The 81,586-nt window shown below is 70.5% G+C and carries 69 protein-coding genes, 1 tRNA gene and 5 pseudogenes; 40 read left to right on the top strand and 35 right to left on the bottom strand.

Translation table 11 applies throughout. The features are described 5' to 3' along the window. The first annotated feature begins 285 nt into the window (after window positions 1-285). Both AB0N14_RS23765 and AB0N14_RS23770 read left to right on the top strand, forming a co-directional pair. On the top strand, window positions 286-1,461 hold the full coding sequence (locus tag AB0N14_RS23765; RefSeq protein ID WP_366027711.1) for a LacI family DNA-binding transcriptional regulator: 1,176 nt from the start codon (window positions 286-288) through the stop codon (window positions 1,459-1,461). Beyond that, entirely contained in the window at window positions 1,458-2,369 is a 912-nt protein-coding gene (locus AB0N14_RS23770) for a carbohydrate kinase (RefSeq protein WP_366027712.1), read from the top strand. Before AB0N14_RS23765 ends, AB0N14_RS23770 begins: the two co-directional genes overlap by 4 nt. Before the next feature lie 120 nt (window positions 2,370-2,489). Here the strand turns inward: AB0N14_RS23770 and uvrA are convergent, their stop codons facing one another. Continuing rightward, window positions 2,490-5,528, bottom strand: a complete 3,039-nt coding sequence (gene uvrA, locus AB0N14_RS23775) for an excinuclease ABC subunit UvrA (RefSeq protein ID WP_366027713.1) — start codon at window positions 5,526-5,528, stop codon at window positions 2,490-2,492. Window positions 5,529-5,749: 221 nt separating this feature from the next. Here uvrA and AB0N14_RS23780 point away from each other — a divergent pair, with 221 nt between their 5' ends. From AB0N14_RS23780 to AB0N14_RS23800, 5 genes are all read left to right on the top strand, one after another. Continuing rightward, window positions 5,750-6,436 carry a maleylpyruvate isomerase family mycothiol-dependent enzyme gene (locus tag AB0N14_RS23780; protein ID WP_366027714.1) on the top strand — a complete coding sequence of 229 codons (687 nt, stop codon included), beginning with the start codon at window positions 5,750-5,752 and terminating at the stop codon, window positions 6,434-6,436. Between the two features lie 45 nt (window positions 6,437-6,481). Next, entirely contained in the window at window positions 6,482-7,138 is a 657-nt protein-coding gene (locus AB0N14_RS23785) for an MBL fold metallo-hydrolase (RefSeq protein WP_366027715.1), read from the top strand. A 335-nt stretch (window positions 7,139-7,473) separates the two neighbouring features. Further along, window positions 7,474-8,358 (top strand): ABC transporter substrate-binding protein, encoded by an 885-nt coding sequence (locus AB0N14_RS23790; RefSeq protein ID WP_366027716.1) that lies wholly within the window; start codon window positions 7,474-7,476, stop codon window positions 8,356-8,358. Beyond that, a complete protein-coding gene (locus AB0N14_RS23795; protein WP_366027717.1) occupies window positions 8,355-9,284 on the top strand; it encodes an amino acid ABC transporter permease in 930 nt (309 codons plus the stop codon). Before AB0N14_RS23790 ends, AB0N14_RS23795 begins: the two co-directional genes overlap by 4 nt. A gap of 62 nt (window positions 9,285-9,346) precedes the next feature. Next, complete coding sequence (locus tag AB0N14_RS23800) at window positions 9,347-10,075, top strand: amino acid ABC transporter ATP-binding protein (RefSeq protein WP_366027780.1); 729 nt, start codon at window positions 9,347-9,349, stop codon at window positions 10,073-10,075. 22 nt (window positions 10,076-10,097) lie between these two features. Here AB0N14_RS23800 and aroQ read toward each other — a convergent pair whose 3' ends face one another. Next, on the bottom strand, window positions 10,098-10,571 hold the full coding sequence (gene aroQ / locus AB0N14_RS23805; protein ID WP_366027718.1) for a type II 3-dehydroquinate dehydratase: 474 nt from the start codon (window positions 10,569-10,571) through the stop codon (window positions 10,098-10,100). A 290-nt stretch (window positions 10,572-10,861) separates the two neighbouring features. Between aroQ and AB0N14_RS23810 the strand changes: the two genes are divergently transcribed. Next, window positions 10,862-12,133 carry an MFS transporter gene (locus AB0N14_RS23810; RefSeq protein WP_366027719.1) on the top strand — a complete coding sequence of 424 codons (1,272 nt, stop codon included), beginning with the start codon at window positions 10,862-10,864 and terminating at the stop codon, window positions 12,131-12,133. 39 nt (window positions 12,134-12,172) lie between these two features. On the opposite strand, the gene AB0N14_RS23815 is transcribed toward AB0N14_RS23810, so the two are convergent. The 6 genes from AB0N14_RS23815 to AB0N14_RS23840 all read right to left on the bottom strand — a co-directional run bounded on the left by AB0N14_RS23815 (window position 12,173) and on the right by AB0N14_RS23840 (window position 20,557). Next, window positions 12,173-13,273 carry an ionic transporter y4hA gene (locus AB0N14_RS23815; RefSeq protein ID WP_366027720.1) on the bottom strand — a complete coding sequence of 367 codons (1,101 nt, stop codon included), beginning with the start codon at window positions 13,271-13,273 and terminating at the stop codon, window positions 12,173-12,175. Window positions 13,274-13,492: 219 nt separating this feature from the next. Next, complete coding sequence (locus AB0N14_RS23820) at window positions 13,493-14,476, bottom strand: TerC family protein (protein WP_366027721.1); 984 nt, start codon at window positions 14,474-14,476, stop codon at window positions 13,493-13,495. 284 nt (window positions 14,477-14,760) lie between these two features. Then, window positions 14,761-16,716, bottom strand: coding sequence for a TerD family protein (locus tag AB0N14_RS23825; protein ID WP_366027722.1), 1,956 nt, complete (start codon window positions 16,714-16,716; stop codon window positions 14,761-14,763). 46 nt (window positions 16,717-16,762) lie between these two features. Continuing rightward, on the bottom strand, window positions 16,763-17,341 hold the full coding sequence (locus AB0N14_RS23830; protein WP_366027723.1) for a TerD family protein: 579 nt from the start codon (window positions 17,339-17,341) through the stop codon (window positions 16,763-16,765). Window positions 17,342-17,499: 158 nt separating this feature from the next. Beyond that, entirely contained in the window at window positions 17,500-19,644 is a 2,145-nt protein-coding gene (gene uvrB, locus AB0N14_RS23835; protein ID WP_366027724.1) for an excinuclease ABC subunit UvrB, read from the bottom strand. A 40-nt stretch (window positions 19,645-19,684) separates the two neighbouring features. Continuing rightward, window positions 19,685-20,557, bottom strand: coding sequence for an MHYT domain-containing protein (locus tag AB0N14_RS23840; protein ID WP_366027725.1), 873 nt, complete (start codon window positions 20,555-20,557; stop codon window positions 19,685-19,687). 279 nt (window positions 20,558-20,836) lie between these two features. Here AB0N14_RS23840 and AB0N14_RS23845 point away from each other — a divergent pair, with 279 nt between their 5' ends. From AB0N14_RS23845 to AB0N14_RS23860, 4 genes are all read left to right on the top strand, one after another. Beyond that, window positions 20,837-21,709 (top strand): glycerophosphodiester phosphodiesterase family protein, encoded by an 873-nt coding sequence (locus tag AB0N14_RS23845; RefSeq protein ID WP_366027726.1) that lies wholly within the window; start codon window positions 20,837-20,839, stop codon window positions 21,707-21,709. 132 nt (window positions 21,710-21,841) lie between these two features. Next, the gene (locus AB0N14_RS23850) at window positions 21,842-22,396 is read left to right on the top strand and encodes a methylated-DNA--[protein]-cysteine S-methyltransferase (RefSeq protein WP_366027727.1); all 555 of its coding nucleotides are present in this window, start codon (window positions 21,842-21,844) and stop codon (window positions 22,394-22,396) included. Between the two features lie 115 nt (window positions 22,397-22,511). Beyond that, the gene (locus AB0N14_RS23855) at window positions 22,512-23,417 is read left to right on the top strand and encodes a pseudouridine-5'-phosphate glycosidase (RefSeq protein WP_366027728.1); all 906 of its coding nucleotides are present in this window, start codon (window positions 22,512-22,514) and stop codon (window positions 23,415-23,417) included. Beyond that, window positions 23,414-24,319 carry a sugar kinase gene (locus AB0N14_RS23860; protein ID WP_366027729.1) on the top strand — a complete coding sequence of 302 codons (906 nt, stop codon included), beginning with the start codon at window positions 23,414-23,416 and terminating at the stop codon, window positions 24,317-24,319. The genes AB0N14_RS23855 and AB0N14_RS23860 overlap by 4 nt, the downstream gene beginning before the upstream one ends. 56 nt (window positions 24,320-24,375) lie before the next feature. Here AB0N14_RS23860 and AB0N14_RS23865 read toward each other — a convergent pair whose 3' ends face one another. Continuing rightward, on the bottom strand, window positions 24,376-25,170 hold the full coding sequence (locus tag AB0N14_RS23865; protein ID WP_366027730.1) for a methyltransferase domain-containing protein: 795 nt from the start codon (window positions 25,168-25,170) through the stop codon (window positions 24,376-24,378). Window positions 25,171-25,376: 206 nt separating this feature from the next. Between AB0N14_RS23865 and AB0N14_RS23870 the strand changes: the two genes are divergently transcribed. Further along, the gene (locus AB0N14_RS23870; protein WP_366027731.1) at window positions 25,377-26,504 is read left to right on the top strand and encodes a magnesium and cobalt transport protein CorA; all 1,128 of its coding nucleotides are present in this window, start codon (window positions 25,377-25,379) and stop codon (window positions 26,502-26,504) included. Window positions 26,505-26,534: 30 nt separating this feature from the next. Here AB0N14_RS23870 and AB0N14_RS23875 read toward each other — a convergent pair whose 3' ends face one another. Next, the gene (locus AB0N14_RS23875) at window positions 26,535-26,963 is read right to left on the bottom strand and encodes a CBS domain-containing protein (RefSeq protein WP_366027732.1); all 429 of its coding nucleotides are present in this window, start codon (window positions 26,961-26,963) and stop codon (window positions 26,535-26,537) included. Window positions 26,964-27,124: 161 nt separating this feature from the next. Further along, window positions 27,125-27,766, bottom strand: a complete 642-nt coding sequence (locus AB0N14_RS23880; protein ID WP_366027733.1) for a uridine kinase — start codon at window positions 27,764-27,766, stop codon at window positions 27,125-27,127. Between the two features lie 188 nt (window positions 27,767-27,954). On the opposite strand from AB0N14_RS23880, the gene AB0N14_RS23885 reads away from it, so the two are divergent. Next, window positions 27,955-28,644, top strand: a complete 690-nt coding sequence (locus AB0N14_RS23885) for a DUF2293 domain-containing protein (protein ID WP_366027734.1) — start codon at window positions 27,955-27,957, stop codon at window positions 28,642-28,644. 203 nt (window positions 28,645-28,847) lie between these two features. After that, on the top strand, window positions 28,848-30,338 hold the full coding sequence (locus AB0N14_RS23890; RefSeq protein ID WP_366027735.1) for a glutamate synthase subunit beta: 1,491 nt from the start codon (window positions 28,848-28,850) through the stop codon (window positions 30,336-30,338). A 123-nt stretch (window positions 30,339-30,461) separates the two neighbouring features. Here the strand turns inward: AB0N14_RS23890 and AB0N14_RS23895 are convergent, their stop codons facing one another. The 3 genes from AB0N14_RS23895 to AB0N14_RS23905 form a co-directional block, all read right to left on the bottom strand. After that, on the bottom strand, window positions 30,462-31,277 hold the full coding sequence (locus AB0N14_RS23895) for an SAM-dependent methyltransferase (protein WP_366027736.1): 816 nt from the start codon (window positions 31,275-31,277) through the stop codon (window positions 30,462-30,464). An 89-nt stretch (window positions 31,278-31,366) separates the two neighbouring features. Continuing rightward, complete coding sequence (locus tag AB0N14_RS23900; RefSeq protein WP_103839625.1) at window positions 31,367-31,621, bottom strand: DUF397 domain-containing protein; 255 nt, start codon at window positions 31,619-31,621, stop codon at window positions 31,367-31,369. Further along, window positions 31,622-32,482, bottom strand: coding sequence for a helix-turn-helix transcriptional regulator (locus AB0N14_RS23905; protein ID WP_366027737.1), 861 nt, complete (start codon window positions 32,480-32,482; stop codon window positions 31,622-31,624). 269 nt (window positions 32,483-32,751) lie between these two features. On the opposite strand from AB0N14_RS23905, the gene AB0N14_RS23910 reads away from it, so the two are divergent. Continuing rightward, window positions 32,752-33,501, top strand: a complete 750-nt coding sequence (locus tag AB0N14_RS23910) for an ATP-binding protein (protein WP_366027738.1) — start codon at window positions 32,752-32,754, stop codon at window positions 33,499-33,501. Continuing rightward, on the top strand, window positions 33,492-33,950 hold the full coding sequence (locus AB0N14_RS23915) for a hypothetical protein (protein WP_366027739.1): 459 nt from the start codon (window positions 33,492-33,494) through the stop codon (window positions 33,948-33,950). The genes AB0N14_RS23910 and AB0N14_RS23915 overlap by 10 nt, the downstream gene beginning before the upstream one ends. A 236-nt stretch (window positions 33,951-34,186) precedes the next feature. On the opposite strand, the gene AB0N14_RS23920 is transcribed toward AB0N14_RS23915, so the two are convergent. The 3 genes from AB0N14_RS23920 to AB0N14_RS23930 form a co-directional block, all read right to left on the bottom strand. Continuing rightward, on the bottom strand, window positions 34,187-34,360 hold the full coding sequence (locus AB0N14_RS23920) for a hypothetical protein (RefSeq protein ID WP_366027740.1): 174 nt from the start codon (window positions 34,358-34,360) through the stop codon (window positions 34,187-34,189). A gap of 290 nt (window positions 34,361-34,650) precedes the next feature. After that, complete coding sequence (locus AB0N14_RS23925) at window positions 34,651-36,516, bottom strand: FUSC family protein (RefSeq protein WP_366027741.1); 1,866 nt, start codon at window positions 36,514-36,516, stop codon at window positions 34,651-34,653. Between the two features lie 174 nt (window positions 36,517-36,690). Continuing rightward, a complete protein-coding gene (locus tag AB0N14_RS23930) occupies window positions 36,691-37,473 on the bottom strand; it encodes a nucleotidyltransferase domain-containing protein (RefSeq protein WP_366027742.1) in 783 nt (260 codons plus the stop codon). Window positions 37,474-37,562: 89 nt separating this feature from the next. On the opposite strand from AB0N14_RS23930, the pseudogene AB0N14_RS23935 reads away from it, so the two are divergent. The 3 pseudogenes from AB0N14_RS23935 to AB0N14_RS23945 form a co-directional block, all read left to right on the top strand. Beyond that, window positions 37,563-38,449 (top strand): annotated as a pseudogene (locus tag AB0N14_RS23935) (cytosine permease); the annotation flags it as partial. 41 nt (window positions 38,450-38,490) lie between these two features. Then, window positions 38,491-38,760 (top strand): annotated as a pseudogene (locus tag AB0N14_RS23940) (aspartate/glutamate racemase family protein); the annotation flags it as partial. A 106-nt stretch (window positions 38,761-38,866) separates the two neighbouring features. Continuing rightward, a pseudogene (locus AB0N14_RS23945) lies at window positions 38,867-39,013 on the top strand (aspartate/glutamate racemase family protein); the annotation flags it as partial. Window positions 39,014-39,162: 149 nt separating this feature from the next. Here AB0N14_RS23945 and AB0N14_RS23950 read toward each other — a convergent pair. Then, a pseudogene (locus AB0N14_RS23950) lies at window positions 39,163-39,750 on the bottom strand (cytosine permease); the annotation flags it as partial. A gap of 263 nt (window positions 39,751-40,013) precedes the next feature. On the opposite strand from AB0N14_RS23950, the gene AB0N14_RS23955 reads away from it, so the two are divergent. Continuing rightward, a complete protein-coding gene (locus tag AB0N14_RS23955) occupies window positions 40,014-40,670 on the top strand; it encodes a GntR family transcriptional regulator (protein WP_366027743.1) in 657 nt (218 codons plus the stop codon). Between the two features lie 21 nt (window positions 40,671-40,691). Here the strand turns inward: AB0N14_RS23955 and AB0N14_RS23960 are convergent, their stop codons facing one another. Further along, window positions 40,692-41,393: a uracil-DNA glycosylase gene (locus AB0N14_RS23960; protein ID WP_366027744.1), complete on the bottom strand. Its 702-nt coding sequence runs from the start codon at window positions 41,391-41,393 to the stop codon at window positions 40,692-40,694. Window positions 41,394-41,504: 111 nt separating this feature from the next. On the opposite strand from AB0N14_RS23960, the gene AB0N14_RS23965 reads away from it, so the two are divergent. Beyond that, window positions 41,505-42,197, top strand: a complete 693-nt coding sequence (locus tag AB0N14_RS23965; RefSeq protein WP_366027745.1) for an RNA-binding S4 domain-containing protein — start codon at window positions 41,505-41,507, stop codon at window positions 42,195-42,197. Between the two features lies 1 nt (window position 42,198). On the opposite strand, the gene AB0N14_RS23970 is transcribed toward AB0N14_RS23965, so the two are convergent. Further along, entirely contained in the window at window positions 42,199-42,891 is a 693-nt protein-coding gene (locus tag AB0N14_RS23970) for a class I SAM-dependent methyltransferase (RefSeq protein WP_366027746.1), read from the bottom strand. An 83-nt stretch (window positions 42,892-42,974) separates the two neighbouring features. Continuing rightward, window positions 42,975-43,961: an acyltransferase domain-containing protein gene (locus tag AB0N14_RS23975; protein WP_366027747.1), complete on the bottom strand. Its 987-nt coding sequence runs from the start codon at window positions 43,959-43,961 to the stop codon at window positions 42,975-42,977. A 119-nt stretch (window positions 43,962-44,080) separates the two neighbouring features. Between AB0N14_RS23975 and AB0N14_RS23980 the strand changes: the two genes are divergently transcribed. Further along, complete coding sequence (locus AB0N14_RS23980; protein WP_366027748.1) at window positions 44,081-44,347, top strand: DUF6343 family protein; 267 nt, start codon at window positions 44,081-44,083, stop codon at window positions 44,345-44,347. Window positions 44,348-44,431: 84 nt separating this feature from the next. On the opposite strand, the gene AB0N14_RS23985 is transcribed toward AB0N14_RS23980, so the two are convergent. The 4 genes from AB0N14_RS23985 to rpsA form a co-directional block, all read right to left on the bottom strand. After that, window positions 44,432-44,812: a tetratricopeptide repeat protein gene (locus tag AB0N14_RS23985; RefSeq protein ID WP_366027749.1), complete on the bottom strand. Its 381-nt coding sequence runs from the start codon at window positions 44,810-44,812 to the stop codon at window positions 44,432-44,434. A gap of 50 nt (window positions 44,813-44,862) precedes the next feature. Then, window positions 44,863-45,471 carry a dephospho-CoA kinase gene (gene coaE, locus AB0N14_RS23990; RefSeq protein WP_366027750.1) on the bottom strand — a complete coding sequence of 203 codons (609 nt, stop codon included), beginning with the start codon at window positions 45,469-45,471 and terminating at the stop codon, window positions 44,863-44,865. A gap of 70 nt (window positions 45,472-45,541) precedes the next feature. After that, window positions 45,542-46,480: a PAC2 family protein gene (locus AB0N14_RS23995; protein WP_366027751.1), complete on the bottom strand. Its 939-nt coding sequence runs from the start codon at window positions 46,478-46,480 to the stop codon at window positions 45,542-45,544. Between the two features lie 181 nt (window positions 46,481-46,661). Then, entirely contained in the window at window positions 46,662-48,152 is a 1,491-nt protein-coding gene (rpsA, locus tag AB0N14_RS24000; RefSeq protein WP_366027752.1) for a 30S ribosomal protein S1, read from the bottom strand. Window positions 48,153-48,496: 344 nt separating this feature from the next. On the opposite strand from rpsA, the gene AB0N14_RS24005 reads away from it, so the two are divergent. From AB0N14_RS24005 to hrpB, 3 genes are all read left to right on the top strand, one after another. After that, window positions 48,497-49,357: a class I SAM-dependent methyltransferase gene (locus tag AB0N14_RS24005; protein ID WP_366027753.1), complete on the top strand. Its 861-nt coding sequence runs from the start codon at window positions 48,497-48,499 to the stop codon at window positions 49,355-49,357. 142 nt (window positions 49,358-49,499) lie between these two features. After that, the gene (locus AB0N14_RS24010; RefSeq protein WP_366027754.1) at window positions 49,500-49,826 is read left to right on the top strand and encodes a hypothetical protein; all 327 of its coding nucleotides are present in this window, start codon (window positions 49,500-49,502) and stop codon (window positions 49,824-49,826) included. A gap of 25 nt (window positions 49,827-49,851) precedes the next feature. Then, the gene (gene hrpB, locus AB0N14_RS24015; RefSeq protein WP_366027755.1) at window positions 49,852-52,353 is read left to right on the top strand and encodes an ATP-dependent helicase HrpB; all 2,502 of its coding nucleotides are present in this window, start codon (window positions 49,852-49,854) and stop codon (window positions 52,351-52,353) included. On the opposite strand, the gene AB0N14_RS24020 is transcribed toward hrpB, so the two are convergent. The 3 genes from AB0N14_RS24020 to AB0N14_RS24030 all read right to left on the bottom strand — a co-directional run bounded on the left by AB0N14_RS24020 (window position 52,343) and on the right by AB0N14_RS24030 (window position 55,389). Beyond that, window positions 52,343-53,332, bottom strand: coding sequence for a DUF3068 domain-containing protein (locus AB0N14_RS24020; RefSeq protein ID WP_366027756.1), 990 nt, complete (start codon window positions 53,330-53,332; stop codon window positions 52,343-52,345). The two genes, hrpB and AB0N14_RS24020, sit on opposite strands and share 11 nt — an antisense overlap. A 23-nt stretch (window positions 53,333-53,355) precedes the next feature. Next, a complete protein-coding gene (locus AB0N14_RS24025; RefSeq protein WP_366027757.1) occupies window positions 53,356-53,490 on the bottom strand; it encodes an SPW_0924 family protein in 135 nt (44 codons plus the stop codon). 159 nt (window positions 53,491-53,649) lie between these two features. Continuing rightward, a complete protein-coding gene (locus tag AB0N14_RS24030) occupies window positions 53,650-55,389 on the bottom strand; it encodes a lytic transglycosylase domain-containing protein (protein WP_366027758.1) in 1,740 nt (579 codons plus the stop codon). A 273-nt stretch (window positions 55,390-55,662) separates the two neighbouring features. Here AB0N14_RS24030 and AB0N14_RS24035 point away from each other — a divergent pair, with 273 nt between their 5' ends. Together AB0N14_RS24035 and AB0N14_RS24040 are read left to right on the top strand one after the other, a co-directional pair. Then, window positions 55,663-56,517 carry a DUF4184 family protein gene (locus AB0N14_RS24035; RefSeq protein ID WP_366027759.1) on the top strand — a complete coding sequence of 285 codons (855 nt, stop codon included), beginning with the start codon at window positions 55,663-55,665 and terminating at the stop codon, window positions 56,515-56,517. Window positions 56,518-56,839: 322 nt separating this feature from the next. After that, window positions 56,840-57,145, top strand: a complete 306-nt coding sequence (locus tag AB0N14_RS24040) for a hypothetical protein (RefSeq protein WP_366027760.1) — start codon at window positions 56,840-56,842, stop codon at window positions 57,143-57,145. A 36-nt stretch (window positions 57,146-57,181) separates the two neighbouring features. Here the strand turns inward: AB0N14_RS24040 and polA are convergent, their stop codons facing one another. Then, a complete protein-coding gene (gene polA, locus AB0N14_RS24045; protein ID WP_366027761.1) occupies window positions 57,182-59,908 on the bottom strand; it encodes a DNA polymerase I in 2,727 nt (908 codons plus the stop codon). 301 nt (window positions 59,909-60,209) lie between these two features. Here polA and AB0N14_RS24050 point away from each other — a divergent pair, with 301 nt between their 5' ends. From AB0N14_RS24050 to AB0N14_RS24090, 9 genes are all read left to right on the top strand, one after another. After that, the gene (locus tag AB0N14_RS24050; protein ID WP_366027762.1) at window positions 60,210-62,489 is read left to right on the top strand and encodes an FdhF/YdeP family oxidoreductase; all 2,280 of its coding nucleotides are present in this window, start codon (window positions 60,210-60,212) and stop codon (window positions 62,487-62,489) included. Window positions 62,490-62,543: 54 nt separating this feature from the next. After that, window positions 62,544-63,032: a hotdog fold thioesterase gene (locus AB0N14_RS24055; RefSeq protein ID WP_366027763.1), complete on the top strand. Its 489-nt coding sequence runs from the start codon at window positions 62,544-62,546 to the stop codon at window positions 63,030-63,032. Between the two features lie 63 nt (window positions 63,033-63,095). Next, the gene (locus tag AB0N14_RS24060; protein WP_366027764.1) at window positions 63,096-63,512 is read left to right on the top strand and encodes a hypothetical protein; all 417 of its coding nucleotides are present in this window, start codon (window positions 63,096-63,098) and stop codon (window positions 63,510-63,512) included. Further along, on the top strand, window positions 63,509-64,117 hold the full coding sequence (locus AB0N14_RS24065) for a Tat pathway signal sequence domain protein (RefSeq protein ID WP_366027781.1): 609 nt from the start codon (window positions 63,509-63,511) through the stop codon (window positions 64,115-64,117). The genes AB0N14_RS24060 and AB0N14_RS24065 overlap by 4 nt, the downstream gene beginning before the upstream one ends. Window positions 64,118-64,404: 287 nt before the next feature. After that, a complete protein-coding gene (locus AB0N14_RS24070; protein WP_366027765.1) occupies window positions 64,405-65,631 on the top strand; it encodes a branched-chain amino acid ABC transporter substrate-binding protein in 1,227 nt (408 codons plus the stop codon). Window positions 65,632-65,745: 114 nt separating this feature from the next. Further along, window positions 65,746-66,678 carry a branched-chain amino acid ABC transporter permease gene (locus AB0N14_RS24075; RefSeq protein ID WP_366027766.1) on the top strand — a complete coding sequence of 311 codons (933 nt, stop codon included), beginning with the start codon at window positions 65,746-65,748 and terminating at the stop codon, window positions 66,676-66,678. A 5-nt stretch (window positions 66,679-66,683) separates the two neighbouring features. After that, on the top strand, window positions 66,684-68,510 hold the full coding sequence (locus AB0N14_RS24080; RefSeq protein WP_366027767.1) for a branched-chain amino acid ABC transporter permease: 1,827 nt from the start codon (window positions 66,684-66,686) through the stop codon (window positions 68,508-68,510). 5 nt (window positions 68,511-68,515) lie between these two features. After that, a complete protein-coding gene (locus tag AB0N14_RS24085) occupies window positions 68,516-69,427 on the top strand; it encodes an ABC transporter ATP-binding protein (RefSeq protein WP_366027768.1) in 912 nt (303 codons plus the stop codon). Further along, window positions 69,424-70,140: an ABC transporter ATP-binding protein gene (locus tag AB0N14_RS24090; RefSeq protein ID WP_366027769.1), complete on the top strand. Its 717-nt coding sequence runs from the start codon at window positions 69,424-69,426 to the stop codon at window positions 70,138-70,140. The genes AB0N14_RS24085 and AB0N14_RS24090 overlap by 4 nt, the downstream gene beginning before the upstream one ends. An 80-nt stretch (window positions 70,141-70,220) precedes the next feature. Here the strand turns inward: AB0N14_RS24090 and AB0N14_RS24095 are convergent, their stop codons facing one another. Next, complete coding sequence (locus AB0N14_RS24095; protein ID WP_366027770.1) at window positions 70,221-70,871, bottom strand: response regulator; 651 nt, start codon at window positions 70,869-70,871, stop codon at window positions 70,221-70,223. A 104-nt stretch (window positions 70,872-70,975) separates the two neighbouring features. Here AB0N14_RS24095 and AB0N14_RS24100 point away from each other — a divergent pair. Both AB0N14_RS24100 and AB0N14_RS24105 read left to right on the top strand, forming a co-directional pair. Beyond that, a tRNA-Leu gene (locus AB0N14_RS24100) sits at window positions 70,976-71,048 on the top strand. A gap of 106 nt (window positions 71,049-71,154) precedes the next feature. Further along, window positions 71,155-71,918 (top strand): annotated as a pseudogene (locus AB0N14_RS24105) (transcriptional regulator). Between the two features lie 4 nt (window positions 71,919-71,922). Here AB0N14_RS24105 and pyk read toward each other — a convergent pair. Further along, the gene (pyk, locus tag AB0N14_RS24110; RefSeq protein ID WP_366027771.1) at window positions 71,923-73,359 is read right to left on the bottom strand and encodes a pyruvate kinase; all 1,437 of its coding nucleotides are present in this window, start codon (window positions 73,357-73,359) and stop codon (window positions 71,923-71,925) included. A 305-nt stretch (window positions 73,360-73,664) separates the two neighbouring features. Here pyk and AB0N14_RS24115 point away from each other — a divergent pair, with 305 nt between their 5' ends. After that, a complete protein-coding gene (locus AB0N14_RS24115) occupies window positions 73,665-75,461 on the top strand; it encodes a 5'-nucleotidase C-terminal domain-containing protein (protein ID WP_366027772.1) in 1,797 nt (598 codons plus the stop codon). A 79-nt stretch (window positions 75,462-75,540) separates the two neighbouring features. Here AB0N14_RS24115 and AB0N14_RS24120 read toward each other — a convergent pair whose 3' ends face one another. The 4 genes from AB0N14_RS24120 to AB0N14_RS24135 all read right to left on the bottom strand — a co-directional run. Further along, window positions 75,541-76,950, bottom strand: a complete 1,410-nt coding sequence (locus AB0N14_RS24120) for a SidA/IucD/PvdA family monooxygenase (protein WP_366027773.1) — start codon at window positions 76,948-76,950, stop codon at window positions 75,541-75,543. Then, window positions 76,947-78,338 carry an aminotransferase class V-fold PLP-dependent enzyme gene (locus tag AB0N14_RS24125; protein ID WP_366027774.1) on the bottom strand — a complete coding sequence of 464 codons (1,392 nt, stop codon included), beginning with the start codon at window positions 78,336-78,338 and terminating at the stop codon, window positions 76,947-76,949. The genes AB0N14_RS24120 and AB0N14_RS24125 overlap by 4 nt, the downstream gene beginning before the upstream one ends. A 196-nt stretch (window positions 78,339-78,534) precedes the next feature. Next, the gene (gene pepN, locus AB0N14_RS24130; RefSeq protein WP_366027775.1) at window positions 78,535-81,057 is read right to left on the bottom strand and encodes an aminopeptidase N; all 2,523 of its coding nucleotides are present in this window, start codon (window positions 81,055-81,057) and stop codon (window positions 78,535-78,537) included. Between the two features lie 56 nt (window positions 81,058-81,113). Beyond that, window positions 81,114-81,586, bottom strand: a 473-nt coding sequence (locus AB0N14_RS24135) for a response regulator (RefSeq protein WP_366027776.1), incomplete at its 5' end; no start/stop codon positions are given.

The following is an 81,586-nucleotide window of genomic DNA, read 5'->3' on the forward strand; positions in this document are numbered from 1 at the left end:
CCACTGGTCAGGGTTGGCCCCGCCGGGGCGGCGCAGGCACACCGACGATAGCGGCATCAACCATTCCGCTTTCGGCCGGGGCGCAGGGCCTGCGCACGGAGACCGGCAGCGCCGGGGCGGCAGCCATGCCACAGGGTCGAGGCGACGAGCCCACAGCCGGAGGAGGAGCCCCCACACGGCCCGAGGGGACGTAAACGCTTGCGCAAGCGTTTACGTCGGCCGCCGAATGGGATACGTTCGCCGCCGGACGGCCCGAGAAGCGAAGACGGCCGAGGAGGGGACCCGATGGCAACCATGGCCGATGTCGCACGGAGTGCGGGCGTGTCCGTCGCGACCGTCTCGCACGTCCTGAACGGCACCCGCCCGGTACTGCCCCGCACCCGCCAAGCCGTGCTGGACGCCATCGACGAGCTTGGCTACACACCGAACACCCTCGCCCGTTCCCTGGTGACCTCGCGCACCCGGTCGATCGGGCTCGCCGTGTCGGCGATCAGCAACCCGTACTTCACGGAGATCCTCCAAGGCGTGGAGGCCGCCGCCCTGGAACAGGGCTACAGCCTGCTCATCGCCGATCCGCACGACGACCCGGAGCACGAGCGCAAGGTGGTCCAGCTGCTGCACGAGCGCCGCGTCGACGGCCTGATCGTGGCCCCCTCGGCGGACCCGCGCGGGCTCCTCGCCCTTCTGGGACGGCACGGTGTACCGACCGTGTTCCTGGACCGGCTGGTCGACGGCGTCCCCGTCCCCACGGTCACACACCGGCAGGACGCGACCACCCGGGACGGCGCCCAGGAGGACTCGGTTGCCGGGCCCGCCACCGAGGCCGGGGACGCCACTGGGGCCGGCGACGGCGCCGAGCCGGACGAGTCCTCGGCCGCGGCCTTCCGCTTCGACCAGGTCTGTGCCGAGAACGCCGAACCCATGACCCACCTCGCCACCCACCTCGTCCAGCTCGGCCACCGGCGCATCGGCCTTGTCGCGGGCCTGCCCGGCCTCAGCACCACCTCGGAGCGGATCAGCGGTTACCGGCACGCCCTCGCGGCCGCCGGGCTGCCGTACGACGAGCGGCTGGTGGTCCACGGCGACTCCGCGGCCGAGGGCGCGGAGCGCGCCACCGCAGCCCTGCTGACCCTCGCGGCCCCACCCACCGCCCTGGTCACCGCCAACAACGCGATGACCATCGGAGCGCTGCGCACCCTGCGCACACGGGGCCTGTCCGTACCGGACGACCTGGCGCTCGCCTGCTTCGACGACTTCCCCTGGGCGGATCTGTTCGCCCCCCGGTTGACCGCGGTCTCCCAGCCCAGCCGGGAGATCGGCGCAAGGGCCGTGCGGCTCCTCCTGGACCGGCTCGAGGCGCCGGACCGCCCCTCCCGCACCGTGCGGCTCCCCTGTGCGTTCGTCCACCGCACGTCGTGCGGCTGTCCCGACACCCCGTCCCAGAAGGGAACCCTCTCGTGATCGTCGTCGCCGGTGAGGCCCTCATCGACCTGGTCCCGCAGGGCCGGGGCGCGCTCGCACCGTTGCAGCCGGCGCTGGGCGGCGGCCCCTACAACACCGCCGTCGCGCTCGGCCGGCTGGGCTCCCCCACCGCCTTCTGCTCCCGTACCTCCTACGACGCCTTCGGCGAGGCCCTGCTCGACGGGCTGCGCCAGGCGGGCGTGGACGTGTCGGCCGTACAACGCGGCACCGAGCCGACCACGCTGGCGGCCGCCACGATCGACGAGCACGGCTCGGCCAGCTACTCCTTCTACGTGGAGGGCACCGCCGACCGGCTCTTCACGGCACCGGCGCGCCTTCCCGAGGGCACGCGGGCCGTGTCGTTCGGTACCTGCTCGCTGGTCCTGGAACCGGGGGCGAGCGCGTACGAGGAGCTGATGCGCAGCGCCGCGGCGCAGGGCGTGTTCACTGCGCTCGACCCGAACATCCGCGCAGGCCTGATCCCGGACCCCGACGCCTATCGGGCCCGTTTCAAGAGTTGGCTGCCGTCGGTTTCGCTGCTCAAGCTCTCCGCGGAGGACGCCGCGTGGCTGGGCGGCAGCCCGCGGGAATGGCTGGCCTCCGGCCCCGCCGCCGTGGTGATCACCCATGGCGGCGACGGGATCACGGCGTACACCGGGGACGGGGCGGAGTACTCCGTGCCGGGGGTGCGGGTCGACGTCGTGGACACGATCGGCGCCGGCGACACCGTCAACGCGGCCCTGCTGCACGGCCTGGCCGCCCACGACGCCCTCTCCCCCGCCGCCATGGCGAGCCTGGGCGCCGACGGCTGGACGGAACTGCTGGGCTTCGCGGCCCGCGCCGCGGCGATCACCTGCTCCCGGGCCGGCGCGGAACCGCCCTACGCCTCCGAACTCGCGGGCGCTTAGCTCTCGGCGTCGAGTCGGCCGTACCTGCGGTTCGTGAAGCCGCAGGGGCAGGGCGGTCGGCTGTACTACGTGCGGCGCCCCGCGGGGAGTTCCCGCGGGGCGCCGCACGTTCGGTGTCTGTCAGGCCTTGCGTGCCCGCGTGGTCTTCTTCGCGGGTGCCGCCTTCTTCGTGGTGGTGGCGGCCTTCTTGGTCGCCGTGTTGTTGGCGGTCGTCACGGCCCTGGCCGTCGCCGTCTTCCTCGCCGTCGAGCCCGCGGCGACCGCTTTCTTGGCCGCGCTCCTGCGCGGTGCCTTCACCGAGGCGGCGTCGCTGATGCGCTCGGCGCTGAGGATCTCGCGCAGGAACTTGCCGGTGTGGCTGGCCGGGATGCCGGCGACCTCCTCCGGCGTGCCCTCGGCCACGACCAGGCCGCCGCCCGCGCCGCCCTCGGGACCCATGTCGACGACCCAGTCGGCGGTCTTGATGACGTCGAGGTTGTGCTCGATGACGATGACCGTGTTGCCCTTGTCGACCAGGCCGCAGAGCACCTTGAGCAGCTTGCTGATGTCCTCGAAGTGCAGGCCGGTGGTCGGCTCGTCCAGAACGTAGACGGTGCGTCCGGTGGACCGCTTCTGCAGCTCGCTGGCCAGTTTCACGCGCTGGGCCTCACCGCCGGACAGGGTCGTCGCGGACTGGCCGAGCCGGACGTAGCCGAGGCCGACGTCGTTCAGCGTCCTGAGGTGACGGGAGATCGCCGGGACCGCCTCGAAGAAGTTCATGGCTTCCTCGATCGGCATGTTCAGGACGTCGGCGATGGACTTGCCCTTGTAGTGGACCTCCAGGGTCTCCCGGTTGTAGCGGGCGCCGTGGCAGACCTCGCACGGGACGTAGACGTCCGGGAGGAAGTTCATCTCGATCTTGATGGTGCCGTCGCCCGCGCAGTTCTCGCAGCGGCCGCCCTTGACGTTGAAGGAGAAGCGGCCGGGCTGGTAGCCGCGGACCTTCGCCTCGGTGGTCTCCGCGAACAGCTTGCGGATGTGGTCGAAGACACCGGTGTACGTCGCCGGGTTCGAGCGCGGGGTGCGGCCGATGGGCGACTGGTCGACGTGCACGACCTTGTCGACGAGGTCGTCGCCGTCCACGCGCGTGTGCCGCCCGGGGACGTTCCGCGCGCCGTTCAGCTCACGGGCCAGGTGCGTGTACAGGATGTCGTTGACCAGCGTCGACTTGCCGGAGCCGGACACACCCGTGACCGCGGTGAACACGCCCAGCGGGAAGGACACGTCGATGTCCTGGAGGTTGTTCTCCCGGGCGCCGTGCACCGTCAGCTGCCGCGAGGGGTCGCGGGGACGCCGGATGTCCGGGAGCGGGATCGCCTTCTTGCCCGACAGGTACTGGCCGGTCTGCGACTCCTCGTTGGCGAGCAGCTCCTTCAGGGAGCCGCTGTGCACGACCTTGCCGCCGTGCTCGCCAGCGCCGGGGCCGATGTCGACGACCCAGTCGGCGGTCTTGATGGTGTCCTCGTCGTGCTCCACGACGATGAGGGTGTTGCCCATGTCGCGCAGCCGGACCAGGGTCTCGATCAGCCGGTGGTTGTCGCGCTGGTGCAGGCCGATGGACGGCTCGTCGAGCACGTACAGCACGCCGACGAGGCCGGAGCCGATCTGGGTGGCCAGACGGATGCGCTGGGCCTCGCCGCCGGAGAGGGTGCCGGCCGCGCGGTTCAGCGACAGGTAGTCCAGGCCGACGTCGACCAGGAACCGCAGCCGCTCGTTGACCTCCTTCAGGACCCGCTCGGCGATCTTCTTGTCCCGGGCGTCGAGCTTCAGCTCGCGCAGGAAGTCCGCGCAGTCGCTGATCGACATCGCGGAGACCTCGGCGATCGACTTGTCCATGATCGTGACGGCGAGGACGACCGGCTTCAGACGGGTGCCCTGACAGCTGGGGCAGGGCACCTCGCGCATGTACCCCTCGAACCGCTCACGGCTCGCGTCGCTCTCGGCCTCGCTGTGCCGGCGCCGTACGAAGGGCACCGCACCCTCGAAGGGCGTGGTGTACACGCGTTCGCGCCCGTACCGGTTGCGGTAGCGGACCTCGATCTGCGTCTTGTGGCCGTAGAGCAGGGCCTTCTTGGCGCGCTGCGGCAGGCCCGCGAAGGGGATGTCCGTCCGGAAGCCCAGCGCGTCCGCGAGGGCGCCGATGAGGCGGCCGAAGTAGTCCTTGGTATGCCCGTGCGACCAGGGGTGGATGGCGCCCTCGTCGAGGGTCTTCTCCTCGTCGGGGACGATCAGCTCGGGGTCGACCTCCATGCGCGTGCCGATGCCGGTGCACTCGGGGCAGGCGCCGAAGGGCGAGTTGAAGGAGAAGGAACGGGGTTCCAGCTCCTCGAAGGACAGGTCGTCGTACGGGCAGTAGAGGTGCTCCGAGTACATGCGCTCGCGCTCGGGGTCGTCCTCGGGGAGGTCGACGAAGTCGAGCACGACCATGCCGCCGGACAGGCCGAGCGCGGTCTCCACGGAGTCGGTGAGGCGGCGCTTGGCGGAGTCCTTGACGGTGAGGCGGTCGACGACCACCCCAATGGTGTGCTTCTCCTGCTTCTTCAGCGTGGGCGGGTGGGACAGCTGGACCGTCTCGCCGTCCACCCGGGCGCGGCTGTAGCCCTTGGTCTGGAGATCGGCGAAGAGGTCGACGAACTCACCCTTGCGCTCCCGCACCAGCGGCGAGAGCACCTGGAAGCGGCTCCCCTCCGGCAGCTCCAGGACTTTGTCGACGATGGCCTGCGGGGACTGGCGCGAGATCGGGCGTCCGCACTCGGGGCAGTGCGGCTTGCCGATGCGCGCGAACAGCAGACGCAGGTAGTCGTAGACCTCGGTGATCGTGCCGACCGTCGAGCGGGGGTTGCGCGAGGTCGACTTCTGGTCGATCGAGACGGCCGGCGACAGGCCCTCGATGAAGTCGACGTCCGGCTTGTCCATCTGCCCGAGGAACTGCCGGGCGTACGAGGACAGCGACTCCACGTAACGGCGCTGCCCCTCGGCGAAGATCGTGTCGAAGGCCAGCGAGGACTTGCCCGACCCCGACAGGCCCGTGAAGACGATGAGCGCGTCGCGTGGCAGGTCGAGCGAGACATTCTTCAGGTTGTGCTCGCGCGCTCCACGGACGATGAGACGGTCGGCCACGCCGGTCCGCACCTTTCTTGAGAGAAGCGACAGGGGCGAGGCCCCCGCTTTCCCAGACTAGGGGGAGCCACTGACAACGCCGGTCGGATTCCAGGGTTCACAACAATCCCCGGCCATCCAGCATGCCCGACGCCGGACTCGACCATATAGCACGTCCATTCGATTTACGGGTCGGGTCCGCCTCCTTCACCCGAAGGAGTGGCAGGGCTAGGGTCGGCGTCATGATGGATCACGCGCGCGACCTGGCATCTGTACGGGATGCGACCGAGCGACTGCTCACCGCAGCCACCAAGCTGGACAACGCCGCTGTGGCCGAACCGTCACGGCTGCCCGGCTGGAGCCGCGGCCATGTCCTCGCCCACCTCGCCCGCAATGCGGACGCCCTCGTGAACGCGCTGCAGGGGCGTCCCATGTACGCCTCGGCCGAATCCCGGGACGCCGACATCGAACGGGACGCTCCACGGCCCCTGGACGTCCAGCTCGCCGACCTGCGCGAGAGCGAGGCCCGCTTCCAGGAGGCGGGAGCCGCGCCCGCGGACTGGTCGCGCACTGTGGAGCTGCGCAACGGGGTCACCGACAAGGCGGCCCGGGTGCCGTTCAGGCGCTGGGTCGAGGTGGAACTGCACCATGTCGATCTCGGGATCGGGTACGAGCTGGAGGATCTGCCGGCTGAGTTCGTCGAGCGGGAGATCGACTTCCTCGCGGAGCGGTTCATCGGACACCCCGATGTGCCGCCGACGCGCGTCACGGACGGCACGCGCGCGTGGAGCACGGGCCGCGAGGCGGCCGATCCCGAGGTCACCGTCCGGGGCCCCGCACCCGACCTGCTCGGCTGGCTCTCCGGCCGCCGCGACGGAGCCTGCCTCACAGCCGAGGGAGGACCACTGCCGACGCTTCCGCCGCTGTAGGTCTCGGACGGCCACCGCGGCCCTTCGCCGCTATAGGCTGCGGACATGACGTACAGCGGACAGGTGACGGTCGGCGGCCCGGCGGACGTGCACGAGCTGAAGGACCTGATGATCACCAAGATCGCGGTCGGCCCGATGGACAACAACGCCTATCTGCTGCGCTGCCGCGCCACCGACGAGCAGCTGCTGATCGACGCGGCCAACGACGCCAGGACGCTCCTCGGCATGATCGGTGACGACGGCATCGCGTCCGTCGTCACCACCCACCGGCACGCCGACCACTGGCAGGCGCTCGCCGAGGTCGTGGCGGCCACGGGTGCGCGCACCTACGCGGGCCGGGACGACGCCGAGGGCATTCCCGTGCCGACGGACGCCCTGGTGGACGACGGCGACACGATCCGGGTGGGGCACGTGGAACTCACCGCGCGCCACCTGGTGGGCCACACGCCCGGCTCGATCGTCCTCGTCTACGACGACCCACACGGCCACCCGCATGTGTTCACCGGGGACTGCCTCTTCCCGGGCGGTGTGGGCAACACGCACAAGGACCCGAAGGCCTTCGCCAGCCTGATCCACGATGTCGAGACGAAGATCTTCGACGTGCTGCCGGACGAGACCTGGGTATACCCCGGGCACGGAAACGACACCACGCTGGGCGACGAGCGCCCGCACCTGCCGGAGTGGCACGCGCGCGGATGGTGAACGGCCATGGCACACGCGGATGGTGAACGGCCCAGCCGGAGTGCGCTCGGCGTGACAGCCGGGCGCACGCGCCCCGTGTGAACCGTTCGCACGCGCTGGTCTCGTGCGCGCGCTCCCGGCACGCCCAGTGGTGCAGTCCACTGGAAGCAGCCCCGCACAGGATGACGGCTCCTGCGCGGTGACGGGCCGCCGGTCCCCCGATCCCCGCCCCTGACCGGCGGCCCCGGCCCGCGTTCCGCCCCGGCGTTCACAGGAATGCAACACTCGTTCCCACCATGCGGACAGTTGTTGACCTGACCTCGACAAACAGGGCGTCGCGCTGCCAATCTCCCGCCATGCATCTCGCCCAACGCGCCCTGCGCCGCGCCGCGTCCAGCGCCACCGTCGCCCTGCTCGCCCTCGCCGTGGGCTGCGCCCCGCAGCCGGAGCAGAACGCTTCCCCCAAGGCCTCCGGGACGGGCGCCCAGACGTGCGCGAAGGGCAAGTTGGCGACGAAGACGTCCGGAAAGCTGACGATCGCGACCGACGAGCCCGCCTACGAACCCTGGTTCAAGGACGACAAGCCGGCCAACGGCAAGGGCTTCGAGTCGGCCGTCGCCTACGCCGTGGCCCAGCAGCTCGGCTACGGCCAGAGCGCCGTCGTGTGGCAGACCGTCCCCTTCAACAAGGCCTTCGCGCCCGGGGAGAAGATCTTCGACTTCGACATCAACCAGGTGTCGATCAGTGCCGAGCGCAAGAAGGCCGTGGACTTCTCCTCCGGTTACTACGACGTCCGCCAGGCCGTCATCGCCCTGAAGGGTTCCAAGGCCGCGAAGGCGAAGAGCATCGCGGACCTGCAGGACGTCAAGCTGGGTGCGCAGGTCGGCACCACGAGCCTCGACTACATCACCGACGTGGTGAAGCCGAAGCAGCAGCCGGCCGCGTACGCCAAGAACGACCAGGCGAAGTCGGCCCTGAAGAACGGTCAGGTGGACGCCATCGTCACCGACCTGCCCACCGCGTTCTACATCACCGCGGCCGAGGTGACCGACGCGAAGATCGTCGGCCAGTTCGAGAACCGGGGCGGGACGCCCGAGCAGTTCGGGCTCGTCCTCGACAAGGGCAGCGCGCTCACCCCGTGCGTGACCTCCGCGGTGGACGCCCTGCGCAAGGACGGCACCCTGGCGAAGCTGGAGAAGCAGTGGGTGTCCGACGCCGTCGACGCTCCGGTGCTCAAGTGACCGTCCTCGAGGAGGAATCGGGAGAGGACTCCGGCGAAGCCGGTATGCCGGGCACGGGGGTTGCGCCCGGCGGGGACGACACGTACGTCCCCTCGCAGCGGCGGATCCAGCGCGAGCGCCACAAGCGCGCACGCGCCCGGCGCGCCACCGCGATCGCGGCACTGTCGACGCTCGTCACCGCGGCCGTCGTCTACCTGATCGTCGTCAACGCGCCCGGCTGGCCGCGCACCAAGGAGACGTTCTTCAACGCGCACTACGCGCGCGAGGCGCTCCCGAAGGTCCTCGACGGGCTGTGGCTCAACGTGCGTCTGCTGCTGGTGTGCGGCGTCGCGGTCCTCGTCCTCGGCATGCTGATCGCCGTCGCCCGTACCCTGCGCGGGCCGGTGTTCTTCCCGCTGCGCGCCCTGGCCGCCGCGTACACGGACTTCTTCCGCGGACTGCCCCTGATCATCAACCTGATGATCGTGGTCCTGGGCGTGCCCGCGCTGCGGCTGCAGGGCGTGACCGTCGACCCGGTACTGCTCGGCGGGACGGCGCTCACGCTCACGTATTCGGCGTACGTGGCCGAGGTGTTCCGAGCCGGCATCGAGTCCGTCCACCCCTCGCAGCGCGCCGCGGCCCGCTCCCTCGGCCTGACGAACCGCCAGGCGCTGCGCCACGTGGTGCTCCCCCAGGCAGTACGCCGCCAGGTGCCGCCGCTGCTCAACGATCTGGTGTCGCTCCAGAAGGACACCGGGCTGGTCTCGATCGGCGGCGCGGTGGACGCCGTCCGGGCCTCCGACATCATCGTGGGCCGGAGTCTCAACTACACGCCGTACATCGTCGCGGGGCTTGTCTTCGTGGCGCTGACCATCCCGATGACCCGCTTCACGGACTGGGTGACCGCCCGGATGGACCGGCGGCGGGCGCAGGGAGGGAACCTGTGAGCGACATCCTCGAGAAGTCCGATGCCGCATCCGGTGCGCAGGGCGGCACCCCCGTGCTGCGCATCGAGTCCGTCCGCAAGACCTTCGGCGACTCGGTCGTTCTGCGGAACGTCGATCTGGAGGTCGCCCCGCACACGGTGACGGCCCTGATCGGCGCTTCCGGCTCGGGCAAGTCGACGCTGCTGCGCTGCGCGAACCTCCTGGAGGAGATCGACGACGGCGCCATCTGGCTTGACGGCGAGGAGATCACCGACCCGCGTGTCGACCAGGACGCCGTACGGCGCCGGATCGGCGTCGTCTTCCAGGCGTACAACCTCTTTCCGCACATGACCGTCCTGGAGAACATCACGCTGGCCCCGCGCCGGGTGCACGGCGTCGCCCGGGCGGCGGCCGAGGAGCACGCCCGCGAGCTGCTGGAGCGGCTCGGACTCGCTGCCAAGGCGACCGAGTTCCCGGACCGGCTCAGCGGCGGCCAGCAGCAGCGCGTCGCGATCGTGCGGGCGCTGGCCGTACGCCCCCGGCTGCTGCTCCTGGACGAGATCACCGCGGCCCTCGACCCGGAACTCGTGGGCGAGGTCCTCAGTGTCGTCCGGGACCTGAAGGACGACGGCATGACCATGGTGCTCGCCACCCACGAGATGGGCTTCGCCCACGAGGTCGCGGACCAGGTCTGCTTCCTGGAAGGCGGCGTGGTCCTGGAGCGCGGTACGGCCGAGCAGGTCTTCGGCGATCCGCAGCAGGAGCGCACGCGGCGCTTCCTGCACCGGATCGTGGAGGCGGGGCGGCTCTGAGGCAGGGGCTACTCCCCGGAGGTCACGCCTCCGTCCGCCCCGCCCCCGCGAGCGTCGCGACCCGCTCCACCGCGAACGCGTACCCCTGCACCCCGCACCCGGCGATGACCCCGTCGGCCCTCAGGGACACATAGGAGTGGTGCCGGAACTGCTCACGCTGGTGGATGTTGGAGATGTGGACCTCCACCACCGGCAGTCCGTCACAGGTGTTGAGGGCATCGAGGATCGCGACGGAGGTGTGCGAGTAGGCGGCCGGGTTGATCACGAGCCCGGCGTGGTTCAGGCGCGCCTCGTGGATCCACTCCACCAGCTCGCCCTCGTAGTTGGACTGCCGGAAGTCCACCGTGCCGCCGTAGGCGGCCGCCGCCTTCACACACAGCGCCTCGACGTCCGCGAGCGTGTCGGAGCCGTAGATCTCCGGCTGGCGCTGTCCGAGAAGGTTCAGATTGGGGCCGTTGAGGATCATGATCGGGGCGTCGGCGAGGGTGCGGTGCACATTTCCTCCGGTCCGTTTGAGGTCTTCCGGTCCTTGGCGGACCGCTGATCAGCCCCCGGTCTATCACGATGCGCCGAGCGCGTGACCCGGCCCCGTGCGGGCTGGGCCAGGCACCGTGCGCGCGGAGGGTCCCGCCTGGCGCATCACTGCACCCATGGACCGCGCCGTTCGCTCGGGCGCACGCCCGCCCCATCGATCGCGGCGCCGAGCCCCCGTGCGCCCCCGTAGCAGTTGGTTACGTCGGGTAGTTGTCCGGCATGCACGATGTACGTTCAGTAAGGGCTCCTTCCATGCTCCGGCTCGCGGCCGCCTCGCTCGCCGGAACCGCCGTCGAGTTCTACGACTTCTTCGTCTACGGGACCGCGGCCGCCCTGGTCCTCGGCCCGCTGTTCTTCCCGACGTTCTCCCCGGTGGCAGGCACACTGGCGGCGTTCGGGACCTTCGGGGTCGGCTTCGTGGCGCGGCCGCTCGGCTCGGTGCTGTTCGGGCACATCGGGGACCGGCGCGGGAGACGGCCGGTTCTCATCGCCTCCCTGGTGCTGACCGGCACGGCGACGGTTGCGGTCGGCTGTCTTCCGACGTACGAGGCGATCGGTACGGCCGCTCCCGTGCTCCTTCTGGTGCTGCGCTTTCTGCAGGGTCTGGGGCTCGGCGGGGAGTGGGGCGGTGCGGTGCTGCTGACCGTGGAGCATGCGCCCGCCGGGCGGCGCGTGCTGTGGTCCAGCTTTCCGCAGATCGGCCCGTCGCTGGGTTTCTTGCTGGCCAATGGCGTGATGCTGGGGCTGTCGGCGACGTTGTCGGACGCGCAGTTCGCCTCCTGGGGGTGGCGGATTCCCTTCTGGGCGGCGGGCGTGCTCGCGACGACAGGTCTGTGGCTGCGCAGCGCGCTCGCCGAGAGCCCCCTCTTCCTGGACCTCGACGACCACGCGCGCGTGCCGCTCGTCGAGGTCGTGCACCGTCACTGGCGGCTCGTCCTGCTGACGGCCGGCGCACTCGCGATCGGGTACGCGGTCTTCTACACCACGACGACCTGGTCCCTGGCGTACGCCACGGAGCGGCTCGGTGTGAGCCGCACGGTCATGCTGGCCTGCGTCATGGCCACCGTCGCGGTGCAGGGGATCCTGACCCCGCTGTTCGCCCTCGTGGGTGACCGCTACGGGCGGCGTCCACTGTGTCTGACGGGCTGTGCCTGCACCGCGCTGTGGATGTTCCCCATGGTGGCGTTGCTCGCCACGGGCGAGCCCCTGCTGATGTTCCTGGGGTTCCTGGGGGCGGGGCTCGCCCTCATCACGATGTTCTCCGTGATCGCCGCGTATCTGCCGGAGCTGTTCGAGCCCCGGGTGCGCTGCACGGGTGCGGCCGTCGGTTACAACCTGGGCGGCGTGCTCGGCGGCGCCCTCACCCCGATCGCGGCCACCACGCTGGCCGAGCGCGGGGGCCGGGTGCCCTGGGGTGTCGGCGCCTATCTGACGGCCGTGGCCCTGCTCAGCCTCGGGTGCTTCGCACTGCTGCCGGAGACCCGCCCGGTGCACGTGCCGGTGTCGGAGCCGGCTCCCGGATGAGGCGCTGGGGCACGACGATCGTCGCCTGTTGCGCCCCGGCTACGGATTGACCGCCAGCTCCAGGTACGCCGCGAACACCACCAGATGAACACCGCCCTGAAGCGGCGTGGCCCGCCCGGGGACCACCGTCAGAGAGCTCACGACCACGGTCAGCGCCAGCAGCACCATGTGCACCGGGCCGAGACCGAGGACGAGCGGTCCAGGAAGCCATACGCTCGCCAGGGCGACCGCGGGGATGGTCAGGCCGATGCTGGCCAGCGCGGAGCCGAGACCCAGGTTGAGGCTGGTCTGCACCCGGTCGCGGCGCGCCGACCGCAGCGCCGCGATGGTCTCGGGCAGCAGCACGAGCAGCGCGATGACGACCCCGACCACGGCCTGCGGCATCCCGGCCGCCGCCACCCCGGATTCGATGGTGGGCGACACTCCCTTGGCGAGCCCGACGACCCCGACGAGGGCGAGGCCGAGCAGCCCCAGGCTGAGGGCCGCGGTACGCGCGGACGGCGCTTCCGCGTGGTCGTCCGCGTGGATCACCTCGCCCTGCCGGGTGATGGGGAGGAAGTAGTCGCGGTGGCGCACGGTCTGGGTCGCCACGAACAGGCCGTACAACACCAGTGAGGAGAGCGCGGCGAAGGTGAGCTGGGCCGGGGAGAACTCCGGACCGGGCTTGCTGGTGGTGAACGTCGGCAGGACCAGGCTGAGGGTGGCGAGCGTCGCGACGGTGGCCAGGGCCGCGCCGGTGCCCTCGGGGTTGAAGACCGCGATTCCGTGGCGCAGTGAGGCGACGAGCAGGCACAGTCCGACGACGCCGTTGCAGGTGATCATCACGGCCGCGAAGACGGTGTCCCGGGCCAGGCTCGCGCTCTTGGCTCCGCCGTCCGCCATCAGGGCGACGATGAGCCCTACCTCGATGATCGTGACGGCGACGGCGAGAACGAGCGATCCGAACGGCTCACCGACCCGGTGCGCGACCACTTCGGCATGGTGGACCGCGGCCAGCACGGACGCGGCGAGCACGAACGTGATCACCGCGACGACCGCTCCGGGCACGGCGCGGCCCCAGGTGAGGGCCAGCAGGGCCACGGCGGCCACCGGCACGACGGCCGTCCACCGCGCCGCGAGTGACCGAAGCCCCACGATCATGCGGCGATCGTCGCAGACACGCCCGGAGCCCGCATTCCGGCTCCTGCCCACCGTATGGCCCCGATGGCAGCTGCGGTCTGTATGAACGTCCCCGGGTCGGTCATGGCACCTCCCGGGTGCGTCCCCGCGCCGGGAACGCTCCTCAACTCGCACGGTCCGTCCGGAGGGGTGCCCGGCAAGGTGCTGGGCACCCATGTCAGCCGTATCGGCCGCGACGCGTCAGGCCTCGACGCTGTCCTTGTGCGTCGCGTCAGCCGCCGCCTCCTGTTTCCTGGAGGCGATCAGGCTGGTGATCGTCGTGACGATCAGGACGGCACAGATCACGCCGAGGGAGACCGGGATGGAGATCTCGGGGACGTGGACCCCGGACTCGTGGAGCGCGTGCAGCACCAGCTTCACACCGATGAAGCCCAGGATGATCGACAGGCCGTAGGACAGGTGGACCAGCTTCTTGAGCAGGCCGCCGATGAGGAAGTACAGCTGCCTCAGACCCATCAGCGCGAACGCGTTGGCCGTGAAGACGATGTACGGGTCCTGCGTCAGGCCGAAGATCGCCGGGATGGAGTCGAGGGCGAACAGTACGTCGGTGGTGCCGATCGCGAGCATCACGACCAGCATCGGCGTCATGACCCGCTTGCCGTTCTGGCGTATCCACAGCTTGGTGCCGTGGTAACGGTCGGCCACGCCGAAGCGGCGCTCGGCGGCCTTCAGCAGCTTGTTCTCCTCGTACTCCTCGTCCTCCTCATCGGCCCTCGCCTCCTGTATCAGCTTCCAGGCGGTCCAGATCAGGAACGCGCCGAACAGGTAGAAGACCCAGGAGAAGGACGCGATGATCGCGGCGCCCGCGGCTATGAAGACCGCCCGCAGGACCAGGGCTATGAGCACCCCGACGAGGAGCACGCGCTGCTGGTACTGCGACGGCACCGCGAACTTCGCCATGATCAGGACGAAGACGAAGAGGTTGTCGACGCTCAGCGACTTCTCGGTGATGAAGCCGGCGAAGAACTCCCCGGCGGGCTGACCGCCGCCGAAGACGAGCAGGCCCACCCCGAACAGGCCTGCGAGGGCGATCCAGACGACCGTCCAGATCCCGGCTTCCTTGATCGATACGTCGTGCGGCTTGCGGCCGATGAAGAAGTCGACCGCGATCAGGGCGGCAAGGCCCACGATCGTCAGGGCCCACAGGGTCATCGAAACATCCACTGCGCCTCCGGCAGTACGTACGTCACGGCAAATGTCGGCGTCGTCGCCACCGGAGGTCTCTTCCACCCACCGTCGCAGGCGCGTGATGCGCCCGGTGCCATGGGCCGACGCCCCGGGATCTGGCCTGATCCGTACTGACGGGTGCGCCGCAGCAGCTAGGGAATACTCCCCTCCGTCTCACCAACAGTACCGGAATTACCAAGGAAAGGTAAAGCAATTGGCAAAGGGAAGGTCAAAATACTTGGTCAAGTGCCGTCCGTACGCAGCGGGCAGAGGGGGACGCCTCAGCGGTTCCAGGAGCGACGGGCCTCGGCGACCAGGGTGAGCACTCGGTCGAGCACCCGGCTGCCCTTCGGAAGCCGCAGCGGCTCGTAGGTCCAGGCGTGGCCGACCCAGGGGTCCGCGAGATGGTCGTCGGGCACCGGGGTGAGCCGCAGCAGTGAACGCCAGAGCGGGTCGAGCAGCGGCCCGTAGGCGGCGGCGTCCTCCCGGTCGGCGACCATCATCAGATGGACACCGACGTCCGGGCCTTCGTCCGCGAGGTAGCGCAGCTGGTTCACGGCCCGGTCGTCGAAGCCGTGCGGGAAGTCGTTGACGATGAGCAGTTGCTGGGCCGTGTCGAGGCCGGGCGGCAGGAAGTCGGACGCGCCGCCACGCACCGCCATCTGCACCAGATCGACGCGACGGGCGAGCCGGGTCAGCACGTCGGCCACCCCCGAGGCGCCGACGGCAGGCGCAGTGGCGAGCACCCCGGAGTGCACGAGGGGCTCGAGCGCTTCCGCGCTCGAGCCCGCCGGGTCGATGACGTGCAACGCGAACGCGCCGGGCGGGTACACGGCAAGCAGCCGGGACGCGTGTGTGACCGCCGCATCCATGGCGAGGCGGCGCAGCTCGTCCGGGTCCACAAGCGGGTCGGGGGATCCGGAACGGCCGCTGTCGATCCACAGACCGCGCTGCAGGGGCAGCCTGACCAGCATGGGAATGCGGAGGCTCTCGCTCTCGGGCAACCGCAGGTCGCCGAGGCGCACGGCCATGGGGAGCTCGCTCGGTACCCGGTAACCCTGCCAGATTGGGCTGTCCCAGCGTGCGAACGCCTCAGGCAGCGCCGGTTCGACGACATCGGCCTCGGCGATGAGCTGCGTGAGGTCACGGTCGAGCGCGGCTCTCGCCTGGTTGACGAGGTGGGCGTGCTTGGCCTGGGCCGCGTCGCGTGCGGCGTCGCCCTGCCCGCCGAGGCGGGCGCGCGGATCGGCCAGGGCCTTGTCCAGCTCCTGCTCCAGGCGCGAGTCGGCGAAGTCGACGGCGCTGCGGTACGCGGCCACCGTACGAGCCAGGTCCTCGAACATGCCCCACACCTGGTTGTACAGGCGCTCCTCCATGGACCAGCCCGTCGCGTCGCCCGCGACCGGCTGCGCGGCCTGACCGGCCGGCGCGGAGGGCGGGGCTGTGGGCGTGGCTTGGCGACCGGGGTGGTGGTAGTCGACCGGCCCGCCGAGAGCCGGCTGCGCGACAGGGATCGGGGCGTCGGTGACGTCGTACGGGGATCCCTGCTGCGGTACGCCGGGAGGCCCCTGGTGCTGCGCCGGCGCCGCGGTGCCGGGCGGTCCCTGGGGAGGCGCGGGGGCGGTCGCCTGCCGTGCGCGGTGGCCCTTGGGCAGGCGCGGCGGAGGCGGGGCCACCGAGCGGGCCAGGCCCTGGACCACCGCTTCGTTGATGCCGTCCGCGAGCTGCCGGGCTTCGGGCAGGCCCTGGTCCGTGAAGAGCGCGGCGAGCCCGCCCGCGTACCCCTGGCCGACCGCACGCACCTTCCAGCCACCCTGCCTGCGGTAGAGCTCCAGTGCGATGACGGCGGACTCGGAGTCCAGGCCGGTGATGCTGTACGTGGCGACCTGTGAGCCGTCGAGGCCGGTGACCGCCACGGAGGGGGCGGCGACGGCGCCGAACCGCACCGGGCCGCCGATGCCGGTCGGCAGGGCCAGCAGCACCGTGACGCGATGCACGCGCTCCGGGAGGGCGTCCAGGTCGAAGGCGAGGCGGTGGTCGGCTGCCGCCTGCCCGGAAACCTCCAGACCCTGCAGAACGGGCTTGCCCGGATGGGCCACCCACTCGGTGCCGGGCACCCTGCCCTGCTCGTCGCTGAGCGTGGCCCCGGCCACGATCGGCGTACCGGCCGACACCCGGACCTCAAGTCGGACCTGGGGAAGCGGATGGTTCTGCCCCCGGACCAGCTCGGCCGTCATCGCCTCGTCCCCCTGCGTCGCTTCTTGTGCCGGGCGTCCGGCCGGCCTACAGGTGCGGCAGGATCGCCGGCATCAGGTCCTGGAAGGTGCGGCCGTTGGCCGGGGTGCCGAGAGCCGTCATCGTCCAGCCCCCGTCCGCACGGTGCACCTTCGCCATGATCTGCGCGGTGTAGGCGCCGCCGCCCGCCAGCGTGTAGCGGGCCAGTTCCTGGCCGTTGGTCTCGTCGACGAGGCGGCAGAACGCGTTCTGCACCTCCTGGAACGTCTGGCCCGTGAACGAGTTCACGGTGAAGACGATCTGGTCGATGTGGACCGGGACGCGCTGGAGGTCGACGAGGATCGCCTCGTCGTCGCCGCCCTGGCCCACACCGCCGACGAGGTTGTCACCGGTGTGCCGGACGGAACCGTCGTCGCTCACGAGGTGGCGGAAGAAGACCACGTCCACGGGCTGCTTGTCCGCGAACAGGACCGCTGACGCGTCCAGGTCGATCTCACGGGTGCGCGAACCGAACAGCCCGCGTCGGGGAGCGGCCTGCCAGCCGAGCCCCATGCGCACCGCGGTCAGCGTGCCTCCGTCGTTCTTTTGAAGACTGATGGCCTGACCCTTGGTCAAGTTGACGGTCACGCGCTGTTCCCCTCTCGAGCGTCCCCTGTTGGCCGCGGACTCCGCGGATGTCAAAACCCTACGCAGCGGCACTGACAATGCCGAACCCCGGCTCGCGCTTTGTGTCGGTCTTGCAACACACCGCGCGCGTGCCGGGCTCCGGCACGGTGGTGGGGACGTCAGGCCAGCCCCGCCTCCCTCATCTGACGCAGTTCCTTCTTCATTTCGGAGACTTCGTCACGCAGCCGGGCCGCGATCTCGAACTGCAGGTCCGCGGCGGCGGCGCGCATCCGTTCGGCCAGCTCCTCGATCTGCTCGGCGAGTTCGGCGGCTGGGCGGTCGGTCGGGACCGTCTCCTTGGCCTTCGCCTTGCCCTTGGCCGGCTTGGCTCCCTTGACGGCGTGGTTGGCGAGTGCGGGCACCGGGCTCTTGGTGCCCTTGCCGTCGTTCGCCTTGCGGTAGCCCGTGCCCAGCAGCTGTTCCGTGTCGACGTCCTCGCGGGCGATCCGCGCCACGATGTCGTTGATCTTCTTGCGGAGCGGCTGCGGATCGATGCCGTTCGCCGTGTTGTACGCGACCTGCTTCTCCCGGCGGCGGTTGGTCTCGTCGATGGCCTTCTCCATCGCCGGGGTGATCTTGTCGGCGTACATGTGGACCTGGCCGGAGACGTTGCGCGCCGCGCGGCCGATGGTCTGGATGAGCGAGGTGCCCGAGCGCAGGAAGCCCTCCTTGTCGGCGTCGAGGATCGCCACCAGGGAGACCTCCGGAAGGTCGAGTCCCTCCCTGAGGAGGTTGATGCCGACCAGGACGTCGAACTCGCCCGACCGCAGCTCCCGCAGCAGCTCGACACGGCGCAGGGTGTCTACGTCGCTGTGCAGGTAGCGCACCTGGATGCCGAGCTCCAGGAAGTAGTCGGTGAGGTCCTCGGCCATCTTCTTGGTGAGCGTGGTGACCAGGACGCGCTCGTCCTTCTCGGTGCGCTTGCGGATCTCGTGCACCAGGTCGTCGATCTGGCCCTCGGTGGGCTTGACCACCACCTCGGGGTCGACGAGGCCGGTGGGTCGGATGATCTGCTCGACGACGCCGTCCGAGCGGGACAGCTCGTACGTTCCCGGGGTCGCCGACAGGTACACGGTCTGGCCGATGCGCTCCTGGAACTCCTCCCACTTCAGCGGGCGGTTGTCCAGTGCGGAGGGCAGCCGGAAGCCGTGCTCGACGAGGGTGCGCTTGCGGGAGGCGTCGCCCTCGTACATGGCACCGATCTGCGGCACGGTGACGTGCGACTCGTCGATGACGAGCAGGAAGTCCTCCGGGAAGTAGTCCAGCAGCGTGTTCGGCGCGGAGCCGGGCTCGCGGGCGTCGAAGTGCATCGAGTAGTTCTCCACACCGGAGCAGGTGCCGATCTGGCGGAGCATCTCGATGTCGTACGTCGTGCGCATCCGCAGCCGCTGGGCCTCGAGGAGCTTGCCTTGCTTCTCCAGCTCGGCGAGGCGCTCCTCCAGCTCCTTCTCGATGCCTCTGATGGCCCGCTCCATGCGCTCGGGGCCGGCGATGTAGTGGGAGGCCGGGAAGACGTACAGCTGCTCGTCGTCGCTGATGACCTCGCCGGTCAGCGGGTGGAGGGTCGACAGGGCCTCGATCTCGTCGCCGAACATCTCGATCCGGACGGCCAGCTCCTCGTAGACCGGGAAGATCTCGATGGTGTCGCCGCGCACCCGGAAGGTGCCGCGTGTGAACGCCATGTCGTTGCGCGTGTACTGGATGTCGACGAAGCGGCGCAGCAGCTCGTCGCGGTCGATCTCGTCGCCGACTCGCAGACTGACCATCCGGTCCACGTACTCCTGAGGAGTACCGAGGCCGTAGATGCAGGAGACGGAGGCGACCACGACCACGTCACGACGGGTGAGGAGCGAGTTGGTGGCGGAGTGGCGCAGGCGCTCCACCTCCTCGTTGATCGAGGAGTCCTTCTCGATGTAAGTGTCCGACTGAGGGACGTATGCCTCGGGCTGGTAGTAGTCGTAGTACGAGACGAAGTACTCGACCGCGTTGTTCGGCAACAGTTCGCGGAACTCGTTGGCCAGCTGGGCGGCCAGCGTCTTGTTCGGCGCCATCACCAAGGTGGGGCGCTGAAGCCTCTCGATCATCCACGCGGTGGTCGCGGACTTGCCGGTGCCGGTCGCGCCCAGCAGGACGACATCCTTCTCACCTGCGCGGATGCGCTTTTCCAGCTCGGCGATGGCCGTGGGCTGGTCACCGCTGGGCTGGTAGGGGCTGACGACCTCGAAGGGCGCCACCGTGCGTTCGATCTGTGAAACGGGCCGCATGGAATCCACCGTACGACCCCGCACTGACAACGGGGGCCGGTCACCAGTCCTGAGGGGTGGTGCGGGAGCCACCGTGTCCGGCGCGCGGGCCGGAGCGGGACAGCGGACGGCGTCCCATGCCCGTGGGGACCAGCTGGGGATGAGCCGGTACGCCGGGCTTGCGCTCGACGATCCGTCCGGGCTTGCCCATGACCATCATCGGGTCGAAGAGCACGACGACGCCGGCCAGGACCAGGAAGACGATCGGGCCGATCATCATGGGGGCGAGCAGGGTCGCGGGCGAGTCGCCGCCCGGGCTTCCGGCGGCGCCGTGCAGGTGGACGCTGACGGCGGCCATGCCGGTGTAGTGCATGCCGCTGACGGCTAGTCCCATGACGAGGCTCGCGCCGATGCTCCAGAGAAATCCGCGGATCTGTCCGGCCGCCCACAGAGCGGCGGTCGCGGCGACGACCGCTATGACGACGGAGGCGGCGACGGTGAGGGTGTTGTACTCGAGCACGCCGTGCAGGCGCATCCCGGCCATGCCCAGGTAGTGCATCGAGGCGATGCCCAGACCGGTGATCGTGCCGCCGGTGAAGAGCGCCACTCCGGTCGCGCCCCGGTGGCCCACGATGAAGACGCCGATCCCCACCATGACGATGGCGACGCCGAGGCTCGCGAAGGTGGTCGCCTTGTCGTAGTGGATGGGGGTCTCCTTGACGGTGAACCCCATCATGGCGACGAAGTGCATGGTCCAGATGCCGGACCCGATGGCGGCCGATCCCAGGGCGAGCCAGCCGGCCCGCCAGGACTGGGCGACCAGCATCGATCTGGTGGTGCAGCGCAGACCGAGCGCGCCGCCGAGGCTGGCCATGAGGTACGCCACCACCGGTGTGACGAGTCCGTAGCTGAAGGCGTCGACGGTGCCCTGCATGCGCGGCTGCCCTTCCCACCCTGAGGGTCTCTGATTTCCGGAAAATACCCCCATCCCAGGCCGTGACGACGGTCAGGGCTGAGGCAGAGAGTATGACCCTCACCGGGGCGGTCGAATGATTTTTCCGGCAAAGAATCACGGCGCTTCCGCACTTGTGCGGCGCCTGTGACCAGTGTCGGGCAATCCCGGTCCACTTGCGTCCTGGCTGCGGCCGAGCCACCGGGCTCCGTTGCTGCCATTCTGGTGCTTTCCGTAATCGATCAGACACCAGGAGTGAGCATGCACGCGCGCGTTGCCGCCGCCACGATCACGGCCCTCTTCGGGCTCGGCGTCGCGATACTGCCCACCCCGCACGCCCGCGCCTCGGGCGATCAGAGCCCGGTCGTCATCGCCCACCGCGGCGCTTCGGCGTACGCGCCGGAGAACACGCTGGCCGCCGTCGACAAGGCGGCCGCCATGGGCTTCAGCTGGGTCGAGAACGACGTGCAGCGCACCAAGGACGGCCGGCTCGTCGTCATCCACGACGCCACGCTGGAGCGCACGACCGACGTCAAGCAGCTGTTCCCCGGCCGGTCGCCCTGGCGGGTGAAGGACTTCACCGCCGAGGAGATCGCACGCCTGGACGCGGGAAGCTGGTTCTGCCCCCGGTATGCGGGCGCGCGTGTGCCGACGCTGTGGCAGTACATGGAGCGCGTGTCCCGGCATCACCAGAACCTGCTCCTGGAGATCAAGAATCCCGCGCTGTATCCGGGGCTCGAGCGACAGATCCTCAAGCTGCTCGCCAACGAGGGCTGGCTCGACGCGGACCACCTCAGGAACCGGCTGATCGTCCAGAGTTTCAGCGCGGACAGCGTGCGGATGGTCCACGACCTGCGCCCAGGGATCACAACCGCTTACCTGGGCACGCCGCCCACGACGGAGCTGCCGCTGTACGCGCGGTTCGCCGACCAGATCAACTCGACGCAGACCGAGCTCTCCGCCCGCTACGTCTCCGCGGTCCACGCCCTCAAGGGACCGCACGACCGGCCGATGAAGGTGTTCGCCTGGAACGTCGACACCGCGGAGGCGGCCCGGCGGGTGTCCGGCTTCGGCGTTGACGGCATCATCACGAACGCACCCGACGTGGTTCAGGCCGTGATCGGCGCTCACTGAACCGGTGGCGCGCTGCGCACCGCTCCGCCCTGTCCGCGCCCGGGGCCGTTGGACGTCAGTCAGTGCCCGGGTCACGGCCACCGGAACCTGAGTATCAGCATCGATGTCAGTGCCGCGCCGTACGGTGGGCGCATGGACAGTCATGGGCAGAACGAGCAACAGCTGGTGTGGACCGTCGTCCCCACCGGCATCGGCCCTCTGTTGCTGGCCGCCACACCTGAGGGCCTGGTGAACGTGGTGTTCCACGCCTCGGACGCCGTGCGTGACAAGGCCCTGGAGCGGCTCGCGTCCCGGCTCGGGGCCGAGCCCGTGGAGGATCCCCGCTCACCGCTGCTGGTAGAGGCGATACGCCAGGTGACGGCGTACTTCGCGGGCAGGCTGCACGCCTTCGCGCTGCCTCTGGACTGGTCCCTGATCACCGGCTTCAACCGCCAGGTACTGCGCGAGCTGGCATCCGGCGTGCCGTACGGCACGGTGGTGGGGTACGGCGACCTGGCCGGCCGGGTCGGTCAGCCGGGCGCCGCCCAGGCCGTGGGTGTGGCGATGGGATCGAATCCGCTGCCGGTGGTGGTGCCGTGCCACCGCGTGGTCGAGAGCGGCGGCGGCATCGGTGGGTTCGGAGGGGGTCTGGAGACCAAGCGGAAGCTGCTGGCGCTCGAAGGGGTCCTGCCGGAACCGCTGTTCTGATCCGGTCCGCGACCGCATGCGCCCAGGTGGTGTTGCCTCCCGGACCTCGTAAGGGTTTGGCCGGGTGCGCCGCCCGCCAGAGATGAGAGAAGACCCAGCGACAGGAGGCAGGCGCGTGCTGGTGGTGTCCGAAGAGGTACGGGAGGCGCTCGCCGCCCGTCGGCCGGTGGTGGCTCTGGAGTCGACGATCATCGCGCACGGGCTGCCGCGCCCGCGCAATCTTCAGGTCGCGCTGGAACTGGAGGACGTCGTCCGGCAGGAGGGCGCCGTACCGGCGACGATCGCGGTGCTGGACGGTCGGCCCCATGTCGGCCTCGGCAAGGACCAGGTGGAGCGGGTCGCGAACGAGGACGGGATCCGCAAACTGGGCCATCGAGATCTGCCCCTCGCAGTGGCAGCGGGCGTCAGCGGGGCGACGACGGTGTCCGCGACGGCGCTGCTGGCCTCCCTCGCCGGCGTACGGGTGTTCGCCACGGGTGGACTGGGCGGGGTCCACCGGGAGTGGACGGTGACCCAGGACGAGTCCGCCGACCTGGGCCTGCTGGCGCGGACCAGGATCACCGTGGTCTGCGCGGGCGTGAAGTCGATCCTGGACGTGCCTGCCACCCTTCAGCGCCTGGAGACGCTGGGTGTGGCGGTCGCCGGATATCGCACGGACCGCTTCCCGGGCTTCTACCTGTCCGACTCCGGCCATCCGGTCGACTGGACGCTGGAGACGCCCGGGCAGGTGGCGGAGGTCATGCGGGCGCAGGACGCGCTCGGCGCCACCCGGTCGGCGCTCATCGTCGCCAATCCGGTACCGGTGGCGGAGCAGCTCGATCCGGAGCTTCACGCGCGCGTGCTCGCCGACGCGCTGACCGCGTGCCACGAGGAAGGGGTCACCGGTCAGGCGGTCACACCGTTCCTCCTGGACCATCTGGTGCGACACACCGACGGCGCGTCGCTCAGCGCCAATCTGGCGGCTGTGCGCGGGAACGTGCGGCTCGCGGCGCGCATCGCGGCGGCCTGGGCGGGGGCGTGAGCGGGGCGCTGCTGGTCGTCGGGGACGTCGTCACGGATGTCGTCGCACGGCACCTCGGCCCTCTCGCGTCAGGTACGGACACGGCCGCCGTCATCCGCACGCTGCCCGGTGGCGCAGGCGCGAACGTGGCGTGCTGGGCGGCTCGGTGGGGCTGCCGGGACGTGCGGCTGCTCGGACGCGTCGGGGCCGATTCCGCCGCCTGGCACGAGCGGGAGCTGACGGAGTCGGGCGTACAGCCACATCTGGTCGTCGACCCCGAGGCCCCTACGGGAACGGTGATCTGTCTGGTGGACACGGGCGCCTCGGCGGAGCGGACGTTCCTCACGGACAGCGGGGCGTCGCTGCGGCTGGCCCCCGGTGACTGGTCGGACGAGCTGCTCGACGGTGTCGTACGGCTGCACCTGTCGGGCTACCTGTTGTTCTCCGAGCCCAGCCGGGCGCTGGCGACGGTGGTCCTCGAAGCGGCACGCGCGCGTGGAGTGCCGGTGAGCCTGGATCCGGCGTCGGCGGGGTTCCTCACCGAGCTGGGTGTGGACCGGTTCCTGGCGTTCGCCGAGGGCGTCGATGTACTGCTGCCCAGCCGGGACGAGGCGTGTCTGCTGACCGGACTCCCCGACCCGGCGGACGCGGCGGCCAAGCTGAGCCGCCTTGTGCCCCTGGTGGTCACCAAGCAGGGTGCGCAGGGAGCACTGGTGGCCGCGTCGGGGGCAATTGCCGCGCGGATCCCGGCGGCTCCGGCCACGCCCCGGGACACGACGGGCGCGGGGGACGCGTTCACCGGGGCGTTCCTGGCGGCACTGCTCGCGGGGGCCGAGCCGGAGGAGGCGGCGACGGAAGGGTGCGAGGCGGGGGCGATGGCGGTGGAGACAGTGGGAGGGAGACCCATGAGGAGCGTGCGGTAGCCCTGGCAGGCTCCGCCGTACGCGGTGACGGCCCTTTCGCCTTCACCTCCCGGCCCTTACTCCTTGCGGCCCCACGCCGAGATCATCGGAGCGGTCGCCAGGTCCATCGTGCCGGAGCCGACGTTGGCCAGGTGACGGTCGATGTCCTCGTCCGTGGCGAGGCCCGCGGAGACGAGCTGGTCGCGGATCTGCCGGATCGTCGCGGATTCGAGCGCCGCACAGGCCGGAGAGGTGAGAGGGAAGTAGGCGTCGGCCTCGACCCGGCTGAGACCCGCCTCCCGCAGCAGGCGCGGGAGTCCACGGCCGTAGGAGAGGTCGGCGCCACGCTCGGCGAGCAGCGTACGGAAGCCCTCGCGCAGGCGGTTGGCGAGCCGCTGCTCGGGGCCGTACTCGTCCGGGCAGCTCAGGGGCTGCAGCGCCGGGTCCGCGTCCTCGATCAGAAGGCGTCCGCCGGGGCGGAGCGCCTTGATCATGGAGTGCAAGGCCCTGTCCCTGTCCGGGACATGTACGAGGACAAGCCGGGCGTGCACGAGGTCGAAGTCCTCGCCGGGAGGTTCTTCCGTGCCCACGTCGTGAGTGCGGACCTCGATCGGAGGCTGCGCGGCCTGGGCCGCCCACGAGGTGTCGATGTCGGTCGCGACGACCTGCCCGGTCGGTCCGACCTTCCTGGCGAGCCAGGAGATCACGGAGGTGCCGCCGGCGCCGACCTCCCAGCACCGCCAGCCGAGTCCGATGCCGAACCCCTCGAGGTGGCGGAAGGTCGCGGGGTCGAAGAGGGCGGACAACGCCTCGAACCGCCGGCCGGCCTCGGTCTGCCGGTTGTCGAGAAGGTACCCGTCGTTGTGCGTCATGCGGAGATCATCGCAGTGGGCGCGCCGGTCCGTGCGAGGCGACGCTCCGTAGCGCCTCCCTGGCCCGCCCAGAGCGGCGGACAGCCCACGCGCCAAAGCGGAATGTTCCATTTCCACAGGCTTCTCCGGCGATCACGGCGGACTGGCAGACTGGCTCCGCGACGGCGCAGAGTGCGGCGCGAGGAGATCCACTCAAGGAGATCCAGATGTCCATGGCAGGGAATCTGCGTAAGGTCACGAGTCTGGGCAGGGTCGGCGGCCTCCGCAAGGTGGCACGGTTGGGGCGGCGCCGTGCGCGCGTCGATCTGAGCCACCCCGCCCGTTCGCCGCTGGGCTCCGCGGTGGTCAACTGCGTGACCTACCAGGACGGCGTGCGCGTTCCCGGAGTCGGCGATCTCGTCGAGGCCGTGGAGCGGGTCCGCAAGAGCGACGACGGTTTCGTCTGGCTGGGACTGCACGAGCCGACGGACCAGGAAATCGCGGGCATCGCCGAGCTCTTCGACCTGCACCCGCTGGCGGTCGAGGACGCTGTGGAAGCGCATCAGCGTCCGAAGCTCGAGCGGTACGGGGACACGCTGTTCGCGGTGTTCAAGACCGTCTGCTACGTCGAGCACAAGGAGTTGACGGCGACGAGCGAGGTGGTGAACACCGGCGAGATCATGGTGTTCATCGGCCCCGCCTTCGTCATCACGGTGCGGCACGGCCGGCACGGTTCGCTCGGCCCGCTGCGCGAGGAACTGGAGGCCAATCCCCAGCAGCTCGCGAAGGGGCCGGCCGCGGTGCTGCACGCGGTCGCTGACCATGTGGTGGACGACTACCTCAACGTCACGGACGCGGTGCAGGAGGACATCGACCAGGTCGAGACGGGCGTGTTCACGGAGAACGGCGCGCGGCTGGATCCGGGACGCATCTACCAGCTCAAGCGTGAACTTCTCGAGTTGAAACGTGCGGTGGCACCGTTGGGCCGTCCCATCCAGGAGTTGGCCACCCGGCCGATCCGGGTGATCGACCCGGAGATACAGGCGTACTTCCGGGACGTCTCCGACCATCTGCTGCGCGCCACCGAGCAGATAGCCGCGTTCGACGAGTTGCTCAACTCGATCCTGCAGGCGCATCTCGCCCAGGTGAGCGTCGCGCAGAACGAGGACATGCGGAAGATCACGGCCTGGGCCGCGCTGATCGCGGTGCCCACCATGGGCACCGGGGTCTACGGCATGAACTTCGCGTACATGCCGGAGCTGCACTGGAAATTCGGCTACCCGCTGGTCCTCGTCGTGATAGCGGTGGCCTGTGTGGTGCTGTACCGAGGGTTCAAGCGCAACGACTGGCTGTGACCCCGGCGCGGCTCCCGGCGGGTTGCCGGGTCAACGCGAGGCCGTCCTCGCGTAGACGCTCTCGACCCAGGTGGCGAGCTGATCGTCCGTCAGGTGCTCGGCGAGGTCGGACTCGCTGATCATGCCGACGAGGCGCTTGTTGTGGATGACGGGAAGCCGGCGGATCTGGTGCTCCTCCATCTCGTGGAGCACGTCGCCGACATCGGCGTCCGCGTCGATCCAGCGCGGCGTGCCCTTGGCCAGGTCGCCCGCGGTCACGCGCGAGGGGTCGTGGCCCATGGCCACGCAGCCGACGACGATGTCGCGATCGGTGAGGATGCCGCAGAGCCGCTCGTTATCGTCGCTGATGGGCAGGGCACCGACGTTGAGTTCGCGCATCAGCTGGGCGGCGCGGTCCAGCGTCTCGTGGGCGGGGATCCACTGGGCACCACGGTGCATGATGTCTCCGGCGGTGGTCATGGGTACCTCCCGGGGCCGGACGGCCGGCGCGGCACGGGACGCACCGCAGGTCCCGGCGCACTTCAATTCTCGCCGGGCCTTCGGGCCAACGCACCTGGAACCACCGGACGGCGGGAGCGCCTCGGAGGCGGCACGGAGGCGGCTTACGCCACCGGGTGGGTTCAGCCGTTCCAGGCCGGGTGGCGGGGATCGTCCGCGCGGATCAGCACGTCGGCGACGGCGCCGGGGTCCGTCTCCGCCTCGTAGCGCGCGAACGCGGGCAGGGTCCAGTGTTCCGGCTCGGGCGTACGGCGGCGCAGCGCGCCCGGTGAGAGGAGCACGTGGACGGTCAGGTCCGAGGGGAACCAGTGCCGAAGGAGGAGGGGGCCGTGGAGCAGCAGCAGGCCACCCGGCGGAAGGTGGACGTAGGGACTGCGGGTCGCGCGGTCGGTGACCGGGTCCCAGAGGTCGGGCAGGACGCGTCCGTCACCGCCGGGCTCGAGGGGGCCGAAGACCTCGCGCCACAGGGCGCCGGTGTCGAGCCAGCCGTCATAGTAGGAGTCCAGGTCCCGATGACCGTGCTCGAGGCGGACCGACGCGGGCCTCAGAAAGCCCTCCGCACCGACGACGAGCGAGGGGCGGCCACGTATGCGCAGGGCGTCGGACACGCGCTGGGCGAGGTCACCGGGGCGCGCGGCCGGGGCTCCGTCGAAGGCGATGCGCCGCCAGAGGCTGCCGTCGCCCGGCTTCAGGTCGAGCAGCCGGTCGGCGAGGGTGTCGCCGAGCCGTTCCCAGGTGATCGCTTCGAGTCGCACAGGGCCCATGATGCCGCGCCACGCCGGCAAACCCACTTCACGGCTTGTCCCAGGCGGGCGGTACCGCGCTCGGCCGGGAGCGGAGCGCTGAAGCGGGGCGGGGGCCGTCGTCACCCGAGGAACCGGACGGGAGAAGGCCAGAGGACGAGCGGCGCCCGTTGCGGTCGGCGTCCGGATGGACGGGGAAGGAGACGGATATGGCACCGACCCCAACTCCCTCGCCATGCGGCGCACTTCTGGTCTTCCAGCCGGTCAAGCGGCGACACTGTGCCGAGTGCCGGAGGGGACCGTTGCCGTTGCTGGTCTTGGAGGAGGGGACGCCGTGGTGCCTGGAGTGCGCGGATCTCGGGCATCTGGTGTTCCTGCCGCGGGATGATACGGCGCTGACCCGGCGGGCGCGGGAGGCGAGCGGCCTGTCGGCGGTGGTGGTGCGGTTCAACCGGCGCCGCGGCCGGTACGAGCGCCAGGGTGTGCTCGTCGAGGAGGCTGCGCTCGCCCTGGCCGAGGACCGGTGCCTGGCGGACGCGGAGGCGCGGCGCAGGCGGCGGGCGCGGGACGCGCGGCGGCGTGCGGAGGAGGACGCGCGGTTCGCGGAGGCGTTCGCAGCGGAGATCCGGCGACTGTTTCCCGGATGTTCGGCCGAGCGAGCCCGGGCGATCGCGGGGCATGCGTCAGTGCGCGGCAGTGGGCGGGTGGGGCGCAGCGCGGCGGGACGGGCCCTGTCACCGGAGGCGGTCACGGCGGCGGTGCGGGCGTCCGTACGGCACCTGGAGACGCCGTACGACCAGCTGCTGATGGACGGCGTGGCGCGGCCCGAGGCGCGACGGCGCATCGCGGCACGTGTGGAGGCGGTGCTGCGGGAGTGGAGTCTTCGGCAGGCAGCGTGATCCGGGGCCGTCCGGGTTCCGGGGAAAGTGAACCACGTCCGGGCGGTCGCCGCGGTCGCCACGGCCGGCGCCGCGGTGTCGTACGTACTGGCCCTCACCTGAGGCGTCAGCCGTCGCGCAGCCCCGATGGGCAGGGCGCGCACGGGACCCTGGAGTCGTATCGTGGCACGAGACGATCCAGTATGGACGCAAGGGGGACGGCGATGGCCGATCCCAAGGGTTTTATGACCACACCCCGCGAGGAATGGCCCCGCAGGCCGGTCGAGGAACGGGTGCGGGACTGGAACGAGGTGTACGTCCCCGGTGCGCTGCTGCCGATCATCAGCCGGCAGGCGAACCGGTGCATGGACTGCGGGATCCCGTTCTGCCACGACGCCTGCCCGCTCGGAAACCTGATTCCCGAGTGGAACGACCTCGTCTCCCGCGAGGACTGGCGGGCGGCGAGCGACCGGCTGCATGCCACCAACAACTTCCCCGAGTTCACGGGGCGGTTGTGCCCGGCTCCCTGCGAAGCGGGCTGCGTGCTCGCCATCAACCAGCCCGCGGTCACCATCAAGAACGTGGAGGTGGCCATCGCCGACCGGGCCTGGGAGGAGGGGTTCGCACCACCGCGCCCGCCGGAGCGGCTGTCGGGGCGCACCGTCGCGGTCGTCGGATCCGGGCCCGCGGGCCTTGCCGCGGCCCAGCAGCTCACCCGGGCCGGTCACACCGTGGCTGTCTACGAGCGGGCGGACCGGATCGGGGGGCTGCTGCGATACGGGATACCGGCGTTCAAGATGGAGAAGCGGCATTTGGACCGCCGACTGGAGCAGATGCGCGCGGAGGGAACGAAGTTCCGTACGTCCACGGTCATAGGGAAGGACATCGGGGCGGCGGAGCTGCGGTCGCGGTACGACGCCGTGGTGATCGCGACCGGCGCGACGGCATGGCGTGAACTGGACGTACCTGGACGCGAGTTGGCCGGAATCCATCAGGCCATGGAGTATCTGCCGCTGGCGGACCGGGTGTGCGAGGGGGATCTGGAGGTCTCGCCGCTGTCGGCGGCCGGGAAGCATGTGGTGATCGTGGGAGGTGGGGACACCGGGGCGGACTGTCTGGGGACGGCGGTGCGCGAACGGGCCGCGTCCGTCACCCAGCTCGACATCTATCCGCAGCCGGAGCCGGAACGGAACCAGGACGCCGAGCCATGGCCGACGTATCCGAAGATCTACCGGTTGTCCGCGGCGCACGAGGAGGCGCGCGATCTGCGTACGGCTCCGGCGGCGGACGCGGACGCGCGGCTGTTCGCGGCGTCCACGCTCCGCTTCACGGGAGACGCGGACGGGCACGTTCGGGAGCTGCACCTGGTCGAGGTCGACGAGCGGCGCCGACCGCTGCCGGGCTCGGATCGGACGCTGCCCGCCGACCTCGTGCTGCTCGCGCTGGGGTTCTCGGGGCCCGACCGGAAGGACGGGATCATCGAGCAGCTCGGACTCGCACTCGACGCTCGCGGCACGATCGCGCGGAACGAGGACTTCGAGACGAGCGTCCCGGGCGTGTACGCCGCCGGGGACGCGTCGCGCGGGCAGTCACTGATCGTGTGGGCGATCGCGGAGGGGCGGGCCGTGGCGGCGGCGGTGGACCGGCGGCTGTCCGGCGGGACGTCACGCCTGCCGGCACCGATCGGGCCGTACGACCGCCCGATGACGGCGTGAGCCAGGCGGGACCCGGCGTGGACCCGGCGATGGACCCGGCGATGGACCCGCCGCGTGCCCACCGGTCGCGGCCGCTGTGGCACCGCTGCGCCGCGCACGACGTGCCCCGGCCCTGCCGCCGGGCTATCCCTTGCGCCCCACCGCCCCATACCCCGGAATGACCCCGTCGTCCTGGCCACGGACCGGTTCGCCGAGTTCCGGGTGCCATTTGTGGACCACCTCGACGCCGGGGTCGACGAGGTCGAGGCCGTCGAAGAAGTGGGCGAACTCCGCGCGGGAGCGGAGCGCCAGCGTGACCCCGGCCGCCTTGAGCTTCTCCGTGGCCGCCGCCGACTCCTCCGGTGTGAAGTCGGCGGTGGCGTGGGTCATCACCAGGTAACTGCCGGAAGGCAGTTCGGACAGCAGGCGGCCGACCAGGTCGTGGGCGCCGTCCTCGTCGGCGACGAAGTGCAGCAGCGCGACGAGGGACAGCGCCACGGGCCGGGAGAAGTCCAGGACCTTCCTGGCTCCGTCGACGAGGGCCGCGGGGTCCCGCACGTCGGCCTGCAGGTACTCGGTCGCGCCCTCGGGCGTGCTGCGCAGCAGGGCAGCCGCGTGGGCCAGCACGATCGGGTCGTTGTCGCAGTAGACGACGCGCGCCTCGGGCGTGATCCGCTGGGCTATCTGGTGCAGGTTCGGTTCGGTCGGGATGCCGGTGCCGATGTCCAGGAACTGCCGCACGCCGTTGTGGGCCAGCCAGCGTGTGGCGCGGTGCATGAACGCGCGGTTGACGCGTGCCATCACCGGCACCCTCGGGTCGAGGGCGAGCATCTGCCGGCCCATCTCCTCGTCGACGGGGTAGTTGTCCTTCCCGCCGAGGTACCAGTCGTACATGCGCGCGGGGTGCGGCTTGCTCGTATCGATGACGACGGCGTCCTGGGCGGGGTCCTGCCCGGTCATGAGGAACTCCGTAAGTGTCTGGGGAACTCAGTGGTCAACTGAACGCCAAGTTAGTGATGCGGATGACAACATGGGGGGCAACAAGGTGGTTATGACAGCAGGAAGTCCGCCTCCCCTGCCTTGGCCCCCTCGATGAACGCGGTCATCTCGTCGGAGGTGTAGATCAGCGCGGGCCCGTCCGGGTCCGTGGACTGGCGGACGGCGATCCGGCCGTCGGGGAGCTTCATCGCCTCCAGGCAGTTGCCGCCGTTGCCTCCGCTCCACGGCTTGTGCCAGCCCTCGCTGCCCAGTTCACGGGCCGGCATGCCGTTGTAGACGCGTTTGCGCGGCGTGATGCGGTCCATTCACAGCTCCTTGCGGAGACCCTCGAGGATCTCCTTCGTGCGTTGTGCAGGGGCGGCCTGGGCCGCCATGCGGTCCATGACCTCGAGGTGGGTCGCCACCTCGGTTCGCGCGTCCAGGTAGACGGCTCCGGTCAGGTACTCGCTGTAGACCATGTCCGGCAGTTCTGACATGGCGAACCGGAACAGGACGAATGGCCCGTAGGTGCCTGGGTGCGGGCCCGAGGAGAACTCCAGCACCTGCAACGTCACATGGGGCAGTCGCGTGACCTCCAGCAGCCGTTCGACCTGGTCTCGCATGGCCGCGGGACCGCCGACGGGGCGGCGCAGCGCGGTCTCGTCCATCACGGCCCAGATACGGGGCGCGTCGTCGCGCGTGAGCAGTTCCTGACGCTGCATGCGCAACGCCACGTGACGCTCGATGTCCTCGGGTCTGGTCTGCCCGATGGCGCCCGACTTCAGGACGCCTCGGGCGTACTCCTCGGTCTGCATGAGGCCGGGTACGAAATGGGGCTCGTACTGGCGGATGAGCGCGGCCGCACCCTCCAGGCTGACGTACATCGAGAACCAGCCCGGAAGAATGTCGTGAAACCGCTGCCACCAGCCCGGGCGGTTGGCCTCCTCGGCCAGTTGGACGAAGACCTCGGCCTCCTCGTCGCTCACCCCGTATGCCCTCAGCAGGAGTTGGAGGTAGGGGATTTTGAGGGCGACCTCGGCGGTCTCCATACGGCGGACGGTGGCGGGTGCGACACGCAGGATGCGCGCGGCTTCCTCCCGCTTGAGGCCCGCACGTTCACGCAGGTGCAGCAGGCGTCGGCCGAGGACCACCTGACCGACCGTCGGCGCCGAGCGCGGCTCGCTCACCTCGCACCTCCTCCCGTCCTTGTGGCGCTGACTGCCCAGGCGGCACCGTTCGAACTCTTTCCGCACCGCCGCCTACACACGTTCGATTACGGCTCACGGACTTTCGACGCGGGCCCCGGACTCTGACGTCCGTACCCCAGATCCCAACTGGCGTCGTTCGGCGTGTCGTTGCGAGCAGTGTGCCACGCCCCTTCTCGGAGTCACACAGCACTCTGCAATTTTCAGAGTGACCCTTGCCAAGTGTTCATGTCACGGCGATAGTGGCAAGCGTGCTTCCGCCCGCGTCGTTAGGAACAGACGCCCCCGCAGACCGGTCCGGCCTGGGTGGCGCCTCAGGGCTGCGCCCCGGCGCGGCCGCCGAACGCCGGTTCCGCTTCGAGCTGGCCGCACACCCGGCCTCCGTGGCGCGGGCCCGGCAGCTGACGCGTGCTCGGCTGGCCGACTGGGCGGTGTGCGAAGACACGTGCGACACTGCCGCACTGGTCGTCTCCGAACTGGTGACCAACGCGATCGTGCACACCGCCGGGGAGCACGTCGTATGTGAACTGCACGACGAAGACGACCTGCTGCGCATAGCCGTGCGCGACGAGGGTTGCGCCCCCGGCGAGCCGCGGCCCGGGCGGCAGCGCCCCGAGGAGGAGCACGGGAGGGGATTGCTTCTCGTCGCGGCTCTGTGCCGCGCCTGGGGAGCCCAGGAGGCGGGGCCCGGGCTGCTGGTCTGGGCGGAGGTGGCACGCGAGGCCGACCAGTCGGCGCCCGCCCGACTCCCCCGCCCGACGCAGCCGTCCCGGGACCTGTCGTGTTCCGGCGACAGGCCTCGGGCGCAGGAGGAGGCGACGCGGCCCGATCCCAGCAGGGAAAGCGCAATGGAGCGGTCCGACCCGGGTTGGAACGCCAAGAAGCCGCCCGCGGACGGTGGTGCGCGCTTCGATGTCGGCTGGAGTGCCAAGCGGCTCCCCGCGGACGGTCGGGGTTCCGAGGCGGAGCCGTTCCTGGGGACGGGGACCGCATGGGTGTGAGGGGGGCGCATACCGCGGGCCATGGAGTCACCCGGGTCCTGACCCTGGACTCGCTGGCCCGTCTCGACCGGGCGCGGCGGGCGCCCGGAGCGGCGTCCAGCCGGCTCCCTCTGCCCGACGGCATGACCGTCCCGCTCGGCTGCGACGCGGTGGCCGTGCCCGCCCGCTACGGGCCCCTGGTGCTGCCCAGACTGCCGCGGCTGGGCTGTGTGTACGCCGACCGGGCCGACTGGTGGTGGATCGTGCCGTCCGACTCCGATGTCGCCCTGGACTGGCCGGCACCCGCCCGCTACGCCCACGGCGCGCTCGTCCCGGACGCGGAGAGCGTCCCCGAGCTCATCCGCCGCGCGGACGACAGCGTGCCGTACACCCCGCCGATCCCCCTGTATCTGGCGCTGTGCCGGGTCACGGGCACCCCTCCGGCGTGGGCACGCCCGATCAGCGCGTGACCGTACGGCCGCCCCATGACAGGGGGCCGCGCGCGAAACGGCATGAGCACGCACGCGTGCCTAGCGGATACACGCAGGACGCCCCTGACGGTTGCAGGCGCGCCACTGACGATTGCAGGCGCGCCACTGACGGTTGCAGGCGCGCCACTGACGATTGAGGCGTGTCCTTGAGGACTGCGGCGTGCCGCCCACGACCGCGCGCGTACGCGCCCCTGCCGACCCGACCGGTGCGGCGGTCACTCGGCGGCGTCGGCCCCCCGCACGACCACCAGGAACGCATCCGTCATGAGGTCCATCACGACCTCCGCGGCCTGCCCCTCCAGGCGCCGCGCCTGCGCGAACTCCTCCGCCGGCCACGAGCCCCGCGGCCCGCCGGCGGGAAAGCGCGCCAGCACTGTTCGCCCGTTCACCCTGCACCTCCTTGCAACGCCGTGTCTCGGCGAGCCGATCACGGTCGACTCCTAGAGTTAAACGCATGCCCTTGGGTGAACGGCGCGTTAAGTGACGCTACTGAGACGCATTTGACACGCGGTCAATGCGAAATCAGGGCGAATTCATCGGAACAGCCTGATTTGCCGGAGGCTCGGGACCTTCCGCGCGACGGCCACGACCACGGGGATGCCACGGCCGCGACCGCGGCGCTGCCGGGTGCCGGGTGCCGGGTGTCAGATAGTCCCCCTGGAAGCCGTGACGGCTTGCGCTACACCGCCAGGGGCAGCCGCGGGGTCTCCTCCGTGCCCAGTCTGGCATGCGCGCGGCGCTCGGCGAGTTCGTCGAGCAATTCGGCGAGCCGTTGGCGGTGCCGGGGCGTGAGGCGTCCGCTGTCATCGAGGTGCACGGCACAGGCTGTGGTGGTGTCGACAAGTCGTTCGAGCGTGGCGGCCACCTCGTCCATGCCCTCGGTGTGGCGGGCGAGGGCGGGGTGCTCGGCGGCGGCGAGGTCGATCGCGAGGCGGGCCTCGGCGAGCGCACGGTAGGCCTCGCGGCGCAGCGCCCAGCGCCCGGCGCGGTCGTCCTCCCGGGTCAGGACGTGCGCGAGGTAGGCGTGTGCGGCGTCCACCGCGCGTACCAGCCGGGCCCGTACGGTGCCGCCGCGCTGCCCCGGCGTCGGCAGATGCCCGACGAGCAGCACGATCCCGCAGGCCAGCAGCGTCTCCCCGATGCGGCTCCAGGATGCCTGCGACTCGCCGCCGACCATGACCAGGGCGAGGACGAGGACGGTGACGACGGCGGTCTGCGCGGCGAAGTGCCTCGTGGCGACCGGGATGAGCGCGCCGCACAGCGCGACGATCGTGACGAGCCCCGCGGGCCGGGGCACGACGGCGGCGAGGGCGGCGAAGACGACGGCACCCAGCACCGTCCCGGCCGCCCGGCACAGCACACGGGAGACCAGCGGCCCGAGGTCGGGCTTGACGAGGAAGACGGCGGTGGCGGGCAGCCAGTACCAGTGGGTGTGGTGCCCGTACCAGTGGGTGCGATGCAGGGCCTGCGCGATGGCGGCGCCGGCGCCGAAGCTGAGGGCGACGCGGAGTCCGTACTCGCGTCCCCCGGCGCCCAGGACGGTGCGCAGCACGGAGGCGGCGGTACGGCGCCGGGCGTGCAGGCCGTGTCCGTCGCCGCCCCGGTCGAAGGTGTCGGCGGCGTGCAGGAGGGCGTCGTCGAGGGCGCGCAGCGCGGGGGCGTTGCGGGTCGGCGCGGGCAACGGTCCGGTGTGCGTGTTGCCACGCACGGCGGCTGCGAGGCGGCGCGGCCCCTGCGCTGCCCGCGCGGGAACGGCGTCCCCGGCCCAGGCGAGCGCGGTGGCGGCCTCGGCGAGAGGGAGAGCGGCGGCGTACTGCGCGCGCAGGCGCCGTTCGGCGGAGGAGGACGCGTACCGCCGCAGCCGGGGCCCGGCGAGGGCGTCCTGGGCGTGGTCGAGGGCGGCGGTCAGGGCCGCCCTCCGCGCGGTGGCGTCCGGGGTGCCGGTGGCGAGGAGCAGGTCGGCGATGGCGTCGTACACCCCGGCGACGGCGTCGCGTTCCCCGTCGAAGCGGTAGTCGCCGGTGGTCGCGCCGGGCGTGGGCAGCACCAGGCGCAGCGCCAGCAGCCAGCCGGCGCCGGCGAGGAAGGCGAGGGCCCGCTGCCAGCCGCTCTCGGGCAGCGGCATCCCGGCACCGATGGCCGCGCCGACGAGCAGCTGCGTACCGGCCCCGGAGGCGACGGGCCCTACCGCGCTGACGGCTCCGGCGACGAGTCCGAGGCCGGTGAGCACGAGAGTGAGGAGGACGGCTTCGGTGTGCTGCCCGGCATACGTCCCGGCGAGCAGCCCACCGGCCCCCGCGAGCGCGGGCGCCCCGAGCCGCTGCACGGAGGTCCGTCGGCTGCCGGACCGGTCGTTGATCCCGGCGAGCATGGCCCCGAGGGCGGCGAGGACACCGGCCGACGTACGCCCGACGAGCAGGGCGGCCAGCAGTAGCGGCCCCGCGGCGAGCGCACCCCGCGCGACGGCGCTCCAGGGCACGGGACCGCGCTGGGCGCGCAGGGCGTGGGCGAGCCAGGGCGGCAGGGCGAACACGGGACGCGACACAGGGCTCCTGTCCGGACGAGGGCGGGGCCTTCGGGCGACGGTGGCCGGGCGGTGTGGCGTCCACGGTAGGGGGTGTTCTTGGAGCGAAAAGGACGTGAGCGTTTCGGCGGTGTGAAAGGGCGGGCGGGGGGCGTGTTCTTTATGAACGCAACCCCACGCCGCCGACGTCGTCCCTCACACCCGGATGAGTGCCTCTGCCGCGGCGACCGACCGGGTCAGCGACTCCGGGTCCGGGCCAAGGCCCGCGACGATGTCGTCAGCCGCTCTGAGTCCCGCACGCTCCACCAGTCGTTTTTCGTTGGTCACCCATTCCCCGCGCGCAGCGAGAACGGCATGTGCCGCTTGGGCGGTTGCCACCGCGACGGCACCGGCGACCTCCGTCCGCCGCCCGGCCGGGGCGTGGTTGGCCTTGGCGTATGCGAGCGTCGCCCGTGCCGTTCCGAGCCATCGCGCGTACGCGCTCGTGCGCAGCTTCTCCGGGTAGCGGGCGGGGCGTGGGACCGCTCCACGCAGGACGCGGTTGACGGCCAGTTCGGCGACCAGCAGGTACGTCGGGATTCCGGCCAGATGGAACAGCAGCGGCTCGACCTGGAACCGCCCTTCTTCCGCCTCGGTGAGGACCTGGTCGACAACGTCCAGGTCCCGGTAACGGATGTCCACGCGGCGGTCCTCGATCGTCAGCCAGGCGCCGCCGTTGAAGACGCCGCCGCCCCAGCCGCCGATCTCCGAGACCTCGCCCTCCCAGCCGACGGACCGAAGGTCGTCGGGGTCGAACGGGCCCCGGTAGTAGAAGGCCAGATCCCAGTCGCTGGCCGGGGTGTGGGTGCCCTGGGCGCGGGATCCGCCGAGGGCGACGGCACGGGCCGCGGGGAGGGCGGCCAGGCGGTCCGCCACGGCGTCGAGGAACGTGTCGTCGTCTCCGGTCACCGTCTGCGTCACCGAGGCGTTCTCGTTCACCGGGCCCCCTTCGCCGCAGGTACGACGCCCACGGTAGTCCGGCGCGAGCGGCACGTCGCCGGGATTTCGAGCGGTTGGGGTGGCGGGACCTGGTGATGATCGCGCTGGCGGTCTGGATCCTCGCGAAGGCCGACTGGAGCATCTCGCTCACCTCCACGCCTCACCCGGTCTCCGTGGGCGAGCAGTGGCGGCAGTGGTTCGGCGCCGTCGGGCTCATCCTCGCCACCTACGGCACCCTTATGCTCAACTTCTGCGACTTTTTCCCGCTTCGCACCCGAACACCACCGTCAAGCGCGGCAACTTCTGGGGCCTGCCGGTCAACTCGACGGCCTTCGTGATCGTGTCGGTCATCGTCACGGCCGGTTCCATCAAGGTGTTCGGCGAGGCCATCACCGACCCGGCGATGCTCGTCGCGAAGATCGGCAACACCTGGGTGCTGGTCCTGGCGGCCTTCACCTTCGCCGTCGCCACCATGGGCGTCAACATCGTCGCCAACTTCGTTTCACCCGCCTACGACCTGGCCAACGTCTGGCCGCAGAAGATCAGCTTCAAGGTCGGCGGCATGATCAGCACGGTAGCCGCGCTGGTCGTCACCCCCTGGAACCTCTTCTCCAACCCCACCGTCGTCAACTACTTCCTCGGTGGCCTCGGCGCCTTCCTCGGCCCGCTGTTCGGTGTGATCATGCTGGACACCTACTGGCTGAAGCGCGGCCGCATCGACGTCGACCAGCTCTTCAGCGCCGAACCCAGGTCCCGCTACTACTACCGCAAGGGGGTCAACCCCAAGGCGCTGTGGGCGTTCCTGCCCTCGGCGGCGGTCGCAGCGGTGCTTGCGCTGGTCAAGGACTTCAGCGCCGTGGCCCCGTACTCCTGGTTCATCGGGACCGCGCTGTCCGCGGCGCTGTACCTGGTGCTGTGCCGATCCGAGCGCACCGCTCCGGCCGTCGCTCCGGCCGCAGCCGTCGTGGAGGGCTGAGCGTGCGGATCGTCGTCACCAACTGCAACACCACGCAGGAGATGACCGAGGAGATCCTCCGTGGTGCCCGGGCCGCCGCCGGCCCGGGCACCACCGTGACCGGACTGACCCCCGCGTGGGAGCCGGAGTCCGCGGAGGGCTGGCTCGACAGCTACCTCTCGGCCGCCGCCGTCCTCGACGCACTGCGCACCTACGAGGGCCCGTACGACGCCGTGGTCATGGCGGGCTTCGGAGAGCACGGCCGCGAGGGCGCGCGGGAACTGCTGGACGTGCCGGTCGTCGACATCACCGAAGCCGCGGCCCACCTGGCGTGCCTGCTCGGGCGGCGGTTCGGGGTCGTCACCACCCTGGAACGCTCGTGCGGGCAGATCGAGGAACAGCCTGTACACGGCGGGCGTCCTGCAGAACTGCGCCGCCGTGGTCGGCACCGGCATCGGCGTCCTCGACCTCGGCGACACGGCCCGCACAGAGGAGGCCTTCGTGACCGCCGCCGAACGGGCCCGCGCGGCCGGCGCCGAGGTTCTCGTCCTGGGCTGCGCCGGGATGACCGGGCTGCAGCGGGCGGTGGGGGAGAAGCTGGGGCTTCCGGTGGTCGACGGGGTGGCCGCGGCGGTGAAGCTCGCCGAGTCCCTGGTCTCCCTGGGCCTGACGACGAGCCGGGCGGGCAGCTGGGCGAAGCCGCTGCCGAAACCGGGTGTGGGGGCGGGGGTGCAGATGGCGGGACCGCAGAAGTCCTGGAACTTCCGTACCGACTCCATGCCCCGGCTGATGATCAGCGCCTGGATCAGCCACAGGGCGACGAACGACGTCCAGCCGAGCGCGTTGAGGCCGAGGAAGGAGTGGTGGGTCCACGACGTCAGGCCCGGCCAGGCCGCGAGCAGCATGACGTTGACGGCGACGGACGCAAGGTAGGTCTGGATGCCGTACCACATGATGGCGATCACCACCCTGATCAGGGCCGGGATGTTGGCGCCCCAGACCCCGAAGCTGATCCGGCTGACGACCGGGAACGGGACCCCGTGCCGCTGGCCGATCCTGCCCATCATGTTCATCCCGAGGTAGATGAGGACGAAGCCGACGAGCAGGGAGGTGAAGATCTGCCAGACGTTCATGCCGAGGACCAGCAGGCCGGCGGCGAAGGTGTAGTTGCCGAGGTTGTGGACGTCGGACATCCACATGGCGAACAGGTCGAAGACCTTCCACTTGCGCTCGGCGGCGGGTGCGAGGTCTTCGTTGGTGAGGCGGGGGTCGGGGGCGAACGCTGGGACGCCGGTGGCTTCGGCGCGATCGGCGAGGGACACGGGGCCTCCATGGGCGAGGGGACGGAGGGGCCTTTCAGTACGGTCCGGTGCGGATCGATGGCGGGGAGGCACGTCCGGGTGGGGGCCGGATGCCGGTGAGTTCCCGGGTGCTGGGCGGGGGCTGGGTGAGGTCAGGGTGCGGGGTGCTTCTCGCGCAGGAACCAAGGCGTTTGGTATACCAAACTGCGCCGTCAACCGTTCCGCCCGATGTCCGTCCCGTTACGGCTCCGTAAAACACCCTCCGAATCCGCGAAGATGACCCCATGACGAAGATCGAACCCCTGGGTGCGGTGCGCGAGCGGGTGCTCGCCACGTTGCGGCAGGAGATCATCGCGGGGCGGCTGCGCCCGGGCGACCGCCTGGTCGAGCGGGAGCTCGCCGAGCGGTTCGGAGTCTCGCGCGTCCCGGTCCGGGAGGCGATCCGCGCACTGGTCGCCGAGGGGTTCGTGCTCTTCGAGACACCGCGCAGAACCGTCGTGCGGCGGCTGACCCCGACCGACGTCAAGGAGCTCTTCGAGCTGCGCGAGGCCCTCGAGGTCTACGCGGCCGGGCTCGCCACGGCCCGGGCGGGTGAGACGGACCTCGCGGAACTGGCGGAGCTGCTGGACCAGGCGGCGGCCGCGACCGCCGTCGGCGACGCCGAGACGATCACGGACATCAACACCCGTTTCCACGACCGGATCCTCGCCATGGCCGGCAACAGCCTGCTGATCTCGGTCATGGAACCGGTCGACGGACGACTGCGCTGGCTCACCCGCCAGAACGAGGAGTGGCCCCAGCTCCTGACCGAACACCGCGAGCTGTACGAGGCGATCGCCTCCGGCGACCCGGACCGCGCCCGCGCCCACGCCCTCGCCCATGTGCGCGCCAACTACCGCTCCACGGTGCGGCACCTGTTCGCAGACGGAGAGCTGCCCTAGGGCTGCCCTAGGGCCTGTCGTCTACGGCTTGGCCGGCAGCCCCGCCGCGTCCGCCGCCGTGCGCAGTACGTCCCGCAGCATCCGCGGCGTGAGCCGACCCGTGAAGGTGTTGCGCTGGCTGACGTGGAAGCAGCCGAACAGTTCCAGTCCTTCCAGTGACACCCGGGCCCCGTGCCCGAAGGCGGGCCGCGGCCGGGGTACCGCCCAGCCGGCCTCACCGAGCGCGGTCAGCGCGGCCTGCCAGCCGAAGGAGCCGAGCGCGACCACGGACCGCAGCGACGGACGCAGCAGCCGCAGTTCCTGCACGAGCCACGGCCGGCATGTGTCCCGTTCCTCGGGCGTCGGCTTGTTGGCGGGCGGAGCGCAGTGCACGGGCGCGGTGACGCGTACGCCGTACAGCTCCAGGCCGTCGTCGGCGGACACCGACGTAGGCTGCGACGCCAGACCCACGTCGTGCAGCGCCGCGTACAGCACGTCCCCGGAGCGGTCTCGGGTGAACATCCGTCCGGTCCGGTTTCCGCCGTGGGCCGCGGGGGCGAGGCCGATGACGAGCAGCCGGGCGTCCGGTGGCCCGAAGCCCGGCACCGGACGCCCCCAGTACGTCCAGTCGGCGAACGCGGCCCGCTTGGTGGCGGCCACCTCCTCGCGCCATGCGACCAGGCGCGGGCAGGCACGGCATCCCGTGATCCGCTCGTCCAGCCGGGCGAGGCTGCTGCTGTCCATGCCTCCACGGTAGGGCCGGGCGACGCAGACCTGGAGCGGCACCCCGCTGCCTGGCTTTCACCGCGGAAATGGAGTCCGGTCCACCGGGCTCGGCGAGCTAAGGTCGGGAGCATGGCTTCTGAAGGTGCGGACCACGAGACGACGGGCGGGACCGAGGCGACCCGCGCGGCTACGACAGGCCGGGACTCCGGGGTGCTCCGCGGTGACGAGGCGGACCGGCGGGACTCCGGCACGGGCGCGGACGTCCGAGCCACCGACGCCCGGCCCTCCCCGCAGCCGGCGGACGCCGAACCGACCGCCGTGGACCCGAAGGCCGCCGCCGCGGTGGCCGCCGCCGAGGCGGCCGGCCCGGGGAACGGCGAGAGTGTCCGCATCGACAGCTGGATCTGGTCCGTACGGCTCGTCAAGACCCGCTCGATCGGCTCCGCCGCCTGCCGGGGCGGGCACGTGCGGGTGAACGGCGAGCGCGTGAAGCCCGCGTACAACGTGCGCATCGGCGACGAGGTGCGCCTCAGGCACGAGGGCCGGGAGCGGGTCGTCGTCGTGAAGCGTCTGATCCGCAAGCGCGTAGGCGCCCCGGTGGCCGTGCAGTGCTACATCGACAACAGCCCGCCCCCGCCGCCCCGCGAGGCGATCGCCCCGGCAGGTGTCCGCGACCGTGGCACGGGCCGGCCCACCAAGCGCGACCGCCGCGAGACGGAACGCCTCCGCGGCCTTGCCGCGGCCGCGGGCGGCGGCTTCGCGAGCGGTCTGGGCGCACAGGGCAGGCCCGGTGGCCGGAGTCGGACCAAGGGTGGGAGTTGAGCTACCCCGCCCGCACCGCCCTCACCCACATCCGGTCGTCCGTCAGATACCTGTCCACACGCAGTCCCGCCTCCGCCAGCGCCTCCTCGAACTGCTGTCTGCTCAGGGACCGGGAGAGGAACGTCTGAGTCCAGGTCGCGTCCGGGAATTCGTACTCCGCGCGCACCGAGTCGACCCCGTCCCCCACCGGTTCCGCGGACACGATCCGTACCGTGAAGCCGCTCAGGTCGACCCGTTCACGTGGCAGGTTCGTGTGGTAGTCCTCGCCCTCCCTCTGGATCAGCACGCATCCGCCGTCGGCCACGTGCCGGGCGCAGGTCCGCAGCAGTCGTCCGCGCACCCCGACGTCCCCGGCGTGCACGAGGAACGACGCGAGCAGCACCACGTCGAACGTCTCGCCCAGGTCCAGGACCTCGATCGGGCTGCATATCGTGCGTGCGCCGCGCACCCGCTCCAGCATCTCCGGTGACTCGTCCACCGCGGTGACCGTGAGACCGCGCTCCAGCAGCGGATGGGTCATCCTCCCCACCCCGCTGCCCAGTTCCAGGATGTGCGCCCCCGCCGGCACGGCCGCGGCGACGATGTCCGGCTCGTCCCCGGGCGGTAGTCGTGAGTACAGCTCGACGGCACAGCCGTCGGGTGTGATCACGCCGGGGCCCGTGCCCCGGTAACCGGTCCGCATCTTCTGCTTCATGCCCGTCCAACGGGCCGCCGCGATTGTCCCGTTCCCGGTCCACTGTCACCCGATGGGGTGAAACGTTCGAGGGTCGAACGGCGTCACAGCGCGAACCAGCCGTGACCCCCGTACCAGTGCCCGCCCGCCCGCAGATGATCCCCCACCGCCCGCTCCACGCCGCTCCGCCGGGGCAGCTCTCCGACCGGCAGCTCCGGGTCGCCGAAGACGAAGCCGACCGGTAGCCCGTCGTCCGGTGTCGTGTCCTGGTAGGCGAGTTCGAAGCGGTTCTGGAAGCGGATGATGTTGGAGTCCGCCGGAAGATACCGCTTGAGCTGGGGATCGAGCAGCCAGGAGTGGCACACGGCGATCTCATGGCGCTCGTCGGGATAGTGCCGGGCGAAGAATGCCCGTGCCAGCGTCAGGGACCGCTCGCAGGCGGACGGCGACAGCGGGCCACTGAAGTCGGGTATGTGCAGGCTCAGACAGAGGTCGCCGGGCCCGTGCGCCCGGCCCGCCGCCGCGACGGCCCGCCCCGTGCGCCGTCCCAGCCGCGCCCGCTGGAACTGCAGCCGCCCCAGTTGGAACAGCTCCCCATGAAAGTGGAGCGCGATCCACCAGGGGAACAGCAACCCGCCCGTGCCACGGCGTCGGCGGTGCACCGCCATGTGCCGGCCGAGGTCGGCGAGCGTGCGACGGGACACATCCTCCGGGATGCCGCGCTCGCGGTGGTACGCCCGCACGTACGGCAGCGCCGCGACGAAGACGTACACGGGGAAGAGCCGTCCGAGCGGCCCCGCCGACGCGGGGAACTGCGGTGGCTCCCAGCCCTTGCCGATCTCCCCCATGTCCCGTACCAGGCGGGCGACACACCGCTCCACCAGCGTCGTCGCCTCCGGGTCCCGGCCGAGCCGGGCGCGCTGGGCGACGAGTTCGTTGATGTCCTCGTGGGGCACCGACAGATCGAGCAGCACGTCGGGCAGCTCGTCCGCGTCGGGCAGGGTGGCCTGGACACGCGTGTCACCGTCGCTGTCGAGGTCCCTCAGCCACTCGGCGAGCCGCGCGTCCGCCCGCAGCGTTTCCAGCAGCACCGTCGCCTCCCCGCACGGACCCGGTCCCGCTGCTGTTCGCGGACGCCCGGATCCGGTCGCCGTCCCATGGTGAACGTGCACCACGAAGGGTACTGGTGCCCTGAGGAGCAGTGAGGGCGATGCGTACGGGCAGTGAACCGACAACGGCGCGCAGTGCGCTGCGGGCCCGCTTCTGGCTGAGCCTGTGGGGCCTGGTGTGGGCCACCTTCGGCACGGTCGTGTTCGCACTCCTCGGCCGGCCGGGCTGGGCGGCCGCGTGCGGTGCGCTGTGGCTGGTCGTCGCCGCGGACATGACCCTGATCGTGCGGCACATCCGTCAGGGCCCACACTGGCAGCCGGGCCGTGAGGTCCCGCCGTACCCGCCGCCGGAACGCCGCGGCCGGTAGCCGCTGAGAGGATCCTGTCGGCGGTGCGGGCCGCAGAGGCGCGTGCCAGGTCCCGCGATGCCGAGCTGATCAGGAAGGTCGGCCCTAGGAGTCGAAGCGTGCCGCCTTCAGGTACTGAGGGTTCGGGTCCAGTGCGGCGGCCAGCCGGAAGTGCCGCTTCGCCTCGTCGGGCCGGGCCTGGCGCTCGTAGGTGCGGGCGAGTGCGAAGTGCGCGTACGCGTTGTCCGGCTCGCGTTCCAGCACGATGCTGAACTCCAGCTCGGCCGGTCGTAGTTGCGCGGCTGCGAAGAAGGCACGCGCGCGAAGCAGCCGGGCGGCGGTGTTCTCGGGGTGGGCGGCGATCACGCCGTCGAGCAGCTTGACCGCGCCCCGCGGGTCCCGTGCTGCGAGGAGTTGTTCCGCGGCGCGGAAGTCGATGACATGCGTTTCCGGAGTGGGTCCGGTGGAATCGCTGGTCTCGGGCACGGCAGAGTCCTTCCCTTACTGCACCGGTTCAACGCCCCCGCGGGCGGACGCTATTCCTGTGAACGGTGCGCTCTGTGGACGAGTTCCTCCCATACGTCCCTTACGCGCTGCTTCAGCTGCTCCAGCGGCACATCGTTGTCGATCACGATGTCCGCGACTTCCAGGCGCTTCTGGCGTGGCGCCTGGGCGGCCATGCGGGCGCGTGCGTCCTCCTCGGTCATACCTCGCAGGCGGACCAGCCGGTCGAGCCGGGTGGCGGGGCTCGCGTCGACGACGATCACGACGTCGTAGAGCGGGGCCAGCCCGTTCTCGGCGAGGAGGGGGACGTCGTGGACGACCACCGCGTCGTCGGGAGCGGTGGTCTCCAGTTCGCGGGAGCGGGCGCCCACCAAGGGGTGCACGATCGAGTTCAGGACCGCCAGCTTGTCCGGGTCGGCGAAGACGATGGAGCCCAGCCTGGGGCGGTCCAGGCTGCCGTCCGCGGTGAGGATGTCCTCGCCGAACGCCTCGACGACCGCCGAGAGCCCGGGGGTGCCCGGAGCGACGACCTCGCGCGCGATGCGGTCCGCGTCGATCAGTACGGCCCCGCTCTCCACGAGCAGCCGCGACACCTCGCTCTTGCCGGCGCCGATACCGCCGGTCAGGCCCACCTTCAGCATGCCGGGAAGCTTACGGCCTGCCACTGACGGTACCGATGGCAGGCCGTGGGTCGAGCTCCCCGCCTCGGGCTCAGCCGTCGCCCTCGCGCTCCGCCAGGAAGCGCTCGAATTCCTGTCCGATCTCATCCGCGGACGGGATCTCCATGGGCTCGGCGAGCATGTTGCCGCGCGTCTCGGCGCCTGCGGCGGCGTCGTACTGGTGCTCGAGCCCCTGGACGAGCCGCACCAGGTCCTCGTCACCCTCCCGGATCTGCCGCTCGATCTCCGTCTGCGTGCGGTGCGCGTCGTTGCGCAGGGAGTGCGCGACGCCCGGCAGAACGAGTCCGGTGGCGGCCGTGATGGCCTCCAGGACGGTGAGCGCGGCGTCCGGATACGGGGAGCGGGCGATGTAGTGGGGGACGTGCGCGGCGACGCCCAGAACGTCGTGTCCGGCCTCAGCGAGCCGGTACTCGATCAGGGCCTCGGCGCTGCCCGGTACCTGTGCCTCCTCGAAGGGGCTGCGGTGGCCGGGTACCAGGTCGGTGCGGTTGCCGTGCGGGGTGAGGCCCACCGGCCGGGTGTGCGGCACGCCCATGGGGATGCCGTGGAAGTTCACGGACAGACGGACGCCGAGCCGCTCCACGATCTGCCCCACGGCCGCGGCGAACCGCTCCCACTCCACGTCCGGCTCGGGCCCCGACAGCAACAGGAACGGCGCTCCGGTCGCATCCTGCAGGAGGCGCACCTCGATGCTGGGGACCTCGTAGTCGGTCCAGCGGTCGCGCCGGAAGGTGAGCAGGGGACGGCGGGCGCGGTAGTCCACGAGCCGGTCGTGGTCGAAGCGGGCCACGACCTGCTGGGGGAGCGCGTCCAGGAGCCCGTCGACGATCAGGTCGCCGGTCTCGCCCGCGTCGATGTATCCGTCGAAGTGGTAGAGCATGACCAGTCCGGCCGATTCCTGGGCGAGCGCCATGTCGACGACGGCGAGGCCCTTCGGCTCCCATGCGTACAAACCCTGCGGATCAAGCACTGTAGACCGCTCCTCCTCGTGTTCGTACGGCACAACGCGGGCCGGGGCACGGTCATTCCCGGTCCGCGCACCGGCAGTACGGCCGTCACAGCCGACAGTGCCCAGGCCTCGAAACGCGACTGAGGGCCCGCCCCACAGGGGACGGGCCCTCAGTCATCGGCTAACGCCTAGCCGCGAGCGTTCAGCTCTGGCCGCCGGCCAGCTTCTCGCGCAGGGCCGCCAGCGCCTCGTCCGACGCCAGGGCGCCGGAGTTGTCGCCGCCCTCGGAGGAGTACGAACCGCCGGTCGCGACCGGAGCGGCGGCCTCGCCACCCTCGGCAGCGGCAGCGGCGTCCGCCTCGCGGGACTTGATGACCTGCTGCTGGTGCTGCTCGAAGCGGGCCTGCGCCTCGGCGTACTGGCGCTCCCACTCCTCGCGCTGCTTCTCGTAGCCCTCGAGCCAGTCGTTGGTCTCGGGGTCGAAGCCCTCGGGGTAGATGTAGTTGCCCTGGTCGTCGTAGGACGCGGCCATGCCGTACAGGGTCGGGTCGAACTCGACCGACGCCGGGTCGGCACCGAAGGACTCGTTGGCCTGCTTCAGCGAGAGGCTGATGCGGCGACGCTCGAGGTCGATGTCGATGACCTTGACGAAGATCTCGTCGTTGACCTGGACGACCTGCTCCGGGATCTCCACGTGGCGCTCGGCCAGCTCGGAGATGTGGACCAGACCCTCGATGCCCTCGTCCACGCGGACGAACGCACCGAACGGAACCAGCTTCGTGACCTTGCCGGGCACGACCTGGCCGATCTGGTGGGTGCGGGCGAACTGCTGCCACGGATCTTCCTGGGTCGCCTTCAGCGACAGGGAGACACGCTCGCGGTCCATGTCGACGTCGAGGACCTCGACGGTGACCTCCTGGCCCACCTCGACGACCTCGGACGGGTGGTCGATGTGCTTCCAGGACAGCTCGGAGACGTGGACCAGACCGTCGACGCCACCCAGGTCCACGAAGGCACCGAAGTTGACGATCGAGGAGACGACGCCGGACCGGACCTGACCCTTCTGCAGGGTCGTGAGGAAGGTCTGGCGGACCTCGGACTGGGTCTGCTCGAGCCAGGCGCGGCGGGACAGGACCACGTTGTTGCGGTTCTTGTCCAGCTCGATGATCTTGGCCTCGAGCTCCTTGCCGACGTACGGCTGCAGGTCGCGGACGCGGCGCATCTCGACCAGGGAGGCCGGCAGGAAGCCGCGGAGGCCGATGTCGAGGATGAGACCACCCTTGACGACCTCGATGACGGTACCGGTGACGATGCCGTCCTCTTCCTTGATCTTCTCGATGGTGCCCCAGGCACGCTCGTACTGGGCGCGCTTCTTCGAGAGGATCAGGCGGCCTTCCTTGTCCTCCTTCTGGAGGACCAGGGCCTCGATCTCGTCACCCACGGCGACGACCTCGTTCGGGTCGACGTCGTGCTTGATCGAGAGCTCGCGGCTCGGGATGACACCTTCGGTCTTGTAACCGATGTCGAGCAGGACCTCGTCCCGGTCGACCTTCACGATGACGCCGTCGACGATGTCGCCGTCGTTGAAGTACTTGATCGTCTCGTCGATCGCTGCGAGGAACGCTTCCTCGTTACCGATGTCGTTGACCGCTACCTGCGGGGTGGTGGCGGTGGTCTCGGTGCTGCTCGTCATGTGGAAAAGGGCTCCGGTACGGACATTGAAGTCGTAGGTACTGCTCACGCTGGAGCCCGTTTCGCTCTGCAGAAGCCGGACAGCCAAGGAAGCGCCCCACCAGCCAACTGGTGATGGCGCCTCGACAACCGAGGGGACATACAACAGATGCGAGCGCAGCCTGCTACGTCTGAGGTGCGCAGGCCCGCAGCGCAACTTGTAGCATACGGGGGCAGCCGGGCAGGGTCAATGCGCGAAGGCGCACACCCGGGGCGGATCGCCGCATTCCCGGCACAAGTCACCGTGCGACACCGGCCGCACCCGGCCGATGCCACGAGACCGTGCAGGCCACAGGACCCTTTTCCGTGACACCGCCGCGTCAGGCTGGACGGAAGAGTACGACGAGGGAGCCCACCATCCAAGAGCCCGAACAGTTCGAACCGGAAGCCACCCGACGCGCGGCGGGTGCCACGGAGAGTTCCCGGGCCAACCGGGGCTGGTGGGACCGGAACGCGGACGAGTACCAGATCGAGCACGGCACGTTCCTCGGCGACGACCGCTTCGTCTGGGGGCCCGAGGGCCTGGACGAGGTCGAGGCCGAGCTGCTCGGCCCGCCCGAGGACCTGAAGGGCAAGGACGTCCTGGAGATCGGTGCCGGCGCGGCGCAGTGCTCCCGCTGGCTCGCCGGGCACGGCGCCCGCCCGGTGGCCCTCGACCTCTCCCACCGCCAGCTCCAGCACGCCCTGCGCATCGGCGCCGGCTTCCCCCTGGTGCAGGCGGACGCCTGCGTCCTGCCCTTCCGGGACGCCTCCTTCGACCTGGCGTGCTCGGCGTACGGGGCGCTGCCCTTCGTGGCGGACCCGCGGCTGGTGCTGCGCGAGGTGCACCGGGTGCTGCGCCCCGACGGCCGTTTCGTGTTCTCGGCGACCCACCCCGTCCGCTGGGCGTTCCCGGACGAGCCGGGGCCGGAGGGTCTCGCGGTCTCGGCCTCCTACTTCGACCGCACGCCGTACGTGGAGCAGGACGAGGAGGGCCGGGCGGTGTACGTCGAGCACCACCGCACGCTCGGCGACCGGGTGCGGGACATCGTGACGTCCGGCTTCCGGCTCGTCGACCTGGTCGAGCCGGAGTGGCCGGCCTGGAACACGTCCGAGTGGGGCGGGTGGTCGCCGCTGCGCGGCGCGCTGATCCCGGGGACGGCGATCTTCGTGTGCGAACGGGACTGATGTACCGAGGGAGCGGTTCCGGCCAATCTGCGGGGGTTGCGGCCGTGCGCGTATGCCGGCCGTACCGGCAGGGCACAAACGATGAGTCGACATATCACCCTCAAGGCCGCGCTCCGCGGTGCCAGCGGTGGGGGGTACGCGCATGCACGTCTGCCCGGTCTGCCGGCGAGGGGACAGGACCACCCGGCTCCGCAGGTACTGGAGGACGCTGACGCCCGAGGCGCGCGCCGGGGCACCGCACCTCGCGCGGCCCGCACTGGACGAGGAGCGCTGGGCGGCGCCGTTCGGGCTCCTGACCGTGGGCTGCGCCCTGCTCGTGTCGGAGGTGTGGCTGGGGTTCGTCGGGCTGGCCGGCGGGGGCCTGTGGCTGGTTTCCCTGCGCGGCAGCGTCGCGCAGGCGGCGCGGCAGCGGGCCGACTGGCGCAGGCAGCTGTTCTGCCTGCGCTGCCACCACGTCTTTCTTCCGTGACGCGGCCGCCTGGAACACTGGTGCGGTGATCCGCCGCGACGCTCTCGACCGCCTGCCCGTCCGTTCCGCCGTCCCCTCTCTTGGAGCCGCTCTGGGCGAGCACGGGACGGCGGTGCTGTGCGCGCCGCCGGGCACCGGCAAGACGACGCTGGTGCCGCTCGCGCTGGCGGGGCTGCTGGGCGACGGTCCCGCTCGGCGGGTGGTGGTGGCCGAGCCTCGGCGGATCGCGGCGCGCGCGGCGGCCCGGCGGATGGCGTGGCTGCTGGGCGAGAAGACCGGTGAGAGCGTCGGCTACACCGTGCGCGGGGAGCGGGTGGTCGGGCGGCACACGCGCGTGGAGGTCGTCACGACCGGTGTGCTGTTGCAGCGGCTGCAGCGGGACCAGGAGCTGGCGGGCGTCGACGTGGTCGTGCTCGACGAGGTCCACGAGCGGCACCTGGACGCCGACACGGTCGCCGCCTTCCTGCTCGACGTACGCCAGACGCTGCGGCCGGAGCTGGAGTTGGTGGCTGCCTCCGCGACGACGGACACGGAGGGCTGGGCACGGCTGCTGGGCGGGGCACCGGTCGTCCGGGCGGAGGGCGTGTCGTACCCCGTGGAGGTGGTGTGGGCACCTCCCTCGCGCCCCGTGCGGCCCCCGCACGGGATGCGGGTGGATCCGGCGCTGCTCACGCATGTGGCGTCGGTGGTGCGGCGGGCGCTGGCCGAGTGCGAGGGGGACGTGCTGTGCTTCCTGCCCGGTGTCGGGGAGATGGCGCGCGTGGCGGGTCATCTGGGGGGTCTGGGCGGCACCGAGGTGCTCCAGGTTCACGGGCGGGCGCCGGCAGCCGTGCAGGAGGCCGTGCTGTCGCCGGGCTCGGCACGCCGTGTGGTGCTGGCGACGGCCGTGGCGGAGTCGTCCCTGACCGTGCCGGGGGTGCGGGCGGTCGTCGACTCCGGTCTCGCGCGCGAGCCGCGGGTCGACCATGCGCGGGGGCTGAGCGCGCTGACGACGGTACGGGCCTCGCAGGCGGCGGGTCGGCAGCGGGCGGGCCGGGCGGGGCGTGAGGCGCCGGGCCGGGTGTACCGCTGCTGGTCCGAGGCGGAGGACGCGCGGCTGCCGCGTTTCCCGGCGCCGGAGATCCGGCTGGCCGATCTGACGGCGTTCGCCTTGCAGGCGGCGTCCTGGGGCGACCCGGACGCGTCCGGGCTGGCGCTCCTCGACGCGCCGCCGCCCGGGCCGATGGCGGCGGCGCAATCGGTGCTGACGGCGATCGGCGCGGTGGACGCGGCGGGACGAGTCACGGAGCGGGGCGTACGGATGTCCCGGCTGGGACTGCATCCACGGCTGGCGCGGGCGCTGCTGGACGCGGCCCCGCGGGTCGGCGCGGAGCGGGCCGCGGAGGCGGTGGCTCTGCTGAGCGAGGAGCCGCCGCGGGAGTACGGCGACGACCTGGCGGCGGTGTGGCGGGCGGCCCGGCTCCAGGGCGCCGCGTACGCGGCGCCCTGGAGGGAGGAGGTGCGCCGGCTGCGGGCCGCGGCGGGCGACGTGCCTGTCGGTCCTGCGGAGGTGGGCGACGAACGGGTGGTGGGACTCGTCGCCGCGCTCGCCTTCCCGGAGCGGCTCGCGCGGGCCGACGCCGGCTCATGCCTCATGGTGAACGGCACCCGCGCCGAGCTGAGGGAAGGGTCGGGGCTGCGCGGTGCCCCGTGGCTGGCGGTGGCCGTGGCCGACCGACCCGTCGGTGCGGGGCACGCGCGCGTGGGGCTCGCCGCCGTGGTCGACGAGGACGTGGCGCGGCGGGCTGCCGGGGCCCTGTACTCCACGAGCGAGGAGGTGCACTGGGCCGACGGAGATGTCGTCGCCCGGAGTGTCGAGCGGCTCGGGGCCGTCGAGCTGGCGGCGCGGCCGCTGCGGGACCCGGCACCCGCCCTCGTACGCCGGGCCCTGCTGGAGGGGCTGCGGCAGGAGGGCTTCGGTCTGCTGCGGTGGTCCCCTCAGGCCCGTGTGCTGCGGCAGCGCCTCGCCTTTCTGCAACTGCACCTGGGCGAGCCGTGGCCGGACGTCCGCGATGACGCGCTCCACGCGCGCGTGGACGAGTGGCTGGAGCCCGAGCTGAGCCGTGCCCGGCGGCGGGCCGACCTCGCCCGGATCGACGCGGGGCAGGCCCTGGCCCGGCTGCTGCCCTGGTCCACCGGGGACGCCGCCCGGCTCGACGAACTCGCCCCGGAGCGGATCACCGTCCCGAGCGGGTCCGCGATCCGGATCGACTACGCCGATCCCGAGCGGCCCGTGCTCGCCGTGAAGCTGCAGGAGATGTTCGGGCTGCAGGCCTCGCCCGAGATCGCCGGTGTGCCCGTCGTCGTACATCTGCTCTCCCCCGCCGGGCGGCCCGCGGCCGTCACCGCCGACCTCGCCTCCTTCTGGCGGGACGGCTACAGGGCCGTACGGGCGGAGCTGCGCGGCCGCTACCCCAAGCACCCGTGGCCGGAGGACCCGGCCACCGCGGAGCCGACCCGGCACACGAACGCGCGGCTCAGGCGGTGACCGGCTCGGGCTCCACGACCGCGGTGGGCTCCGGGTCGTCCGGGCGGCGGCCGCGCGCCTCCAGGTAGAGGGACAGCGACAGCAGGGCGGCACCGAGGATCAGGAAGCCCCACGGCAGGGAGGACGCCAGCAGCAGCATCAGCAGGCGGTTGTGCTTGACCAGGGCGACCGTCGAGGCGATGTGGACCTCGCGCATCTTCACATGTCCCGCGAAGACCGTGACCCTGTCACGGCCCCCGAGGAGCGTGCCGCCACGCAACTCCTCCTTGTGGATCTCCTCGTAGACGGGCGCACCGGTCAGGGGTTCGACCCAGAACTTGCGAACCGTGGTGTACCAGCGGGTCGTGCCGGTCTTCGCGACCGACTCGGGGGTGATGCCCTTGACGGGCACCACCCTGGGGAAGGGGACCTTGGTCCACGGGATCGTCTGTTCGAAGTAGTAGACCTTGACGCCCCGGAAGGTCCGCGTGCCCTTGTAGTGGATGGGGCGGGTGACGCGGGCTTGCGCGTCGAAGTACTCGTAGTCCCGCTTCTGGGTCAGGAACGGCCATTTGAACTCGATGCCGTCACGGTGGACGGGGTCGCCGTCGACCATCTCGCCGGTGGCGTGGACGGGTTCCTGGCTGTGGGCGTCGAAAATGTACCGCTCCGGGATGCGGGACACCATGGCGCCGTCGGGTCCCTGCACATAGGACAGGCCGTCCCAGACGACCACGTCCCGGCCCGCGGTCTTCTCGATCTTCTCAGCGGCCTCCACGTTCCCTCCGAGGGTCTGCACGATGATGACCTTGGGGACCGTGCGGGACGTCATGGTGCCGTAGTCGAGGAGGGTGGCGTTCTTCGCCTCGAGGACCATGGTCTGGTACTGGTTCGCGGGGACCTTGGACAGGCGTGTGAATGCGTACCAGCGCAGCAATGGGGACAGCGCCGTGAAGAACACGGCGAAGGCGAGCAGGATCAGGCCGGCCTTGCGGCGCATCTCACGTCCTCCCTGTGCGCGCGTCACGGATGTCTGGGGACCGTCGTCAGCAGTGGTTCAGGGGACGTCGTACCGGACGGCGAACCCAGGGCCGTCAGGCCGAACGCCAGGACGAACGCCGCGGCCAGGCCGATCGCGGCGGCGATGAGGGCGCGCATACGGGCCTCCCCTGGACGGCAGCCGGAACACGGAAACTGATGGGCCGTCAGGTCCGGCACCGTAGCGACGGGCGCACGAGATGAGAACAGAGCGCACGAAAAGGCGGCGGCGCCCCTCCGTGATGGAGGGGCGCCGCCGTCGTACGTTCCCGGAAGGCCTTACGAACTCGGGCTGGGGCTGGGGCTGGGGCTCGGGCTCGGGCTCGGGCTGGGGGACGAGTCGGCCGCCGCGACCTTCAGCTCGACCGTCAGGGTGGCCCCGCCCGCGGTGGTGATGCGGAGCAGGAATGTGCCGGTCGTGTCGTCGGCGTACAGCTTCGGCAGCTTCAGCAGGCCGTCGGCATCGGTCTTGAGGCCTGTGAGGGTGCGTACGGTCTTGCCGCTCGCGTCCTTGAAGTAGGGGCCCTTGTCGTTCTCGGTCGGGTCGTCGGCCGACTTGACGAGGGTCGCCGTGGCCGCGACACCGTCCGCGACGGCGCCCTTGTACGTGGCCTTCACCTCGACCTGGTCCGCGAACTCACCGCCCGGCGTGCAGGTCAGCTCGGTGTCGCTGGTACGGACGAGGGTGTCGGCCTGGCGTTCGGCGACGGTGGCCGAGTAGTCGAGGCCGGTGATCGTGCGGCCGACAACCAGGGCGCGGACCGTGAAACCGCCGGTCTTCTGGCCGGCGACGAGCGCGGGAGCGGTGGCCTTGCCCGAGCTGTCGGTGACGACGGTCGCGACGGTCTCCCCGCCGGTGAAGGTGGTGTCCGTGTCACCCATGATCGCGAACCGCACGCGGACCTTCGGCACGGCCTTGCCGGCCTTCGTGACGGCCTTCACCACGACCTTCCGGTCGAAGGTGTCGCCCGTCTTCGCGGAGAGCTGCCCGGTGCCGCTGTCGGCCAGGTGGTCCACCGTGTCGGTGGGGGTGGGGGCGGGCGGCGTCGGGGTGGTGGGCTTGCTCGGCGGTGGCGGGGTGGGGGTGGGGCTGGTGGTGCCGCCGTCGGGCTTGGAGGTGCTGGGCCTGCTCGTCTTCCTCGGCTTCGGGTCGGGGCTCGCACCGGAGTTCCGGTCGCTGCGGTGCGAGGGCAGGGTGCCGGTGCCGTCCGGGATCGAGTGGGTGCCCTTGCGGTAGTACTCGTACCAGGACAGAACGGTGTTCAGGTAGTCCTGCGAGTTGTTGTAGCTGAGTATCGCGGCGTTCATGTCGGCCTGCACCGACAGGTCACGGTCCGCGCGGCACAGGTAGTGCGCGGTGGCCAGAGCGGCGTCGTAGACGTTGTTGGGGTCCTTGACGCCGTCGCCGTTGCCGTCGCGACCCGCCCACGCCCAGGTGGACGGGATGAACTGCATGGGCCCGACCGCACGGTCGTAGGTGCTGTCGCCGTCGTATGCGCCGTTGTCGGTGTCCTTGATGCTGGCGAAGCCGTTGCCGTTCAGGACCGGGCCGAGGATCTTCGTGTACGTGGTGCCGTCCGCGTCGACCCGGCCGCCCTCGGCCTGGCCGGACTCCACCTGGCCGATGGCGGCGAGGAGTTGCCACGGCAGATTGCAGCCAGGCTTGGAGGTCTGGAGTTCCGCCGCGGCCTTCTGGTAGGCGTCGAGGACGGTGGCGGGTATGCCGCCCTGCCCTGTGCCGGAAGGGCCCGTGGTGGGCGTGGCGCTGGGGGCGGGCGACTCGGTGGGGCTGTTGAGCGGGGGCAGGTCGGTGTAGTAGCCGCCGTTGCCGGTGGCGGTGTCATCGCCACTCACGTTGCCGGTCGTCTCGGGCGTCGACTGCGCGCCGGTGGCCTGTCTGCCCTGGTCGTCGGTGGTGACCCCCGGAGCCTGGGATGCCGCCAGAGCCGCGACCGCGGCCGCGGCCACAGCTGTGGTTGCCGCCCCCTTGCGCAGCCTCCTGCCGAAACGCGCCGCCATTGAGTGAACCCCTCCCGTCGACGACCTGGTGTGTGCTGCTCTGTTGTGTCCGTGTGTTCGACCACGCACCCGTGCGGGGCGACCAGGTGACCCTACGACAACTTGCGACGCGGCGACACCGGTTGGTGCCCGGTTTTCACCAGTTGGTCATGTCCGCTTGGGGTGGACACAGAAGGAGGGTGGGTCGCCTCACCTTTCTCATGCGTCCCTCATACTGGACGTTCGTGATCGCCGGGTGGTTGTGCTCGGTCAACATCTGCGGCGGGAGGCGTCGTGCCGTTCACCCTCAGCCATGCCGCGGCCGTCCTGCCGGCCGTGCGCGGGGACGGGTCCGGACGCGGGCGGCTGGTACCCGCCGTTCTTGTCGCGGGATCGTTCGCGCCCGACATGACCTACTTCGCGGCGAGCGTGGTGTCCGGGGGGATGGAGTTCGGTACGGTCACGCACTCCTTCACAGGGGTGTTCACCGTCGATGTGCTCATCGCGTGGGCGCTGGTGGGGTTGTGGCTGGTTCTGCGGGAGCCGTTGGTGGCGCTGCTGCCGCCGGCGGCGCAGGGGCGGGTGGCGGCGCTGGCGCACTGCGGTACACCGCCGCGCAAGGTCTCGTTCGCACTCGTGGCCCGGTGGTACGTCTCCGCGGTGCTGGGTGCGCTGACGCATGTGGTGTGGGACGCGTTCACACACATCGGCCGGTGGGGGGTACGGCTGTTGCCCTGGCTGACGCGGCCGATCGCGGGTACGCCGCGGTACACGTATCTGCAGTACGGGAGTTCGGCCGTGGCGGCCGTAGTGATCGCCGTGTTCGTGGCGGTCGCGCTGCGGCGGGCGTCCGCCGGTTCGTCGGCGGTGTCGGCGCTGCCGGTGCTGTCGTGGGCGGACCGGTGGCTTGCGGCGGCGGTGATCGGCGGGTGCGCGGCGGCGGGGGCGGTCCAGCGGGCGTCACGGTGGTGGGCCTACTGGGGAACCCACGCGAAACCGTGGGAGGTGATCCCGCCGACGTGCTTCGGCGCGGGCGCGGGCCTCGCGGTGGGAATGGCGCTGTATGTGACGGGCGTCAGGGCCCTGCGGCGCACGACCAGGGACCGCCGGCGCGCGGACCGGGAACCGGCCCGATCGGCGTCTCGCTGATCTTCTAGGGTGACCCGGGTGGCCTGCGCGGACAGGGCTGCCGCGAGTTGACGACTGCTTTGCCCTCAGCCTGCGCCCCCACGGATCCGAGCCGGGCCGCCGGGTCACCGGCGCCGGGGGAGCCCCAGGCGGGCGGGGCCGGTGGGCCGCCTCGGCGGTGGCCGCCCGACCCGGCCCGGCTCCGCGGTGGCCGACCGGCCCCGGTCAAGGTCACCCGCCGCTCCCCCCGGAGACCGGGGCGACTCCGCCGACGCCCCGAGGCCGATCCCCCCGGCCCGTCGCGGACTAGTCCCCAAGGCCCTACCAGCTCCTACGCACCGCCATGAGCGACGCGACCAGCACGCAAGCGGGCATCGACCCCGACCGGGCCAGCTTCAGCGTCGCCTGGCAAGCCGCCCGCGACCAGCTCGTCCTGGCCGCAGACGTCATCACCGACACCGTCATCGATCTCGTCGGCACCATCGGCCGACACGTCCTGGCCGGCCTGCTGCCCCAGCGGCGGCTACGAGTCAGCCCCCGCATCGTCAAACGCGCCATCTCCAAGTACCAGGCCCGAGGCCCCCGCATCGACCGCACCAGCTACAAGGCCACTACCAGCATCGAAATCCTCGCGCTCCCAGGCCCTTGACGACGTGCACCAGCCGCAAACTTCACGGCCTTGCGACTAGTGCGCCGCCGACTCCCAGTCCGTCCCGTAGCCCACCGAGACGTCCAGTGGCGCCCGCAGCCGTACCGCTGCTGCCATCTCCCGGCGGACCAACTCCTCCGTCTGCTGCCGTTCGCCCGGGGCGATCTCCAGCACGATTTCGTCGTGGACCTGGAGGAGCATCCGGGACTTCAGGTCCGCCTCACGCAGCGCCCGGTCCACGTTCAGCATCGCGATCTTGACGATGTCCGCCGCCGTGCCCTGGATCGGGGCGTTCAGCGCCATCCGTTCGGCCATCTCCCGGCGCTGGCGGTTGTCGCTGTTCAGGTCGGGCAGATAGCGCCGACGGCCGAAGAGCGTCTCGGTGTAGCCCGTCGCCCTCGCTTCGTCCACCACACGGCGCAGATAGTCCCGCACCCCGCCGAACCGCTCGAAGTACGTGTCCATCAGCGCCCGTGCCTCCGCCGCCTCGATGTTCAGCTGCTGGGACAGGCCGAACGCCGACAGCCCGTACGCCAGGCCGTACGACATCGCCTTGATCTTGCGCCGCATCTCCGCGTCGACCGCGTCACGGCCGACCCCGAAGACCTGGGAGGCGACCGTGGTGTGCAGGTCCTCCCCGGAGGTGAACGCCTCGATCAGGCCCTCGTCCTCGGACAGGTGGGCCATCACGCGCAGCTCGATCTGGCTGTAGTCCGCGGTCATCAGGGATTCGAAGCCCTCACCGACCACGAAGCCCCGGCGGATCGCCCTGCCCTCGTCCGTGCGCACCGGGATGTTCTGCAGGTTCGGGTCCGTCGACGACAGGCGGCCCGTCGCGGCGACCGTCTGGTTGAACGTGGTGTGGATGCGGCCGTCCGTCGCGATCGTCTTGATCAGGCCCTCGACCGTCACCCGCAGCTTCGCCTGCTCCCGGTGGCGCAACATGATCACCGGCAGTTCGTTGTCCGTCTGGGTCGCCAGCCACGCGAGTGCGTCCGCGTCCGTCGTGTAGCCCGTCTTCGTCTTCTTCGTCTTCGGCAGGCCCAGCTCGCCGAAGAGGACCTCCTGGAGCTGCTTGGGCGAGCCCAGGTTGAACTCGTGCCCCGCCGCCGCGTACGCCTCCTTCACCGCCTGCTGGACGGCCCCCGCGAACATCTGCTCCATGGTCTCCAGATGCGCACGGTCCGCGGCGATGCCGTGCCGCTCCATCCGGGCCAGCAGCGCGGAGGTGGGCAGCTCCATGTCGCGCAGCAGATCCGCCGCACCGACCTCCCGCAGCTTCTCCTCGAACGCCTGGCCGAGGTCCAGGATCGCCCGGGCCTGGATCATCAGCGCCTCGGCCTCGGCGCCCTCGTCCGTGCCGAAGGCCAGCTGTCCGTCCGCCGTGGCCGCGGGCGCCAGCTCACGGCCCAGGTACTCCAGTGAGAGCGCGTCCAGCGCGAAGGAACGACGGCCCGGCTTGACCAGGTACGCGGCGAGCGCCGTGTCCATGGTCACGCCCTGAAGGGACCAGCCGTGCTCGGGAAGGACGCGCATCGCGCCCTTGGCGTTGTGCAGGACCTTCGGCCTGGCCGGGTCGGCGAGCCACTCCGCGAACGCCCTCTCGTCGGCCTCGTCCAGCTCCGCCGGATCGAACCAGGCCGCCGCGCCGTCGGCCGCGGCGAGCGCGATCTCGGCCACCGCGCCCGTGCCCAGCGCCCACGAGTCGACCGTGGCGACACCCAGGACCTGCGTGCCGTGCTCGGTGAGCCACGGCTTCAGCTCGCCCACGCCCAGGACCGCCCCGTCCAGCTCGACGCCGTCCGCCACGACCGGGTGCGCTTCGGCATCCTCGGCGCCCGGGTCGACGGCGAAGAGCCGCTCCCGCAGCGACGGGTTCCTGATCTCCAGGGTGTCCAGAACCATGGCGACGGCCTTGCGGTCGTACGCGGCACGCCTGAGGTCGGCGACCGCCTTCGGCAGCTCCACCTGCCGCTCCAGCTCGGTCAGCCGGCGGTTCAGCTTCACCGACTCCAGGTGGTCGCGCAGGTTCTGCCCGGCCTTGCCCTTGACCTCGTCGACGCGCTCGACCAGCTCCGCGAACGAGCCGAACTGGTTGATCCACTTCGCCGCCGTCTTCTCACCCACGCCCGGGATGCCCGGCAGGTTGTCCGACGGGTCGCCGCGCAGGGCGGCGAAGTCCGGGTACTGCGCCGGCGTCAGCCCGTACTTCTCGAACACCTTCTCCGGGGTGAACCGGGTCAGCTCCGAGACACCCTTGGTCGGGTACAGCACCGTCGTGTGCTCGCTGACCAGCTGGAAGGAGTCGCGGTCGCCGGTGACGATCAGCACCTCGAAGCCCTCTGCCTCGGCCTGGGTGGCGAGCGTGGCGATCACGTCGTCCGCCTCGTACCCCTCGACCGCGAAGCGGGCTGCGTGCATGGCGTCCAGCAGCTCGCAGATCAGCTCCACCTGGCCCTTGAACTCGTCCGGGGCCTTCGAACGGTTCGCCTTGTACTCGGTGAACTCCTCCGAGCGCCACGTCTTGCGGGAGACGTCGAACGCCACCGCGAAGTGCGTGGGCGACTCGTCGCGCAGCGTGTTGGCCAGCATCGACGCGAAACCGTAGATCGCGTTCGTCGGCTGGCCGGTCGCGGTGGTGAAGTTCTCCGCGGGCAGCGCGAAGAACGCGCGGTAGGCCAGGGAGTGCCCGTCCATGAGCATCAGCCGGGGACGGTCGCCGCCGGTGGTCTTGTCGGTCTGCTTCGATGCTGTCTCTGCCACGCCCCCGATCCTGCCACGCCCCACTGACACTCGGCCCCGGCCGCCCGGGCCCGCGGCCGATGAGCGGCCGGGGAACCCGGGCGGGACCCGTGGGTTAGGGAGCTACGGCTATGGGGTGCGGTGCGACCGGGGGCACGGTGTCCTGGTCGCTCACCCCCGCTCGCACACGGTCCCCGGCTCGCGCGCCGTCGTCCGCAGCCGTTGCCGCCGCCGTCCCCGAACCCGCGCATCCGCGATGTCGGTGGCGCGTGCGAGGATGCGGAGACACAGGTCACAGGTGTACGCGAAGGGGAGGGCCGCGATGGCCAGTAAGCCGCCCATGGGCGATCCGGTTCAGGACGCGCCGCAGGTCGCCGAGCCCAAGCACGCCGCGGCGGGGCTGCCGGCGATCGGGCACACCCTGCGCATCGCCCAGCAGCAGATGGGCGTGCGCCGCACCGCGCTGACGCTCCTGCGCGTCAACCAGAAGGACGGCTTCGACTGCCCTGGCTGCGCCTGGCCCGAGCCGGACCACCGGCACAAGGCGGAGTTCTGTGAGAACGGCGCGAAGGCGGTGGCCGAAGAGGCCACCCTGCGCCGGGTCACCCCCGAGTTCTTCGCCGCGCACCCGGTGACCGACCTCGCCGGCCGCAGCGGCTACTGGCTGGGCCAGCAGGGGCGGCTGACGCACCCCATGTACCTGCCGGAGGGCGCGGACCACTACGAGCCGGTCACCTGGGAGCGCGCCTTCGACATCATCGCCGAGGAGATCGCCGCTCTCGACTCCCCCGACCAGGCCGTCTTCTACACCTCCGGCCGCACCAGCAACGAGGCCGCGTTCCTCTACCAGCTGTTCGCCCGCGAGCTGGGCACCAACAACCTGCCCGACTGCTCGAACATGTGCCACGAGTCGTCCGGCTCGGCGCTCTCCGAGACGATCGGCATAGGCAAGGGCAGCGTCCTGCTCGAGGACCTCTACAAGGCGGACCTGATCATCGTCGCCGGGCAGAACCCCGGCACGAACCATCCGCGCATGCTCTCCGCCCTGGAGAAGGCCAAGGCGAACGGCGCGCGCATCATCAGCGTCAACCCTCTGCCCGAGTCGGGCCTGGAGCGGTTCAAGAACCCCCAGACACCCAAGGGCCTCACCGCGGGCGCCGCGCTCACCGACCTGTTCCTGCAGATCCGCATCGGTGGCGACCAGGCCCTCTTCCGCCTCCTGAACAAGCTGATCCTCGACACGGAGGGCGCGGTCGACGAGGAGTTCGTCCGGGACCACACCCACGGCTTCGAGGAGTTCGCGGAGGCCGCCCGCGCCGCCGACTGGGACGAGACGCTCACGGCGACCGGACTCACGCGCGAGGAGATCGAGAAGGCCCTGGGGATGGTCCTCGCCTCGCAGCGCACCATCGTCTGCTGGGCGATGGGCCTGACCCAGCACAAGCACTCGGTTCCCACCATCCGCGAGGTGGTCAACTTCCTGCTGCTGCGCGGCAACATCGGCCGCCCCGGCGCGGGCGTGTGCCCGGTGCGCGGTCACTCGAACGTGCAGGGCGACCGCACGATGGGCATCTTCGAACGGCCCGCGCCCGCCTTCCTGGACGCCCTGGAGAAGGAGTTCGGGTTCGCGCCGCCGCGCGAGCACGGCTACGACGTCGTCCGCGCCATCCGCGCCCTGCGGGACGGCGAGGCCAAGGTCTTCTTCGCGATGGGCGGCAACTTCGTGTCCGCCTCCCCCGACACCGAGGTGACGGAAGCCGCCATGCGGCGCGCGCGCCTGACCGTGCACGTGTCGACGAAGCTGAACCGCTCGCACGCGGTCACCGGCGCGCGCGCCCTGATCCTGCCCACCCTCGGCCGTACCGAGCGCGACCTTCAGGGCAGCGGCGAGCAGTTCGTCACCGTCGAGGACTCCATGGGCATGGTGCACGCCTCCCGCGGCCGTCTGGAGCCCGCGAGCCCGCACCTGCTCTCCGAGCCGGCCATCGTGTGCCGCCTCGCCCGCCGGGTGCTCGGCGACGGCAGCAAGGTGCAGTGGGAGGAGTTCGAGAAGGACTACGCGACCATCCGCGACCGCATCGCGCGCGTGATCCCCGGCTTCGAGGACTTCAACGCGCGCGTGGCCCGCCCGGGCGGATTCGCGCTCCCCCACGCCCCCCGCGACGAGCGCCGCTTCCCCACCGCCACCGGCAAGGCCAACTTCACGGCGGCCCCCGTGGAGCACCCGAGGCTGCCCGAGGGCCGGCTCCTGCTGCAGACCCTGCGCTCCCACGACCAGTACAACACCACGATCTACGGCCTCGACGACCGCTACCGGGGGATCAGGAACGGCCGCCGCGTCGTCCTGGTCCACCCCGAGGACGCCCGGGCGCTGGGCGTGGCGGACGGCTCGTACGTGGACCTGGTCAGCGAGTGGAAGGACGGCGTCGAGCGGCGCGCCCCCGGCTTCCGCGTCGTGCACTATCCCACCGCGCGGGGCTGCGCGGCCGCCTACTACCCGGAGACCAACGTGCTGGTCCCGCTGGACGCCACCGCCGATACGAGCAACACCCCCGCGAGCAAGTCCGTGGTGGTCCGCCTGGAACAATCGGCGACCGACTGAGCGTTTGCTCAGCCACAGTCGAGTGACCGATCACCACGAACGGAGCCGTGCCCCATGGGCGAGCAGCACACCGTGAAGTTCCCCCAGGAAGTCGTCGACGAGTACGCCGCGCTCGGCGTCGACCTGCCCGCCCTCTTCTCCGCCGGGCACCTCGGCACGCGGATGGGCGTCCAGATCGTCGAGGCGTCCGCAGAGCGCGTCGTCGGCACCATGCCGGTGGAGGGCAACACCCAGCCGTACGGACTGCTCCACGGCGGCGCCTCCGCCGTCCTCGCCGAGACCCTCGGCTCGGTCGGCGCCATGCTGCACGGCGGCAGCTCCAAGATCGCCGTCGGTGTCGACCTGAACTGCACCCACCACCGCGGGGTGCGTTCGGGCCTGGTCACCGGCGTGGCCACCCCCGTCCACCGGGGGCGCTCCACGGCGACGTACGAAATCGTCATCAGCGACGAGAACGGCAAGCGCGTGTGCACCGCCCGCCTCACCTGCCTGCTGCGAGACGTGCAGCCCGGCGACGAGACGCACCTGCGCACGGCGGACTGAGCCGCGAAAGCCCATCCCCGCACCGCCGTTGCCCCCGGACTCCCGGCGGCTTAGCGTCATGGCATGAGAACGGGAGGAGTCCCCCGGCCGGGGCTGACGGCGTGCGAAGTGTGGCTCGGACTGGCGCCGCTGACGAGCGCGGTGGCCACCGGCTGCCGCACCTCCGGCCAGAGCGACGCCACGAGCCGGGCCGCCTCCCCCTCGACGTCACCACGGGCCACGCCGGACGAGGAGTTGTGCACGCGGGTCGTCGCCCACTGGTCGCGCAAGGTGCTGGACACCCACACCTACGGGGACCACCAGTCGATGGGGCTCTCCAACGGTCAGTACGAGATCCTCCGGACGGTCGTGGACGCCGCGCGAGCCGAGAAGAGGCTTCAAATCCCCGAAGCCGCCAGCAAGCTGATCGGCCGTCAGGCCCGCGAGGGGTGTGCCGCCTGGTATCGCACCGGCGGCCCGAGCAAGGGCCCGTGGAGTTGAGCGGCGTGGGCCCCCTCGAGCCGGGCGAGGGCACACACGCGGGGGACGTGGATACGGACGACGTGCCCGGTGTCCGCCGTGGGCCTCTGGCCCGGCTGTCCGACCGGCACCGCCGTGCGGTCCTCACGGCCGCGACAGCCGCCGTCCTCCTCGCGGGCGGCGGCTATGTCTATGCGACCAGACCCCACAAGCCACCGGCGCCGGCCCCGCCGTACCCCTCCCAGGTGGTCGACATCACCTACCTGCACACCGAGGCCGCACCCCGGGGAGCACCCGCCGGGAGCTTCAGTTTCGAGGTCGCACTGCGCGTGCAGTCCGGCCCAGCGGTCACCGTGACACGGATAGCCCAGCCCTACGCAGGCCTGTCACTGACCTCCGAGCCCGCCGTCCCTTTCCGGACAGCGGCAGGATCCAGGCGCAAGATCACTATCACCATGCGCGTGACGGATTGCGGGAAAGCACCGGAGAACGCCGGACTCCCTTTCCTGGACGTAACTCTGCGTAATAAGCGCGTAATAGAGGCTCACAGTTACATACCTGGGTCACGGTATGCGCACGACCTCTCAGAAGCCCTGCAAGTCGCCTGCAGCAACCGTTCCACGTAATCACCAAAACCGCCGAGACGCCTGAACACACCCCGGCACGTCCTGCGAGTTCTCACTATGCGGACCGGGCGAATCAGTCCGAATTCCGCTCTTCCACCCACCCAGTACCGCTCTCCATTACCCGGTGTCATAACAAGAGCGTCACAGCCTCGTTCAACCTCTCCTTTACCTCCCCCACACCCGCTTAGAGTCACGGCCAGTCACCGCGCGGTCTGAATGTCAGTTCGGCCCAGCGCTCGACTCGGCCGCTTCCAGGGGGGAGGGCCGTGCCAGGGAAAGGACTGATCGTGCGTCAACGTTCGCTCATCGCCATCACCGCCGCGCTGGCGGCGGGAGCACTCACCCTCACCGCCTGCGGCTCGCGCGACAGCGGCGACAAGGGCTCGTCCGGCGGCGGCACCACCGTCACCATCGGAGTCGACGCCCCGCTGACCGGCGACCTGTCCGCCATGGGCCTGGGTATCAAGAACTCGGCCGACCTCGCTGCCAAGAACGCCAACAAGCAGAACTACGTCAAGGGCATCACCTTCAAGATCGAAGCCCTCGACGACCAGAAGCAGCCGTCCCAGGGTCAGCAGAACGCCACCAAGCTCGTCGCCGACAGCAACGTCCTCGGCGTCGTCGGCCCGCTGAACTCCTCCGTCGCCGAGTCGATGCAGAAGGTCTTCGACGACGCCAAGCTCGTCGAGGTCTCCCCGGCCAACACCGGCCCGGCCCTCACCCAGGGCGCGGACTGGCAGACCAAGAAGGTGCGCCCCTACAAGTCGTACTTCCGCACCGCGACCACGGACGCCATCCAGGGCCCGTTCGCCGCCCAGTACGTCTACAACGACGCCAAGAAGAAGAAGGTCTTCGTCATCGACGACAAGAAGACCTACGGCGCGGGCCTCGCCGGCACCTTCACCGAGGAGTTCAAGAAGCTCGGCGGCACGGTGGTCGGCACCGAGCACATCAACCCCGACACCACGGACTTCTCCGCGGTCGCCACCAAGGTCAAGAACTCGGGTGCGGACGTCGTCTACTACGGCGGCGAGTACCCGCAGGCAGGCCCGCTCAGCAAGCAGATCAAGGCCGCCGGTGCCAAGATCCCGCTCGTCGGCGGCGACGGCATCAACGACGCCACCTACGGCAAGCTGGCCGGTCCCGAGAGCACCGGCGACCTCGCCACCTCGGTCGGCGCCCCCGTCGAGTCCCTCCCCTCCGCCAAGCAGTTCGTCTCCGACTACAAGGCCGCCGGCTACAAGGACGCGTACTCCGCCTACGGCGGCTACTCCTACGACTCCGCCTGGGCGATCATCGAGGCCGTGAAGAAGGTCGTCGAGGACAACGGCGGCAAGCTCCCCTCCGACGCCCGCGCCAAGGTCACCGCCGCCATGCAGAACGTCTCCTTCGACGGTGTGACCGGCAAGGTCTCCTTCGACGAGTTCGGTGACGCCACCAACAAGCAGCTCACCGTGTACGCCGTCAAGAACGGTGCCTTCACGGCCGTCAAGTCCGGTACCTTCACCGGCTGACCACGCCCGCACCATCCTCACGAGCCGCGCGGGGCGCTGTTCCACTGGCGCCCCGCGCGGACTCGCATCCGGCCACATCCGTCGAACTTTTCCGAACGTCTCGGAGGACATGCGGTGAACGAACTGCCGCAGCAGCTGGTCAACGGCCTGCTACTGGGATCCATGTACGGGCTGGTCGCCATCGGCTACACGATGGTCTATGGCATCGTCCAGCTCATCAACTTCGCCCACGGCGAGATCTTCATGACCGGGGCGTTCGGCGCCCTCACGGTCTATGCGTACATCCTGCCCGACGGCACCTCCATGTGGGTCGCCCTGCCACTGATGCTCATCGGCGCCGTCCTGGTCGCCGTCCTCGTGGCCGTGGGAGCGGAGCGGTTCGCCTACCGGCCTCTGCGCAACGCCCCCCGCCTGGCCCCTCTCATCACGGCCATCGGCCTCTCCCTCGCCCTCCAGCAGGCCGTCTGGGCCTGGTACCCCGAGGCCAAATCCGCCCGCACCTTCCCGCAGATCAACGGGGGCCCCTTCCACCTCGGCAGTGTCACCATCCAGACCGGTGACGTCTTCCTCATCGTCGCGGCCCTCATCAGCATGGCCGTCCTCGCCTACTTCGTCATGAGGACCCGCACCGGACGCGGCATGCAGGCCACCGCCCAGGACCCCGACACCGCCAAGCTCATGGGTGTCGACACCGACCGCATCATCGTGGTCGCCTTCGCCCTCGGCGCCGCCTTCGCCGCCATCGGCGGCGTCGCCTACGGCCTCAAGTACGGCCAGATCGACTTCCGCATGGGCTTCATCCTCGGCCTCAAGGCCTTCACCGCGGCCGTCCTCGGTGGCATCGGCAACATCTACGGAGCCATGATCGGCGGCGTCGTCCTCGGTGTCGCCGAGACCCTGGCCACCGCCTACATCGCCGACCTCCCCGGTATGGAGAAGTTCGGCAGCCAGTCCTGGGCAGACGTCTGGGCGTTCGTACTCCTCATTCTCGTGCTGCTGTTCAGGCCACAGGGCCTGCTCGGCGAGCGCGTCGCGGACAGGGCGTGACACCGATGACCACACAGACCACCGCACTCGACACCCCCAGCACCCCCCCAACCGGCGTCCCCTCCGGACTCATCGGCATCCCGCCGCGCATCGGCCGCGCCGTCGCCACCGTGGGCGGCACCCTCACCATCCTCTCCACCTTCCTCTCCTGGACCTGGACCGCCGACTTCCCCGGCGACCTCACCGTCTACGGCTACCCGGGCGGCCTGCAGGTCCTCGTCCTCATCGGCGGCGTCCTCACCACCCTGTTCGCCCTCGCCTCCTACGGCCTCAAGGGCCTGGGCTGGCTCGTCCCCGCCGGCGCCGACGGGGCCCTGAAGTTCGCCGCCCTCACCACCTTCGCCACCGCCTGGTACACGGTCCTGGCGATCAGCGTCGAACTCGGCGGACTCGTCAACCTGGAGCCCGGCGGCTACCTCGTGGCCGTCACCAGCCTGGCCGCGCTGATCGGCTCCCTGGCCCTGCCCTTCCAGCGGCCCGAGCCCGACCCCGTCGACCCCGACGACACCACCTGGGAACACTTCAAGCACCGGGCCGCCCACCAATGGGCAACGGTCAAGGCCGCCTTCGCCTCCGGCACCCCGCGTCCCCTCGGCAAACTGTCCTCCTACGCCGAGATCCTGATCATCGTCGCGATCCTGGCCCTGGGGCTGACCGTCTTCACCTACGGCATCGGCACCGAGTACGACGAACTCTTCATCGGCTTCCTGCTCACCGCCGGCCTCGGTTTCGCGGCCCTCAACAAGGCCGGCCTGATCAGCCAGGCCTCCCAGCTCACCGCCCGCCACCAGAACATCACCACCTGCGGGGCGTTCGTCGCGGCGGCGCTGTTCCCCTTCACCCAGACCAACGACCAGTACGCAACCCTCGGCGTCTACATCCTCATCTTCGCCACCGTCGCCCTCGGCCTGAACATCGTCGTCGGCCTCGCCGGCCTCCTCGACCTCGGTTACGTCGCCTTCCTCGGCGTCGGCGCCTACGCCGCGGCCCTGGTATCCGGCTCCCCCAACTCGCCCTTCCACGTCCACTTCCCCTTCTGGGCCGCCGTCCTCATCGGCGCCGTCGCCTCCCTCGTGTTCGGCGTCCTCATCGGCGCCCCCACCCTGCGCCTGCGCGGCGACTACCTCGCCATCGTCACCCTCGGCTTCGGTGAGATCTTCCGCATCACGGCCAACAACCTCGACGGCACCTCCGGACCCGACCTCACCAACGGCTCCAACGGCATCGCGTCCATCCCGAACCTCGACATCCTCGGCTTCGACTTCGGCGCCGAGCACGACATCGCCGGGTTCAACATCGGCCGCTTCGCCAACTACTTCTTCCTGATGCTGATCATCACCGCCGTCGTCGTGCTCGTCTTCCGGCGCAGCGGCAACTCCCGCATCGGCCGGGCCTGGGTCGCCATCCGCGAGGACGAGACCGCCGCCCTCGCCATGGGCATCAACGGCTTCCGCGTCAAACTCATCGCCTTCGCCGTCGGCGCCTCCCTCGCCGGCCTCGCCGGCACCGTCCAGGCCCACGTCACCTACACCGTCACACCCGAGCAGTACCTCTTCGCCGGCCCCATCCCACCCAACTCCGCCTTCCTGCTCGCCGCGGTCGTCCTCGGCGGCATGGGCACCATCAGCGGCCCCCTCATCGGCGCCGCACTGCTCTTCCTCATCCCCAACAAGCTCCAATTCCTCGGCGACTACCAGCTCTTCGCCTTCGGTCTCGCACTCATCCTGCTGATGCGCTTCCGTCCGGAGGGCCTCATCCCGAACCGCCGCCGCCAACTGGAATTCCACGAAGAGGCGGAAGCGCCCACAGTCCTCAGCACGACAGGGGCCTGACCACCATGACCACCGACACCACCACCCAGGACGCCACCCCGGGCGCCACCGCCCCCGGCGAGGTCGTACTCGACGCACGCGGCGTCACCATGCGCTTCGGCGGACTCACCGCCGTACGAGGCGTCGACCTGACCGTCAACAGCGGCGAGATCGTCGGCCTCATCGGCCCCAACGGCGCCGGCAAAACCACCTTCTTCAACTGCCTGACCGGCCTGTACGTCCCCACGGAAGGCGAAGTCCGCTACAAAGGCAACATCCTGCCGCCCAAGTCCTTCAAGGTCACCGCCGCAGGCATCGCCCGCACGTTCCAGAACATCCGCCTGTTCGCCAACATGACGGTCCTGGAGAACGTGCTCGTCGGAGGCCACACCCGCACCAAGGAAGGCTTCTGGTCCGCCGTCCTGCGCGGCCCCGGATTCCACAAGGCCGAAGCAGCCTCCCGCGAACGTGCCATGGAACTCCTCGAGTTCGTCGGCCTCGCGGACAAGGCCGAACACCTCGCCCGCAACCTCCCCTACGGCGAACAGCGCAAGCTCGAAATCGCACGAGCGCTGGCCAGCGAACCCGGCCTGCTCCTGCTGGACGAACCCACCGCCGGCATGAACCCGCAGGAAACCCGCGCCACCGAGGAACTGGTCTTCGCCATCCGCGACAAAGGCATCGCCATCCTCGTCATCGAGCACGACATGCGGTTCATCTTCAACCTCTGCGACCGCGTCGCCGTCCTCGTCCAGGGCGAAAAACTCATCGAAGGCGACAGCGCCACCGTCCAGGGAGACGAACGCGTCATCGCCGCCTACCTCGGCGAACCCTTCGAAAACGCCCCCGGCGAGGAAGAGATCGCCGAAGTCGAAGCCGCCGAAGCAGCGGCCGAGACCACGACGGACGCCGCGCCCGGCAAGGAGAACGACCGATGACCGCACTGCTCGAAGTCGAAGACCTCCGAGTCGCCTACGGCAAGATCGAAGCCGTCAAGGGCATCTCCTTCAAGGTCGACGCCGGCCAGGTCGTCACCCTCATCGGCACCAACGGCGCCGGCAAGACCACCACACTGCGCACCCTGTCGGGCCTGCTGAAGCCCGTCGGCGGACAGATCAAATTCAACGGCAAGTCACTGAAGAAGATCCCCGCCCACCAGGTGGTCTCCCTGGGCCTCGCCCACTCACCCGAAGGGCGGCACATCTTCCCCCGCATGACCATCGAGGACAACCTCAGACTCGGAGCGTTCCTGCGCAACGACAAGCCAGGCATCGAAAAGGACATCCAGCGCGCCTACGACCTCTTCCCCATCCTCGGAGAACGCAGGAAGCAGGCCGCGGGCACCCTCTCCGGCGGCGAACAGCAGATGCTGGCCATGGGCCGCGCGCTGATGTCCCAGCCCAAGCTGCTCATGCTCGACGAACCCTCCATGGGCCTCTCCCCGATCATGATGCAGAAGATCATGGCGACGATCGCCGAGCTGAAGTCCCAGGGCACGACCATCCTGCTCGTCGAGCAGAACGCCCAGGCGGCACTGTCCCTGGCCGACCAGGGGCACGTCATGGAGGTCGGCACCATCGTCCTCTCGGGGACGGGCCAAGACCTGCTGCACGACGAGTCGGTACGCAAGGCGTACCTCGGCGAGGACTGAGCGCGCGTTTTCGGCCATACGAGGAGGCCCGCACCCCGTAGCCACGGGGTGCGGGCCTCTCCGCTGCACCGGCAGGGATGTCAGCCCTTGGCGGCCTTCTTCTCCTCCGCGTCCTGAATGACAGCCTCCGCCACCTGCTGCATGGACATACGACGATCCATCGACGTCTTCTGAATCCACCGGAACGCAGCCGGCTCCGTCAGCCCGTACTCCGTCTGAAGGATCGACTTCGCCCGGTCCACCAGCTTCCGGGTCTCCAGGCGCTGCGAGAGGTCCGCGACCTCCTTCTCCAGCTCCTTCAACTCCGTGAACCGCGAGACAGCCATCTCGATGGCCGGAACGACATCACTCTTACTGAACGGCTTCACCAGATACGCCATCGCACCCGCGTCCCGCGCCCGCTCCACCAGATCACGCTGCGAGAACGCCGTCAGCATCAGCACCGGGGCGATACGCTCCTCGGCGATCTTCTCCGCCGCGGAGATACCGTCGAGCTTCGGCATCTTCACGTCCAGAATCACAAGGTCGGGCTTGTGCTCCCGGGCCAGCTCGACGGCCTGCTCGCCATCGCCGGCCTCACCGACGACCGAGTAGCCCTCCTCCTCGAGCATCTCTTTGAGATCGAGCCGGATGAGCGCCTCGTCCTCGGCGATGACGACACGGGTCGTCAGCGGAGGCACGTGCGACTTGTCGTCGTCGGCAACGGGCTGGGGCGACTCGGGGGCGGTCACGGAGGCTCCTTGGTCCAGGGCAGGCAGGTACTGCTGACAAGAGCCTACCTAGCTGCGGTAAGGTGGGGCACGGCGGGTGACCGCCAACCTTCGTTTTTCAGGAAGCCCCGGTAGTCCAGCGGGAGAGACACGGTGCTCAAACCACCGACAGCGTGGGTTCGAATCCCACCCGGGGCACTTTCCCTTTGATTCCAAGGCACGGCCTAGAAAGCGGATGTTCCCATTCTCGTGAACATCCGCTTTTTGCTGCGTGTTGAAACGTCCAGTCGCACAGAGTGCCCATATGTACGACATGGGTACGCGCAAGCGAGCACTGGCTCTGGTGGCGCAGGGACGCAGCCTGAACTCCGTCAGCAAAGAAATGGGCATCTCCCGGCACGCGATCACGTGTTGGCTGACACGACTAGAGCCCCTATCCCGGACTCCGCCCTGCGTTCGCTGCCAAGACACGCCAACCATCCCACAAGACCTTGCAGCCTACGCCTACCTGCTGGGTCTCTACCTGGGCGACGGCTATATCATCTCCAAGCCGAAGCAGCACTACCTCATGGTCATGTGCACTGCTTCGTGGCCCGGACTGGCGCCGCCGAGGAAGCCATGCGCAGGGTCCTGCCTTGGCCTAATGTGAGCCGTCTCGAACGGGCAGGCTGCGTCGACGTGAAGTCCTACACCAAGCACTGGGTATGCCTGCTCCCTCAGCACGGCCCCGGCAAGAAGCACGAGCGCCGCATCGCCCTCGAACCCTGGCAGCAAGCCATCGTGGACGCCCACCCCTGGGAATTCATCCGCGGTCTCATCCACTCGGACGGCTGCCGTACCACCAACTGGACCACCCGGCTCATCGGCGGTGAGCGCAAGCGCTATGAGTATCCGCGGTACTTCTTCACCAACGTCTCGGACGACATCCGCCGGCTGTACACCGACACCCTCGACAAGCTCGGCGTCGAGTGGACGCACTGCACCCGCAACGGCAACCCGTACAACATCTCCGTCGCCAAGAAAGCCTCCGTCGCCCTCCTCGACGCCCACGTAGGCCCCGAGTACTGACCGACTACTTCGGGCTGTCGTCCTCGCCGATGTGGTGCACCCGGACCATGTTCGTCGAGCCCGACACCCCGGGCGGCGAGCCCGCCGTGATCACCACCACGTCGCCCTTCTGGCAGCGGCCGTACTTCAGCAGCAGTTCGTCGACCTGGTCGACCATCGCGTCCGTGGAGTCCACGTGCGGTCCCAGGAACGTCTCCACGCCCCAGGTGAGGTTGAGCTGCGAGCGCGTCGCCGGCTCGGGGGTGAAGGCGAGGAGCGGGATCGGGGAGCGGTAGCGGGAGAGGCGGCGGGCGGTGTCGCCGGACTGGGTGAAGGCGACGAGGAATTTCGCGCCGAGGAAGTCGCCGATCTCCGCTGCCGCGCGGGCGACGGCGCCGCCCTGGGTGCGGGGCTTGTTGCTGTCGGTCAGGGGCGGCAGGCCCTTGGCGAGGAGGTCCTCCTCGGCGGCCTCGACGATGCGGGCCATGGTCTTGACCGTTTCGATGGGATAGTTGCCGACGCTGGTCTCGCCGGAGAGCATCACCGCGTCGGTGCCGTCGATGACGGCGTTGGCCACGTCGGAGGCCTCGGCGCGGGTGGGGCGGGAATTCTCGATCATCGAGTCGAGCATCTGGGTGGCGACGATGACGGGTTTGGCGTTCCGCTTGGCGAGCTTGATGGCGCGCTTTTGGACGATCGGGACCTGTTCGAGTGGCATTTCGACGCCGAGGTCGCCGCGGGCGACCATGATGCCGTCGAAGGCGGCGACGATGTCGTCGATGTTCTCGACCGCCTGCGGTTTTTCGACTTTGGCGATGACGGGGAGGCGGCGGCTTTCTTCGTCCATGATGCGGTGGACGTCCTTGATGTCCCGGCCGCTGCGTACGAATGAGAGTGCGATGACGTCGAAGCCGGTGCGCAGGGCCCAGCGGAGGTCGTCTTCGTCCTTTTTGGAGAGTGCGGGGACGGAGACGGCGACTCCGGGCAGGTTCAGTCCCTTGTGGTCGGAGATCATGCCGCCTTCGACGACGGTGGTGTGGACGCGGGGGCCGTCGACGGCGGTGACCTGGAGGCAGACCTTGCCGTCGTCGACGAGGATGCGTTCGCCGGGGGTGACGTCGGTGGCGAGTCCGGCGTAGGTGGTTCCGCAGGTCTGGCGATCTCCCTCGGCGCCTTCTTCGACGGTGATGGTGAAGGTGTCTCCGCGTTCAAGGAGTACGGGGCCTTCGGTGAAGCGGCCGAGTCGGATCTTCGGGCCCTGAAGGTCGGCGAGGATTCCGACGCTGCGGCCGGTTTCGTCGGCGGCCTTTCGTACGCGCTGGTAGCGCTCCTCGTGTTCGGCGTAGGTGCCGTGGCTGAGGTTGAAGCGGGCGACGTCCATTCCGGCTTCGACCAGCGCCTTGATCTGGTCGTACGAGTCGGTTGCGGGGCCCAGAGTGCAGACGATCTTTGCTCGGCGCATGGTGCGAGCCTATGACTTACCGGCCGGTAGAGAATTGGTCGCGCGTGACTACTCAACAACCTTTGAGTGAAGCCTTGCTGCCAAGTGTTGAATTGTGCGGCATCCCGCTCCGATGAGCATCCGGGGAAATTGTCGCGGCATATTCACTGGCGCCGGGGCCCAAGGTCGAGGGGGCGGGATCTCCGGGGTGGCTGCTTCGCAGCCGTGGAGGTCATCAGATCGAAACCTGCGGGGACTGTTGCCGTTGGTCATGTTCGGGTCAGAATCTACGCGCGTCGTTGACCTTTTCCCGAGGAGTTCGAGAGATGCCGTTGAACCGCCGGAAGTTTCTGAGGAGATCCGCTGCGACCGGGGCGGGGGTGGCGCTGGCGGGTGCCGCGGCGGCTCCGGCGGCCGAGGCCGCGCCGGCGGGGAGGGGCCGCAAGCGGTATGCGCTGACCGTGATGGGGACGACGGATCTGCACGGTCACGTCTTCAACTGGGACTACTTCAAGGACGCGGAGTTCGCGGACAAGGCGGGCAACGCGCAGGGGCTGGCCCGGATCTCGACGCTGGTGAATCAGGTGCGCGAAGAGAAGGGCCGCTGCAACACGCTGCTGCTGGACGCGGGTGACACGATCCAGGGCACGCCGCTGACGTACTACTACGCGAAGGTGGATCCGATCACCGCCGAGGGCGGCCCGGTGCATCCGATGGCGCGGGCGATGAACGCGATCGGGTACGACGCGGTGGCGCTGGGCAACCACGAGTTCAACTACGGCATCGAGACGTTGCGGAAGTTCGAGGCGCAGTGCGACTTCCCGCTGCTGGGTGCGAACGCGCTGGACGCGAGGACTCAGCGGCCGGCGTTCCCGCCGTACTTCATGAAGACGTTCCGTGTGCCGGGCGCTCCGCCGGTGAAGGTCGCGGTGCTCGGTCTGACGAATCCTGGTATCGCGATCTGGGACAAGGGGTATGTGCAGGGCAGGCTGACGTTTCCGGGTCTGGAGGAGCAGGCGGCGAAGTGGGTGCCGAGGCTGCGGTCGATGGGTGCGGATGTGGTCGTGGTGTCGGCGCACTCAGGTGCGTCGGGCACGTCGTCGTACGGTGACCAGGTGCCGTACGTGGAGAACGCGGCCGCGAATGTGGCGCGGCAGGTGCCGGGTATCGACGCGATTCTGGTGGGGCACGCGCATGTGGAGATCCCGGAGCTGAGGGTCACCAATGAGCGGACGGGGAAGACGGTCGTCCTCTCCGAGCCGCTGTGCTACGCGGAGCGTCTCACGCTGTTCGACATCGACTTGGTGTTCGACAAGGGTCGGTGGGAGGTCGAGTCGGTGTCGGCGTCGCTGCGGAACTCGAACACGGTCGTCGACGACCCGAAGATCACCAAGCTGCTGTCGGACGCGCATGCCGCCGTGGTGACGTATGTCAATCAGGTGGTCGGCAAGGCGACGCAGGCGCTCACGACGGTGGAGGCGCGGTACAAGGACGCGCCGATCATCGATCTGATCACCAAGGTGCAGGAGGACGTCGTCAGGGCGGCGCTGGCGGGCACGGAGTTCGCGTCGTTGCCGGTGATCGCGCAGGCGTCGCCGTTCTCGCGGACGTCCGAGATCCCGGCGGGGGATGTGACGATCCGGGATCTGTCGAGTCTGTACATGTATGACAACACGCTGGTGGCGAAGCTGATGACGGGTACGCAGCTCCGGGCGTACCTGGAGTACTCGGCGGAGTACTTCGTGCAGACGGCGGCGGACGCCCCGGTCGATGTGGAGAAGTTGACGAACGCGGGCGGTCGGCCGGACTACAACTACGACTACGTCTCGGGTCTGGCGTATGACATCGACATCGCGCGGCCGGCCGGTTCGCGGATCAGGAATCTGTCCTTCGACGGTGCCGCGTTGGACGATGGGCAGCAGTTCGTGCTGGCGGTGAACAACTATCGCGCGAACGGTGGTGGCGCCTTCCCGTATGTGGCGTCCGCCAGGGAGTTGTGGTCGGAGTCGACGGAGATCCGGACCCGGATCGCGGAGTGGGTGACCGCGAAGGGGGTTCTGGCTCCGAAGGACTTCGCGTCGGTGGACTGGCGGCTGACGCGGAACGGCACGCCTGTCTTTTAAGAGCCTCTGAGGCTCGAGCAGGGCAGGTGGGCGGCGCCGGCGCGGGGTTTCGTGTCGGCGCCGTCCGGTTTCTCGTCTTCTACCGTTCGTCGACGAGCGGGGTGAGGATCTGGGGCCGTCGGCTGGGCGGGATGCGATTGGGCTGCTGGAGTCCGAAGGTGGTGAAGGCCGTTCGGCGGGGCAGGGGGTAGGGCTCTTTCCCGGTGAGAGAGTTGAGGATGGTGGCGCTGCGCCAGGCGGCGAGGCCGAGGTCGGGGCTGCCGACGCCGTGGGTGTGGAGTTCGGCGTTCTGGACGTAGACGTGTCCGGTGACGGTGGGGTCGAGGGTCATGCGGAAGTGGTCGTCGATGCGGGGGCGGCCGCTGGAGTCGCGGTGCAGGTGGGGGGCGAGTCCGGCGAGGAGGCGGCCGAGGGGGCGTTCGCGGTAGCCGGTGGCGAGTACGACGGCGTCGGTGGTGAGGCGGGAGCGGGTGTCCTGCTGGACGTGTTCCAGGTGGAGTTCGACTCGAGTGGTGCCGACCCGGCCGGCGGTGCGGACGCGGACTGCGGGGGTGAGGACGGTGTCGGGCCAGCCGCCGTGCAGGGTGCGGCGGTAGAGCTCGTCGTGGATGGCGGCGATGGTGCCGGCGTCGATGCCCTTGTGGAGTTGCCATTGGGCGGAGACGAGGCGGTCGCGTACGGGTTCGGAGAGGGCGTGGAAGTAGCGGGTGTAGTCGGGGGTGAAGTGTTCGAGGCCGAGCTTGGAGTACTCCATGGGGGCGAAGGCTTCGGTGCGGCCGATCCAGTGGATCCTCTCGCGGCCGGCGGGGCGGTGGCGCAGCAGGTCGAGGAAGACTTCGGCGCCTGACTGGCCGGAGCCGATGACGGTGATGTGGTCGGCGGCGAGGATCGTGTCGCGGTGCTGGAGGTAGTCGGCGGCGTGGATGACGGGTAGGCCGGGGGCTTTGACGAGGGGTTCGAGGGGTTCGGGCACGTGGGGTTCGGTGCCGACGCCGAGGACGATGTTGCGGGCGTGGGTGCGGCCGAGGGCTTGGGCCTGGCCGGTTGCGTCGAGTTGGGTGTAGTCGACTTCGAAGACATCGGTGTCGGGGTTCCAGCGGACGGCGTCGACCTGGTGGCCGAAGTGGAGTCCGGGGAGGTTGCCGGCGACCCAGCGGCAGTAGGCGTCGTATTCGGCGCGCTGGATGTGGAAGCGTTCGGCGAAGTAGAAGGGGAAGAGGCGGTCGCGGGCCTTGAGGTAGTTGAGGAAGGACCAGCGGCTGGTGGGGTCGGCGAGGGTCACCAGGTCGGCGAGGAAGGGGACTTGGAGGGTGGCGCCGTCGATGAGGAGGCCGGGGTGCCAGTCGAAGCCGGGGCGTTGTTCGTAGAAGGCGGTGTCGAGTTCGGCGAGGGGGTGGGCGAGGGCGGCGAGGGAGAGGTTGAACGGGCCGATGCCGATGCCGACGAGGTCGCGGGGTGCGTCGGGTTCGTGGTGGGGCGGGGTGGTCATCGGGGCGTGCTTCCTTCCACCAGGTTCAGGAGTGCGGCCAGGTCGCCGGGCCGGGTGTGGGGGTTGAGGAGGGTGGCTTTGAGCCACAGGCGGCCGTCGAGGCGGGCGCGGCCGAGGACGGCGCGGCCGTCGTGCAGGAGGGTGCGGCGGACGGCGGCGACGGTGTCGTCGGACGCTCCGGTGGGCCGGAACAGGACGGTGCTGATGGTGGGCGGGGCGTGCAGTTCGAAGGCGGGGTGGGCGGCCAGAAGGTCGGCGAACTCGTGTGCGACGGCGCAGACCTCGTCGACGAGGGTGCCGAGTCCGGTGCGGCCGAGTGTCTTGAGGGTGACGGCGATCTTGAGGATGTCGGGGCGCCGGGTCGTACGCAGGGAGCGTCCGAGGAGGTCGGGCAGGCCGGCGTCGGTGTCGTCGTCGGCGTTGAGGTAGTCGGCGCGGTGGCGCAGGGCGTGCAGGTCGTGGGGGTCGCGGACGGCGAGGAGGCCCGCTGCGACCGGCTGCCAGCCGAGTTTGTGCAGGTCGAGGGTGACGGTGTGGGCGCGTTCCAGGCCGGTGAGGAGGGCGCGGTGGCGGTCGCTGAAGAGGAGTCCGCCTCCGTAGGCGGCGTCGATGTGGAGGCGGGCGCCGTGGGTGGCGCACAGGTCGGCGAGGGCGGGCAGGGGGTCGATGAGGCCGGCGTCGGTGGTGCCCGCGGTGGCGGCTACCAGAACGGGTCCGCGGGGGCCGGTCAGGTCGGTGAGGGCGGCGTGGAGGGCGGCGGGGTCGAGGGTGCCGCGCGGGGTGGGCAGGACGACGGGCTGCGGCAGTGCGAGGAGCCAGGCGGCGCGGGTGAGGGAGTGGTGGGCGCCTGCCCCGCAGACGAGGCGGACGGTGCCGTGGGCTTCGCGGGCGAGGAGGAGGGCGAGCTGGTTGGCTTCGGTGCCGCCGGTGGTGACGAGGGCGGTGGCGGTTTCCGCCTCCGGGGCGCCTGTGTCGGCGTAGACCTCTTGGGCGAGTGCGCGGGTGACGAGCGCTTCGAGTTCGGAGGCTGCCGGGGCCTGGTCCCAGGAGTCGAGGGAGGGGTTGAGGGACGAGGCGGCGAGGTCGGCGGCGGTGGCGACGGCCAGGGGCGGGCAGTGCAGGTGGGCGGCGCACAGCGGGTCGGCGGGGTCGGCGGCGCCCTCGGCGAGGGCGCGCACCAGGGCTCGTACGGCGTCCGGGTCGCCCTTGTCCGGCAGGACGTCGCCGACGGCGTCGCGTACCCGGGCGGCGACCGCGGTGGGGCCGCCGGCGGGCAGGGGGCCGCCGCGCGCTCGTGCGCCCTCGTGCAGGGCGTCGAGGACGGTGGCGAGCAACGGCCGCAGGGCGCTCGGTCCGTCGGGTCCTGAGGCGAGGGGCGGCAAGCTCATGGGATGTCCTCCCGGGGCGCGCGGCAAGGGTAGTCAAGCCTGGCGGCAAGGGGGTTCGACACGCCCGAAGGGGACAACGATCAGACCTGAAAGCAGGTACTGGCCCGGTGAGGAGAGGAACGGAAAGGGTGGCGGGGGCGGCGCGCGGGCGGCGCCCGGTGGTGGGCCGGGCGCCGGTCGGTGGGGAGGTGGCCCTTTACGCCTCGCGGATGCGCAACGCCCGGGCCAGGTCGTCCAGTTCGTCGACGAGCCTGCGGCGCAGGGCCGGGGTGGGGTCCGCTTCGCGCAGGCATTGTTCGCCGCGGCGGAGGGTGTCCTCGTTCACGGCGTGGCGGGGGAACGCCCAGCGGCCGGCGGCGGTGGCGATGGCGGGGCCGCGGCGGGCGGCGACGGCGGGCGCGTCGGTCCAGTAGCGGTCGACGTACTCCTCGACGAGGTCGGCCTGCTCGGGCTGCCAGAAGCCCTGGGCCGTGGCGGTGAACAGGTAGTTGGACAGGTCGTCGGTGGTGAACATCGCCTCCCAGGCGCGCCGCTTGGCCTCCTCATCGGGCAGGGCGGCGCGGCAGCGGGCGGCGCCTTCCTGGCCGGTGGCGCTGGGGTCGCGGGCGAGTTCGTCGGCGATCGTGGCCTCGTCGACGGCGCCGAGGACGGCGAGGCGGCCCAGGATGCGCCAGCGCAGTTCGGGGTCGAGTTCGGGTCCGCCGGGCACGGTTCCGTCGGCGAGCCAGGCGGCGATGGTGTCGGGGTGGGCGGCGGCGTCGATGAAGTGGCGCACCGCGATCAGGCGCAGCCCCGGGTTGTCGCCGTCCTCGGTGCGGCGGATGAGGTCGCGGCACAGTCCGGTGAGGGTGGCGAGGGCGGCGGGGCGGGCGATGGGGGTACCTCCCTGCTCGAGCGGAGTCGAGAGCTTGGGGGAGGGCAGGTAGCGGTCGGCGATGTGGCCGGAGGCGAACGCGAGGACTCCGTCGACGAGGGCCAGGTCGGTCTCGTGCGGGAGGTGGGTGCGGGCGGTGTCCAGGTAGGTGGTGGCGGGCAGCCGGCCGTCGCGGACGGCGTCGCGCAGGGCGTTCCACACGACGGCGCGGCTGAGCGGCTGGGGCAGCCCGGCCAGAGCGTTCTGGACGGTTTCGAAGGACTCGGTATCGAAGCGGACCTTGGCGTAGGTGAGGTCGCCGTCGTTGAGCAGGAGCAGGTCGGGGCGCTTGCCGAGGGGCTGGGGCGCGGCCTGCGGGATGTCGACGTCGAGGCGTTCGCGCAGGGCGAGGGCGCCGTCGTCGGCGATGTGGTGGTCGTAGAGGCCGACGCTGATGCGGTGCGGGCGGCTGCCGTCGTGGTCGACGGTGAGGGCGTAGGTGCCGTCGTCGGCCTGGGTGAGGTGCGGGGTGAGGGTGTCGACGCCGGTGGTGCGCAGCCAGGCGTCGGCCCAGGCGTGCACGTCGCGGTCGGTGGCGCTCGCGAGGGAGTCGATGAAGTCGGCGAGGGCGGCGTTGCCGAAGCGGTGGCGGGCGAAGTGGGTGTTGATGCCGGCGAGGAAGTCCTTCTCGCCGAGCCAGGCCACCAGCTGCCGCAGCGCGGAGGCGCCCTTGGCGTAGGAGATGCCGTCGAAGTTGAGGAGCGCGGAGGCGGTGTCGTCGACCGCTTCGGGGGCGACGGGGTGGGTGGAGGGCCGCTGGTCGGCGTCGTAGCCCCAGGCCTTGCGGGCGACGCCGAAGTCGGTCCAGGTGTCGGTGAAGCGGGTGGCTTCGGTGAGGGTCTGGTAGCCCATGTACTCGGCGAAGGACTCGTTCAGCCAGATGTCGTCCCACCAGCGCAGGGTGACGAGGTCGCCGAACCACATGTGGGCCATCTCGTGGGCGATGACCATGGCGCGGGTCTGGCGCTGGGTGTCGGTGACGGCGGAGCGGTAGACGAACTCGTCGCGGAAGGTGACGAGGCCGGGGTTCTCCATGGCTCCGGCGTTGAATTCGGGGACGAACGCCTGGTCGTAGGAGTCGAAGGGGTAGGGCTCCTCGAACTTCTCGTGGTAGCGGTCGAAGCACTGGCGAGTGATCTCGAACAGTTCGTCCGCGTCGGCGTCGAGGTGGGGGGCGAGGGAGCGGCGGCAGTGGATGCCGAAGGGCAGCCCGCGGTGTTCGGTGGTGACGGAGTGCCAGGGTCCGGCGGCGACGGCGACCAGGTAGGTGGAGATGAGGGGGGTGGTGGCGGCGCGCCACAGGCCGTCGCCCTCGTGGGTGGTGATGCCGTTGGCGAGGACGCTCCACCCTTCGGGTGCCTTGACGGTGAGGTCGAAGACGGCCTTGAGGTCGGGCTGGTCGAAGGCGGCGAAGACGCGCTGGACGTCGTCCAGGAACAGCTGTGTGTAGACGTATGTCTCGCCGTCGGTGGGGTCGGTGAAGCGGTGCATGCCCTCGCCGGTGCGGGAGTAGCGCATGACGGCCTCGATGCGCAGTTCGTGCTCGCCGGCGGTGAGGTCCTTCAGTGGCAGCCGGTTCTCGACGAGAGTGGTGGTGTCGAGGGGCTGTCCGTCCAGGGTCGCGGAGCGCAGCTCGGCGGGCTTGAGTTCGACGAAGGTGTCCCCGGCCGTGCGGGCGGTGAAGCCGATGACGGTACGGGAGTCGAAGGTCTCGTCGCCGCCGGTCAGGTCGAGGGAGATCGCGTAGCGGTGGACGTCGAGGAGCCGGGCACGGGTCTGCGCTTCGTCGCGCGTGAGTACGGACATGGGGGACATGCTGCCCGATGCCGCCGAGCGGGCACAGGGGCGGTCCGGTACACGCCCTATGTCCGTCCGTCGTCGCGTGCGCTGGTGGGTGCGCGGGGCGGCTCGGTGGCGTCGTCGTCGCGCTGGCCGGGAAGCCGGGGCTCCGGGTGCGGCAGGGCGCGTGCCGGGGGCACGGTGCCTTCCTTGAGCCGGGCGCGCAGGGCGCGGACCTCCTGCTCCAGCGTCCGGGAGCGCTGGTGGGCGTTGTAGAGGTAGCGGACCTTGGTGCGCAGGGCCCAGGGGTCGACGGGCTTGGTCACGAGGTCGGCGACACCGAGAGCGAAGGCAGCGGAGGTGAGTTCGGCGTCGACGCCGAAGCCGGTGAGCAGGATGACGGGGATGTGCTGGGTCTGCTCCACCCGCCGCATGTAGCGCACGACGTCGAGACCGCTGACCTTGGGCATGCGCACGTCGAGGAGCAGAAGACCGACCTGGCCGCGCAGCACTTCCTTGAGTGCGGCGTCGCCGTTGGTCGCGCGGGTCACGCGGT

Source organism: Streptomyces sp. NPDC051104, assembly GCF_040682835.1.
Classification (GTDB): domain Bacteria; phylum Actinomycetota; class Actinomycetes; order Streptomycetales; family Streptomycetaceae; genus Streptomyces; species Streptomyces cynarae.

Bases quoted from the DNA above. Each gene is read 5' to 3' on its own strand.
- rpsA (WP_366027752.1), bottom strand. From the start codon at position 48,152: ATGACGAGCAGCACCGAGACCACCGCCACCACCCCGCAGGTAGCGGTC.
- AB0N14_RS24025 (WP_366027757.1), bottom strand. From the start codon at position 53,490: ATGCGCGCCCTCATCGCCGCCGCGATCGGCCTGGCCGCGGCGTTCGTC.
- AB0N14_RS23960 (WP_366027744.1), bottom strand. From the start codon at position 41,393: ATGGACAGCAGCAGCCTCGCCCGGCTGGACGAGCGGATCACGGGATGC.
- AB0N14_RS24030 (WP_366027758.1), bottom strand. From the start codon at position 55,389: ATGGCGGCGCGTTTCGGCAGGAGGCTGCGCAAGGGGGCGGCAACCACA.
- AB0N14_RS23885 (WP_366027734.1), top strand. From the start codon at position 27,955: ATGGCACCGACCCCAACTCCCTCGCCATGCGGCGCACTTCTGGTCTTC.
- AB0N14_RS24125 (WP_366027774.1), bottom strand. From the start codon at position 78,338: ATGAGCTTGCCGCCCCTCGCCTCAGGACCCGACGGACCGAGCGCCCTG.
- AB0N14_RS24120 (WP_366027773.1), bottom strand. From the start codon at position 76,950: ATGACCACCCCGCCCCACCACGAACCCGACGCACCCCGCGACCTCGTC.
- AB0N14_RS24040 (WP_366027760.1), top strand. From the start codon at position 56,840: ATGAGCGACGCGACCAGCACGCAAGCGGGCATCGACCCCGACCGGGCC.
- AB0N14_RS23790 (WP_366027716.1), top strand. From the start codon at position 7,474: ATGCATCTCGCCCAACGCGCCCTGCGCCGCGCCGCGTCCAGCGCCACC.
- AB0N14_RS23890 (WP_366027735.1), top strand. From the start codon at position 28,848: ATGGCCGATCCCAAGGGTTTTATGACCACACCCCGCGAGGAATGGCCC.
- coaE (WP_366027750.1), bottom strand. From the start codon at position 45,471: ATGCTGAAGGTGGGCCTGACCGGCGGTATCGGCGCCGGCAAGAGCGAG.
- AB0N14_RS23780 (WP_366027714.1), top strand. From the start codon at position 5,750: ATGATGGATCACGCGCGCGACCTGGCATCTGTACGGGATGCGACCGAG.
- AB0N14_RS23870 (WP_366027731.1), top strand. From the start codon at position 25,377: ATGTCCATGGCAGGGAATCTGCGTAAGGTCACGAGTCTGGGCAGGGTC.
- AB0N14_RS23880 (WP_366027733.1), bottom strand. From the start codon at position 27,766: ATGGGCCCTGTGCGACTCGAAGCGATCACCTGGGAACGGCTCGGCGAC.
- AB0N14_RS24060 (WP_366027764.1), top strand. From the start codon at position 63,096: ATGAGAACGGGAGGAGTCCCCCGGCCGGGGCTGACGGCGTGCGAAGTG.
- pepN (WP_366027775.1), bottom strand. From the start codon at position 81,057: ATGTCCGTACTCACGCGCGACGAAGCGCAGACCCGTGCCCGGCTCCTC.
- AB0N14_RS24020 (WP_366027756.1), bottom strand. From the start codon at position 53,332: ATGCGCCGCAAGGCCGGCCTGATCCTGCTCGCCTTCGCCGTGTTCTTC.
- AB0N14_RS24055 (WP_366027763.1), top strand. From the start codon at position 62,544: ATGGGCGAGCAGCACACCGTGAAGTTCCCCCAGGAAGTCGTCGACGAG.
- AB0N14_RS24090 (WP_366027769.1), top strand. From the start codon at position 69,424: ATGACCGCACTGCTCGAAGTCGAAGACCTCCGAGTCGCCTACGGCAAG.
- AB0N14_RS23875 (WP_366027732.1), bottom strand. From the start codon at position 26,963: ATGACCACCGCCGGAGACATCATGCACCGTGGTGCCCAGTGGATCCCC.
- AB0N14_RS23785 (WP_366027715.1), top strand. From the start codon at position 6,482: ATGACGTACAGCGGACAGGTGACGGTCGGCGGCCCGGCGGACGTGCAC.
- AB0N14_RS23965 (WP_366027745.1), top strand. From the start codon at position 41,505: ATGGCTTCTGAAGGTGCGGACCACGAGACGACGGGCGGGACCGAGGCG.
- AB0N14_RS23850 (WP_366027727.1), top strand. From the start codon at position 21,842: ATGGACAGTCATGGGCAGAACGAGCAACAGCTGGTGTGGACCGTCGTC.
- AB0N14_RS24115 (WP_366027772.1), top strand. From the start codon at position 73,665: ATGCCGTTGAACCGCCGGAAGTTTCTGAGGAGATCCGCTGCGACCGGG.
- AB0N14_RS23865 (WP_366027730.1), bottom strand. From the start codon at position 25,170: ATGACGCACAACGACGGGTACCTTCTCGACAACCGGCAGACCGAGGCC.
- AB0N14_RS24085 (WP_366027768.1), top strand. From the start codon at position 68,516: ATGACCACCGACACCACCACCCAGGACGCCACCCCGGGCGCCACCGCC.
- AB0N14_RS23815 (WP_366027720.1), bottom strand. From the start codon at position 13,273: ATGATCGTGGGGCTTCGGTCACTCGCGGCGCGGTGGACGGCCGTCGTG.
- AB0N14_RS23955 (WP_366027743.1), top strand. From the start codon at position 40,014: ATGACGAAGATCGAACCCCTGGGTGCGGTGCGCGAGCGGGTGCTCGCC.
- AB0N14_RS24010 (WP_366027754.1), top strand. From the start codon at position 49,500: ATGCACGTCTGCCCGGTCTGCCGGCGAGGGGACAGGACCACCCGGCTC.
- AB0N14_RS24050 (WP_366027762.1), top strand. From the start codon at position 60,210: ATGGCCAGTAAGCCGCCCATGGGCGATCCGGTTCAGGACGCGCCGCAG.
- uvrB (WP_366027724.1), bottom strand. From the start codon at position 19,644: ATGCGGCCCGTTTCACAGATCGAACGCACGGTGGCGCCCTTCGAGGTC.
- AB0N14_RS23915 (WP_366027739.1), top strand. From the start codon at position 33,492: ATGGGTGTGAGGGGGGCGCATACCGCGGGCCATGGAGTCACCCGGGTC.
- AB0N14_RS23810 (WP_366027719.1), top strand. From the start codon at position 10,862: ATGCTCCGGCTCGCGGCCGCCTCGCTCGCCGGAACCGCCGTCGAGTTC.
- AB0N14_RS23765 (WP_366027711.1), top strand. From the start codon at position 286: ATGGCAACCATGGCCGATGTCGCACGGAGTGCGGGCGTGTCCGTCGCG.
- pyk (WP_366027771.1), bottom strand. From the start codon at position 73,359: ATGCGCCGAGCAAAGATCGTCTGCACTCTGGGCCCCGCAACCGACTCG.
- AB0N14_RS23895 (WP_366027736.1), bottom strand. From the start codon at position 31,277: ATGACCGGGCAGGACCCCGCCCAGGACGCCGTCGTCATCGATACGAGC.
- AB0N14_RS24080 (WP_366027767.1), top strand. From the start codon at position 66,684: ATGACCACACAGACCACCGCACTCGACACCCCCAGCACCCCCCCAACC.
- AB0N14_RS23845 (WP_366027726.1), top strand. From the start codon at position 20,837: ATGCACGCGCGCGTTGCCGCCGCCACGATCACGGCCCTCTTCGGGCTC.
- AB0N14_RS23900 (WP_103839625.1), bottom strand. From the start codon at position 31,621: ATGGACCGCATCACGCCGCGCAAACGCGTCTACAACGGCATGCCGGCC.
- AB0N14_RS23840 (WP_366027725.1), bottom strand. From the start codon at position 20,557: ATGCAGGGCACCGTCGACGCCTTCAGCTACGGACTCGTCACACCGGTG.
- AB0N14_RS23825 (WP_366027722.1), bottom strand. From the start codon at position 16,716: ATGACGGCCGAGCTGGTCCGGGGGCAGAACCATCCGCTTCCCCAGGTC.
- AB0N14_RS23980 (WP_366027748.1), top strand. From the start codon at position 44,081: ATGCGTACGGGCAGTGAACCGACAACGGCGCGCAGTGCGCTGCGGGCC.
- AB0N14_RS23970 (WP_366027746.1), bottom strand. From the start codon at position 42,891: ATGAAGCAGAAGATGCGGACCGGTTACCGGGGCACGGGCCCCGGCGTG.